Annotated in this window: 101 protein-coding genes, 4 tRNA genes, 1 pseudogene and 1 riboswitch (1 of these 107 only partly in view); of the genes and pseudogenes, 61 read left to right on the plus strand and 45 right to left on the minus strand. The window is 70.5% G+C overall.

Annotation, left to right across the window (positions count from 1 at the left end; translation table 11 throughout):
- Positions 1 to 689: 689 nt before the first annotated feature.
- From AB0J93_RS12360 to rpmH, 9 genes and pseudogenes are all read right to left on the minus strand, one after another.
- A pseudogene (locus AB0J93_RS12360) lies at positions 690 to 1,259 on the minus strand (hypothetical protein); the annotation flags it as partial.
- 2,435 nt (positions 1,260 to 3,694) lie between these two features.
- A complete protein-coding gene (locus tag AB0J93_RS12365) occupies positions 3,695 to 4,705 on the minus strand; it encodes a ParB/RepB/Spo0J family partition protein (RefSeq protein ID WP_363921050.1) in 1,011 nt (336 codons plus the stop codon).
- A gap of 27 nt (positions 4,706 to 4,732) precedes the next feature.
- On the minus strand, positions 4,733 to 6,019 hold the full coding sequence (locus tag AB0J93_RS12370) for an AAA family ATPase (RefSeq protein ID WP_363921052.1): 1,287 nt from the start codon (positions 6,017 to 6,019) through the stop codon (positions 4,733 to 4,735).
- A 339-nt stretch (positions 6,020 to 6,358) separates the two neighbouring features.
- Entirely contained in the window at positions 6,359 to 7,147 is a 789-nt protein-coding gene (gene rsmG / locus AB0J93_RS12375; RefSeq protein WP_363921054.1) for a 16S rRNA (guanine(527)-N(7))-methyltransferase RsmG, read from the minus strand.
- A 3-nt stretch (positions 7,148 to 7,150) separates the two neighbouring features.
- Positions 7,151 to 7,738 carry a R3H domain-containing nucleic acid-binding protein gene (locus AB0J93_RS12380; protein WP_363921056.1) on the minus strand — a complete coding sequence of 196 codons (588 nt, stop codon included), beginning with the start codon at positions 7,736 to 7,738 and terminating at the stop codon, positions 7,151 to 7,153.
- Between the two features lie 213 nt (positions 7,739 to 7,951).
- A complete protein-coding gene (yidC, locus tag AB0J93_RS12385; protein WP_363921058.1) occupies positions 7,952 to 8,941 on the minus strand; it encodes a membrane protein insertase YidC in 990 nt (329 codons plus the stop codon).
- 3 nt (positions 8,942 to 8,944) lie between these two features.
- Entirely contained in the window at positions 8,945 to 9,184 is a 240-nt protein-coding gene (gene yidD, locus AB0J93_RS12390; protein ID WP_363921529.1) for a membrane protein insertion efficiency factor YidD, read from the minus strand.
- A gap of 53 nt (positions 9,185 to 9,237) precedes the next feature.
- Positions 9,238 to 9,651, minus strand: a complete 414-nt coding sequence (gene rnpA / locus AB0J93_RS12395) for a ribonuclease P protein component (protein WP_363921531.1) — start codon at positions 9,649 to 9,651, stop codon at positions 9,238 to 9,240.
- 35 nt (positions 9,652 to 9,686) lie between these two features.
- Positions 9,687 to 9,824, minus strand: a complete 138-nt coding sequence (gene rpmH / locus AB0J93_RS12400) for a 50S ribosomal protein L34 (RefSeq protein ID WP_013736606.1) — start codon at positions 9,822 to 9,824, stop codon at positions 9,687 to 9,689.
- A gap of 617 nt (positions 9,825 to 10,441) precedes the next feature.
- Between rpmH and dnaA the strand changes: the two genes are divergently transcribed.
- The 5 genes from dnaA to AB0J93_RS12425 all read left to right on the plus strand — a co-directional run bounded on the left by dnaA (position 10,442) and on the right by AB0J93_RS12425 (position 16,922).
- Positions 10,442 to 12,247 (plus strand): chromosomal replication initiator protein DnaA, encoded by a 1,806-nt coding sequence (gene dnaA, locus AB0J93_RS12405; protein WP_363921060.1) that lies wholly within the window; start codon positions 10,442 to 10,444, stop codon positions 12,245 to 12,247.
- A gap of 777 nt (positions 12,248 to 13,024) precedes the next feature.
- Positions 13,025 to 14,158, plus strand: a complete 1,134-nt coding sequence (gene dnaN / locus AB0J93_RS12410) for a DNA polymerase III subunit beta (protein ID WP_363921062.1) — start codon at positions 13,025 to 13,027, stop codon at positions 14,156 to 14,158.
- Positions 14,159 to 14,196: 38 nt separating this feature from the next.
- Positions 14,197 to 15,069, plus strand: a complete 873-nt coding sequence (gene gnd / locus AB0J93_RS12415) for a phosphogluconate dehydrogenase (NAD(+)-dependent, decarboxylating) (RefSeq protein ID WP_363921064.1) — start codon at positions 14,197 to 14,199, stop codon at positions 15,067 to 15,069.
- A 16-nt stretch (positions 15,070 to 15,085) separates the two neighbouring features.
- Complete coding sequence (gene recF, locus AB0J93_RS12420) at positions 15,086 to 16,219, plus strand: DNA replication/repair protein RecF (protein ID WP_363921066.1); 1,134 nt, start codon at positions 15,086 to 15,088, stop codon at positions 16,217 to 16,219.
- Complete coding sequence (locus tag AB0J93_RS12425) at positions 16,209 to 16,922, plus strand: DciA family protein (RefSeq protein ID WP_363921069.1); 714 nt, start codon at positions 16,209 to 16,211, stop codon at positions 16,920 to 16,922. The genes recF and AB0J93_RS12425 overlap by 11 nt, the downstream gene beginning before the upstream one ends.
- Positions 16,923 to 16,977: 55 nt before the next feature.
- On the opposite strand, the gene AB0J93_RS12430 is transcribed toward AB0J93_RS12425, so the two are convergent.
- Positions 16,978 to 17,559, minus strand: a complete 582-nt coding sequence (locus AB0J93_RS12430; RefSeq protein ID WP_363921071.1) for a hypothetical protein — start codon at positions 17,557 to 17,559, stop codon at positions 16,978 to 16,980.
- A 537-nt stretch (positions 17,560 to 18,096) separates the two neighbouring features.
- Here AB0J93_RS12430 and gyrB point away from each other — a divergent pair.
- From gyrB to AB0J93_RS12460, 6 genes are all read left to right on the plus strand, one after another.
- Positions 18,097 to 20,043: a DNA topoisomerase (ATP-hydrolyzing) subunit B gene (gene gyrB, locus AB0J93_RS12435; RefSeq protein ID WP_363921073.1), complete on the plus strand. Its 1,947-nt coding sequence runs from the start codon at positions 18,097 to 18,099 to the stop codon at positions 20,041 to 20,043.
- A 132-nt stretch (positions 20,044 to 20,175) separates the two neighbouring features.
- Positions 20,176 to 22,695, plus strand: a complete 2,520-nt coding sequence (gene gyrA, locus AB0J93_RS12440) for a DNA gyrase subunit A (RefSeq protein WP_363921075.1) — start codon at positions 20,176 to 20,178, stop codon at positions 22,693 to 22,695.
- A gap of 4 nt (positions 22,696 to 22,699) precedes the next feature.
- Complete coding sequence (locus AB0J93_RS12445; RefSeq protein WP_363921077.1) at positions 22,700 to 23,611, plus strand: DUF3566 domain-containing protein; 912 nt, start codon at positions 22,700 to 22,702, stop codon at positions 23,609 to 23,611.
- Between the two features lie 383 nt (positions 23,612 to 23,994).
- Positions 23,995 to 24,068 (plus strand) — tRNA-Ile (locus tag AB0J93_RS12450).
- A gap of 44 nt (positions 24,069 to 24,112) precedes the next feature.
- Positions 24,113 to 24,241 (plus strand): DLW-39 family protein, encoded by a 129-nt coding sequence (locus AB0J93_RS12455; RefSeq protein WP_210822541.1) that lies wholly within the window; start codon positions 24,113 to 24,115, stop codon positions 24,239 to 24,241.
- A gap of 37 nt (positions 24,242 to 24,278) precedes the next feature.
- A tRNA-Ala gene (locus AB0J93_RS12460) sits at positions 24,279 to 24,351 on the plus strand.
- Positions 24,352 to 24,459: 108 nt separating this feature from the next.
- Here the strand turns inward: AB0J93_RS12460 and AB0J93_RS12465 are convergent.
- Genes AB0J93_RS12465 through AB0J93_RS12475 form a run of 3 tightly spaced genes read right to left on the minus strand, consistent with a single transcriptional unit; the run spans position 24,460 to position 27,725 of the window.
- Positions 24,460 to 25,140 (minus strand): hypothetical protein, encoded by a 681-nt coding sequence (locus AB0J93_RS12465; protein WP_363921079.1) that lies wholly within the window; start codon positions 25,138 to 25,140, stop codon positions 24,460 to 24,462.
- 16 nt (positions 25,141 to 25,156) lie between these two features.
- Positions 25,157 to 25,471, minus strand: a complete 315-nt coding sequence (locus AB0J93_RS12470; protein ID WP_363921081.1) for a hypothetical protein — start codon at positions 25,469 to 25,471, stop codon at positions 25,157 to 25,159.
- Positions 25,472 to 25,499: 28 nt separating this feature from the next.
- Entirely contained in the window at positions 25,500 to 27,725 is a 2,226-nt protein-coding gene (locus tag AB0J93_RS12475; RefSeq protein WP_363921083.1) for a glycoside hydrolase domain-containing protein, read from the minus strand.
- Between the two features lie 259 nt (positions 27,726 to 27,984).
- Here AB0J93_RS12475 and AB0J93_RS12480 point away from each other — a divergent pair, with 259 nt between their 5' ends.
- A complete protein-coding gene (locus tag AB0J93_RS12480; protein WP_363921533.1) occupies positions 27,985 to 28,947 on the plus strand; it encodes an L-threonylcarbamoyladenylate synthase in 963 nt (320 codons plus the stop codon).
- A 65-nt stretch (positions 28,948 to 29,012) separates the two neighbouring features.
- On the opposite strand, the gene AB0J93_RS12485 is transcribed toward AB0J93_RS12480, so the two are convergent.
- Positions 29,013 to 33,536, minus strand: a complete 4,524-nt coding sequence (locus AB0J93_RS12485; protein WP_363921085.1) for an HAD-IC family P-type ATPase — start codon at positions 33,534 to 33,536, stop codon at positions 29,013 to 29,015.
- A gap of 151 nt (positions 33,537 to 33,687) precedes the next feature.
- Here AB0J93_RS12485 and AB0J93_RS12490 point away from each other — a divergent pair, with 151 nt between their 5' ends.
- The 6 genes from AB0J93_RS12490 to AB0J93_RS12515 all read left to right on the plus strand — a co-directional run bounded on the left by AB0J93_RS12490 (position 33,688) and on the right by AB0J93_RS12515 (position 37,875).
- Positions 33,688 to 33,948 carry a hypothetical protein gene (locus AB0J93_RS12490; RefSeq protein WP_099852556.1) on the plus strand — a complete coding sequence of 87 codons (261 nt, stop codon included), beginning with the start codon at positions 33,688 to 33,690 and terminating at the stop codon, positions 33,946 to 33,948.
- Between the two features lie 55 nt (positions 33,949 to 34,003).
- Positions 34,004 to 35,383: an MFS transporter gene (locus AB0J93_RS12495; RefSeq protein ID WP_363921087.1), complete on the plus strand. Its 1,380-nt coding sequence runs from the start codon at positions 34,004 to 34,006 to the stop codon at positions 35,381 to 35,383.
- A gap of 129 nt (positions 35,384 to 35,512) precedes the next feature.
- Positions 35,513 to 36,145, plus strand: a complete 633-nt coding sequence (locus AB0J93_RS12500; protein ID WP_363921089.1) for a GAP family protein — start codon at positions 35,513 to 35,515, stop codon at positions 36,143 to 36,145.
- Positions 36,146 to 36,215: 70 nt separating this feature from the next.
- Positions 36,216 to 36,995: an NAD(P)H-binding protein gene (locus tag AB0J93_RS12505; protein WP_363921091.1), complete on the plus strand. Its 780-nt coding sequence runs from the start codon at positions 36,216 to 36,218 to the stop codon at positions 36,993 to 36,995.
- A gap of 37 nt (positions 36,996 to 37,032) precedes the next feature.
- A complete protein-coding gene (locus tag AB0J93_RS12510; RefSeq protein WP_363921093.1) occupies positions 37,033 to 37,230 on the plus strand; it encodes a hypothetical protein in 198 nt (65 codons plus the stop codon).
- 96 nt (positions 37,231 to 37,326) lie between these two features.
- Positions 37,327 to 37,875 carry a YbaK/EbsC family protein gene (locus tag AB0J93_RS12515; protein ID WP_363921535.1) on the plus strand — a complete coding sequence of 183 codons (549 nt, stop codon included), beginning with the start codon at positions 37,327 to 37,329 and terminating at the stop codon, positions 37,873 to 37,875.
- Between the two features lie 55 nt (positions 37,876 to 37,930).
- Here AB0J93_RS12515 and AB0J93_RS12520 read toward each other — a convergent pair whose 3' ends face one another.
- From AB0J93_RS12520 to AB0J93_RS12545, 6 genes are all read right to left on the minus strand, one after another.
- The gene (locus tag AB0J93_RS12520) at positions 37,931 to 38,566 is read right to left on the minus strand and encodes a DsbA family oxidoreductase (RefSeq protein ID WP_363921095.1); all 636 of its coding nucleotides are present in this window, start codon (positions 38,564 to 38,566) and stop codon (positions 37,931 to 37,933) included.
- 110 nt (positions 38,567 to 38,676) lie between these two features.
- The gene (locus AB0J93_RS12525; RefSeq protein ID WP_363921097.1) at positions 38,677 to 39,105 is read right to left on the minus strand and encodes a SufE family protein; all 429 of its coding nucleotides are present in this window, start codon (positions 39,103 to 39,105) and stop codon (positions 38,677 to 38,679) included.
- A gap of 87 nt (positions 39,106 to 39,192) precedes the next feature.
- Entirely contained in the window at positions 39,193 to 39,618 is a 426-nt protein-coding gene (locus tag AB0J93_RS12530; RefSeq protein WP_363921099.1) for a CBS domain-containing protein, read from the minus strand.
- Between the two features lie 76 nt (positions 39,619 to 39,694).
- Positions 39,695 to 41,437, minus strand: a complete 1,743-nt coding sequence (locus AB0J93_RS12535; protein WP_363921101.1) for a proline--tRNA ligase — start codon at positions 41,435 to 41,437, stop codon at positions 39,695 to 39,697.
- Between the two features lie 288 nt (positions 41,438 to 41,725).
- A complete protein-coding gene (locus AB0J93_RS12540) occupies positions 41,726 to 42,385 on the minus strand; it encodes a response regulator transcription factor (protein ID WP_363921103.1) in 660 nt (219 codons plus the stop codon).
- Positions 42,382 to 43,689, minus strand: a complete 1,308-nt coding sequence (locus tag AB0J93_RS12545) for a histidine kinase (RefSeq protein WP_363921105.1) — start codon at positions 43,687 to 43,689, stop codon at positions 42,382 to 42,384. The genes AB0J93_RS12540 and AB0J93_RS12545 overlap by 4 nt, the downstream gene beginning before the upstream one ends.
- 131 nt (positions 43,690 to 43,820) lie before the next feature.
- Here AB0J93_RS12545 and AB0J93_RS12550 point away from each other — a divergent pair, with 131 nt between their 5' ends.
- On the plus strand, positions 43,821 to 44,258 hold the full coding sequence (locus AB0J93_RS12550) for a hypothetical protein (protein ID WP_363921107.1): 438 nt from the start codon (positions 43,821 to 43,823) through the stop codon (positions 44,256 to 44,258).
- Between the two features lie 134 nt (positions 44,259 to 44,392).
- The gene (locus AB0J93_RS12555) at positions 44,393 to 45,289 is read left to right on the plus strand and encodes an alpha/beta hydrolase (RefSeq protein ID WP_363921109.1); all 897 of its coding nucleotides are present in this window, start codon (positions 44,393 to 44,395) and stop codon (positions 45,287 to 45,289) included.
- A 126-nt stretch (positions 45,290 to 45,415) separates the two neighbouring features.
- Here the strand turns inward: AB0J93_RS12555 and AB0J93_RS12560 are convergent, their stop codons facing one another.
- The gene (locus tag AB0J93_RS12560) at positions 45,416 to 45,604 is read right to left on the minus strand and encodes a DUF397 domain-containing protein (RefSeq protein ID WP_357582196.1); all 189 of its coding nucleotides are present in this window, start codon (positions 45,602 to 45,604) and stop codon (positions 45,416 to 45,418) included.
- A complete protein-coding gene (locus tag AB0J93_RS12565; RefSeq protein WP_363921111.1) occupies positions 45,589 to 46,398 on the minus strand; it encodes a helix-turn-helix transcriptional regulator in 810 nt (269 codons plus the stop codon). Before AB0J93_RS12565 ends, AB0J93_RS12560 begins: the two co-directional genes overlap by 16 nt.
- Before the next feature lie 485 nt (positions 46,399 to 46,883).
- On the opposite strand from AB0J93_RS12565, the gene AB0J93_RS12570 reads away from it, so the two are divergent.
- On the plus strand, positions 46,884 to 47,234 hold the full coding sequence (locus AB0J93_RS12570) for a hypothetical protein (protein WP_363921113.1): 351 nt from the start codon (positions 46,884 to 46,886) through the stop codon (positions 47,232 to 47,234).
- A gap of 196 nt (positions 47,235 to 47,430) precedes the next feature.
- Here AB0J93_RS12570 and AB0J93_RS12575 read toward each other — a convergent pair whose 3' ends face one another.
- Both AB0J93_RS12575 and AB0J93_RS12580 read right to left on the minus strand, forming a co-directional pair.
- Positions 47,431 to 48,603 carry a hypothetical protein gene (locus AB0J93_RS12575; RefSeq protein ID WP_363921115.1) on the minus strand — a complete coding sequence of 391 codons (1,173 nt, stop codon included), beginning with the start codon at positions 48,601 to 48,603 and terminating at the stop codon, positions 47,431 to 47,433.
- 138 nt (positions 48,604 to 48,741) lie between these two features.
- Entirely contained in the window at positions 48,742 to 49,380 is a 639-nt protein-coding gene (locus AB0J93_RS12580; protein WP_363921537.1) for a formylglycine-generating enzyme family protein, read from the minus strand.
- 128 nt (positions 49,381 to 49,508) lie between these two features.
- On the opposite strand from AB0J93_RS12580, the gene AB0J93_RS12585 reads away from it, so the two are divergent.
- Positions 49,509 to 50,276: an SGNH/GDSL hydrolase family protein gene (locus tag AB0J93_RS12585; protein ID WP_363921117.1), complete on the plus strand. Its 768-nt coding sequence runs from the start codon at positions 49,509 to 49,511 to the stop codon at positions 50,274 to 50,276.
- A 229-nt stretch (positions 50,277 to 50,505) separates the two neighbouring features.
- On the opposite strand, the gene AB0J93_RS12590 is transcribed toward AB0J93_RS12585, so the two are convergent.
- Both AB0J93_RS12590 and AB0J93_RS12595 read right to left on the minus strand, forming a co-directional pair.
- Entirely contained in the window at positions 50,506 to 51,756 is a 1,251-nt protein-coding gene (locus tag AB0J93_RS12590) for a hypothetical protein (protein WP_363921119.1), read from the minus strand.
- Positions 51,749 to 52,264: a SigE family RNA polymerase sigma factor gene (locus tag AB0J93_RS12595; RefSeq protein ID WP_363921121.1), complete on the minus strand. Its 516-nt coding sequence runs from the start codon at positions 52,262 to 52,264 to the stop codon at positions 51,749 to 51,751. Before AB0J93_RS12595 ends, AB0J93_RS12590 begins: the two co-directional genes overlap by 8 nt.
- Before the next feature lie 106 nt (positions 52,265 to 52,370).
- On the opposite strand from AB0J93_RS12595, the gene AB0J93_RS12600 reads away from it, so the two are divergent.
- Entirely contained in the window at positions 52,371 to 53,261 is an 891-nt protein-coding gene (locus AB0J93_RS12600) for a sulfurtransferase (RefSeq protein WP_363921123.1), read from the plus strand.
- 86 nt (positions 53,262 to 53,347) lie between these two features.
- Here AB0J93_RS12600 and AB0J93_RS12605 read toward each other — a convergent pair whose 3' ends face one another.
- Positions 53,348 to 54,097 (minus strand): TetR family transcriptional regulator, encoded by a 750-nt coding sequence (locus AB0J93_RS12605; protein WP_363921125.1) that lies wholly within the window; start codon positions 54,095 to 54,097, stop codon positions 53,348 to 53,350.
- Between the two features lie 106 nt (positions 54,098 to 54,203).
- Between AB0J93_RS12605 and AB0J93_RS12610 the strand changes: the two genes are divergently transcribed.
- From AB0J93_RS12610 to AB0J93_RS12640, 7 genes are all read left to right on the plus strand, one after another.
- Positions 54,204 to 55,355 (plus strand): FAD-dependent oxidoreductase, encoded by a 1,152-nt coding sequence (locus AB0J93_RS12610; RefSeq protein WP_363921127.1) that lies wholly within the window; start codon positions 54,204 to 54,206, stop codon positions 55,353 to 55,355.
- A gap of 75 nt (positions 55,356 to 55,430) precedes the next feature.
- Positions 55,431 to 56,057: a TetR/AcrR family transcriptional regulator gene (locus tag AB0J93_RS12615; RefSeq protein ID WP_363921129.1), complete on the plus strand. Its 627-nt coding sequence runs from the start codon at positions 55,431 to 55,433 to the stop codon at positions 56,055 to 56,057.
- Between the two features lie 193 nt (positions 56,058 to 56,250).
- Positions 56,251 to 57,588, plus strand: a complete 1,338-nt coding sequence (locus tag AB0J93_RS12620) for a biotin carboxylase N-terminal domain-containing protein (protein WP_363921131.1) — start codon at positions 56,251 to 56,253, stop codon at positions 57,586 to 57,588.
- Between the two features lie 182 nt (positions 57,589 to 57,770).
- Positions 57,771 to 58,685 carry a hydroxymethylglutaryl-CoA lyase gene (locus AB0J93_RS12625; protein WP_363921133.1) on the plus strand — a complete coding sequence of 305 codons (915 nt, stop codon included), beginning with the start codon at positions 57,771 to 57,773 and terminating at the stop codon, positions 58,683 to 58,685.
- A gap of 235 nt (positions 58,686 to 58,920) precedes the next feature.
- A complete protein-coding gene (locus tag AB0J93_RS12630; protein ID WP_363921135.1) occupies positions 58,921 to 60,453 on the plus strand; it encodes an acyl-CoA carboxylase subunit beta in 1,533 nt (510 codons plus the stop codon).
- Between the two features lie 77 nt (positions 60,454 to 60,530).
- Positions 60,531 to 61,685, plus strand: a complete 1,155-nt coding sequence (locus tag AB0J93_RS12635) for an acyl-CoA dehydrogenase family protein (RefSeq protein ID WP_363921137.1) — start codon at positions 60,531 to 60,533, stop codon at positions 61,683 to 61,685.
- A 190-nt stretch (positions 61,686 to 61,875) separates the two neighbouring features.
- Positions 61,876 to 64,359 (plus strand): helix-turn-helix domain-containing protein, encoded by a 2,484-nt coding sequence (locus tag AB0J93_RS12640; RefSeq protein ID WP_363921139.1) that lies wholly within the window; start codon positions 61,876 to 61,878, stop codon positions 64,357 to 64,359.
- A gap of 331 nt (positions 64,360 to 64,690) precedes the next feature.
- On the opposite strand, the gene AB0J93_RS12645 is transcribed toward AB0J93_RS12640, so the two are convergent.
- Positions 64,691 to 65,242 carry a MarR family transcriptional regulator gene (locus AB0J93_RS12645; protein WP_363921141.1) on the minus strand — a complete coding sequence of 184 codons (552 nt, stop codon included), beginning with the start codon at positions 65,240 to 65,242 and terminating at the stop codon, positions 64,691 to 64,693.
- A 103-nt stretch (positions 65,243 to 65,345) separates the two neighbouring features.
- Between AB0J93_RS12645 and AB0J93_RS12650 the strand changes: the two genes are divergently transcribed.
- Together AB0J93_RS12650 and AB0J93_RS12655 are read left to right on the plus strand one after the other, a co-directional pair.
- Positions 65,346 to 65,927 carry a YceI family protein gene (locus tag AB0J93_RS12650; RefSeq protein WP_363921143.1) on the plus strand — a complete coding sequence of 194 codons (582 nt, stop codon included), beginning with the start codon at positions 65,346 to 65,348 and terminating at the stop codon, positions 65,925 to 65,927.
- 326 nt (positions 65,928 to 66,253) lie between these two features.
- Positions 66,254 to 67,732 (plus strand): glutamate--cysteine ligase, encoded by a 1,479-nt coding sequence (locus tag AB0J93_RS12655; protein WP_363921145.1) that lies wholly within the window; start codon positions 66,254 to 66,256, stop codon positions 67,730 to 67,732.
- Between the two features lie 72 nt (positions 67,733 to 67,804).
- Here the strand turns inward: AB0J93_RS12655 and AB0J93_RS12660 are convergent, their stop codons facing one another.
- The gene (locus AB0J93_RS12660; protein WP_363921147.1) at positions 67,805 to 69,277 is read right to left on the minus strand and encodes a hypothetical protein; all 1,473 of its coding nucleotides are present in this window, start codon (positions 69,275 to 69,277) and stop codon (positions 67,805 to 67,807) included.
- A gap of 121 nt (positions 69,278 to 69,398) precedes the next feature.
- Between AB0J93_RS12660 and AB0J93_RS12665 the strand changes: the two genes are divergently transcribed.
- Both AB0J93_RS12665 and AB0J93_RS12670 read left to right on the plus strand, forming a co-directional pair.
- Entirely contained in the window at positions 69,399 to 70,088 is a 690-nt protein-coding gene (locus AB0J93_RS12665) for a PASTA domain-containing protein (protein WP_363921149.1), read from the plus strand.
- Between the two features lie 99 nt (positions 70,089 to 70,187).
- Positions 70,188 to 71,147 carry a PASTA domain-containing protein gene (locus AB0J93_RS12670; RefSeq protein ID WP_363921151.1) on the plus strand — a complete coding sequence of 320 codons (960 nt, stop codon included), beginning with the start codon at positions 70,188 to 70,190 and terminating at the stop codon, positions 71,145 to 71,147.
- 9 nt (positions 71,148 to 71,156) lie between these two features.
- Here AB0J93_RS12670 and AB0J93_RS12675 read toward each other — a convergent pair whose 3' ends face one another.
- Both AB0J93_RS12675 and AB0J93_RS12680 read right to left on the minus strand, forming a co-directional pair.
- Positions 71,157 to 71,597, minus strand: a complete 441-nt coding sequence (locus tag AB0J93_RS12675; RefSeq protein ID WP_363921153.1) for a hypothetical protein — start codon at positions 71,595 to 71,597, stop codon at positions 71,157 to 71,159.
- 135 nt (positions 71,598 to 71,732) lie between these two features.
- Positions 71,733 to 72,020: a hypothetical protein gene (locus AB0J93_RS12680; protein WP_093409209.1), complete on the minus strand. Its 288-nt coding sequence runs from the start codon at positions 72,018 to 72,020 to the stop codon at positions 71,733 to 71,735.
- Between the two features lie 455 nt (positions 72,021 to 72,475).
- On the opposite strand from AB0J93_RS12680, the gene AB0J93_RS12685 reads away from it, so the two are divergent.
- The 3 genes from AB0J93_RS12685 (at position 72,476) to AB0J93_RS12695 (ending at position 74,160) form a co-directional block, all read left to right on the plus strand.
- The gene (locus AB0J93_RS12685) at positions 72,476 to 73,357 is read left to right on the plus strand and encodes a helix-turn-helix transcriptional regulator (RefSeq protein WP_363921155.1); all 882 of its coding nucleotides are present in this window, start codon (positions 72,476 to 72,478) and stop codon (positions 73,355 to 73,357) included.
- Positions 73,327 to 73,548, plus strand: coding sequence for a DUF397 domain-containing protein (locus tag AB0J93_RS12690; RefSeq protein WP_363921157.1), 222 nt, complete (start codon positions 73,327 to 73,329; stop codon positions 73,546 to 73,548). Before AB0J93_RS12685 ends, AB0J93_RS12690 begins: the two co-directional genes overlap by 31 nt.
- A gap of 207 nt (positions 73,549 to 73,755) precedes the next feature.
- Positions 73,756 to 74,160, plus strand: coding sequence for a hypothetical protein (locus AB0J93_RS12695; protein ID WP_363921160.1), 405 nt, complete (start codon positions 73,756 to 73,758; stop codon positions 74,158 to 74,160).
- Here AB0J93_RS12695 and AB0J93_RS12700 read toward each other — a convergent pair.
- Positions 74,125 to 74,727, minus strand: a complete 603-nt coding sequence (locus AB0J93_RS12700; protein ID WP_363921162.1) for a hypothetical protein — start codon at positions 74,725 to 74,727, stop codon at positions 74,125 to 74,127. The two genes, AB0J93_RS12695 and AB0J93_RS12700, sit on opposite strands and share 36 nt — an antisense overlap.
- Before the next feature lie 220 nt (positions 74,728 to 74,947).
- On the opposite strand from AB0J93_RS12700, the gene AB0J93_RS12705 reads away from it, so the two are divergent.
- A complete protein-coding gene (locus AB0J93_RS12705) occupies positions 74,948 to 76,822 on the plus strand; it encodes a S8 family serine peptidase (RefSeq protein ID WP_363921164.1) in 1,875 nt (624 codons plus the stop codon).
- Positions 76,823 to 76,878: 56 nt separating this feature from the next.
- Here AB0J93_RS12705 and AB0J93_RS12710 read toward each other — a convergent pair whose 3' ends face one another.
- The 3 genes from AB0J93_RS12710 to AB0J93_RS12720 form a co-directional block, all read right to left on the minus strand.
- Positions 76,879 to 77,676: a WecB/TagA/CpsF family glycosyltransferase gene (locus tag AB0J93_RS12710; RefSeq protein ID WP_363921166.1), complete on the minus strand. Its 798-nt coding sequence runs from the start codon at positions 77,674 to 77,676 to the stop codon at positions 76,879 to 76,881.
- Positions 77,673 to 78,788 (minus strand): NAD-dependent epimerase/dehydratase family protein, encoded by a 1,116-nt coding sequence (locus AB0J93_RS12715; RefSeq protein ID WP_363921168.1) that lies wholly within the window; start codon positions 78,786 to 78,788, stop codon positions 77,673 to 77,675. Before AB0J93_RS12715 ends, AB0J93_RS12710 begins: the two co-directional genes overlap by 4 nt.
- A gap of 64 nt (positions 78,789 to 78,852) precedes the next feature.
- Positions 78,853 to 78,938: transfer RNA gene (locus AB0J93_RS12720), tRNA-Leu, on the minus strand.
- Between the two features lie 229 nt (positions 78,939 to 79,167).
- On the opposite strand from AB0J93_RS12720, the gene AB0J93_RS12725 reads away from it, so the two are divergent.
- The 8 genes from AB0J93_RS12725 (at position 79,168) to AB0J93_RS12760 (ending at position 88,963) form a co-directional block, all read left to right on the plus strand.
- Positions 79,168 to 79,977, plus strand: coding sequence for a DUF3662 and FHA domain-containing protein (locus AB0J93_RS12725; protein WP_363921170.1), 810 nt, complete (start codon positions 79,168 to 79,170; stop codon positions 79,975 to 79,977).
- Positions 79,978 to 79,983: 6 nt separating this feature from the next.
- Complete coding sequence (locus AB0J93_RS12730) at positions 79,984 to 80,472, plus strand: FHA domain-containing protein (RefSeq protein ID WP_111242783.1); 489 nt, start codon at positions 79,984 to 79,986, stop codon at positions 80,470 to 80,472.
- On the plus strand, positions 80,469 to 81,941 hold the full coding sequence (locus AB0J93_RS12735; protein WP_363921173.1) for a protein phosphatase 2C domain-containing protein: 1,473 nt from the start codon (positions 80,469 to 80,471) through the stop codon (positions 81,939 to 81,941). The genes AB0J93_RS12730 and AB0J93_RS12735 overlap by 4 nt, the downstream gene beginning before the upstream one ends.
- A gap of 89 nt (positions 81,942 to 82,030) precedes the next feature.
- Positions 82,031 to 83,455, plus strand: coding sequence for an FtsW/RodA/SpoVE family cell cycle protein (locus AB0J93_RS12740; protein ID WP_363921539.1), 1,425 nt, complete (start codon positions 82,031 to 82,033; stop codon positions 83,453 to 83,455).
- Entirely contained in the window at positions 83,452 to 84,957 is a 1,506-nt protein-coding gene (locus tag AB0J93_RS12745; protein ID WP_363921175.1) for a penicillin-binding protein 2, read from the plus strand. The genes AB0J93_RS12740 and AB0J93_RS12745 overlap by 4 nt, the downstream gene beginning before the upstream one ends.
- A 1-nt stretch (position 84,958) precedes the next feature.
- Entirely contained in the window at positions 84,959 to 86,341 is a 1,383-nt protein-coding gene (locus tag AB0J93_RS12750; protein WP_363921177.1) for a protein kinase, read from the plus strand.
- Positions 86,338 to 88,164 (plus strand): Stk1 family PASTA domain-containing Ser/Thr kinase, encoded by a 1,827-nt coding sequence (gene pknB / locus AB0J93_RS12755; protein ID WP_363921179.1) that lies wholly within the window; start codon positions 86,338 to 86,340, stop codon positions 88,162 to 88,164. The genes AB0J93_RS12750 and pknB overlap by 4 nt, the downstream gene beginning before the upstream one ends.
- Positions 88,165 to 88,291: 127 nt before the next feature.
- Positions 88,292 to 88,963, plus strand: coding sequence for a DUF2690 domain-containing protein (locus AB0J93_RS12760; RefSeq protein ID WP_363921181.1), 672 nt, complete (start codon positions 88,292 to 88,294; stop codon positions 88,961 to 88,963).
- Positions 88,964 to 89,076: 113 nt separating this feature from the next.
- Here the strand turns inward: AB0J93_RS12760 and AB0J93_RS12765 are convergent, their stop codons facing one another.
- The 3 genes from AB0J93_RS12765 to AB0J93_RS12775 are packed head-to-tail and all read right to left on the minus strand — an operon-like array spanning position 89,077 to position 90,886.
- Positions 89,077 to 89,727: an aminodeoxychorismate/anthranilate synthase component II gene (locus AB0J93_RS12765; RefSeq protein WP_363921183.1), complete on the minus strand. Its 651-nt coding sequence runs from the start codon at positions 89,725 to 89,727 to the stop codon at positions 89,077 to 89,079.
- Between the two features lie 8 nt (positions 89,728 to 89,735).
- Entirely contained in the window at positions 89,736 to 90,035 is a 300-nt protein-coding gene (locus AB0J93_RS12770; RefSeq protein WP_363921185.1) for a hypothetical protein, read from the minus strand.
- 2 nt (positions 90,036 to 90,037) lie between these two features.
- Entirely contained in the window at positions 90,038 to 90,886 is an 849-nt protein-coding gene (locus AB0J93_RS12775; RefSeq protein ID WP_363921187.1) for a class E sortase, read from the minus strand.
- 58 nt (positions 90,887 to 90,944) lie between these two features.
- Between AB0J93_RS12775 and AB0J93_RS12780 the strand changes: the two genes are divergently transcribed.
- Positions 90,945 to 91,301 carry a hypothetical protein gene (locus tag AB0J93_RS12780; protein WP_363921189.1) on the plus strand — a complete coding sequence of 119 codons (357 nt, stop codon included), beginning with the start codon at positions 90,945 to 90,947 and terminating at the stop codon, positions 91,299 to 91,301.
- 1,392 nt (positions 91,302 to 92,693) lie between these two features.
- Here AB0J93_RS12780 and AB0J93_RS12785 read toward each other — a convergent pair.
- Positions 92,694 to 93,503 carry a DUF881 domain-containing protein gene (locus tag AB0J93_RS12785; protein ID WP_363921191.1) on the minus strand — a complete coding sequence of 270 codons (810 nt, stop codon included), beginning with the start codon at positions 93,501 to 93,503 and terminating at the stop codon, positions 92,694 to 92,696.
- A gap of 223 nt (positions 93,504 to 93,726) precedes the next feature.
- Between AB0J93_RS12785 and AB0J93_RS12790 the strand changes: the two genes are divergently transcribed.
- The 4 genes from AB0J93_RS12790 to AB0J93_RS12805 all read left to right on the plus strand — a co-directional run bounded on the left by AB0J93_RS12790 (position 93,727) and on the right by AB0J93_RS12805 (position 99,101).
- Positions 93,727 to 93,993, plus strand: coding sequence for a cell division protein CrgA (locus AB0J93_RS12790; RefSeq protein ID WP_099848285.1), 267 nt, complete (start codon positions 93,727 to 93,729; stop codon positions 93,991 to 93,993).
- Between the two features lie 275 nt (positions 93,994 to 94,268).
- Complete coding sequence (locus AB0J93_RS12795) at positions 94,269 to 96,464, plus strand: (Fe-S)-binding protein (RefSeq protein ID WP_363921193.1); 2,196 nt, start codon at positions 94,269 to 94,271, stop codon at positions 96,462 to 96,464.
- Between the two features lie 252 nt (positions 96,465 to 96,716).
- The gene (locus AB0J93_RS12800) at positions 96,717 to 97,727 is read left to right on the plus strand and encodes an NlpC/P60 family protein (RefSeq protein ID WP_363921541.1); all 1,011 of its coding nucleotides are present in this window, start codon (positions 96,717 to 96,719) and stop codon (positions 97,725 to 97,727) included.
- A gap of 192 nt (positions 97,728 to 97,919) precedes the next feature.
- A riboswitch (cyclic di-AMP (ydaO/yuaA leader) is annotated at positions 97,920 to 98,054 on the plus strand.
- A gap of 54 nt (positions 98,055 to 98,108) precedes the next feature.
- Positions 98,109 to 99,101, plus strand: coding sequence for an NlpC/P60 family protein (locus tag AB0J93_RS12805; protein WP_363921195.1), 993 nt, complete (start codon positions 98,109 to 98,111; stop codon positions 99,099 to 99,101).
- 56 nt (positions 99,102 to 99,157) lie between these two features.
- On the opposite strand, the gene dcd is transcribed toward AB0J93_RS12805, so the two are convergent.
- A complete protein-coding gene (gene dcd / locus AB0J93_RS12810) occupies positions 99,158 to 99,736 on the minus strand; it encodes a dCTP deaminase (RefSeq protein ID WP_093409429.1) in 579 nt (192 codons plus the stop codon).
- A 77-nt stretch (positions 99,737 to 99,813) separates the two neighbouring features.
- Between dcd and AB0J93_RS12815 the strand changes: the two genes are divergently transcribed.
- Positions 99,814 to 100,350, plus strand: a complete 537-nt coding sequence (locus AB0J93_RS12815) for a pyridoxamine 5'-phosphate oxidase family protein (RefSeq protein ID WP_363921198.1) — start codon at positions 99,814 to 99,816, stop codon at positions 100,348 to 100,350.
- A 68-nt stretch (positions 100,351 to 100,418) separates the two neighbouring features.
- Here AB0J93_RS12815 and AB0J93_RS12820 read toward each other — a convergent pair whose 3' ends face one another.
- Positions 100,419 to 101,423 (minus strand): zinc metalloprotease, encoded by a 1,005-nt coding sequence (locus AB0J93_RS12820; protein WP_363921200.1) that lies wholly within the window; start codon positions 101,421 to 101,423, stop codon positions 100,419 to 100,421.
- Positions 101,424 to 101,759: 336 nt separating this feature from the next.
- Here AB0J93_RS12820 and AB0J93_RS12825 point away from each other — a divergent pair.
- The 3 genes from AB0J93_RS12825 to AB0J93_RS12835 all read left to right on the plus strand — a co-directional run bounded on the left by AB0J93_RS12825 (position 101,760) and on the right by AB0J93_RS12835 (position 104,067).
- Positions 101,760 to 101,833, plus strand: a tRNA-Gly gene (locus AB0J93_RS12825).
- 333 nt (positions 101,834 to 102,166) lie between these two features.
- Positions 102,167 to 103,087 carry a hypothetical protein gene (locus tag AB0J93_RS12830; protein WP_363921202.1) on the plus strand — a complete coding sequence of 307 codons (921 nt, stop codon included), beginning with the start codon at positions 102,167 to 102,169 and terminating at the stop codon, positions 103,085 to 103,087.
- Positions 103,088 to 103,191: 104 nt separating this feature from the next.
- Positions 103,192 to 104,067, plus strand: coding sequence for an LLM class flavin-dependent oxidoreductase (locus AB0J93_RS12835; protein WP_363921204.1), 876 nt, complete (start codon positions 103,192 to 103,194; stop codon positions 104,065 to 104,067).
- Between the two features lie 221 nt (positions 104,068 to 104,288).
- On the opposite strand, the gene AB0J93_RS12840 is transcribed toward AB0J93_RS12835, so the two are convergent.
- Positions 104,289 to 104,720: an ASCH domain-containing protein gene (locus AB0J93_RS12840; protein ID WP_363921206.1), complete on the minus strand. Its 432-nt coding sequence runs from the start codon at positions 104,718 to 104,720 to the stop codon at positions 104,289 to 104,291.
- Positions 104,721 to 104,828: 108 nt separating this feature from the next.
- Here AB0J93_RS12840 and AB0J93_RS12845 point away from each other — a divergent pair, with 108 nt between their 5' ends.
- Positions 104,829 to 105,344, plus strand: coding sequence for an alpha/beta hydrolase (locus AB0J93_RS12845; RefSeq protein WP_363921208.1), 516 nt, complete (start codon positions 104,829 to 104,831; stop codon positions 105,342 to 105,344).
- 118 nt (positions 105,345 to 105,462) lie between these two features.
- Here the strand turns inward: AB0J93_RS12845 and AB0J93_RS12850 are convergent, their stop codons facing one another.
- The gene (locus AB0J93_RS12850) at positions 105,463 to 106,014 is read right to left on the minus strand and encodes a phosphoribosyltransferase family protein (protein WP_363921210.1); all 552 of its coding nucleotides are present in this window, start codon (positions 106,012 to 106,014) and stop codon (positions 105,463 to 105,465) included.
- 179 nt (positions 106,015 to 106,193) lie between these two features.
- Here AB0J93_RS12850 and AB0J93_RS12855 point away from each other — a divergent pair, with 179 nt between their 5' ends.
- The 4 genes from AB0J93_RS12855 to AB0J93_RS12870 all read left to right on the plus strand — a co-directional run bounded on the left by AB0J93_RS12855 (position 106,194) and on the right by AB0J93_RS12870 (position 110,539).
- Positions 106,194 to 106,835 carry a septal ring lytic transglycosylase RlpA family protein gene (locus AB0J93_RS12855; protein ID WP_363921212.1) on the plus strand — a complete coding sequence of 214 codons (642 nt, stop codon included), beginning with the start codon at positions 106,194 to 106,196 and terminating at the stop codon, positions 106,833 to 106,835.
- 100 nt (positions 106,836 to 106,935) lie between these two features.
- Entirely contained in the window at positions 106,936 to 108,063 is a 1,128-nt protein-coding gene (locus tag AB0J93_RS12860) for a PP2C family protein-serine/threonine phosphatase (RefSeq protein ID WP_363921214.1), read from the plus strand.
- A gap of 143 nt (positions 108,064 to 108,206) precedes the next feature.
- Positions 108,207 to 110,063 carry an acyl-CoA dehydrogenase gene (locus tag AB0J93_RS12865; protein ID WP_363921216.1) on the plus strand — a complete coding sequence of 619 codons (1,857 nt, stop codon included), beginning with the start codon at positions 108,207 to 108,209 and terminating at the stop codon, positions 110,061 to 110,063.
- Positions 110,064 to 110,269: 206 nt separating this feature from the next.
- A complete protein-coding gene (locus tag AB0J93_RS12870; RefSeq protein ID WP_043961115.1) occupies positions 110,270 to 110,539 on the plus strand; it encodes a DUF6458 family protein in 270 nt (89 codons plus the stop codon).
- 30 nt (positions 110,540 to 110,569) lie between these two features.
- Here the strand turns inward: AB0J93_RS12870 and AB0J93_RS12875 are convergent, their stop codons facing one another.
- Entirely contained in the window at positions 110,570 to 111,109 is a 540-nt protein-coding gene (locus AB0J93_RS12875; RefSeq protein WP_363921218.1) for a histidine phosphatase family protein, read from the minus strand.
- A 117-nt stretch (positions 111,110 to 111,226) separates the two neighbouring features.
- Here AB0J93_RS12875 and AB0J93_RS12880 point away from each other — a divergent pair, with 117 nt between their 5' ends.
- Entirely contained in the window at positions 111,227 to 111,511 is a 285-nt protein-coding gene (locus AB0J93_RS12880) for a DUF6458 family protein (RefSeq protein WP_363921220.1), read from the plus strand.
- Positions 111,512 to 111,586: 75 nt separating this feature from the next.
- Here AB0J93_RS12880 and AB0J93_RS12885 read toward each other — a convergent pair whose 3' ends face one another.
- Positions 111,587 to 112,061 carry the 3' portion of a hemolysin III family protein gene (locus AB0J93_RS12885; protein WP_363921222.1) on the minus strand. 203 nt of this gene lie beyond the right edge of the window, so only the last 475 of its 678 coding nucleotides appear in the window; its start codon lies off the right edge, out of view; the stop codon is at positions 111,587 to 111,589.

Below are 112,061 nucleotides of genomic sequence, written 5' to 3' on the forward strand. Positions count from 1 at the left end.
CGTCAGGGCGGTCGGCGCGGTCAGGGCGGTCGGCGCGGTCGGCAGCAGGGGGCTGGTCCTCACCGAAGACGGCAGGGCGACGAAGGAAGCCATCCGGTGTATGCATCGCCGACCCCACCGGCCGGCATGCCAGGAGGTGTGCCCCAGCCCCGCCAGTCCTACTGCTGACCGCTCCCAGGCCTCGGTTCGCCGGACGGCGTCGTCCGGCCCGCGTCAGAGGTCTCCGCTTGTGCCTGCTCGGTCTCTGCTGCTTCCGCCTTCCGCGCACCGCCGGCGGTTCCGCCGGTCTCGGCGGTTCCGCCGGTCTCGGCGGTGCCGCCGGTCTCGGCGGTGCCGGTGGTCTCGGCGGTTCCGCCGGTCTCGGCGGTGCCGGTGGCCTCGGCATGCGGAAGGTTGTCGACGGTCCCGGTTTGCGGCTCCGCTTCTACTGCCCCGGGAACCGGCTGCCTCGTCGGCTCGGGTCCAGCCACCTCGGCCACGTCCGTTGCCGTCTGTCGCTGCGGTGCCGCGTCGATCGCCTCCTCCGGCACCGGGCCGCTCGCCGGCATCGAGGTCCCCGCCTCTGGCGACTCCGAGCCGACAGTGGTGCCTGGAGCGTCCGGTGGCTCAGCCGTCTCACCGATGGCGTCCAGCAGCGACCCTCCTTCTGCCGGCTTCGTCTCGGTGGGCAAGGCCGACTGCGCGGCCAAGCTGGACGGCGCCTGCCACTGAATGCGGGGTGGTTCGGCGAGTGGCCGTCCACCGAACTCAGCCAGCCAGGCCGCAACGAGGGCGAGGTTCTCCCGCCACTGCTCCTCCGAGATCGGCGGCAGGATCGAGTCCCAGAGCGACAGGAAGGTGCCGCGGAGCTGGAGCCGACCGTACGGCCGGGCAAGGAACCACATGTGGAGATGGGCGGACCCGTCGCCCCAACGGTTGACGTGCACTCGAGCCACTCCGTCCAGCGACCGGATGGCCCTTTCGAGCCGTACCGTCATCACGCCCAACTCGGCGGCGAGCAGATTCGGCAGGTCGCCGAGATCGAGGTGCGACCGTGACTCCAGGATGAGGACCATGGGCAGGCCGGTCGGCCGGTCCATGGCCCGCACGCGCCATCGTTCACCAACCCAGATGTAGGCCTCGTCGGGCGCTAGGCAGGCAGTGCATTCTCGGTGAGCCTCACCCTTGCGGGGTGGCTCGACAGGGACCGGATCGGCGAGCTGCTTGACCCGGAGATCGCCCTCGAAGGGGAAGGACGGCCACTGGGTGAAGTCCGGGATTGAGGGAGGGGTGTCGTGCACGACGCTGACCCTAACCGAGTCCGAGACCACTGTCCCTACCCGAATCGTCTTCGACTCTCCGCAGCGCTCGAATGGCGAGACAGGGAACACCAGCATGGTTCTCCCCAGAGTTATCCACAGGCTGCGGGGGTGCGGGATCCGTACTGCTGTCGCGGTTCGACAAGGGGTTTCGGTCCATGTTTCACGTGAAACGGTGCGGGCCTGTGGACAACTGGTGTGGATAACATCAGCGGACGAGCCGCCTCACCGGGCAGGCGGTCGGCTATCGGCGCGACGCCCACCGCCCTGCGCCCAACGCCCGTCGTTTCACGTGAAACGACGGCACGGCGGACGACCGGAGCCGCCGCCCGATCCAGCCCGACTCACCCTCGTCGCCTCGCCGACCGGGTGGCCCCCGAGAGGCGTTCCGCTGCCGTCGAGCGACGCGCTCCTCACCCAGGTCCCTCACCGCCCGACGGTGCAACCGCCGGACCGCCCGACGAGCAGAGGACGAAGGAGATGCCACTTCGAGTCCGGTGGTGGAACGTGCCGCTCCTTGATCAATCGGCCCTCAGCAGGTTCCTGGCTTCTCGTTCACCACCGCCGATAAACCCACCCAGCGTCTGAGCCCGCGTCCGCCGCCGGTCTGTACGACAGCGACGGACGCGGGCGACAGTCCCGCCGAATTAGAAGTGGAGGTCATCGGCGGCCCTCCACACCCGTGGTGTTTCACGTGAAACATCTCCCCTGTCCGGCCCCGCCCGCTCGTCTGGTCCGTGTCCGCCTGTGCGGGCTGCTCGCCCCTCTGGGTCATGTCCGACTCTGGCTTCAGCCCGTCTAGGCCGCCCGCCCGTCTGGGTGGTGCGCGTCTGGGTCGCTCCCCGTCTAGGTCCATCCCTGACAGAACCGCACCCTGTCCACCTGGCCGACGGTTAGCTGCCCTGACGGTCTGTCCTTGGGCCGGCGTCCGTATGGCCCTGTCCGTGTCCGTCCGAGGTCCGGGCGTCCGGTCAGGCGGGTTGGCGTCCGGGCGTCCGGGCGTACGGTCAGCGGGTTGACGTCTGGACGTACGGTCAGGCGGTCACGCGGGTTGGCGTCCGGTCATCCGGCTGGCGTCCGATTGGGCGGGCATCCGGGCGGGCCGTCGGGTCGGGCGGGCAGGTTGGCGTCCGGTCGTCCGGTCGAGCGTCCGGTCAGGCGTCCGGGTGGGTGTCGGGTCGGGCGAGGCGCGGGTTTGCGTCCGGGCGGTCGGGCTGGCGTCCGTATAAGCGGGTACCCGAATGGGCTGGCTCGCGTCTGGCCACGCTTGCCCGCCTGACTCGCCCCCTGCCGGACGCGGCTCACCTAGCCCCAGCCCCGTCCCAAACCGCCGCCACACGTCCGGCCGGTCTGCCCGACCCATTGCGAGCCGAACCAGATGGCGACCCGTCCGGCGCGCTCAGACGGCCGTCCGATCCGACATCCGGCTGAGACCGACAGCCCGCCCGGTAGCAGGCCGGTCCGGCGTGGTGGTTCCGGCGTGGCGGGTCCGGCGTGGCGGGTCCGGCGTGGCGGGTCCGGCGTGGCGAGTCGGCGTTCCACTGCCCACGCCAGCCGATCCCGACGGCCCGCCGCGACCACCTCCGTTCGGTCCCAAACTCGGCGGTCAGTCACGGCTTGCGGTATGTCGCGCGATAGCTCCGGTGCGAGGGCCCGACATGCCGCAAGTCGCGAGTCCCCTACGTCAGGCAGGGCACCGCCCTCGGCGTCTGCACGGCAGTCCAAGTGGGACCGCCCCAGGTGCCGTCCTCAGGGACCGCCCCCCCCCCCCCCGGCGCCGTCCTCGTGTGTCCGCGAAGACTGCTCGTGGCGGCAGCCTCGGGGCATGTCACTGCGGTGTGCAGCCGACCGGACAAAGAAGTGTTGGCTCGCGGCCCACTGAACGAGCGGCCGATGCGGTACGCCCCTGTCGGAGCCGGCACGGGTCGCACTGTCCATGGGCTTGCGAGGTTCACGCGCGTGAAGATGACGGCGGACGGGCTGAGGCTCTCGTCCTCCGCAGCGCAAGCCGGATCACGGAAGGCCGCCCCCGCAGCGCAAGCCAGATCACGGAAGGCCGCCCCCGCAGCGCAAGCCGGACCACGGAAGGCCGCCGCAGCGGAGGCGGAAGGGGAAGGGGAAGCGGAAGCGGAAGACAGCGGCAGCAAGCGGAAGGGGAAGGGGAAGCGGAAGCGGAAGACAGCGGCAGCAAGCGGAAGCGGGCGAACGGAAGCAGCGGCACCGGCACCCGCACCGGCGCGAAACCGGCTGTTCGGTCCGTGCGGTTGGGCACCGATTCTGCGTGTGCCGGTCCGGTTCAGATGAGCCGCTCGCCCCGGGCGCCCGCTGCGGCTACCCAGACGACGACAAGGCCGCCTCGTCGCATTGGGGCGAGGCGGCCTTGTCGGTTCCCTAGATCAGTCTTCCGGTTCTTCGCGCTCTACTCCGATGATGCCAACGATCCGCTCCAGGTCGTCGACGGTCGCGAACTCAATCGTGATCTTGCCCTTGCTGCGCCCGATGTCGACCTTCACCCGGGTGTCGAACCGGTCGGAGAGGCGGTCGGCGAGATCGGTCAGAGCCGGTGCGTGTGGCTTCGGTCGACGCTTCGCCGAATCCTTCTTGCTCGGTCCGTCGTTGAGGGCGAGCGCGACGATCTCCTCGGTCGCACGGACCGACAGTCCCTCGGCGACGATCCTCAGCGCCAGCTGCTCCTGGGTCTCCGGATCCTCCAGGCTGAGCAGCGCCCGGGCGTGCCCGGCGGAGAGGACACCGGCGGCCACGCGCCGCTGTACCGGTGCCGGCAGGTTCATCAGGCGGATGGTGTTCGAGATCTGCGGCCGGCTGCGACCGATGCGTCGGGCGAGTTCCTCGTGGGTGGCCCCGAACTCCTCCAGCAACTGCTGATAGGCGGCCGCCTCTTCCAGCGGGTTCAGGTTCGCCCGGTGGATGTTCTCCAGCAGCGCGTCCCGCAGCATGGCGTCGTCTCGGGTGTCTCGCACGATCGCCGGGATGTTCTCCCGACCGACCGCCTGGGCGGCTCGCCACCGGCGCTCGCCCATGACAAGCTCGAATTTCTCACCGTCGAGTTGCCGCACCACGATCGGCTGAAGAAAGCCGACCTCCTGGATGGAGGTCTTCAGTTCCTCCAGGGCCTCCTCATCGAAGACCTGGCGAGGCTGCTTCGGGTTGGGCACGATCGAGTCGACCGGGATCTCCGCGAAACGCGCACCAGGCACCGGGCTCAGGGTCGCCTCAGGCTCGATCGTCGGGGCCGACACCGGCATCGCGGCCGGGGTGACAACGGCCGTCGACCCGCTCGATCCCGGCGTGGGCCCGCCGACGCTGGCGCCGGCGTTCGGCGCCGGCCCGGTCGGAATGAGCGCCCCCAGGCCCCGCCCCAGACCGCCCCGTGGACGGTTCTTCATGCCACGCCTCCCAGCGCCTCGTCCGCACTACGCATTCCGGCTCACCGGCTCCTTGACGCCCCGCTCGGCGATCTCCTGGGCGGCCTCGAAGTAGCTCGTCGCGCCCCGTGAACCGGGATCGTAGGTCATCACCGACTGGCCGTAGCTGGGTGCCTCGGAGACCCGCACGTTACGCGGGATCACCGCCTGGAGCACCTTGTCGCCGAAATGGTTCCGGACGTCCTGCTCGACCGCGTCGGCGAGCCGGGTACGGCGGTCGTACATGGTGAGCAGGATCGTGGAGACCTCAAGCCGAGGGTTGAGGTGCTGACGAACCAGGTTGATGTTGTTGATGAGCTGGTTGAGCCCTTCGAGCGCGTAGTACTCACACTGGATAGGTATGAGCACCTCCTGCGCGGCCACCAACGCGTTGACGGTCAGCAGACCGAGCGAGGGCGGGCAGTCGATGAACACGTAGTCGAAGTGGCCCGGGTAGGCGGTGATGGCACGGTCCAGGCGCGACTCGCGGGCCACCACTGACACCAGCTCGATCTCGGCACCGGCGAGATCGATGGTGGCCGGCACGCACCAGAGGTTGGGAATGCCCTCCACCGCCTGGGTCACGTCCTCCAGCGGCACACTGTTGATCAGGCAGTCGTAGACGTCCGGCACGCCGGTGTGGTGTGGCACGTTGAGCCCGGTCGAGGCGTTGCCCTGCGGGTCGAGGTCGACCACGAGCACCCGGTTGCCATGCAGGGCCAGGGCCACCGCGAGGTTGACCGTGGTCGTGGTCTTACCCACGCCGCCCTTCTGGTTCGCGACGCACATGACCCGGGTCCGGTCGGGCCGAGGCATGGTCACCTCGCCACTGGGATTCAGGATCTGCACGGCGCGCATCGCCTCCATAGCCAACGGTGGATCATCCTCTTCGCGCGTCGGGGTTTCACGTGAAACGTACGCGGCCTCGGTTGCGGCTGACGCGTAGGACCCGGCCGCAGGCGCGGGCGTGTCGGAAGCCGGTCGAGGATCCGGCACCGTTCCGGATGCCGGAGGGTGCGCTGCCGCCTCGAACCGAGCGGAGGCGGAGGTGTTCCGGCGAATCGGAATCACCCGCGCGTCGGGGGACGCGTTGACCGGACGGCCACTGGCGTCCATGCCGTCGCGTCCGTCGTCGGTCGACCACGGAACGCCCGACGTCGGCGCGTTCCGACCAGGCTCCGGTGGGCTCTGCGGCACCTCGGAGGGCCGCCAGTTCGGATATTCGGTTTCACGTGAAACGGGGTCACCAGCTGACCCGGTCACGCGCGGATCGTCGTACCTGCCGTCGTCATGCACCTGTCATCCCTGCCCGCTTCGGATGGTCGGTCCGCACCCGTCAACCGGGCCACTCGCGCGCTCTCCGCAGAGGTACCGCCCGGCGGGAGCGGTCGGGCCCCGGAGGGAGATCCATCGCCGCCCGCTCCACACTATCGACGCGCGGCCAGCCTACGGCGCACGGGCGCGGCCGGTCCACGTCGGGTTCGTAACCCGCCGGTCGCGGCGTGCGCGACGAAAGATCGACGCCACCCCGGAACGTCGACTTCCACCGCCGTCAGCGGCCTACGGGCCCAGGTCAGCCGCGCGACCATCCGATGCGGCCCGGGAGTGGGAGCGCCGCGGAGCCTGCGCTCCGGCTCACCGTCGACGCGACCGCGACTTCCTGGGCGCCGTCCGGGCCGCCGGACCGACGGACCGCTCCCGGACGATCTCGACGACGGTGGTCGGCGGATCCACGACGCCTTCACCACACTGGCGCAACACAGGTCGACCACCACCGAGACGATGCACCGCGTCGGCGTGCTCGGCGATCTCATCCGCCGCCGAGGCACCCTTCAGGGCGAGTAGTCGGCCGCCGATCCCGGTGAGGGGCAGACACCAGCCCGCCAGCCGGTCCAGCGGTGCCACCGCCCGGGCGGTGACCACGTCGCCGGGCCCGACATCCGACCCCGCGCCCGCCTCCTCGGCTCTACCGCGGAACACCCGCACGGAGTTGGTCAGCCCGAGCGCCTCCACCGCCTCGTTCAGGAAGGCGGTACGGCGAGCCAGCGGCTCGATGAGTGTCACCGCCAGGTCCGGCCGGGCGATGGCAAGCACCAGACCGGGCAGCCCGGCACCCGATCCCACGTCCAGCACGGAGGCACCCGGTGGGATCAGCTCGGCCACCGCCGCGCAGTTCAGCAGGTGACGATCCCAGATCCGGGGGGCCTCGCGTGGGCCGATCAGCCCTCGTACCACCCCGTCGGTGGCGAGCATCTCGGCGTAGGCAGCCGCGACTTCGAGGCGTACGCCGAAGAGCCGGCTCGCCGCCTCGGCAAGTTCGGGCGGCAGCACCGCCGTGGTGGGCCGAGGCGGGACAGCCGCCGGCCCGGGCGGCGTACCACCCGGGCCGGTTGCGGCAACACCGCTGGCGTCGTCTCGAGTCACCCGTCAGTCCACGGGACGAACGACGATGCGCCGGCTGGGCTCGACGCCCTCGGACTCGCTTTCCACCCCGTCGATCGCGTTGACCACGTCGTGGACGCACTTGCGCTCGAAGGCGGACATCGGCTCGAGTCGCACCGGCTCGCCGTGCTCCTTGACCTTCTCGACGGCGTTGCGGGCGACCGCGGCCAGTTCCTTGCGCCGGTTGGCCCGGTACCCGCCCACGTCGAGCAGCAGGCGGCTCGGCGAACCGGTCTGCCGGAACACCGCGAGCCGGGCCAGTTCCTGAAGTGCTTCGAGGGTGGCACCGCGCTGGCCGACGAGGTTCTGCAGGCGGCCACCGACGACCTCGACCACCGGCCGGCCACCCGACACCAGTTCGTCGATGTCACCGTCATAGTCGAGGATGTCGAGCAGCCCCTCCACGTAGTCGGCCGCGATCTCGCTCTGCCGGAACAGATCGCTCTCGCCGGCGGCCTTGCTCGGCGCCGCTTCGGCGTCGGTCTCCTCCGGCTCGCCCCCGACCGGAGCCGCCGCGGTCGGCTCCTCGTCGTCCAGGGGCTGTTCGGCGCGGGGGATGCTGGTGTCGGTCACGGTGTCATCTCCGTACTCGCTCGGCCGGACCTCGGGTCCGCTGGTTCCCCGCGGCCGGCGGGACGTCGCCGGTGCCCACGGGCACGTCTGTAGGGCAGTTTCGCCCGTCCGCCACGGCACGCGTGGCGCTTCGCGCTTCCGGCGCCGGCCTTCGCAGGCGGCCGCACGGCGCGCAACGGGCCGCCGCCGGTCTCCCGGCGGCGGCCCGGACGATTAGCCCTGCCGCTTGGCGGGGCGGCCCTTCTTCGGGTTGACCGGCTTGGCGCCCGGCTTCGGACCGGCGATCTTCGGCGCGGCCGCGGGCGGCGGCGCGGCAGCCGGCTTGCTCCGGCCGAACAGCCCACCGGTCTTCGCCGGCTGCGCCCCGTTACGCGCCGAGGTGCCCGGCTTGCCACTGGTCGCGGTCACCGGCGGCGGGAACTTGCGCAGCACCCACTGCTGCTGCCCGAGGGTGAACAGGTTGTTGGTGACCCAGTAGATGATCACACCGATCGGGAAGATGGCCCCGGAGACCAACAGGGACAGCGGGATGCCGTAGAGCATCAGGCGCTGGATCATGCGCTGCTGCGGGTCCTCCGCCCAGCCCGTCTTGAGGATCATCTGGCGGCTGGTGAGGTACGTGGTGCCCATCATCACCAGCACCAGGACACCAGCCATGATCTTCACAACGGTGCCGTTGGCGCCGAGCTGCGCCAGCTCCGCCGCGGTCGAGCCGAACTTGCTGGCGATCGGGGCGGTAAACAGAGTTGCGTCAGAGGCGCTGTTGAACTGGTCGACGGTCCAGCCGTAGATGTCCTTGTTGGTCTTCGCCGGGTCCGGGTTGAGGCGGCGCAGGACGTGGAAGAGACCGAGGAAGACCGGGATCTGGAGGAACATCGGAAGGCAGCCCATGAGCGGGTTGGCTTTTTCCTTCCGATAGAGCTCCATCATCTCCTTCTGGAGCGTCTCCCGGTCACCCTTGTGCTTCTCCTGGAGGGCCTTCACCTGCGGCTGGAGCGCCTGCATCGCCCGCTGCGACTTGATCTGCTTGACGAAGACCGGGAACAGGATGACCCGGACCGTGACCACCAGGAAGACGATGGCGAGGATCCACGCCCAGTTGGTGCCGAGGAACGCAGTGTCCGGGATGCCGATGGCGTCCCAGGCCGAGTGCCAGGCCAGCAGGATCCACGAGATCGCGTAGTAGATCCAGTCGAGACTCAATTCTCAGGCTCCAGTCACGTCGGCAGGTCGGCGGCCGCCCGGCTCCGGAACCGGATCGTATCCACCAGGATGAAATGGGTGGCAGCGCGCCAGCCGCCGGACCGTCAGGCCGGCTCCCCGGAGCGCGCCGTGCCGGGCCACCGCCTCCAGGGCGTAGGCGCTGCACGACGGGTAGAACCGACAGCGGGCCGGCAACGCCGGGCTTATCCACCGACGGTACGCGATGATGGGCAGGGTCAGCACCCGGGCACCCGGGGTAGCCGGAGTAGCCGGGCGCGACGGCGTCTGCTCGGCGCTCACCGGGACCGCCGTCCCCGGCCGGACCGGGCGGCGACGAGCGCCGCATCCAGGTCGGTGCCGAGCCGCTGGTACGTGGCGTCAGCCGCCGCCGGCAGGGCGCGTACCACGACGGTGCTTCCGGTCGGCAGGTCGACGAGGCGTTCCCGGGTCAGCTGCCGCAGCCGGCGGCGCACCCGGTTGCGGACAACTGCCGGCCCGACCGCCTTGGAAACCACGAAGCCGGCGCGGGACACCGGCGGGGAGTCTGCCTCCGCGTTGTCCCGCGCCGGCTTCGGCGCTGTGTTGTCGGATCCGGTTGCGGTCGGCACGGTCAGATGCACGACCAGAGCGCCGCGACCGGCTCGACGGCCACCGCGAACCGCTGCGGCGAAGTCGCTGCTGCGCCGCAGTCGTTGCGCGGCCGCCAGCACGACTGCCACGTCCTCCGGAGCGGACCTGACCGGCCTCAGGCCGACAGGCGGGCGCGGCCCTTGGCGCGACGGGTCGAGATGATGGCGCGGCCGGCCCGGGTGCGCATGCGCAGCCGGAAGCCGTGGGTCTTCGCGCGCCGGCGGTTGTTCGGCTGGTAGGTGCGCTTGCTCACGTCAGGCTCTCCGTTGTCGGACGCCCCGGACGAGTGGATCGCCGGGTCGTGGTGGTCCGGGCCGCCGCTGTGGTGGCCCCGATCGGTGCTGCCCGGCGGTGCGTGACCTCGATTGTGCGGTGAGCGACCGCGGGCAGCGAGCACCCATCACCCTAGCAGAGGGCGTGAGAGCAGCCCCTCTAGCCTAGGTCGGGGTGCAATCAGCGTCAAACCCGGCCACTCCGACGGTGAGCTGCGACGGAAGGCGACCGAAGCGGTGGTTTTCACAAATGCCGACAGGGGTGACCCGCGTCGGCGGTTGAAGACGCGGCAACAACGCTGTTACCGTGCCCGATTGCGGTCAGCGTCGGAGTTGTGCCGATGTCGCCGGCAGGCAAGACCGGACACGGTAGTGAATCGTTCGGCACGGTGAACCCCGCTTCAGTGCCCGGCCACGGCAGGGGGCAGGTCCGACCCGCGCCCGGCGGGCGGCCACAATCGGTCGGTACACAGGCTGTGGATAACTTGTGGAGAACGACCGGGTGCGGCGATCGGGTGGGTGGCGTGATCTCGCCCGCCGGTACGGGCCACCGGGAGACGGCGGCGTCCGGGAGCAGAGGCGAGGGGGTGGCACGACGGTGGCCGGTACGACCGACCTTGCCGCGGTGTGGACGGCGACGACCGACGAACTCGCTGACGAGATCATTTCCGCGCAGCAGCGGGCGTATCTGCGGCTGACCCGGCTGCGGGCGATCGTCGAGGACACCGTCCTGCTCTCCGTGCCGGACGCCTTCACCCGGGACGTCATCGAGTCCCGGCTGCGCCCGGCCATCACCGACGCGCTCACCCGCCGGCTGGGCCGGCCGATCCAGGTCGCCGTCACCGTCCGGGTGCCCGAGGACGGGCGGACCACCGGCACCGTCTACCGCAGCACCCCTGAGTCGGACCAGTTGGACCACGGTCCCGGCGAGGTCGACGACCGGTCGACCGGTCCCGACGGAGGGCGGCAGCTCCCGCTGATTCCCGAACAGCCGCACCCCGGCCGCTTCGACCGGACGCCGCCGGACGCACCGCGCGTCGAGGACGATCCCCGTACCGCGGCCCCCGACGGTCAGGAGGCCCTCTTCGGTGCCGGCTTCGGCGAGCCCGTCCGGCCGGCGGAGAGCACCGGACGGCGGGCACCGGAGCGGTTGGGCTTCACCGAACAGGGCGGGCAGCCGGACCGAGCGGCCGGCGGCCCACGCGGCTTCGCGCCCCGCTACGGCGACGAGCCGGGCGTCTCGCCCCGCGACCAGCACGTGATCCGGGCGATACCGGCCGACGGAGGTACCGACAGCGGGCCCGGCCGCAGCGGGCCGGATCAGCGACCGGTCGGCCGGGACGATCGGCGGCTGCCCACCGGCGCTGACAGCGGCGGCAACCGGCTCAACCCGAAGTACATGTTCGAGACGTTCGTCATCGGCTCGTCCAACCGCTTCGCGCACGCGGCGTCAGTGGCGGTGGCCGAGTCACCGGCGAAGGCGTACAACCCGCTGTTCATCTACGGCAGCTCCGGGCTGGGCAAGACCCACCTGCTGCACGCCATCGGCCACTACGCCACCACGCTGGGCAATGCCCGCTCGGTCCGGTACGTCTCGACCGAAGAGTTCACCAACGACTTCATCAACTCGCTGCGGGACGACAAGACAAGCGCCTTCCAACGCCGCTACCGCGACGTCGACATCCTCCTCATCGACGACATCCAGTTCCTGGAGAACCGCGAGCGGACCCAGGAGGAGTTCTTCCACACCTTCAACACGCTGCACAACGCCAACAAGCAGATCGTGATCACCTCCGACCGCTCGCCCAAACAGCTGGCGACCCTGGAGGACCGGCTGCGGACCCGATTCGAGTGGGGCCTACTCGCCGACATCCAGCCACCGGACCTGGAGACCCGGATCGCGATTCTGCAGAAGAAGGCCGCGCAGGAGCGCCTGTACGCCCCGCCGGACGTGCTGGAGTTCATCGCCTCCCGGGTGTCCAACTCGATCCGGGAGCTGGAGGGGGCACTGATCCGGGTCACCGCGTTCGCCAGCCTGACCCGGTCGAACGTGGAGCTGTCGCTGGCCGAGGAGGTGCTGCGGGACTTCATCCCGGACGGCGCCGGTCCGGAGATCACCGCCGACCAGATCATGGTTTCCACCGCTGACTACTTCGGGGTCAGCCTGGAGGACCTGCGCGGGCACTCCCGCTCGCGGGTGCTGGTGAACGCCCGCCAGGTCGCCATGTACCTGTGTCGCGAGCTGACCGACCTGTCACTGCCCCGGATCGGCCAGGCCTTCGGCGGGCGGGACCACACCACCGTCATGCACGCCGACCGCAAGATCCGCCAGCAGATGGCCGAGCGGCGATCGCTCTACAACCAGATCGCCGAGCTGACCAACCGGATCAAGCAGAACACCTGAGGGGTACGCCCGCCGAACGTGCACGGCGAGGGTCCGACCGGTCACGGTCGGACCCTTTTTCGCGCTCACCTGGTTGACCCTCAACGAGGTTCAGGCCACACCATCGGAGGCGTGTCCACACCGCTTGCCACTCGTTGTCCACAGCTTGTTATCCACCGACGGTGGATGAACACGGGCCGTCAACACCCAGTTACCCACAGCCTGTGGAGAAACCCTGGGGACAACGTTGTGGACTCCTGTGGACGCCTGGGGACAACCACCGGCGCTGTCCACCGACGGGCGGTCGCCTGTGGGGAAGCTGTTGAAGGTTCTGGGGATGACGGCGGACGAGACGCCCGCGACGATCCACAGGTCTGGGGAGAAAGTCGGTGGATTACCGGTGGACAACCGGTGGACGACGGTGGACAACCGTGTGCACGGAGACCGCCTGTGGACCGCCGGCCGGGTTTTACCCCCGCCCATCCACAGCGAAACCACCTGTGGATAACCTGTCTGACCTGCCCATACTCGGGTTCTCCACAGTTTGCACAGGTGCGATGAAGACGATGAGTTATCTCTTCTAAAAGAACAAAAACCAATCATCACCGTTGGACTTCCTGTGGATCGGTCGACAGCTGCCGGGACAGACCCGTCAGCAGCGACACGATCCACGGGGTCGGGCACACAGCCGATACGCTCGCGCCCTAAGGTGCGAGGGGTACCCGCACGCCAGGCGGGTCGGTGGGCAGCGTCCGGCATGAGAGAGTTGACGACGTCGACGTCGACGCGGAGGCATTGATGAAATTCCGAGTGGAGCGCGACGCGCTCGCCGAGGCCGTGGCCTGGACCGCGAAGAGCCTGCCCAACCGGCCGTCCGTACCGGTGCTGGCCGGGGTGCTGCTGCGCGTCACCGACGGCAGCCTGCAGGTCTCCGGCTTCGACTACGAGGTCAGCAGCCAGGTCACCGTGGAGGTGCAGGGCGACGCCGACGGCGCCGCGCTGGTCTCCGGGCGGCTGCTCGCCGAGATCACCAAGGCGTTGCCCGCCAAGCCGGTCGACATCGCCGCTGTCGGGGCGCACCTCGAACTGGTCTGTGGCAGCGCCCGGTTCACCCTGCCCACCATGCCGGTGGAGGACTACCCCACCCTGCCCGAGATGCCGGCCAGCGCCGGCACCGTCGACGCCGCCGCGTTCGCCGCAGCGGTGGCACAGGTGGCGGTCGCCGCCAGCCGGGACGAGACGCTGCCGATGATGACGGGCGTACGCATCGAGCTCTCCGGCGGCAACCTGGCCATGCTCGCCACCGACCGGTACCGGCTGGCCCTGCGCGAGATGGAGTGGAACCCGGACGACCCGGAGATCAGCCTCAACGCGCTGGTCCCCGCCCGGACGCTCAACGACACCGCCAAGACCCTCGGCCCCCTCGGTGGCCAGGTGGTGCTGGCCCTGTCCCAGGGTGCCGCCGGCGAAGGCATGATCGGTTTCTCCGGTGGCACCCGACGCACCACCAGCCGGCTGCTCGACGGCGCCAACTACCCGCCGGTCCGATCGCTCTTCCCAGCCAGCCACAACGCCGAGGCCCGGGTGCCGGTCAGCACCCTCATCGAGGTGGTCAAGCGGGTCGCCCTCGTCGCCGAGCGCGCCACCCCCGTGCTGCTCAGCTTCAGCGCCGACGGCCTGGTGGTGGAGGCCGGCGGCACCGAGGAGGCCCGGGCCAGCGAGGCCATGGAGGCCAGCTTCACCGGCGAGCCGCTGACCATCGGCTTCAACCCGCAGTACCTCATCGACGGGTTGTCCAACCTCGGCACCCAGTTCGCCGTGCTGCACTTCGTCGACGCCTTCAAGCCCGCGGTTATTTCCCCCGCCGGCGAGGATGGTGAGCTCATCGGTGGGTACCGGTACCTCATCATGCCGATCCGCGTGTCCCGCTGACCGGCGGATCCAACCGTACCCACGAAAGGTCACCACAGATGCAGCTCGGCCTGGTAGGACTCGGCCGGATGGGCGGCAACATGCGCGAACGGTTGCGCACCGCCGGTCACGAGGTGGTCGGTCTCGACCACAACCTGGAGCGCAGCGATGTCGCCAGCATGGCTGAACTGGCCGAGAAGCTGGACGCGCCGCGCGCGGTGTGGGTGATGGTGCCTGCCGCCGTCACCGACGCCACCATCGACGAGGTGGCCGACGTGCTCGGCGAGGGTGACCTCATCATCGACGGCGGCAACTCGCGGTTCAGCGAGGACGCACCCCGGGCGGAGCGGCTGCACGAACGCGGCATCGGCTACGTCGACGTGGGCGTCTCCGGCGGGGTGTGGGGCCGGCAGAACGGCTACGGCCTGATGGTCGGCGGCGCGCAGGAACACGTCGACCGGCTCATGCCGATCTTCGACGCGCTCAAGCCCGAAGGCGAGTACGGCTTCGTACATGCCGGGCCGGTCGGTGCCGGCCACTACGCCAAGATGGTTCACAACGGCATCGAGTACGGCCTGATGCACGCCTACGCCGAAGGCTACGAGCTGATGTCCGCCTCCGAACTGGTGACGAACGTGCCCGGCGTGATCAAGTCCTGGCGCGAGGGCACCGTGGTCCGCTCCTGGCTGCTGGACCTGCTCGACCGGGCCCTCGACGAGGACCCCGAGCTGAACCGGCTCAGCGACTACACCGAGGACACCGGCGAGGGCCGCTGGACGGTGGACGAGGCGGTGCGTCTCGCCGTACCGCTCAACGTCATCACCGCCTCGCTGTTCGCCCGGTTCTCCTCCCGGCAGGACGACTCGCCGGCGCTGAAGGCCGTCTCCGCACTGCGGCAGCAGTTCGGCGGGCACACCGTACGCAAGCCCTGACCGGCACCGCGACCCCGTGTACGTCCGCCGGCTCGAACTGGTCGACTTCCGCTCGTACGAGCGGATCGGCGTCGACCTCGAACCCGGCCCGAACGTCCTGATCGGTGCCAACGGCGTCGGCAAGACGAACCTGGTCGAGGCGCTGGGCTACGTCGCGACCCTCGACTCCCACCGGGTCGCCACCGACGCCCCGCTGGTGCGGATGGGCGCCAACGCCGCCGTGATCCGCTGCGCGGTGGTGCACGACGGCCGCGAACTCCTGGTGGAGCTGGAGATCGTCCCGGGCAAGGCCAACCGGGCCCGGCTCGGCCGCTCCCCGGCCCGCCGGGCCCGCGACGTGCTGGGCGCGCTGCGGCTGGTGCTCTTCGCCCCGGAAGACCTCGAACTGGTCCGGGGCGACCCGGCCGAACGCCGCCGCTACCTCGACGACCTGCTGGTGCTGCGCCAACCCCGCTACGCCGGGGTACGCGCCGACTACGAGCGGGTGGTCAAACAACGCAACGCGCTGCTGCGCACCGCGTACCTCGCCCGCAAGACCGGCGGATCGCGGGGCGGCGACCTGTCCACCCTCGCCGTCTGGGACACCCACCTGGCCCGGCACGGCGCCGAACTGCTCGCCGGGCGGCTGGAACTCGTTGCCGCCCTGGCCCCGCACGTCACCAAGGCGTACGACGCGGTGGCCGCCGGCCGCGGCGCGGCGGGAATCAGTTACCGGCCCTCGGTGGACCTCGCCGAACCCACCACCGACCGGGAGGCCCTCGCGGCGGTGCTCACCACCGCACTGGAGGAGTCCCGCTCCGCTGAGATCGAACGCGGCACCACCCTGGTCGGTCCGCACCGCGACGACCTCACCCTCACCCTCGGCCCCCTGCCGGCCAAGGGCTACGCCAGTCACGGCGAATCGTGGTCGTACGCGCTCGCGCTGCGGCTGGCCGGCTACGACCTGCTGCGCAACGACGGCATCGAACCGGTGCTGGTGCTCGACGACGTCTTCGCCGAGCTGGACGCCGGCCGGCGGGACCGGCTCGCCGAACTGGTCGGCGGGGCCAGTCAACTGCTTGTGACCTGCGCGGTCGCCGACGACGTGCCAGCCGCCCTGCGTGGCGCCCGGTACGAGGTGACGGAGGGGACGGTGCGCCGTGCCGACTGAGCCACCACAGCCGGGCCCGGACAGCGCGCCCGCGGGGCAGCCGGGTGGCGTTACCCGGGGACGCGGTGCGCGTACCGCCGGGAAGGGGGGCACCGGCGACGGCGGCCGAACCGACCGACCCACCGGTCGACCGGCGGAGCCGGCCGCCGGGCCGACCTCGGCGGGGCCGGGCGACACCGCGCCGGTGCCGGGCGACGGCGAGGGTGTCTCCGGCCCGCAACTGGCCCGCGCGGTGCTGGACGCGGCCAAGGCGCGGCGCGAGGCCGCCGGCCGTCCCCGCCGCCGCACCGCGACCGGCGGCGACGGTGAGCGCCGGCTGCGCGGCTACTCCGGCCCCGGCCCGGACCCGCGCGACCCGCAACCCCTCGGTGCGGTGCTCAACCGGCTGGTGAAGGCCCGTGGTTGGCAGCAGCCGGCCGCCGAGGCCACCGTCTTCGGCGCCTGGGAACGGGTGGTCGGCGCGGAGGTCGCCCAGCACAGCCGCCCGGTGAAGCTGGAGAACGGTGAACTGACCGTCGAGGCCCGCTCCACGGCCTGGGCGACGCAGCTACGGCTGCTCGCCGGTTCGCTGTTGCAGCAGATCGCCCGCGAGGTCGGCCACAACGTGGTCCGCAAACTGCACATCCACGGCCCGGCCGCCCCGTCCTGGTCACGCGGCCCACGACGGGTACGCGGCCGGGGCCCCCGCGACACCTACGGCTGACAGTCGGGCGATTCCTTCGGATCCAGCGGGACCGGACCGCCCGACAGCCGGCCGGTTACGTCTGGGCCGCCCGGCGAGGTGCCGCCGACTCGGCGTAGACGGCGAAGCCGTTGTCGGCGCAGCGCCGGTAGAAGGCGGCCAGCACGCTCAGCTCCGCGCAGGTGAAGGTCCACTGCGGCGCGGCACCACTGTCGTCACGCAGTGCGTCCAACCGGCTGTCCAGCCAACGTAGCTGCTGCTCGGCCAGGCGGCCGTCGGCCAGCAGCGAACGCAGCACCGTGCCCACCGACTCGAAGGTGACCGCCTCACCGTGCGGCCGGTGCGCGGCGACGAAGCGTTCGATGCCGCCCGCGATCCAACCGCACCCGTCCGGGTCGATGACCGGATCCTCGTCCTCGGCGGCGGCGTCTGTGGCGTAGAGCACACCATCGAGTCCGAGGATCAGATCCACCACTTCCGTGTACGCGGTGGCCCGGACCGTACCTGTCTTCGCGATCAGCTCAGCGAGCGCGGCGGTCGGTGCCGAGATCCCCTGGACCTCGACGATGTCGCCAAAATCGACGAACTCGGCCGGTGCGACCGGGTCGTAGAAGCGGCCGGTCCGCGGCCACTGAACCGCGACGTTGTCCAGCCCCATCTGGTGTCACCTCTCAAGGCACGGGCGAGTGGATCGGGTCGATCGTCCGGTTCCAACGTTGAAAGATCAAGGCCGGTACGGCAACCCGAGGGTCACGGATCGCCCTTCCCGGGTCGTACCGGACGGTACCGCCCACCTCTCGCCGTCTGAGCCGGCAGCGTCGTCATGCGGCAGATCCGTTGATCATGCCCTGGCGTGTAGGGGGAGTCGCGGACAGCGCAATTCGGCCCGCTACGGAGATCTGAGCCGCTGCGAAGGGGTGCCGAGTGGTGGTTCTATCGCCCGCGCACAGTAAGATTGGCGTGAGACGAAGACCCGGTGCGGAGTGACGGGTCACGGGTCCGGTGCGGGCCCGCGATCATCCGTCCGACTCGGGTCGAGCCGATCGCGATCCGCGGGCAACCGCGGCGACCGGCGCGTTCGACCCGTACCCCGGAGTTGTCCCCGGTGCCGGTCCGCGTGCCGACGTCGCGTCTGTCCGCCGAACCCGCGTTCGACGTGCCCTACGGCGCGCCGGGCGCGAGAAAGTGGCCGAGGGTGGCAGCGCAGGAAAATCAGCAGTACGGCGCCGAGTCGATCACCGTCCTCGAAGGGCTGGAGGCGGTCCGCAAGCGGCCCGGCATGTACATCGGGTCCACCGGCGAACGCGGCCTGCACCACCTCGTGTGGGAGGTCGTCGACAACGCGGTGGACGAGGCGATGGCCGGCTACTGCGACACCATCGACGTGGTGCTGCTCGCTGACGGCGGCGTCCGGGTCACCGACAACGGCCGGGGCTTCCCGGTCGACCTGCATCCCAAGCTCAAGAAGCCGGGCGTCGAGGTGGCGCTGACCGTTCTGCACGCGGGCGGCAAGTTCGACGGCAAGGCGTACGCGGTCTCCGGCGGCCTGCACGGCGTCGGCGTCAGCGTGGTGAACGCCCTCTCCACGAAGATGGCGGTGGAGATTCACAAGACCGGCTTCGTCTGGCGGCAGGAGTACCACCACTCCAAGCCGACCGAGCTACTCAAGGGCGAGACCACCGACCGCACCGGCTCGGCGGTCTCCTTCTGGCCGGACCCGGACGTCTTCGAGACCGTCGACTTCGACCTCCAGACGATCTACCGCCGGCTCCAGGAGATGGCCTTCCTGACCCGGGGCCTCACCATCCACCTGCTGGACGAGCGGGTCGCGGAGGGTGAAGAAGGCAAGCTGCGCGAGGTCACCTTCAAGTACGACGGCGGTATCGCAGACTTCGTCCGCCACCTCAACGCCTCGAAGACCCCGATCCACAAGACGGTGATCGAGTTCGGTTCCGAGGAGGAGGGCATGGCGCTCGAGATCGCCATGCAGTGGAACGAGTCGTACGGCGAGTCGGTCTACACCTTCGCCAACAACATCAACACGCACGAGGGCGGCACCCACGAGGAGGGCTTCCGGGCCGCGCTGACCAGCGTCGTCAACCGCTACGGCACGGACAAGAAGCTGCTCAAGGGCGACGAGAAGCTCTCCGGCGAGGACATCCGCGAGGGCCTGGCCGCAATCATCTCGGTGAAGTTGACCAACCCGCAGTTCGAGGGTCAGACCAAGACCAAGCTCGGCAACACGCCGGTGAAGAGCTTCGTGCAGCGGGTCTGCAACGACCGGCTGGTCGACTGGCTGGACCGCAACCCCGCCGAGGCAAAGATCATCATTACCAAGGCATCCCAGGCGGCCCGCGCCCGGATCGCCGCCCAGCAGGCCCGCAAGTTGGCCCGGCGCAAGTCGCTGCTGGAATCCGGCTCGATGCCGGGCAAACTGGCCGACTGCCAGTCCACCGACCCGCGCGAGTCCGAGGTGTTCATCGTCGAGGGCGACTCGGCCGGCGGCTCGGCCAAGCAGGGCCGCGACCCGCGTACCCAGGCGATCCTGCCGATCCGCGGCAAGATCCTCAACGTGGAGAAGGCCCGGATCGACCGGGTGCTGAAGAACAACGAGGTGCAGGCGCTGATCACCGCGCTGGGCACCGGCATCCACGACGACTTCGACATCGAGAAGCTGCGGTACCACAAGATCGTGCTGATGGCCGACGCCGACGTCGACGGCCAGCACATCCAGACGCTGCTGCTCACCCTGCTGTTCCGCTTCATGCGCCCACTGGTGGAACTGGGCCACGTCTACCTGGCCGCCCCGCCGCTCTACAAGATCAAGTGGAACCGGAAGGGCGATGACGCGCAGTACGCGTACTCCGACCGGGAGCGCGACGGGCTGATCGCGCTGCGCCAGCAGAAGAAGCCGAACGCCAAGCCGGACGACATCCAGCGGTTCAAGGGTCTCGGCGAGATGAACTACCCGGAGCTGTGGGAGACCACGATGAACCCGGCCACCCGTACGCTGCGCCAGGTGACCCTGGACGACGCGGCAACCGCCGACGAGCTGTTCAGCGTGTTGATGGGTGAGGACGTGGAGGCGCGCCGCTCGTTCATCCAGCGCAACGCCAAGGACGTTCGCTTCCTGGACATCTGACGGGCATGGCAGCCGGACCGGATCGCCACCACCGGCCCGGCTGCCAGTCCACAGAGTTATCCACAGCTTGGCCGGTATCCACAGCCGTTATCCACAGCGCAAAAGCGACACTCAGTCTGATAAGGGTTAACAGTGACCGATTCCCCCGAGTCCACACCGAACGAGCCCGAGGTCCCCGAGGCGCTGGCCGCCGTCGTCTCGCACGACCGGATCGAGCCCGTCGGGCTCGAGGTGGAGATGCAGCGCTCCTACCTCGACTACGCGATGAGCGTCATCGTCGGGCGGGCGCTGCCGGATGTCCGGGACGGGCTCAAGCCGGTCCACCGCAAGATCCTGTACGCCATGTTCGACTCCGGTTACCGCCCGGACCGCGGCTACGTGAAGTGCTCCCGAGTCGTCGGCGACGTGATGGGCCAGTTCCACCCGCACGGCGACTCGGCCATCTACGACGCCCTGGTCCGGATGGCCCAGCCCTGGTCGCTGCGCTACCCCCTGGTCGACGGCAACGGCAACTTCGGCTCGCCCGGAAATGATCCGGCTGCGGCGATGCGCTACACCGAGTGCAAGCTCGACCCCCTCGCCATGGAGATGCTGCGGGACATCGACGAGGACACCGTCGACCTGCAGGACAACTACGACGGTCGGGCCAAGGAGCCGACGATCCTGCCGTCGCGGATCCCGAACCTGCTGATCAACGGCTCCGAGGGCATCGCGGTCGGCATGGCCACCAAGATCCCGCCGCACAATCTGCGCGAGATCGGCGCGGCCGTGCAGTGGTGCCTGGAGCACCCGGAGGCCGACGAGGCTGACACCCTCGAAGCACTGTTGGAGATCGTCAAGGGCCCGGACTTCCCCACCCACGGTCTGATCGTCGGTCACTCGGGCATCCAGGACGCGTACCGCACGGGTCGTGGCTCGATCCGGATGCGTGCCGTGGTCGAGGTGGAGGAGGACAAGCGGGGTCGGCCGGCGCTTGTCGTCAGCGAGCTGCCCTACCAGGTGAACCCGGACAACCTGGCCGAGCGGATCGCCGAGCTGATCAAGGAGGGCAAGCTCGGCGGGATCGCCGACATCCGCGACGAGTCCTCCGGGCGTACCGGCATGCGGATCGTGCTGGTGCTCAAGCGCGACGCGGTCGCGAAGGTGGTGCTGAACAACCTCTACAAGCACACCCAGCTTCAGGAGACCTTCGGCGCGAACATGCTGGCGCTTGTCGACGGGGTGCCGCGCACGCTGAACCTGGCGCAGTTCATCCGTTACTACGTCGAGCACCAGATCGAGGTGATCCGACGGCGGACGGCGTTCCGGCTGCGTAAGGCGGAGGAGCGGGCGCACATCCTGCGCGGTCTGTCCAAGGCGCTGGACGCGCTCGACGAGGTCATCGCCCTGATCCGGCGCTCGCCCACGGTGGAGGACGCTCGGCAGGGTCTGATCCGGCTGCTGGAGATCGACGAGATCCAGGCCACCGCGATCCTGGACATGCAGCTGCGCCGGCTCGCCGCGCTGGAGCGGCAGCGGATCCTCGACGACCTGGCCAAGCTGGAAGTGGAGATCGCCGACCTCAAGGACATACTCGCCAAGCCGGAGCGGCAGCGTCGGATCGTCTCGGAGGAGTTGGGGGAGATCGTCGCCAAGTGGGGCGACGAACGACGCACCAAGATTGTCCCGTTCGACGGTGAGGTCTCGATGGAGGACCTCATCGCGCGGGAGGACGTGGTCGTCACGATCACCCGGACCGGGTACGCAAAGCGGACCAAGGTCGATCTCTATCGTTCGCAGCGGCGGGGCGGTAAGGGCGTCAGTGGCGCCACGCTGCGGCAGGACGACATCGTCAGCCACTTCTTCGTCTGCTCGACGCACGACTGGATGCTGTTCTTCACGAACAAGGGGCGGGTGTACCGGGCCAAGGCGTACGAGCTTCCGGAGGCCAGTAGGGTGGCCAAGGGCCAGCACGTGGCCAACCTGCTCGCCTTCCAACCGGACGAGCAGATCGCACAGATCATCGAGATTCCGAATTACCAGGTGGCTCCCTACCTGGTCCTGGCGACGAAGAACGGCCTGGTGAAGAAGACGCGGCTTGAGGAGTTCGACTCCAACCGGTCCGGCGGCATCATCGCGATCAACCTGCGCGATGAGGACGAGCTGGTCGGTGCTGCGCTCGTCGGCCCCGCCGACGACCTGCTGCTGGTCTCGAAGAACGCCCAGGCGATCCGGTTCAACGCCACGGACGAGGCGCTGCGCCCGATGGGTCGGGCGACCTCCGGCGTGATCGGCATGCGCTTCAGCGAGGAAGATGTGCTGTTGGCCATGGAGGTCGTCCGGGAGGGTTTGGACGTTCTGGTGGCCACGAACGGCGGATACGCGAAACGTACCCCGATCGAGGAATACCCGGTGCAGGGCCGGGGAGGTAAGGGTGTGCTGACTGCGAAGATCACCGAGCGACGCGGTGGTCTGGTCGGCGCTGTCGTGATCGACCCGGACGATGAGCTGTTCGCTATCACCAGCAACGGTGGCGTCATCCGGACTCCGGTGAAGCCTGTACGCCGTACGCGTGACCGGAACACAATGGGGGTCAAGCTGATGGACCTTCCGGACGGCGTGACTATCGTGGCGATTGCTCGCAATGCCGACGAGCCTGACGAACAGGACTAGTTGAATGACGGAGACACAGGCGAAGTCGGGGAACGCGGGGACCTCGGCCAACCCGGTCGACGAGGAGGCCGCGAAGAGCGGCACGCCAACGACCGGCCGCGCGGCCGTGGGCCGGGCCACCGTCCCTGCCGATGCGCCTGCCCCGAAATTCACCCGGGCTCCCGGTATGGCCCCACCACCCGACAAGCCGACAGACGCACCGGAGGGCGACGCCGCCGAGGAGAAGGTGACCGAGGGTGGCAGCACCACGGAGGCCACCACGACCTCGGTCAGCAAGCCGTCCCCCACCCAGTCGACGGCCGCCTCTGTGGGCAAGCCCTCTGCGGGTGCCACCGGGATCCTGCCGACGGCCAGCACCAGCACGACCGGTACCCAGCCCCGGGTGACCGGGGTCGGTCCGAAGCCGGACCCGACCCGGTCGTTCGGGCTCGGCCGACCGGCGAACGGTGGTGGGTTGCCCCCGGGGGTCAGCACGGCGGTGGGTGCCGCGCGGGTCGGTGAGGCGGTACGCGCGGCGCGTACGTCGGTGAGCTCGGCTGCGTCGCGCGGGCCGCGCCGGGCCCGGCTGAACCTCAAGCGGATCGACCCGTGGTCGGTGATGAAGTTCGCTTTCGCGGTGTCGGTGGTGCTGTTCATCGTCATCGTCGTGGCGACCTCGGTGCTGTACCTGGCGCTGGACGCGATGGGCGTGTTCACCAGCGTGAACGACAGCCTCGGTGACCTGGTCAACGCGGGTGGTGGGCAGAGTACGGACGGCTTCCAGATCACCGCACGCGGTGTGATCTTCAGTTCGGCGTTGATCGGCCTGGTCAACGTCGTGCTGTTCACCGCGCTGGCCACCCTCGGGGCGTTCGTGTACAACGTCTGCGCCGACCTGGTGGGCGGCATCGAGTTGACCCTCGCCGAGCGGGACTGACTCCGATCTCCGACGCCGGTCCGGATCACCTTTCGCGGTGGTGCGGACCGGCGTCGTCGTATGCCCGGGGTAGGCAGCTGCGCCGGCCCGGGATGCCGCACGGGGGCGTCTCCCGGCGGCCGGGTCCCGCAGGATGCGGCATGCGGGCCTCTCCGGCCGCCAGGCTGGCGCGGGATGCGGCATACCGGCGTTTTCCGCGGCCGGGTAGGCGCGGGATGCCGCATCCGGTGGGATGCTTCGTCGGGGCGGTGGCAGGGGCAGTAACGTGGTGTACCCGCAACCGCTACTCGGGTAGGTTCAGGGGGCGACGAGGGGTGGCTGGCGGGCCTGGCCCCGATTTGGGGGCCGCTGGGCGGATGGGTTAACCTTGCTCGTCGCTACGCGGGGCTATAGCTCAGTCGGTTAGAGCGCAGAGCTGATAACTCTGAGGTCGCTGGTTCGATTCCAGCTAGCCCCACCGCACATGGTCCGACGGCACGTCGAGCGTGAGGGGCAGCCCCGATGTTCAAGAAGCTGTTGATCCTGGTCGGTGTCGTCGGCGTGGCCGCGGTGGTGGCCAAGAAGATCAAGGAAGCCAACGACGAGCGCGCTCTCTGGCACGAGGCGACCACCTCGCCGGATCTGCGCTGACGACGTCCGTTCCGACCTGCGGCGACAGCGCAGCCACGGGGCCCTAGCTCAACTGGCAGAGCACTGCCTTTGCAAGGCAGGGGTTAGGGGTTCGAGTCCCCTGGGCTCCACAATTCGCACCGTTGTGCCGAACGTGGATGGGCCGGCTGGGTTTTCAGCCGGCCCATCGTTGTCATTGGGGATCGACCGCCATCCCACCCGCCGCTACGACGAGCGAGCTAGCGGCGTTGCTGGTGAGCCAGTTTGGCCGCGCGGGCACGCCGGGAGCGGGACAGCACGTCCACACCGATGCCCGCGCCTTCGCCGGGCGACGCCTCCCATCCGCGGAGCTTGTCACCGATGGCTTTGACCCGCTCGTCGAGGGGGCCGGCCGCGATGTAGAACAGCGACTCGTCCACCTCACGGTCGTCGCCGCCCCAGCGCACCAGGCCTTCGCAGTCGGCGAGGATGTCCCGCAGCACCAACTCCTGCAAGGGGAAGAAGCCGCCCCTGGCGCGGGCGCCGGGTCGGATCCGTACCGCGGTGCCGGAGGCCAGGTTGGACTCGGGGCTGTGCTTGCGGACCTTCTCGGCCGGGGTCCAGCCGACCAGGTCGTTCGGCCGGATCTCCTCGATCTCGTAGTGGAATCGGCGAATCGTGTGAAGCAGGATCGCTTCGACGTCCCCGATCCACACCGGCACGCGCAGCCCGGTGCCGGCCACCGTCCGGGTCCACACCTGCGAATCGAGATCCGCGTTGACCTGGATGGTCCACCCGTTCTGCGAGGTCGCCGGCCGCTTCTGCTTGCGGATCTCACGGGCCGCCGCGGGGGCGGCGGGCAGAACGGAACTGGCGGCGGCGGCCGCGCCTGTGACGGCGGCGGTTCGGAGAACGGTTCGCCGAGTCAACCGGTAATTCATGATGTTGCCTTCCGGGTCATCGAAGCAGAATGAGGCAGAACGGCACCAGGGACGCGGCCACGCAGGCGGGCCAGTAGCGGGATCCCGAGACGGCCACCCGGCCGCGAATCCACAGGTTGACCAGGCCCCAGATCGAGGCGAACCCGCCGAACGTCACGGCGGCCAGGAGCCACCAGATCAGCATCCCATCGTTCTCGGTCGGTTCCGGCCGCGTCCATCCGAGGGTGGCCAGCGGCCCGTTGGACAGCGCGTACCAGATCAGGAACAACGGCACGACGGCCAAGACCCCCAGGAGAAGGTTCACACTGACCGCTACAAGGAGTCTTCGCATGTGCCCGATTCTTCGTCATCGATTCGCGCTAGGCGCCACGGGAGAGCCTGTTGTAATTCTCGAGGACGTTGTACAGGCCGGTCAGCTCGCGTCCGTACTGCTCGATCTTGTCTTTGTTGCTCACGGTCTTGTCACCGTTGTAGCGCTCCAGGATGAGCTGGATGTCGGTCATGCTCGTGGTGAGCGACGGGCGGGCGAGCCCGACCTGATGCGCGTTGTAGATCGTCACGTAGGCCGCCGTCGGGATGTTGTAGTGCGGGTCCTGGAGGCGATCCCACACCGCGCGCCGGTCGGTGCTCAGGTTCAGCGGCGTGCCGTTGATGATGCCCTGTTCGATGCAGTAGTTGCGGGCCTCGATGGCCACCCAGGCGAAGATCTGCCCGTAGCCGGTGGAGGAGTCGTCCCGCAGCCCGCTGCGCACGAGGTCGTCGATGATCGGATCGGTCGGATTCAGCTTGCGCAGCTCCCACAGGACCGGCGCCTGGATGAGTGCCTTGCGCAGCTTCAGGGCCCGGGCCAGGTTCGTGAACAGCCAGTCGCCCTCCATGATCCGCTCGAACGCATTGGTCGTGGAGATCACGTTCCAGGTGACCCAATCCCCGTCGAGCGTCCAGCCCTCGCCGCCGGTCTCCGGGACGCCGATCGACGTCAGGTAGGTCTGGACGTCCCTGAGCAGTGCCTCCTGGTACCGCCCCTTGTCGAGGTCCACATCGAGATCGTCGGTGTTGGGCCTTGGCGGGTCGAAATCGCCCTGACCGATGTCGCGACCCGAGGCGATGTTGTTGTCGATCTCGATTCGGCCGCTGCCGGAGCCGATCGTCGTGGTGACGATCTGGTCGTACGCCCAGTTGGTCGGCAGCGGATACCCGAGATTGCCCGAGAACCCGGACGACATGTCGGACACGAACGAGGTGACCGCGTAACCCGCGTCGGAGACTCGCTGGCAGACGTTGCGGGGACCGTAGATGCCCACCCGATAGCCGGAGAGTTCACTGACGGTGCCGTGCACGCCCCGGAAGTACGGCAGGATGTAACTGGTGACCTCGGCATCCATTGCGTCGTAGTCGACCGCGAAGTAGATGGTCGATGCCGCCTTGAAGCCGTGGATCCGGGCCCATTCGATGGCGTTGCTCGCGTCGACGCAGCCGCTGGCGTAACTGAAGTTGGTCGCGTCCCGGCCCCAGGTTTGATAGATCGGGAAACACCGCAGCCCGTACTGCTTGATCGTGGCGAGCTCGCCGGGCTGGATCGCCTTCTCTGGCAGGTCCGTCGAGGACGGGTTGTAGAGGTACCGGCCGATGTACTTGTATCCCGCCGCTTTCAGCGCTACCGCGCGATCCGGCGTGATCTTCGTCACGCCGTCACAGGCCTCGCCCTTGCGACTCTGGTCGCCGTGGGACACCAGCAGCGACGCCCACGTCTGGAAGTCCCCGGTCCCGGTCACGGGCAGTTTCACGAACGACTGGAATTCGCGCACGGCGGCCTGCACCTCGGAGGTGAAGGCGCCGAACGATACGGGCCGCTTGTTGAGCAGCATCGCCGCGGTGAAGATCTCGGCCCAGGTGCCGGCGGCGCCGAGCGACACCGGATGGGATCTCAGACCGGCCTGCGTGCCGGGCCCGAACACTCCGTTCGCGGTGCCGTCGGCCATGCCCAACTCGTACTGGATCGCCAGCAACATCGACTTCGCGACGTCACGGGAGTGGTGACCGTCGCACGGTATGACGAAGTAGTCTCGGCGGTTGACGTACCGGCCGTTGAGCCACTGCTGGACGGAGCGGATCTGGCTCGACCCGTTGTTGACGGTGACATAGGCGTCCATGTTGAGCAGCGCCTTGACCACCTTGGGTTCGAGGGATCCACCCGGGTAGGCATAGGCGAGTCCCATGTCCTGCTTCAGCCGGATGACCGATTCCTGGACCCGGGCGTTGTAGATGCCGTCGATGCCGCCGCCGTCATAGCCCTTGCAGTACAGGGCCGACTGGAGGATGCAACCGAAGATCCACGACGGAACGGTGGATGCGTTCAGGCTCGGATACTGGCTCTGCAGCGTCGCCAATGTCGTGGGACCGAAGTTGTCCGACAAGGCGGTGAGGCCCATCTCGTACTGCAGCGCCCGGGTCAGGGCGTACATCGTGGGCCATCCGGTGCGGCCGTTTTCCTCCAGCTTCGATATGCCGAGCGTCGCACCGTTGCTGTAGGTGCTGTTGATGAAGCGCTGTGCCCGAAGGACCATCTCGTCAACGTCTGCCATCTGCATCCTTCTTCGAGGGGTGTGCGACAGCATCTGGCCACAATGGAGCCAGGAATCGATCGAGTGATTTCACTGCCGTAAGCGGGACTCTACAATGGAAGAAGGTTTCGCGTTGTCCCGTCAGTCGGGCGTGATTTGCTCCCACGCGCACCTGGAGCATCAGCGGTCACAACGGTGCGACGTGCGTGTCCGGGGAGCGTGGTCCGGCCGACGAGCGACAGGCTAGCGTCGGAGCGTGAGCATCGGAACTCCCCGCGTCCTGCCTGCCGACGGTGACCTCGGCGAGGTGGCTGCCGTCCTGCGTACGGGTGGGTTAGTGGCCTTTCCGACGGAGACCGTCTACGGGCTGGGCGCGAACGCGTTGGACGCGCGGGCGGCGGCCCGGATCTTCGAGGCCAAGCAGCGGCCGAGTTTCGACCCCCTGATCACCCATCTCGCCGATGCGGCGGACCTGGAACCGCTGGTGGGTACGGTGTCGCCGGCCGTGGCGGCGTTGGCTGCCCGGTTCTGGCCGGGACCGTTGACCCTGATCGTGGATCGACCGGCTGAAGTTCCGCCGATTGTCACCTCGGGGCTGGACAGTATGGCGGTACGGGTGCCGGACCACGAGCACGCCCGCCGGTTGATCGCCGCTGCCGGGGTCCCGGTGGCCGCGCCGAGCGCGAACCGGTTCGGTCAGCTCAGTCCCACCCGTGCGGAACACGTGGTACGCGGGCTGGGTGCGGCTGTGGACGTGGTGCTCGACGGCGGGCCGACCCGCTGTGGGATCGAGTCGACGATCGTGGACGCCCGGGGGGACCATCCCGTGGTGTTGCGGCTCGGTGCGTTGCCGGTCGAGGAGTTGGAGAAGGTTACTGGCCCGGTGACGGTGCGGCCGGGTAGCTCGGGGCAGCCGGTCGCGCCGGGCACGTTGGCCGCGCACTACGCGCCGCGTACGCCGTTACGGCTGGTCTCCAGCGCGGAGTCGGCGGGTGCCGGCGGGGCGGGGCGGGGATACCTGGCGTTCCGGGACCGGCCGGCGGGCGGCTGGGCGGCGGTGGAGGTGCTCTCCGCCTCCGGTGACCTGACCGAGGCGGCGGCCCGCCTCTTCGAGGCGCTGCATCGACTGGACGCCGTCGGGGTTACCGAGATCGTCGCGGAGCCGGTACCCGACGCGGGCGTGGGGCGGGCCGTCAACGACCGCCTGCGCCGTGCCGCCGCCACCTGGCATCCCGCCCCCTGACGCCGCATCATGCACCCCTCGGCGCCGCCGGTGGCTGGCGACGACGGTGACGGACCTGGCGATGGTTACGCACCGGAGGCAGAGACGCGTCCGGCCCGACCACGTCCGGTCCGGCCATCATCGGCCGGACCAGGTCCAGCCTGCCCGGCTTCCCGGCCGCCGTCGGCCCGCTCGGTCGCCTGCTCGCCTTCGGAGCGCTGGTCGTCGGCCCGCTCGCCGTCACTCGGGATTCGCGCGACGAGCCGGGTGAGAGCGCCGTTGGCGAGGGTGGCGCCGAGCGCGGATCCGGTAGCGATGGTCCAGCCGACCGGCCCCAGCGGGGTACAGCCGAAGAACTGACTGAGCCCGGGGGTCTGCACGACCGCGGCCAGCACGCCGAAGGACGCGGCGGTGGAGGCGAGCACGGTCGGGCTGGTGCCGCCGGCCAGCACGGTCTGGCCGAGTTGGGTACCGACCAGGGAGACCAGGGCGACGGTGCCGGCGCGTCGCTGGGTGCCGGTGTAGCGGGCCAGCGTCCAGCCGGTGGTCGCACCGAGGGTGGTGGCGGCGGCGCGCAGGCCGATCTCCCGGGTCATGGTCTGGCCGAGTGAGCTGTCCGGGCCCTCGCGGAGCAGCCCGTCTGCGTGGTCGCCGCCGGGTGGCCGCACGGCGATGGCCAGCGCGGGTGCCATGTCGGTGAGCAGGTTGACAAGCAGCAGTTGGCGACCGTTGAGCGCGGCCCGGCCGGTGGCGGCGGCGGTCAGCACGCTGAACGCGATCTCGCCGAGGTTGCCACCGACGAGGATGCTGAGCGCGTGGCGGACCGAGGACCACATCGCTCGGCCTTCGACCAGGGTAGCGATGATGGTCTCCAGCCGGTCGTCGGTGACCACCAGGTCGGCTGCGGCGCGCGCCGCCGGGGTGCCCCGTTGACCGAGGGCGATGCCCACGTCGGCCAGCCGGATGGCGGGTGCGTCGTTGGCGCCGTCACCGGTCATCGCGACGGTGCGCCCGCACTTTTGCAGCGCCTGGATGATGCGGACCTTGTGCGCCGGGGTGCAGCGGGCCACCACGTCGGTGCCGGCCAGCCGCTCGGCGAGGGCGGTGTCGTCGAGTTGGTCGAGTTCGGTGGCGGTGACCACCCGCTGGGCGTCTCCGTCGCTGATGGTGGCGGCGATCGCTTCGGCGGTTGCCGGATGGTCGCCGGTGATCATGATCGTGTGCACCCCCGCCTGACGGATCCGGCGGACGGCCGGCGCGGCACTGGCGCGTACCCCGTCGGCGATGGCCAGGAAGCCGGTGAACACCAGCCCGCGTACGCCCTCGTCGGTGATGTCGGGGTCGGCGACGGTGCACTCGGCGACGGCGAGGATCCGGTGTCCCGCGCCGGCCCGTTCGCCGAGCAACCGGTGCAGTTCGGCCCGGCCCGCGTCGTCGAGCGGCTCGTCGCGTCCGGCGACGCGGTTCGCGGCGCAGCGGGGTAGCACCGCCTCCGGTGCGCCCTTCACGCTGAGCAGCAACCCACCGTCGATTTCGCCGACGCTTGCGTGGTACCCGCGCGACGGTTCGAACGGTAGACCGCCGGCGGCCCGCCAGCCGGGTGCCCCGTCCTGTTCGGTGACACCGGCGGCGCGGGCACCCCGCAGCACCGCCCGGTCGGTCTGCATGGAGAGTTCCTCTGGGTCGTCGGCGGCCGGGGTGGCGCGCAGCGCCGCCGCCAGGGTGCGTCGCAGCCGGTCGTCGAGTTGCTCAAGCGGGGCGTACGAGTCGGCGTCACCCATTCCGGCCAGCATCAGGTGTCCCTCGGTGAGGGTGCCGGTCTTGTCGAAGCAGAGCACGTCGACCCGGCCCAGTGCCTCGATGGTGCGTGGGTTACGGACCAGCGCACCGTGCTCGGCGAGCCGTCGGGCGGCGGCCAGTTGGGCGGCGCTCACCAGGAACGGCAGCCCCTCGGGCACCGAGGCGACGGCCAGGTTCGCGGCGGTCGCGGCCGTCTGGGCCAGCGGTACGCCCCGCAGCAGCCCGGCACCGGCCACCGCGACCGCCGATCCGGCGGCCATCGGGATCGCGGCGCGGGTCAGCTTGCCCAGGCGGGCCTCCACCCCGCTGACCGGTGGTGCCTGCCCGGCCAGCGCGAGACTGCGCCCGGCCTCGGTGGCGGCGCCGGTGGCCACGACCACGGCATCGCCACGCCCGGCGGCGATGCTGGTCCCCTCGTAGACCATGGAGGAGCGTTCGGCCACGGCGGCGGCGACCACCGGTTGGTCGGTCTTGGTGACCGGCAGCGACTCGCCGGTCAGAGAGGACTCGTCGGCTTCCAGCCCGACGGATGTCAACACCCGGCAGTCGGCCGGTACCGCGTCGCCGGATTCGAGCACGATCACGTCGCCGGGGACGAGATCGTCGGCGGGTACCACCCGTTCGACACCGTCGCGGCGGACCCGGGCGGTCACCGCCGAGCGGGACAGCAGCTGGGCCAGCGACTTCTCGGTGTTGCGCTGATGTACCGCGCCGACCAGCGCGGACGCTCCGACGACGCCGCCGACGAGGGCGGCGTCGACGAGCGAACCGAAGCTGGCCGAGAGCACCGCCCCGGCCGCGAGCACGGGGGTGAGCGGGTTGGCGAGTTCGTCGACGAAGGCGCGGAGCAGCCCGCCCGGGCCAGCGGCCTCACCTGGACGGTTGGCGTGTCGTCGCTGCGCCTCGGTCTCGGTCAGCCCGTTGTGGTCCGTGCCGAGCTGGTCGATGACGGTGGGCACCGGCATCAGATGCCAGGCGGTGATCGCGGGCGCGGGTGCGGCGGTCGTTTCGGTCAGCCGGCCGGCCCGCCAGACACCGTGGGCGAAGGCCAGCGCCGCCGCGCCGTTCACTGAGGCGAGGGTACGGCCGGGCAGCAGGGCCGGGTCGGCGGTGAAGGCGCCGAGTGCGCCAAGGCCGGTGCCGGCCAGTCCGATGCGCAGGTTCTGCGCGGTCATCCGCCGGGCCACCCCGGCCGCTTCGATGATCAGAGCGACAACCCGCAGGTCGGTGCCGACCAGCAGGTGCGCCCCCCACGGCGGCGGATCGTCCTGGTCGGTGAGGCCCAGTCCGCAGTCCGCGGCGGCGAGCGCGGAACGGTCGCCGGAGACGAGCATCACCACCGCGCCCTCCCGTTGCAGGGTGCGTACCGACTCGGTGAGCTGGTCGTCGCCGGCCATCAGCGCGTCGGCCGACGCGTGTCGCTGCGGGTCGCCGCCGGCCACGACGAGCCGCAGGCCGGCCTGCCGGGCGACGGCTGGCAGGGCTTCGACGCCGGGTGCCGGCTCGGGTTCGACTCGCAGTACGGCCGCGAGGGCGTCGGCCCGGGCCAGACCGAGCAGGGTTCCGCCGCGTTCGCGTAGCCGTCGGCTGTCGTCGGTGTCGCCGGGGTCTCGCACGTCGAGCCGGTCCAGCGGGCCGAGCCGCCAACCGTCGAGCTGGTGTACCTCATTCGGTGCGGTCGGTTCGAAGAGGGTGAACGCCCGGGCGGCGACCTGGGACGTGTCGACACCCGGCAGCGGGGCCAGGTCGGCCAGGACACCCCGATCGGAGCCGAGGATCCGGGCGTCCAGCACCAGCGTGTCGATGCGGTCGAGTTCGCGGAGCACGCTGCGGTCCATCGCGATGACGCCGCGTCGGGCGAGGATCCGGCCGAGTTGGGCCGCGTACCCCTCGCGTCCGCTGCCCGGCGCCTTGGGCAGCGCGGAAAGGCCCAGAGCGGCGGCCCGTTTCGGGCCGACCACGGGCGTCGCCGCGGCGAAGGCCGCCGCGCCACTGGCGAGCATCCGGTTGATGTACCGCTCGACGGAGCCGTCGGGTTTCGGGCAGGGCCGCTCGAAGGCGGGGGTACGGGCGACGGCGCGATCCGGCTCGCCGGTGAGCCGCGGTTCGGCCTTCTCCCAGGCGCGCAGCTGGGCCAGCCCTTCACCCCACTGGACTATCCGCTGTGCGCCGTCGAGCACTATCCCCGTCCAGCCGCCGGTGAGGCCCTGCACCACCGCCTCGGCGAGTGGGAAGAGAACCTCGGCGCGGGGGTCGCGGCGTAGTCCCAGACCGGCGAGGGCGTGCAGCTTCGGGTGCAGGTCGATGGCGCTGAGCAGTCCGGAGACCTCACCGGGAACCGGGGTGACGGGCAGGATCCGGGTGGCTGCCGAGATGGTCAGGCCGAGCGCGTCGGAGGCGAGGGCGCCGAGGGTACGCGGGGTGCGTGGTCCCTCCTCGGGTGGGTGCGGCGGCGGGATCTCCGGATCCGGTTCGTGTGGGCAGGTGCGTTCGACCCGGGCGATGGTGGCGACCAGTTCGCGTACCTTGGGTCCCGGTGTGTCGACGGCGACGACCACCCGTCCGGAGGGCGCGTTGACCCGCGCCCAGTTGACCCCCGGCATTCGTTCCAGCGCCGTCTCGACCTGGCGGGCGAGAGTGTCGCCGCCGTCCTGGCAGACGCCGTGGACCTCGATGTGGTGCCGGCCTGGGCGGGACCACACCCGCCGGCTGGTCAGCCCGGCCGCCCGGGCGAGCCGGGTCGCGGTGGCACCGACGCGGCGGGAGGCGGCTTCCACCACCGGAGGTACTCCGACGGCGCCAAACCGCATTTTGCCTCCCACCGTTCGTGCCCGGCGGCCTGGCTTCCCGGCCGGACGTCCCTTATGCCCAGCCGAGCTGGGAAAAGTTTCCTGCTCGACCGGGCATGGACGGCTGCGGCGGAGGAATCCGAGGTGGGCGTCATCGGTACGGGGAGGCGAGATGAGTGCGCTGACACGACAGCTCAGTGGAACCCGGGAGTCGTTGCAGATGTTCACCCGCCGGGTGAATGTGCCGTGGCTGGGGGAGGTGGCGGTGCCGCCGCCGGACAAGCTGACCTACTACGCCGGCATCGGGGTGCTGACCGTGCTCCAGGTGATCGAGTGGCCCTTGGCGCTGGTGATCACGGCCGGGCACCTGCTGGCCGACCAGCATCTGTCCGGGCTGGCCAAAGGGCTGGGCGAGGCGCTGGAGTCCGCCTGAGGGTAAGCCGCGTCACCCTTGACCTGAAGACTGGTTGAGGTCCGAGGCTTGCCTCATGCTGATCGCCCCGTCGCCGGTACGCGCCGAGTCGCTCTTCGCCCCTCGACTGCGGGCCATGACGGTGGGCAGCGTGGCGCTGGTCTCGTTGCTGGCGTTCGAGGCGCTGGCGGTCGGCACCGCCATGCCCACGGTCGCCCGTGCCCTGGACGGTCTGGCGCTGTACGGGATCGCCTTCGGTGGCCCGTTCGCGGCCGGCGTGGTGGCGATGGTGCTTTCCGGTATCTGGTGTGACGCCCGCGGTCCACGTGCGCCGATGTGGTCCGGTCTCGCCGGGTTCGTCGCCGGGTTGCTGCTCGCCGGTGCCGCCACCGACATGGCGACGCTTGTGGTGGGTCGGATCGTGCAGGGCTTCGGCTCGGGTCTGCTGTCGGTGGCGCTGTACGTGATCGTCGCGCAGGCGTACCCGGAGCAGTTGCACCGCCGCATCTTCGCCGCGTTCGCCGCGGCCTGGGTGGTCCCGTCGCTTGTCGGTCCGGTGGTGGCGGGGTTGGTCGTGGAGCACGTCGGCTGGCGGTGGGTGTTCCTGGCGGTGCCGGCGGTGGCGGTGCCGGCGGTGCTGTTGATCCATCCGGGGCTGCGGTCGATCGGCGTGGCCGGCCCGGTCCGCCGTTCCGCCGGGGCGCTGGCGCGAATCGGTTGGGCCTGCGGGGCGGGGGTGAGCGCCGCACTGTTGTACATCGGGGGTCAGCAGCGTGGCGCCGCCGCCGTGTCGCTTGTCGGGATCGCCCTGGTCGGTCTGCTGAGCTGTGTTCCGCGACTGCTGCCGACCGGGTTCCTGCGGGCCGGTCGCGGCCTGCCCACCGTGGTGGGACTGCGGGGGTTGGCCTCGGCCGCGTTCGTCGGCGCCGAGGTGGTGATCCCGTTGATGCTGTCGCGGGAGCGGGGGTTCACGCCGACGGCGGCGGGGCTGGTGCTGACCACCGGGGCGCTCTCCTGGTCGCTCGGTTCGTGGTTGCAGGCGCGGATTCGGTCACCCCGGTCCCGGGGCACTCTGCCGAGGGCCGGTCTCACCTGCATCACGGCCGGTACCGCGGTGGTGGGCGGCTGCGTGATCCCGGCGGTGCCGGTGTGGGTGGGCATTCTCGGCTGGGCGGTCGCCGGGCTCGGCATGGGTCTGCTCTATCCGTCGCTGTCGGCGCTCACCCTGGAGCTGTCGGCGCCGGGCGAACAGGGGCGTAACAGCTCGTCCCTGCAACTGTGCGACTCGCTCGCGTCGGCGACGGTGCTGGCGCTTACCGGTGCGGTGCTCGCCGCCGGCGCGGCACCTGGACGGCTCGACTACGGGGTCACCCTCGCCGTGGCGGCCGGACTGGCGCTGCTCGGTGCCCTGCTCGCCGGCCGGGTCGTGGCTGCGCCGCGATCGGCGTCGGTCTGACCCGGCGCGGGTGCCTGCTGATCGGCGCCGGTCTGACCGGGCCGGCTGCCTCCTGACCAGGGTCGGGCGGCGGGCGGATTGGCCGAAGCGGCGGTGTGTGAAGGCGGCAGCCGGCAGGATGAGCTGGCGATGACCTTCCTGACGCTGCTGCCGTTGGCCGTGGTGATGGTCGCCGGCACCCAACTGGTGGCGGCGGTCTTCTTCGCCTCGTCCGACCGGCCACGGGCCGCCTCGCTCGGCTATCTGGCAGGCGCGGGGCTCGTCGTCCTCGGTGGTACGACGGTGGCCTGGCTGGCGGTCCGCCTATTCAAGATCAATTTTACAGGTGCGGGGCGGGGCGCCGTTGAACGATGGCTCGACTGGCTCGTCCTGGCGCTGCTCGCGGTGCTGGCGGTGGTCGTGTTCCTGCGCCGGCACTCGGGGCCGCCGCGGTGGATGGGCCAGCTCCAGCACGCCGGTCCCGGGTACGCGTCGAAGGTGGGCCTGCTGCTGTTCCTGGGCATGCCGTCCGACGACCTGACCATGGCCACCGTCGGGGCCAGCGCCGCACGGCACGACCTGCCGTGGTGGCATCTGCTGCCCTTCGTGCTGCTCACCCTGACCCTGCTCGCCCTTCCGCTGCTGGCCCTGGTGCTGCTCGGCCGCCGGGCGGCGGTGCTGCTGCCGCGAATCCGGGACTGGGCGAACAGCCACTCCTGGCTGGTCAGTGAGGCCGTCATCGTGCTCTTCGCGGTGCTCACCGCATTCGACCTGGTGAAGTGAGTCGGCTCACAGGTGGTCACGTCGTGGGCGGTTCGATCCGTCGAGCGGGCAGGCGACGAGGGAGGTTGACATGCGCGTACTGGTCACCGGGGCGGGCGGCACGCTGGGCCGGGAGGTGTCCCCCCGGCTGGTCGACGCGGGGTTCGAGGTGCGGGCCACCAGCCGCCGGGCGCGTACCGGGTCAGGGGTTCGGTGGGTGACGGCGGACCTGGCCACCGGCGAAGGGATCGCCTCGGCGGTGACCGACGTGGACGCGGTGCTGCACCTGGCGTCCTCGCCGACCCGGCAGACCCAACGGATCGACGTGCTCGGCACCCGCCGCCTGGTCACCGCCGCTGCCGATGTCGGGGTGCAGCACCTGGTGTACGTCTCGATCGTGGGCGTGGACCGGGTGCCCTATTCGTACTACCGGCACAAGCTGGCTGCCGAGCAGATCATCGCCGCCGGGAAGGTGCCCTGGACGGTGCTGCGGGCCACCCAGTTCTTCCCGTTCATCGACGAGCTGCTGCGCCTGTCCAGCAAGCTCGGCCCGGTCATCGGAGACCGGGCGGTGCTGGCCCAGCCGGTCGACCCGGGCGAGGTGGCCGACAAGCTGGTCGAACTGCTCCGGGCCGGGGCGCGGGGCGACATCGTGGAGTACGGCGGCCCTGAGGTGCAGCGCTTCGACGAGGCGGTGCGGGCCTGGCGGCAGGCGCGCGGCTCCCGTCAACCGCTGCTACCGATCCGCTTTCCCGGTCGCCTCGGCCGGGAACTGCGAGCCGGTGGCCTGGTCACCGACGCCCGACCTGCGGGCCGGCGAACCTGGGCCGACTACCTGTCCGACACGTACGGGCGAACAGCGGCGCGATGACACCTGCTCGGGTTCACGTTCGCCCTACCGTCGAGCCATGCTCACGTTCGTCATCACCAGCCTCCTGTATGTCTGCGGTTTCGTCTTCCTCTACGGGGTGATCCGGCTCGCCGTGCGGCACGCGATGGAGGACATCGAGGTGCGCCGCGTCCAGGCCGCACGGGCGGAGGAGATGGCCGCCTCCCGGGACCGGGCGATGCTGGAGCGGCACGGCTTCCTGGCCAACGAGGGCTGACCGTCGGGTGCCGGTCCGGACGTCGGCCCGGGTGCCGGGTCCGACCGCCGGTCTCGGTCCGCGTCGCCGGCTCCGGATGCGACGATCACAGGCGTGATGGGAACGCTGAAGACCGAGCCCGCTCGCACCCGTAGCGACCTGTTGGCCGCGCCGGTCGCCGCCGCGCTCGCCCAGTGGCCGGTCGACTCGCCGGTGGACGTCGACGCGGTGCAGGTCGCGCCGATCGACGCCGACCTCGCCGACACCGCCGCGTTCTGCGCCGCGTACGACGTCGGGTTGGACGAGTCGGCCAACTGCGTGGTCGTGGCCGGTAAGCGCGAGGGTGTGATCCGGTACGCCGCCTGTCTGGTGCTCGCCACCACCCGGGCGGACGTGAACGGGGTGGCCCGCCGGGCGCTGGACGTGCGCAAGGCGAGCTTCGCACCGATGGCCGACGCGGTGGAGTTGACCGGCATGGAGTACGGCGGGATCACCCCGATCGGGCTGCCGTTGCAGTGGCCGATCCTGGTCGACACGCGGGTGGTGGCCATGCCGTACGTGGTGATCGGGTCGGGCGTACGACACAGCAAGATCGCACTGCCGGGCCCGGCGCTGGCCGCGTTGCCCGGTGCCCGGGTGGTGGAAGACCTGGCCAGGCCGACATAACCGTCGACTGTCGTCGATGTCGTTGCACGTGAAACATCAACGACGTCGATGGCTGTCAGTGTGCGGCGGCCTCGCGCTGCTCAACCTCGGCAAGGGCGGCGAGCAGGGTGGCTGGTTCCTGCGCCCCGGAGATTCCGTACCTGCCGGCGAGCACGAAGGTGGGCACGCTTGTCACCCCGAGTTGTCGGGCGGCGGCCAGTTCGGCGCTCAGTTCGGCCACGCCCTCCTCGGAGTCGAGGAAGCCGCGGGCGTCGTCGCCGTCCAGGCCGACAGTGGCGGCCACCCCGGCCAGCGCCTCCCGGGAGCCGATGTCGATGCCGTCGACGAAGTGGGCCTGGTGCAGCGCCTCGACCATCTCCCCGTCACGGTCCTGTCGACCGGCCCAGTTGGTCAGCCGGTGGGCGTCGAAGGTGTTGGCCGCGATCGCCCGGTCGTAGCGCAGTTCCAGACCGACGCTCGCGCCCACCTCGACGACCCGGGTGACCATCTGCCGGGCCTGCTCCTGGCCACCGAACTTCTCGGCCAGCACGTCGAGCGTCGGGCGGGGCGACGGAACCGGTGACGGGTCCAGCTGGAAGGGCCGGTGCCGGACGGTCACCTTGCCGTCGTACGACGCGAGCGCCTGCGCCAGCCGGCGGCGGCCGATCCAGCACCAGGGGCAGACCACGTCGGCGTAGATGTCGATCTCCATGACCGGAGACAACCCGCTGACCGGCGGGTCTGTTCCCGACTGCCGCCCAGGTCACGGTTAGCCCGGGTGGCTCGGCCGCCGGTGTCGGCGGCAGCGGGACCGCGCCCTGGTCACCCCGTCTGCTCGCGGACCTGCCGCTTGAGCCGGGCGAGGATGGCGGTGCCGCCGCGTACCCGCAGTGGGCTGATCGCCTGCGCGAGGCCCATCCGCTGGTACAGGTCGTCCGGAACGGCGAGGACCTGTTCCGGGGAGGCACCGGCCAGCCCCTCGGCGAGGATGCCGGCGAACGCCCGGGTGGTGGGTGCCTCCGGCGGGCAGTCGAACAGGGTGTCGACGGTGCCCTCGGACGTCACCTCGGCACGCAGGAAGAACGGGGTCTGACACTCCACGACCTGCTCCATGCCCTCGTGGCCAGGGTGCCCGGCCGGCAGCGGCGGCACGGCGTCGGAGTACTCCAGCAGCATCTCCAGCACCAGATCACGGGGTGCCCCGGCGAACTCGTCGACGATCTCGGCCAGCTTGCTCGGCATCTCGGGCATTCGGCCAGGCTACCGCCGTCGCCGCGGGGTCGGATGACGTGTCGGCCGGTGCCCCGGACCGGAGGCGTCCGGGTCGGGGACGTCGCCTCACACAGTGGGTGACTGCTCGCTGATCTCGCTGAGCGCCGAGGTGGGGTCGAGCTGCATGGCGAGGTCGCCGAGGGAGACGATGCCGACCAGCTTCCGCTCGTTGTCGCACACGAGGACGCGCCGGATGCCACGCTCACGCATCAGCGACGCGGCCTCACCCGCCGTGCAGAACTGCTCGATCATCACGACCTCGCGGGTGACGATCGAACCGATGGTGGTGGTGTTGGCGTCGGCGTTCTCCGCCACCGCGCGTACCACGATGTCGCGGTCGGTCAGGATGCCGGCCAGGTTCGCGCCGTCGGTGACGACGACGTCGCCGATGTCGGCCTCCTTCATCACCTTGGCCGCCTCGTCGAGGGTGGTCTCCGCCGGCAGGTAGATCACCTGCCTGGTCATCACGTCAGCGACCCGGTAACCGGTCATGAGAGCCCCTCCAGAGCAACGTCGAGCCGATCGGACTGCGGTACCCCGTCACCTGACGGCTACACCATGTTCCTACCTACCCGCCCGAGAGTTTCGCCACCAGATCCGCCACCGGCAGCTCGGTGCGCTCCCCGGTCGCCCGGTCACGCACCTCGACGTACCCGTCCGTCAGGCGGCGTCCGACCACGACGGTGCGCGGAATGCCGATCAGCTCTGCGTCAGTGAACTTCACCCCGGCGGAGACGGCGGTCCGGTCGTCGACCAGCACCCGCAGGCCCGCGTCGGCGAGCCGGGCGCCGAGGTCGAGTGCCGCGTCGAGCTGCGGACCCTTGCCGGCGGCCACCAGGTGTACGTCGCACGGCGCGACCGACGTCGGCCACACCAGTCCCCGATCGTCGTGGTGCTGCTCGGCGATCGCCGCCACCGCTCGGGACACCCCGATGCCGTAGCAGCCCATGGTGGGCCGGACCGGCTTGCCCTGTGGACCGAGGACGTCCACGGCGAAGGTGTCGGTGTAGCGCCGACCGAGTTGGAAAATGTGCCCGATCTCGATGCCCCGGCGCATCGTCAATCGACCGGTGGCGCAGGCCGGACAGGGGTCACCGGGGCGGACCTCGGCGGCTTCGACCGTGCCGTCAGGGGTGAAGTCCCGGCCGCACACCACGTTTGTGGCGTGCCGGCCGGGCTCGTTCGCACCGGTCAGCCAGGCGGTGCCGGGCACGACCCGGGGGTCGACCAGGTAGCGGACGCCGAGCTTGTCGAAAACCTGCGGCCCGAGGTAGCCCCGCACCAGCTCGGGATGCTCGTCCCAGGCGTCGAAGACGTCCACGGTGGCCGGTGCCAGCGCGGCGGCCAGCCGTTTGAGGTCGACCTCGCGGTCGCCGGGCAACCCGACCACCAGCAGTTCGGGCGTTTCGGCACCCGGCCGGCGTACCGTCAGCACGACGTTCTTCAGGGTGTCGGCGGCCGACCAGTCGTCCCGGCCGGCCAACCGGCGGTCATTGGCGAGCGCGACCAGACTGGCGATGGTCGGCGTCTCGGGGGTGTCGTGCACCTCGGTCGCCGGCCGCGCCTGCGGGTCGCCGGCCGCCGGGGCGGGCGTGGTCACCGCCTCGGTGTTGGCCGCGTACTGGCAGTCGGTGCAGCCGACGTAGGTGTCCTCGCCGACCGGCGTTGTGGCCAGGAACTCCTCGGACGCGGAGCCGCCCATCGCGCCCGACATCGCGTGCACCACCGTGTAGTCGAGTCCGAGCCGGTCGAAGATCCGCTGGTACGCCACCCGGTGCCGGCCGTACGCGGCCCGCAGGCCCTCGTCGTCAAGGTCGAAGGAGTACGCGTCCTTCATCAGGAACTCGCGCCCGCGCAGCAGACCGGCGCGGGGGCGGGCCTCGTCGCGGAACTTGGTCTGGATCTGGAACAGCGTCACCGGCAGATCGCGGTACGAGGTGAACAGCTCCTTGACCAGCAGCGCGGCCCACTCCTCGTGGGTCGGTGCCAGCAGGTGCTCGGCACCGCGCCGGTCGGTCAGGGTGAAGATGTCGTCGCCGTACTCGGTCCACCGCCCGCTGGTGCGGTACGGCTCGGCGGGCAGCAGGGCCGGAAAATGCACCTCCTGGTCGCCGATCGCGGTCATCTCGGCCCGCACGATCTCGGTGACCCGCTCCAGCACCAGCCTGCCCAGCGGCAGCCAGGTGTAGCCGCCCGGTGCCGCCCGCCGGATGTACCCGGCCCGCAGCAGCAGCCGGTGGCTCGGCACCTCCGCGTCCGCCGGATCCTCCCGCAGGGTCCGAATCAGCGACGTCGACATCCGCAGCATCACCCCCGCACCCTAAAACCCCACCCCCCACCCCACCGACCCATTTCCTCCCCCACCCCACCCGTGCCCCCGGCGCCTGCTCACCGCGCCGAACCGGCCGATGCTGGTGCTCGCGGCCGGGCCGGGCTGGCCGTCCCCGGCGGTCCCCCGGCGTGCCCTCGGCGCGTCCCCGGCGCGTCCCCGGCGCGTTGATCAAGAAGTTTTGGTCGTGGATCGGCCGCTTCCCGACCAAAACTTCTTGATCAACGCGCAAAGGGCGGGGCCTGGGGTGGGTGCGGGGGGTGGTGGGGGTTATGGGTGGGGGGTCGTTAGGCCGGCGCGGTGGGCGATCACGGCTAGGGCGGTGCGGTCGCGGGCGTTCAGCTTGGTGAGGAGGCGGCTGACGTAGGTGCGGGCGGTGGCCGGGCTGATGAACAGCGCGCGGCCGATCTCGTCGTTCGTCTCACCCAGCCCGACCCGGGCCAGTACGGCACGTTCCCGGTCGGTGAGCACGGACAGCCGAGGATCGGGCGGCGGCTGTTTCGGCGTGGCGGCGAGCCGCTCCATGACCCGGCGGGCGACCGTCGGCGAGAGCAGGTTCCCGCCGGCCGCGGCGGTGTGCACCGCCCGCCGCAGGTCGTCCGAGGGCGTGTCCTTCAGCAGGTAGCCGGCGGCACCGAGGCCGACCGCCTCGATGATGTCCTCGTCGTCGTCGAAGGTGGTGAGGATCAGCACCCGGGTGGCCGCCAGGGTGTCGTCGGCGCGGATGGCCGCGGTGGCGGCCAGGCCGTCCATCACCGGCATCCGGATGTCCATGAGTACGACGTCCGGCCGCAACTGGCGGGCCAGGCGCAGACCTGAGCGGCCGTCGGCAGCCTCGCCGACCACGGTGAGTTGCGGGTCGGCCGCCAGCAGGGTGCGTATCCCGGCTCGGACGAGATCCTGGTCGTCGACCACCAGCACGCTTGTCATGCCGGCTCCGCCAGGGGTAGCACCGCGTGTACCACGAAACCCGCGTGCCGGTGCCCGGCGGTGAGTGTGCCGCCGAGGCTCTCGGCCCGTTCCCGCATCCCGGCGATGCCGTGCCCGGACCGGGCCAGCGCTGGCGGCTCGACCAGGCCGTTCGCGGCATCCCGGTGGGCCGGCGGCTTGGCCAGCTCAGCGCTGCGTGCCGGCTCTGCGTTGCGTGTCGGCTCTGCGTTGCGTGTCGGCTCTGCGTTGCGTGTCGGCTCTGCGTTGCGTGTCGGCTCTGCGTTGGGGGTCGGGTCGGAGCCGGTGTCGGTGACGGTGACGGTGAGCTGATCGCCGTGCTGCTCGGCGTGGATCTCTACGCGGCTGCCGGCGGAGTGCCGGACCACGTTCGTGACCGCCTCCTGCACGATCCGGAACGCGGCGGCCTCCACCGGCGCCGGCAGGGGCGTGTCGACGGCCACCCGTACGTCGACGTCGAACCCGGCGGCCGAGGCAGCTCGGGTGACCGCGTCGAGGTTGGCCAGCGAGACGACGGTGCGTGGCGGGTCGCCCGGTGACCGCAGCAGGGTCACCGTGCGCCGCAGGTCGTCCATGCTGCGGTGGGCGGTGGACCGGATCAGCGCCAACGCCGACCGGGCGGCGGCCTCGTCACGGCCCAGCGCCTCCCGGGCGACGTCGGCGTGCAGCGCGATCACCGAGGTGGTGTGGCCGAGGCTGTCGTGCAGGTCGCGGGCGATGGCCATCCGCTCGTCCCGGAGGCGGGTCTGCGCCTCCTGGCGGTACCGGGCCTCGGTCAGCTCGGCGATCCGTCGGGCGTCCGCCTGCGCGGCCCGCCGGGACCGCAGGCTGTCGCCGAGGGCGATCGCCGCACCCATCAGCAGGACGTGCCCGGCCAGCTCGTAGCCGACGACGAAGGAGAAGTCCTGCCCTTCGGCGAGCCGGAAGACCACCGAGACCACGATCACCAGCACGGCGGCGGCGATCGAGGCGGCGATCCGGCCGCGTTCGGCTGCGGAGAACAGGGCGGCGGCGACCGGCACGGCCAGGCCGATGGCCGGGTAGCCGGCGGCGTAGTAGGCGAACAGGCCGAGCACGCTGACGGCCAGCACCACCACCGGGTAGCGTCGCCGGACCAGCATCAACGCGCCCAGACCGACCGCCCACAGGTACGCGACCTGGTCCGGCCCGTGCCGGCCACCCTCGTTCGCGGTGATGACGATCGACACGGTGAGGGCGACGCCCGCGCCGAGGAGCACGTCGGTGACCCAGGGACGTACCCTCCGCTGCGTCGACTGGCCGGCCACGAAATCAGCGTACGGCGAGGTCGGGCCGGTCGGAGTCGTCAGAAGGCGACATCGGGGATCGCCTACCGACGTACCGTGACCGGGTCCGCTGACAGATGGCGCGGCCACCGATCGTTCCTAGCGTTGCCGGCATGAACACGTCACCTCGCCCGGCTCTCGGGCTTCCGTTGCTCACCCTGCTCGGGTTGGCACTGCTCGGCCTGCCTCGGGTGGTGCTGCACGACCTGGGTCTGGTACACGAGCGCACCTTCGTCAACCTGCTCCTGGTGGTCGTACCGCCGATCGTGTGGATCGCCGTGGCGCTGGCGAAGCGGGTGCCCAACCCGTTCCTGACCCTGCTCGTCGTCGGTCTGCTGTACGGCGTCCTGCTGGCCCTGACCCATCAGCTGCTCTGGCACGTCGCTTTCGACGAGCAGCCGACCCTCGGCGGCAACCTGACCGATCTCGCGCCGGGAGCCCAAGCCGTCATCGTGCGGTTCTTCGCCGCGATCAGCAGCCTCTTCACCGGCGTCATCGTCGGCGTCGTCGCGGGCGTGATCGCCTGGGCCCTCTCCCGCCAGCGTCCCTGAGGAGGATCTTGGTCCGGCAGCGCCCTTCCAGCGGCGTTCCCGGACCAAGATCTGCGGAAGCGGTCTCGGTGAGCGTCGCGACGTCCTAGGTTCGGTTATGAGGCGGGAGTGGTTGGCCGGGGCGGGGTGGGGCGTTGTTCACTGACGTGCGGAAGGTTGAGGCCGGCGTACTTGATGTCGGTTATGTCGACGCCGGTCCACCGGACGGTCCGGTGGTGCTGCTGCTGCACGGCTGGCCGTACGACATCCACAGCTTCGCCGAGACGGTGCCGCTGCTGACCAGCGCCGGTCACCGGGTGCTCCTGCCCTACGCGCGCGGGCACGGCACAACCCGGTTCCGGTCGGCTGACGCGGTGCGCAACGCCGAGCCCGCCGCCCTCGCGGTCGACACCGTCGCGTTCCTCGACGCGCTGGAGATCGAGCGGGCGACCCTGGCCGGGTTCGACTGGGGTGCCCGCAGCGCCGGCATCGTGGCCGCACTCTGGCCGGAACGCTGCCGGGGCCTGGTCGCGGTGAGCGGTTACCTGATCGACGGTCAGGCGTCGGGCCGGGTACCGCTGCCCCCGGTGGCCGAGCACGCCTGGTGGTACCAGTACTACTTCGCCACCGAACGCGGTCGGGAGGGTTACGCGCGGAACACCCGCGACTTCGCCAGGCTGATCTGGCAGACGGCCTCGCCGAAGTGGGACTTCGACGACGCCACCTTCGACCGCAGCGCGGCGGCGTTCGACAACCCGGATCACGTGGACATCGTCATCCACAACTACAGGTGGCGGCTGGGCCTCGCCGACGGAGAGCCGCAGTACGCGGATCTGGAGGAACGGCTGGCCGGCAAACCGCCGATCACCGTGCCGACGATCAGCCTGGAGGGGGACGCCAACGGCGCACCCCACCTGCCACCCGAGGCGTACGCGAAGCAGTTCACCGGCCCGTACGAACACCGCACGGTCACCGGCGGGGTGGGGCACAACCTGCCGCAGGAGGCACCGCAGGCCTTCGTCGACGCGGTGCTGGCGGTCGCCTCCCGCTGACCAGCGGGTCAGCGGACCAGCGGGTGGGCGAGGCAGCGCTCAGCGCCCAGCGCTCAGTGGTCGGCGGGTTGGCGGACCAGCGGGTCAGCGGTCAGCGGTCAGCGGTCAGCGGTCAGCGGTCAGCGGTCAGCGGAGCTTGGCGTGGGCGACGAAGCGACGCCAGGCGGTGGGGGCGAAGGTGAGCACCGGGCCGGCGGCGTCCTTGCTGTCGCGTACGCCGACCACGCCGGGCAGGTTGTCGGCCACCTCGACGCACTCGCTGCTGGCGCTGCGGGTGGACTTGCGCCAGGTCGCGCCGGTCAGATCGTGGACCATGACTCCATCACTTCCTTCATCAGCAGCTCGGACTGTCCTTTGGGGAGGGCCACACTGCGGATTCCCTCCCACATAGCGTGCAGGGTAGCGAGTTCCTCGGCCCTGTCGATTGTCGCGCCGCCGACCTGGTTCTCCAGGTAGCCGACCCAGTCGCCGTCGGCCCCCCGAGCCAGGGTCAGCGGGCCGGCGTGGCCGGCGTGCACGCTGACCTCGGCCGAGATGACGTGGATCAGCACGCCGCCGCGTTTCACGCAGTCGAGCAGGTGCCCGATCTGCTGCGTCATGATGCCCCGGAAACTCTCGTCGGCTCGGCGCAGGGCCGCCTCCTCGATCACTGCGATCAGGATCGGCGGGTCCGGTCGGGTCAGGATCGCCTGCCGATCCATCCGTACCGCCACCCGCCGCTCCACCTCCTCGTCGCTGAGCATGTCGTCGGACCGGATCACCGCGCGGGCGTAGTGCTCGGTCTGGAGCAGACCGGGGACCAGCGTCGGGTGGTAGCAGCGCAACTGCTGAGCGACGCGCTCGGCGTCCAGCCAGGGGCGCAGGAAGTGTGGCTGGCCGTGCAGCTCGGCGATGCGCAGCAGCCCCAGCAGCAGGCCGTCGCTGTTCAGCACCTCGTCGGCCCGCTTGAGGAAAAGCCTGTCGAACGGGCGCTGCCCCAGCTCGATCGCGGAGATCTGCGAGCCGGAGAAGTGCACCTGCTTGCCGAAATCCTCCTGGGTCAGATCGGCGGCCAGCCGCAGCCGGCGCAATTGTGCCCGGATCAGTTCGGCGGTTGGCTCGGATTCCACACTGCCTCCACGATCGATCGGCTGCTCAAGTGGGCTTCCCGGCCGGGCATCGGTCGCGCCACGGCCGGCGTCGATGCCTTCCGGCAGTAGTCGTGCGGTCACCACACTGTCACCTGGCGGTCCTGCTCCCATCCATCGGGGACGGGGTGGGGCTGCAACGGGGCCGCCCCCGCTATCCCCCGTGCCGGGGCGGCCCCTTCCCTTAGCCACCGGAGGTGCCGATGCCCGCCCCGAACCAGCCACCGCGACATGACGGCGTCGACGGCCCGGCCGACCGAATCCTGGAGCAGGCCCAGCAGTCAGGGCGAGCGGCACCGGCCGGCACCGGCCCGGGAACTGAGCCGGCCGCACCGCCGGCACCAGTCGATGCCGGCGCGGAACCGCAGCCGGCCGTGCCGCTTGGTTGTTCGGACGCACAGCCAGAGGTAGAGCGTGGTGACCTGGCGCGGCAGTCGGCCGTACCGTCTCGTGGTCGGGCTGCGGGGATGCCCGTTGCGCGTCGCGGACCGGCGGCCGAGCGGCCCCGGCGACATCCGTTGGACGGGCCGCAGCATCTGCCGCTACGCCCGCTCTGGTTGTGCCGCGCCTGCGGGCTGTCCTGGCCATGCGCCGAGGCCCGGCTGCTGCTGCGGGTCGAGTACGACAACCGCTGGCTCGACCTGGCCGTCTACCTGTCCGGGCTCTACTACGAGGCGACCCACGACCTGTTCCGGTTGGACCCGGAGGGCGGCCCCACCCCGCGCGAGCTGTTCCAGCGCTTCGTGGCCTGGGGCCCGTACCGTCGCCCGGCTGTCGCCCTGCCCCCGGCCTGCACCGGCCGCTGCCGCACCACCTGACCCGGGCCGACCGGACCTGAGTCGGCCCACGCCGATGCGGGCCCGGAGCTGTGGGCCCGGAGCTGGCGTGCGCGATGTTTGCCGATCCGAGGTCGGCGGGTTCGGTAACCGGCCGGCCCGAGGCTGACCAGCCCCGCTCGGCCGGCCCGGGTTGACCGGCCGGCTGGGACTGACTAGCCCAGGGCCGGCGGACGGATCAGGAGGCGGTGGTGTCCTCGCCGGAGACGAAGGCGACCGAGCGGCGGCGTCGGGCGAGCAGCAGCACGACGCCCGCCGCGACCATGGCGAGGCCGGCACCGGCGAACAGCCCGGCCTGCGGCCCGGTCACCGGCAGACCACCCCCGCCACCGTTGCCGTCGTCCTTCTTGCCGGCGACCACGACGGCGTACCCGTCCTGGTTGTCACTGGCGTCCAGATCGGCCGCCGGTACGGCGACGGCGTTGGCCGGTAGGACGGTGCGCTCCGGAGTGGACTGTGTGTCCAGCCGGTCGGCCGGGCCCTCGGTCAAGCCCTCGACCTGCACGATCCCGCCGGTCAGGGTGACCGGTGCCGTGAGGTCGGCCGGCACCGCCACGAGGTGACGCAACTCGACGGCGGAGTGGATGCCGTCTGTCGGGTCGGTGTCCTCGACGGCCGGCACCAGCGCGAGCGTGTCGTAGGTGCAGACCACCGACCGTCCGTCGTCGTCAATCACACACTCCTGCGACGGCCGGGTGAACGTCACGTTCTCCGGCAGCCGCAGCGTGACCTTGACGCCACTGACCGCCTTGCGACCCTGGTTGACGATCCGGTACCGCAGCACACCCGTCTCGCCTGGGTTCAACGCCCCGGTGGGTTCGAGACTGCCGCCCGCGCCGACGCGTACCGACTGCTTCACGTCCGGCGCCACCACCGCCAGGTCAGCCTCAAGATCGTTGACGAAGCTCAGCGTGATCAGCCGGTAGTCGCTGAACTGCATCTTGTCATATTTGGTCAGGGCCATACCGACCTTGATCCGGAACGAGCGTTCGAAAGGCTCATGCTTCTCCCGGACGTAAACGTCGATCGGAAGGTCCACCGTCCCACCCGGCGCCGGCAGCAACTCCGGGACCACGGGTGCGCTGACATAGCAGTACCAACTGTCGTAGTCGCCGTCGCACTCGCCGGAGCCACCGCGTTCCGGCCACTCCACGGATGCCTTGTCGTACCAGTCAGGACCGACGGGATGGACGTGGAATTCGACGGCGACCGGGGTCTTGTCGGTCAGATTGGTGAATCTGAGGTGGATCCGCTTCTTCCTGACCCCGAGCGGAATCGTCGTGCTGGTCAGGTCGTAGGTGAACATCTCGTCCACATCCGCCGCCGAGGCGGGAGCGGCGGGGACAGCCATTCCGGCAAGGAGAAGCAGTGCGGTTGCGACTGTTTGCGACAGCCACCGACGACCAGCGACCACAACAGAACCCTTCGGGTGCGCGGACTGTGCGGATCAGGACACTATCTGCTACAGCGTCGCTGCGCGATACCCCGCTCAGCCGGAGCGCGCCACCCGGAAGCCCACGTCATCGACCGTGAAGGTCGGATGGCTGCGGCGGCGTACCGAGGCGCGGCAACTCCAGTGCTCGTCGAACCATCCGCCGCCCCGGAGCACCCGGTAGCTGCCGTAGACCTCCGCGTCGTAGACGTCCCAGCACCAGTCCCACACATTGCCCAACATGTCGTACAGGCCCCAGGCGTTGGGTTGTCGGCCGCCGACCTCATGGAGGCGTCCGCCGGAGTTGTCGCGGTACCAGGCGATGTCGTCGAGCGGTCCGTACCGGGGGCCGGTCGTGCCGGCCCGGCAGGCGTACTCCCACTCGGCCTCGGTCGGCAGGCGGTAGCCGTCGGCGGCGACGTCCCAGTCGACGTGTTCGCCGTCGACCCGGTACGCCGGCCGCAGCCCTTCCCGCGCCGAGCGGGCGTTGCAGAACCGGATCGCGTCCCACCAGGAGACGCTCTCGACCGGCCGACGGTCACCGGCGGAGGCGCTGGGACGCTCCCCGGTGACCTGCGCGTACTCGGCCTGGGTGACCGGGAAGGCGGCGAGTTGGTACGCCTCGACCTCGACCGACCACCGGCGCTCGGTCCGTCGATCGGTCAGCTGCACCCGCCCGGTGGAGATGGACACCATCACCCGTGCAGTGTCGATGACGTCCGCCACGTTCCCCCGTACGGGGCACCGCCAGGAGGGTGGCCGGTGCAAAACTTCCGGTGGTAGGCAGGGGTTCCTTCCCTACTCGCAGGTCGGAGGAGTGAGCAGTGCGCTGGCGCAGTTACGTCGCGGTCGGGGACAGCTTCACCGAGGGTCTGGACGACGCGTATCCGGACGGCAGTTTCCGGGGTTGGGCGGATCTGGTGGCCACCCGGCTCGCCGCCGAGGCCGGGCCGGACTTCACGTACGCCAACCTGGCCATCCGGGGGCGGACCTTCCCGAGCGTGGTAGCCGAGCAGGCACCGGCGGCGCTGGCGATGAAGCCCGACCTGATCAGCTTCGCGGCGGGTGGCAACGACGTGCTGCGTCGCAGCTTCGACCCGGATACCCTGGTCACCCGTTTCGATGAGGTGGTCGGGCGGCTGCGCAGCGGCGGCGCCGACGTGCTGCTGTTCCGGTTCGCCGACGTGATGGCGCGGCTGCCCGGCCAACGGCTGATCGCGCCCCGGGTCGCCCTGCTCAACCGTGCTGTAGGGGAGACCGCCGAGCGGCACGGCGCCATCCTGGTCGACCTGTACGCCGACGACACGTACCTGAACCCGATGCTCTGGAGCACCGACCGGCTGCACCTGTCTCCGGCCGGGCACCGCCGCGTCGCCGGCCAGGTGCTCAACGCTCTCGGCGTCGGCTGCGACGAGGAGTGGCTGCTCGTCCCACCGAACCCGGAGCCCACCCCCTGGCTCTCCGCCCGCACCGCCGATCTCCGCTGGGCCGGTCAACATCTGGCCCCCTGGATCAGGCGCCGCCTGACCGGCCGCTCCTCCGGCGACACCCGTACCGCCAAACGCCCCACCCTCACCCCCCTAACCGACTAACCCCCCTCCCCCCTCCCCCCTCCCCCCTCCCCCCTCCACCCCCTCGTGCCCCACCCCTCCGGGTTGATCATGGAGTTATTACCCTAGTTGATCTCCAAATCGGACAATAACTTCATGATCAACGGGGCTGGGCGGGGGCGGGGGTGGGCTGGGCTGGGCGGGGGTGGGTGGGTGGGGCTGGGTGGGGTGGGTGGGGCTGGGTGGGGTGGGTGGGGGTCGGGGTGGGCAGTCAGTGGAGGTGGCGGATCCAGGTTCTTGTTTGGGTGGGGCCGGTGCCGAGGGTGGTGTCGGTCGGGGTGGTGACGACGATGGTGTCGTCGGGGAGCACCTGCACCGTCGGAGGGTGCTCGCCGCTGGTGAGGCGGCGGCGGAGTTCCGGGACATCGAGATAGCGGTCGCCCGTCCAGTAGCCCACGTTGCCCCACATGTTGGTCACCGCCAGCAGGCCACCGTTGACCGCGGCGACGGAGTTCGTGTCGGGCGGCAGCTGTGTCCGCTCCTGCCACCGGTCACTGACCATTCGCCACACCCGCTTCGCGGCCGATGTGTCGAAATCCGCATGGGTCAGGCTCACCAGCCATGCGTCGCGGCCGTCGGGGGAGACCAGCAACTGGGTGGCACCCGAGACGGCGGGCAACTTCTCCCATGTCGCGGCGTCGTCGTGACTGACCGCAACGGTCAGCGGACCACCGTTTCGGAAGGTCACCCAGATTCGACCGTCACCGCCGTCGATCAGTCCCTTCTCGGCCTCGCCGCTCAGGGTCACCGGGGGCTGGGTGAGCACGCCCGCCGCACCGATCCGAGCCAGTTCCCACTCGGCGCAGTTGATCTCGATCAATGGTCCGCTGCCCGGGCACTGGAGCAGGTACCCGCGGCGGGTGGCCACGGCGAGCCGGGTGACCTCGGGCGGGGACTCCCGAGGATGCTCGGTGAAGGAGGCACCGCCGTCGGTGGTGACCAGGTAGCCGTCGGGTACGCCAACGGTCAGGTTCCGGCCGTCCAGCGGTAGCAGGTAGTACGGTCCGGCCCATCGGGGGTTGTTCGCCGTGTCCGGCAGCGGCGTGCGCTGCCAGGTCGCACCCCCGTCGGCGGTACGCGCGAGGTCGATCCGGCAGCCGGTCCGGTCGGTGTCCTCGGGACTGCAGGTGTCGAAGAGAGCCCAGCCGTGCCGGGCGTCGACGAAACGTAAATCGGCCAACCTGCCCGCGACCCCCAGCGGGTTCACCTTCCGCTCGATCACCTGGCCGTCCGGGGTCGGTGACGGGGCCGGGTCGGGTGGGTCACGGTCGGCGTCCAGACCGGCGGTGGCGTACACGCCCGGCCCGGTCAGCAGCAGCACAACCAGCCCAGCCAGCAGGCTCCGCCAACTCCGGCGGCGGCGCATCCGGCGTTGGAGGTCCGCGATGCCGGGCGGGCGGAAGGTCGGTGCGGCGGTCGCCTCGAACTCGGCGAACAGCTGGTCCAGGTTGATCTCACGCACGGCCGGCCTCCTGCCGTTCGGTGAGGTGACGGGCCAGGGCCGCGCGGGCCCGCGAAAGCCAGGACTTGACGGTCCCCTCCGGTACGCCGAGCTGGTCGGCGATTTCCGCGACGGTGAGCTGGGCCAGGTGGTGCAGGACGATCGCCCGGCGTTGAGCGGCGGGCAGGATGGTGAGCGCCTCCAGCAGCATCACCCGGTCCGGGCCCGGACCGGGTACGTGTTCCTCCCGCTGTCGCGCCAGGTGACGGACGGCGGTACGGACCCGACGGAGCCGGCTGGTGGCCAGGTTCCAGGCCACCCGGCGGACGAAAGCCGACGGATCGTCGTACGCGCTGATCCGCTCCCAGCGTTCAAGCGTCCGGCAGAACGCCTCCTGGGTGAGGTCCTGCGCCTCGGCGTGATCACCGAGGTACGCGTAGAGCTGCACCGCCACCCGCTGGAAGTGCGCCTGGTAGAACTCGCTGAAGTCCACCGGCGGTGGGTCGGCCCCTGGTGGCGCTGCGGTCATGGCGGTCCTTGTGTTCGGCGGCAGTCAGGAGTGTCACGCCTGGCGGACCACATTCGCTGCACCCGAATTCCGATGGCCGAGCGGAGCGCGGCGTACTTTGGGGACCATGTCTGTGCCGAACGATCCCGATCCCCGACTTCAGTCGTACGCGGACCCGCAGCGACTGGTCACCACCGACTGGCTGGCCGAGCATCTGGGCGACGACGGTCTCGTGGTCGTCGAGTCCGACGAGGACGTACTGCTCTATGACAGCGGTCACATCCCGGGTGCCGTCAAGGTCGACTGGCACCTGGAGCTGAACGACCAGGTGACCCGGGACTACCTGGACGCCGAACGGTTCGCCGAACTCTGCGCCGCCAAGGGCATCGGCCGTGACGATACGGTCGTCTTCTATGGCGACAACTTCAACTGGTGGGCCGCGTACGCCCTCTGGGTCTTCACTCTCTTCGGTCACTCGGACGTACGGCTGCTGGACGGCGGCCGGCAGAAGTGGATCGCCGAGGGGCGGGAGCTGACCCGCGACAAGCCGACCCGGCCCCGGGCGGAGTATCCGGTGCCGCAGCGCGACGACGCGCCGGTGCGGGCGTTTCGCGAGGAGGTGTCGGCGCACGTTGACGCCGGCCGGCCGCTTGTCGACGTGCGGTCGCCGGGCGAGTACACCGGCGAGATGCTGCACATGCCGGACTACCCGCAGGAGGGTGCGCTGCGCGGCGGTCACATCCCCGGCGCGGTGAGCAAGCCGTGGAAGTCCGCCGCCAACGACGACGGCACCTTCAAGCCGGCCGACGAGCTGCGTGGCATCTACGCCGACCAGCTGGGGCTGACGCCGGACGACGACGTGATCGCCTACTGCCGGATCGGCGAACGGTCCAGCCACACCTGGTTCGTACTGCGGCACCTGCTCGGCTACCCGAAGGTGCGCAACTACGACGGCTCCTGGACCGAGTGGGGCAACCTCGTCCGCGCCCCCGTCGTCAAGGGCCCCAACCCGAGATAACCTCGTTGATCGATCATGAGGTTAGCGGCGTATTTGATCATCAATTCTGCCGCTAACCTCATGATCAACGCAGTGGGGTCAGGGGGTCAGCGGGGGGCTGGGGCGCGTAGGTAACGCTGGATGGTGGGGGCTAGCCAGGTGATCAGCTCGGTGGGGGAGATGTCGACCATCGGGGGCAGGCGCAGGACGTAGCGGGTCAGGGCGACGCCGAGCAGCTGGCTGGCGACCAGTCCGGCGCGCCGGGGCGCTTCGTCGGGGTCGGCGACCACCCGGCCGACCGCCACGCCGAGCTGGGTGGCGAAGATGGCGCGTACCCGCTCCGCCCCACTCGGGTTGGTGCTCGCCGTGCGCAGCAGCGCCGGCAGGGTCGAGTCGCCCTCCCATCGGGTGAAGAAGTAGCTGACCAGCGCGGTGCCGAGGCGATCGGCCGGCACGCCGCTCAGGTCGGGCAGCCGCAGGTCGAACTCGGCCGCCGTGGCGAACAGGTTCTCCTTGCTGCCGTAGTACCGCATCACCATCGACGGGTCGATCCGCGCGTCCGCGGCGATGGCCCGGATCGTCGCCCGGTCGTACCCGTCGGCGGCAAAGCGGTCGCGGGCGGCCCGCAGGATGGCCGCGCGGGTCGCCTCCGAGCTGCGGCGTCCGCCGCCGGGCGGCGTCTCCGGGCTGCGGCGTCCGCCGCCGGGCGGCGTCTCCGGGCTGCGGCCTCCGCCGCCCGACGCCGTGCTCCGCCGTCCGGCGCCGGACGCCGCTGGCCCCGCGTCGTCGCGGCGTCCGCCGTCGGCCGCCGGCTCCGCGACCGGTTGCTGAGCCCGCTCGGGTACGCCCTCCGTCATGTGACCGACGGTATGCCAACGATTGTTGACTTCCCAATCCGGGGCGGCCTAACGTTGCCAACAAGCGTTGGCCAACACTTGTTGGCATCCCGCCGAGGAGGTCGTCATGCTGCCCGAACGAACGGACGTCCTGGTCGTCGGCGCGGGCCCGACGGGGCTCACCGCCGCGCTCACCCTGGCCCGCCGAGGGGTCGAGGTGACAGTCGTCGACAAGCGGGAGAAACCGGCGGTGACCTCGCGGGCCGCAGTCGTCCACGCGTACACCCTGGAGGTGCTCGACCGGATCGGAGCCGGCGAGACGCTGGTGGCCCGAGGGCTGCGGTCGGCCCGGTTCAGCGTCCGCGACCGGGACCGGGTGCTGGTCACCGTGCCGTTCGGCGGGTTGCCCAGCCGCCACCGGTACGCGTTGATGGTCTCCCAGTCGGTGACCGAGGAGGTGCTCACCGACCGGCTGGCCGAGGCCGGCGTGCGGGTGCTGCGCCCGTACCGGCTCACCGGTCTGCGCCGCGACGGCGACGGCGCGGTGGCCGACTTCGACGGCACGAGCGTGCGCGCCCGGTGGGTGGTCGGCGCCGACGGCATCAACAGCACCGTCCGTGAGCTGGCCGGCATCACCTTCACCGGGCCGGCCGGCACCGAGGAGTCGTTCGTGCTGGCCGACGTACGCGTCGACAGCGGCCTGCCCCGCGACGGCGCGTCGATCTTCCTCGCCCGGGGCGGGCCGCTGGTCTGGGCACCGCTGCCCGACGGGCGGGTACGCCTCGTCGCCACCGTCACCGATCCGCCCGCCGAGCCGGACGCGCCCTACCTGCAACGCCTGCTCGACGAGCGCGGTCCCCGGCGACGGCCGGACCAGGTGCGGGAGGTGCTCTGGTCCTCGCGCTTCCGGCTGCACCGACGGGTCGCCGGGACGTTCCGCTCCGGGCCGGTGCTGTTGGCCGGCGACGCCGGACACGTGCACAGCCCGGCCGGCGGGCAGGGCATGAACCTCGGCATCAGCGACGCGGTCGACCTCGGCGAGACCCTGGCCGACGTGCTCGCCGGAGCCGCCGAAACCGGGCTGGACGAGTACGCGGCCCGACGTCGCCCGCTCGCACACGAGGTGGCCGGCTTCGCCGACCGGCTGACCCGCCTCGCCACCGTGCCCCCGTCCGTCCGGCCGGCCCGGGACCTGCTGCTGCGCCTGACCTCGGTGCTGCCGCCGGTGCGGCACCGGATCGCGCTCCGGCTCTCCGGCCTCAACCAACGCCCGACGTGAGCCACGGTTCCCGGCAATCGGACTGGCGGGTAACCACGGCTCCACGCTGTCGACAGTCGGGTCTACGCTGGCCCGGTGACGGTGGAGCAGCAGGCCCGGGGCGCGAACGGCGGGGCCACGGGGGCGGGACGACGCCGATCCCGCAAGGACGAGATTCTTGAGATCGCGGTGGGCCTGTTCGCCTCCCGGGGCTACCACGGTGTGTCGATGGACGACATCGGCGCGGCTGCCGGCGTGACCGGCCCGGCGCTCTACCACCACTTCGCCGGCAAGGAGGCGATGCTTGTCGCCGCGCTGACGCCGGTCAGCGAGGGACTGCTCGACGGCGGTCGGCAGCGTTCCGCCGCCCATCCCGGTGACCCGCGCGCCGCTCTGGAGTCGCTGATCGACTTCCACGTCGACTTCGCGCTCGCCAATCCGGCCGTCATCGCGCTGCACCTGCACGAACTGGACCGGCTGCCGGAGGAGCCCCGGCGGCGCATCCGCCGGCTTCAGCGGCTCTACGTGGAGGAGTGGGTCACCGTGCTGACCGCCCTGCACCCGGGGCTGCCCGACGGTGAGGCGCGGGTGCTGGCACACGCCGCGTTCGGTCTGATGAACTCCACCCCGTTCCTCGGCGGCGAGGTCGACCACCGGCGTCGGGCCGAGCTGCTGCGCGCCGCCACGCTGGCCGCGCTGCTCGCCCCCACCGACCCCGCCTGACCTTCGCCGACTCGTCCCCCTCGACCATGCGGGGTGGCCCTCGGAGCTGACCCGGCCCGGCTTCGGTGCGCTTCATCACATCCGGCTCGACGACCCTGGCTCTACCGCAGGCGTTGAGAGGGGGCCCTTCCTTGCACCCGGGGCGGCGTGGTTCCCTAGCACGCGTTCCCACCATTTGGACGCCGGAGGAAGCATGATCGAGTCGCTGCTGGTCGCCAATCGGGGCGAGATCGCCCGCCGGATCATCCGTACCGCTCGGCGGCTCGGGGTGCGGGCGATCGCGGTGCACTCGGAGGCCGACGCCGACCTGCCGTTCGTCGCCGAGGCCGACGAGGCCGTCTGCGTCGGGCCGGCCAACCCGGCACAGAGCTACCGCAACACCGAGGCGATCCTCGACGCCGCCCGGTCGACGGGTGCGCAGGCCATCCACCCCGGTTACGGCTTCCTGTCGGAGAACGCCGACTTCGCCCGTACCGTCCAGGCCAGCGGGCTGACCTGGGTCGGACCCGGCGCGGACGCGATCAGCGCGATGGGCGACAAGATCAATGCGCGGAACCTGATGGCGGCGGCCGGAGTGCCGGTGGCGGCCGGGACCACCGAGCCGGCGGCCGACCTGGCGGCGGCGGTCGCGGCGGCGGCGGAGATCGGCTATCCGGTGATGGTGAAGGCGGCCGCCGGTGGCGGCGGCATGGGCATGGGGGTGGCGGTCGACGAGGCCGCGTTGCGCACCGAGTACGACAAGGTGCGGGCCTTCGCGGAGCGGATGTTCGGCGACGGCTCGGTGCTGCTGGAGCGCTACTTCCCCCGGGTGCGGCACGTCGAGGTGCAGATCCTCGGCCTGGCCGACGGCCGGGTGCTGGCGCTGGGCGAGCGGGAGTGCTCGGTGCAGCGGCGCAACCAGAAGCTGGTGGAGGAGTCGCCCTCCCCGGCGGTCTCGCCGGAACTACGCTCCCGCCTGCTGGCCGCCGCGGTGCGCGCGGGCGAGGCGGTCGACTACAGCAACGCGGGCACTGTCGAGTGCCTGCTCGATCCGGCCTCCGGGGAGTTCTTCTTTCTGGAGATGAACACCCGGCTCCAGGTGGAGCATCCGGTGACCGAGCTGGTGCACGGCATCGACCTGGTCGAGGAGCAACTGCGGGTGGCCGCCGGCCTGCCGCCGACCTTCGACCCGGACGCGTTGACCTCGCGTGGTCACGCCATCGAGCTGCGGGTCAACGCCGAGGACCCGAAGCGGTTCCTGCCCGGCCCCGGAACCATCAAGACCTGGGTGGAGCCGACCGGCGAGGGGGTACGCGTCGACTCCGGCTACGCCGAGGGGAACACCGTCACCCCGTTCTACGACAGCCTGATGGCGAAGCTGATCGTGCACGGCCGGGACCGGAACGAGGCGATCGCCCGCGCCCGCACGGCAGTGGTCGCCTTCGACCTGTCCGGCCCCAAGCACAACCTCCCCTTCTTCGCCGAGCTGCTGGAGAACCAGGAGTTCCTCTCCGGCGACTACGACACCACAATCGTCTCCCGCCTCCGCTAACTCCCCCCACCCCACCCCACCCCCACCCCCACCCGGTTGATCATGAAGTTGTTGTGCTCCGCCCGGCGTGTCGAGGGCAACAACTTCATGATCAACTGGGGGGGACGTGGAGGGTGGGGGGTGGTGGGGTGTGACATGCTGGGGGTGTTGGGGGCGGGGGCTTGTCACAGCGAGGTGGGTGGATGGCGGAGATGCCGGAGTACGTGTCCATTCGTGAGGTCGGGCCGCGCGACGGGTTGCAGAACGAGGCACCGATCCCCACCGACGCCAAGGTGCGGCTGCTCGACGCGCTCTCGCGTACGGGGGTACGACGGATCGAGGCGGTGTCGTTCGTGCACCCCCGGGCGATTCCGCAGATGGCCGACGCCGACGAGGTGTGGCGACGGGCGCAGCAGGTCGACGGGGTGCGTTACTCGGCGCTGGTGCCGAACACGCGCGGCGCGCAGCGTGCCCTGGCCGCCGGCTTCACCGAGATCGAGGTGGTCGTCTCGGCCAGCGACACGCACAACCGGCGCAACGTCAACCGCTCCACCGACGAGTCGCTGGACGACATCGCCGAGCTGATCGACCTGCTGCACGGCGCCGGAGCCCACGCCGAGGTGATCGTCGCGACCAGTTTCGGCTGTCCCTACGAGGGAGACATCGATCCGACGCGGGTGGCCGCCATCGTGGACCGGGTGGTTCGCGACGGCGCCGACCGCGTCGCGTTCGGCGACACCACCGGCATGGGTACGCCCCGACGGGTCCGCGACCTGCTCACCGCGGTACGCGACCGCAACGCCGACGTCCCGGTGCTGCTGCACTTCCACAACACCCGGGGTACTGCGTTGGCCAATCTGCTGACCGCCCTCGAACTCGGGGTGACCGAGTTCGACGCCAGTGTCGGCGGGCTGGGTGGCTGCCCGTACGCGCCCGGGGCCAGCGGCAACCTGGCCACCGAGGAGGCGGTGCACATGCTGCACGACATGGGCATCGACACCGGAATCGACCTGGACGCCCTGATCGAGGTCGCCGAACTGGCCGAGGCCCTCACCGCCCGCAGCCTCCCCTCCGGCGTCCTCCGCGCCGGCCCCCGCACCCGCCTAACCCCCCACTAACCCCCCACTAACCCCCCACCCCGGCCTCACCCCACCCTCACCCCGGCCTCGCGATCTTGCACTTTCGGTCGGGACAGATCCGCTGTTTTCCGGCATTTCGGCGACCGAAAGTGCAAGATCGCGCACGGCTGGTGGGCGGGGGTGGGGGTGGGGCTGGGGGTGGTGGGTGGTGCGGGGGTGGGTTGGGGTGGGGTAGCCTAACGATCGTTCAGGTTGCTTGGGGTGGGGAGCCGCAGTGACGGTTGACGGTGAGGCGCTGGAGCAGCTGCGCAAGCGGGTCAGGGCCGGCGGCGCGGAGAAGTACCACGCGGCGAATGCGGCGAAAGGCAAACTCTTCGCCCGGGAGCGGGTCGCGCTGCTCGTCGACGAGGGCAGCTTCGTCGAGGACGGCCTCTACGCCAACGCGCTCGCCGAGGGCCTGCCCGCCGACGGCGTGGTCACCGGCACCGCCACCATCGACGGTCGTCAGGTCTGCCTGATGGCAAACGACTCCACGGTCAAGGCCGGCAGTTGGGGTGCCCGCACCGTCGAGAAGATCATCCGGATCATCGAGCGGGCGTACGACACCGGTGTTCCGATGGTCTACCTGGTCGACTCGGCCGGGGCCCGGATCACCGACCAGGTCGAGCTGTTCCCCGGCCGCCGTGGCGCCGGAAAGATCTTCTGGAACCAGGTCCGCGCCTCCGGATCGATCCCCCAGGTCTGCGCGCTGTTCGGGCCCAGTGCGGCCGGCGGGGCGTACATTCCGGCGTTCTGTGACGTGGTCGCCATGGTCGACGGCAACGCCAGCATGTATCTGGGGTCGGACCGGATGGTCGAGATGGTCACCGGCGAGAAGACGACCCTGGAAGCGATGGGCGGGGCGCGGGTGCACTGCGCCGAGTCCGGCGTCGGGCACTTCCTCTGCAAGACCGAGGTCGATGCGCTCGACGTGGTGAAGCGCTACCTGTCGTACCTGCCGGCGAACTGGACCCAGCAGCCGCCCACCGCCCCTGCCGTCGAAGCACCGGCAAAGGCCGACCTCGCCGCGCTGGTGCCGGCGAGCGAGCGGCAGGCGTTCGACATGCGGCGGTACGTCAAGGGCCTGCTCGACGAGGACTCCTTCTTCGAGATCCAGGCGCTCTGGGCCAAGGAGCTGACCATCGGCTTCGGCCGACTGAACGGCGAGGTCGTCGGCGTGGTCGGCAACAACTCGATGTTCAAGGGCGGGGTGCTCTTCGTCGACTCGGCCGACAAGGCGACCCGGTTCGTGCAGCTCTGCGACGCGTTCAACGTGCCGCTGCTGTTCCTGAGCGACGTGCCCGGGTTCATGGTCGGCAGCGCGGTGGAGAAGCAGGGCATCATCCGGCACGGCGCGAAGATGATCACCGCGATCTCCGAGGCGACCGTACCGAAGATCTGCGTGGTGGTGCGTAAGGCGTACGGTGCTGGCCTCTACGCCATGGCCGGCCCGGGCTTCGAACCGGACGCCACCATCGCCCTGCCCACCGCGAAGATCGCGGTGATGGGCGCGGAGGCCGCGGTCAACGCGGTGTACGCCAACAAGATCGCCGCGATCGAGGACGAGGCCGAGCGGGCCGCGTTCGTCGCCGCCCGGCGTGCCGAGTACGAGCGGGACATCGACATCGTCCGGCTCGCCAGCGAACTGGTGGTCGACGCGATCGTCGAGCCGCAGGAACTGCGGGCGGAACTGGTGCGCCGGTTCGCTGCCGCCCGCGGCAAGCAGCGGCACTTCTCCCGGCGACGGCACGGCGTCACCCCGGTCTGAGTCGTCCGTCCGGCACCAGCACGATCCCGTTCCGGCGTCACGAGCGCCCGCGGGCCGTCCACACAGGAGGCAACCCGATGGACTTCCGGCTCACCGAGGAGCATGAGGCGCTGCGCGACAGCGTGCGGGACTTCGCCCGCGAGGTGGTCGCGCCGGTCATCGCCGAGCACTACGAGCAGCACACCTTCCCGTACGAGATCATCCGCCAGATGGGCAAGATGGGGCTGTTCGGCCTGCCCTTCGCGGAGGAGCACGGCGGTATGGGGGGCGACTACTTCGCCCTCTGCCTGGCCCTGGAGGAGTTGGCCCGGGTCGACTCCAGCGTGGCCATCACCCTGGAGGCGGCGGTGTCGCTGGGCGCGATGCCGATCTACCGGTTCGGCACCGACGAGCAGAAGGCGCGGTGGCTGCCGCGGCTGCTCAGCGGCGAGGCGCTGGCCGGGTTCGGGCTGACCGAGCCGGGCTTCGGCTCGGACGCGGGTGGCACCGAGACCCGGGCGGTGCTGGACGAGGCGACCGGCGAATGGGTCATCAACGGCTCGAAGGCGTTCATCACCAACTCGGGTACCGACATCACCGCCCTGGTCACCGTCACCGCGGTCACCGGTACGCGGCCGGACGGCACGAAGGAGTTGTCCTCCATCATCGTGCCGAGCGGGACGCCCGGCTTCAGCGTCGCTCCGGGCTACTCCAAGGTCGGCTGGACCGCCTCGGACACCCACGAACTGACCTTCGACGACTGCCGGGTGCCGGCGGAGAACCTGCTCGGCGAGCGTGGTCGCGGCTTCGCTCAGTTCCTGCGCATTCTCGACGAGGGTCGGATCGCCATCGCCGCGTTGGCCGTGGGTCTCGCTCAGGGCTGCGTCGACGAGTCGATCAAGTACGCGAAGGAGCGGCACGCTTTCGGTCAGCCGATCGGCAACTACCAGGCGATCCAGTTCAAGATCGCCGACATGGAGGCGAAGGCGTACACCGCCCGGCTCGCCTACTACGACGCCGCCGCCCGGATGCTGGCCGGCGAGCCGTTCAAGCGGCAGGCGGCGATCGCCAAGCTGCACGCGAGCACGATCGCGGTGGACAACGCCCGGGAGGCGACGCAGATCCACGGCGGCTACGGCTTCATGAACGAGTACCCGGTGGCCCGGTTCTGGCGGGACTCCAAGATCCTGGAAATCGGCGAGGGCACCTCCGAGGTGCAGCGCATGATCATCGCTCGCGACCTGGGGATGTGAGCCGGCCGGTCGGCATCCGGCTCCGGCCGGTGCCGACCGGAAACGTCCAACGGCCAGCGGACCGCCGACGTCGATGGCTGGTCGTCCTGGGTTGCCCATCGGGCGGTCGTTGTCGGCTTTCGGCGCGGCACCGTCGGGTGGCCGACGATCCCGTGTCCGATGTCGGGCCTGGCCCGTATTGTCCGTGCCCATGGCTCCCGGTCATGATCGTCAATCCGGTCCGCCGCACGCCGGTCTACCGGAGCTGCTGCGGGCGCACCGGCTGGCTGCTGGCGCCACCCAGGCTGAGCTGGCGGCGCGTGCCGGCGTCGGGGTACGGACGGTCCGTGACCTGGAACGTGGCCGTTCCACCCGGCCACAACGCACCACCGTGGAGCTGCTTGCCGGGGCGCTCGGGCTGACCGGCTCCGCCCGCGCGACGTTTCTGGCCGCTGCCCGGGGCACCGCTCCGGCGACCGTCCAGCCCGAGGTCAATACGCCGCTGGGGCTGCCGCCACCACCGGAACTGATCGGCCGGGAGCGCGATGTCAGCGAGCTGGCCACGCTGCTGAACGATCCGCGCGGTCCCCGGGTGGTGAGCCTGGTGGGGTTGGCCGGCGTCGGCAAGACGGCCCTGGCGTTGGCGGCGGTTCATGCGGCCGCGCCCGCCCACCCCGGCGGTGTCGCCGGGGTGCTGATCGGTGCCGGGTCGGACGCGGCCGACGTGCACGCCGCCGTCATGACGGTCTTCGGCGTGGCCCGGGACGCCGAGTTGGCCGCGCGGCTCGGTGACCGGCCGGCGCTGCTGCTGGCGGACGCCGTGGAGCGGGCACCTGACCCGGTGGCCGGCACCCTGCGGCGACTCATCGGCGCGGTGCCGTCGCTGCGGGTACTGGTCACCGGCCGGCATCCGGTCGGGCTGCCCGGCGAGTGGGTACGCCCCGTGTCCCCGTTGGAGGTGCCACCACCGGGCGACACCGATCCGGCCACCGTCTCCGGTTGTCCGGCGGTCGCCCTGTTCACCTCCCGACTGGCCCAGGTCCGGCGGGAACCGCCGGCCGACGCCGAGTTGCCGGCGCTGGCCGCACTGGTGCGCCGGCTGGGTGGGCTGCCACTGGCGATCGAACTGATGGCGGCGCGCGGCCGGCTGCTCGATCTCACCGAACTGCTCGACCGGTACGGCGACCGGGTGCTGGATCTGGACACCTCGGCCGCCACGCACAGCGGTTGGGATACACGGCCACGGGGCGACGATGCCCGCACGGCGGTGGCGGAGACCCTGCGCGACGCCGTGGCCACCAGTTACCGGCTGCTCGCCGTCGGGGACCGGGCGGCGCTGCGCCAGCTCGCCGCCTTCGGCAACCGGTGGTCGGTGGAACTGGCCGAGGAGATGCTCGCCGGAACCGGCGTCGATCCGGTGCCGCTGCTGAACCGCTTCCTCGACCTCGGGCTGCTGAGCGTACGAGGTGGTGGCTCGTTCCGGTTCCGGCTCGTCGACGCCGTTCGGGACTACGCCGTCGAGCAGGCGTCCGGTGCCGGCGAGTCGACGGTGATCCGACGTCGGCACGCGCGGGTGGTGACCCGGCTGGTGGAGCGGACCGCGTCGGGGTTGACGGGCGCCGGTGCCGGTGCCGCCGCGCACCGTCTCGACGAGGTCACCGGCGACATCAGCTCGGCACTGGCGTACGCGGCGGTCGACGATCCCTTGACCGCGTTACGTCTCGCGGTGAGCCTGCCCCGGTGGTGGCGGTTACGTGGGCGGGACGTGGTCGGCCGGCAGTGGCTGCTGCGCCTGTTGGCCGATCCGCGTACCGCCGACGCCGATCCGGCCCTGCGCGCGTGGGCCTCGGTCGGTGTGGCGATGCTCGCCGGTGAGCACGGTGCGGCCGCAGCGGAGCTGCCGACGGCCCGCGCGGCGTTGGCGGAGTTCCGTCGGCTCGGTGACGTGCCGGGCGAACTGGAGGCGCGGACGGTCCTCGGCGTCCTGCTGGCCGCGACCGGACGGCCGGGCCAGGCACGGGAGCAGGCGGAGGCGGTGCTGGCCCTGGCCACCGAGCATGGCCTGACCCGCCAGATGGCGGTCGCACAGCATCAACTGGCGTGGCACGAGATCAGACTCGGTGACCTGGCCACGGCCCGTCGCCGGCTGGCCGTGGTGGACCGGCTCGGTGGTCAGTGCGCGGAGCAGCGGCTGCGGGTGCTCGCTCGGGGCACCGTCGCGGAGGTGTTCCGTCTGGAGGGCCGGTACGCCGACGCGGTCGACGAGGCGCGCCGGGTGTTGACGGCCTTCGGTGACCTGGGCACCCCGCGCGGTCGACGACAGGTGCTGGGGACGCTGGGTCTGGCGCTCGCCCAGGACGGTCGGGCGGCCGAGGCCGCCGAGGTGCTCGCCGAACTGCGTCCACTCGACGGCACGGGTGCACTGATCGAGGGTCAGCTGGCGCTGCATCGTGGGGACCGGGAGGTCGCGGCGGAGTGGTTCGCCGCGGCAGCGGAGCCGGACGAGACCGGCCGGGACCGGCGCACGGTGGTGGAGGCTCTGGTGGGGCTGGCGGCGAGCACCTCCGACGCGAGGGTGCTCGATCGGCTGGACGTGGCCTGCCGGGAGGGCGGCATCCGGCTGCTGGAGCATGAGGAGGAACTGCTCTACGTGCTGGCGGTGACCCGGAACGGCCCGACCATGCAGGGGCGGTGAGAGTGCGGAACGGCCCGACCACGCAGGGGCGGTGAGAGTGCGAAACGGACCACGGGTGGCGGGGACGGGGCCGGCGCGGGCGAGGAAGCCCCCTGTTGCCACCCCTCGCTCATCGCCCGCGCCGGTGCCCCCCGCTGCCCCCGCCGCTGCGAGACTAGCGAGGCGCAGTCCGCCCGTCTGTCGGGTTTGATGGGCTATCGCCTATTGACCCCGTGGTTCTGCCGGTCTTTCTGCCGGTGCCGTGACGCTCGGCTGTTCCGGTGCGCACCGAGGGTTCGCAGACCGTCGAGGGTGACGACAATCGGCTGGCACGGGCGGCGCGAGGGGTGCATCAGCGGCCCGGCTGGCCTCCCGGTGCGGGCGAGCTCACCTCCTTCTCGTCGCACTCGGCCGAGGGCTCGCCCGGTGCGGCGGATCGGCTGCCGGCGGTCGCGCAGGGATGCACGGCGTCACGTACCCGGCGCAGGCCGTCGAGCAGTGCGGTAAGCGCGGCCGGGTCGAGTTGCCCGGTGAACCAGTCCTCGATGAGCTGAAGGTGTCCGGGCAGGCTCTCGTCGAGCCGGCGCAGGCCGGCGGGCGTGACGACCGCGTACGAGCTGCGTCGGTCGGAGGGGCAGGCACGGCGGGTGATCAACCCGTCGCGTTCCATCCGGTCCACCACCCGGGTCACGCCGCTGGTGGACAGTGAGGTCTGGGCAGCAAGATCGGTCATCCGCAGTTGGTTGGCGGGTGATCGGGTGAGTCTGGTCAGCACCTCGAACTCGACCGATGACAGGCCGTGCTCTTCCAGCTGGGCGGCGAATCGGGCGGCCAGCCCGGCGTGCACCTCGAAGAGCAGGCCGACGGCCGTGATTCGAGGGTCGTCGAACGTGTTCGCTTCCACCGGTCCATCGTACCAATACTTGACAGAAGGAATATTGCCGAGGCTATAGTTGCTGACGCAGCCGTTGGGCTACTAAACAATCTCTCCCGGAGGGCAGTCTCTCATGACCAGCAGCACCGAGCCGGTTACCCGCGACTGGAACGGCCTCACCATCCCGGCGGCCGGCACCTACCTGCTGGATGTGGCGCACAAGCGGGTCGGCTTCGTTGCCCGGCACATGATGGTGAGTAAGGTTCGCGGCGAGTTCGCGGACGCGAGCGCCACCATCACCATCGCCGAGGAACCGCTGGAGTCCACGGTCTCCGCCACCATCCAGGCCGCCAGCATCAACACCGCCCAGGCGGACCGGGACGCGCACCTGCGCAGCCCCGAGTTCCTCGACGTCGAGAAGTTCGCCACGCTGGAGTACCGCAGCACCGGCGTGAAGTCGCACGAGGGCAACGAGTTCGTCCTGACCGGCGAGTTGACCATCAAGGACGTGACTCGTCCGGTCGAGCTCAAGGTCGAGTTCGAGGGTGTCGGCCGCAGCCCCTTCGGCCAGGACATCTTCGGTTTCTCGGCGACCACCGAGATCGACCGTGAGGACTTCGGCCTGACCTGGAACGTCGCCCTGGAGTCCGGTGGCGTCCTGGTCGGCAAGAAGGTCAAGATCGAGATCGAGGGCGAGGCCATCCGGCAGTCCTGATCCGTACGCCCCGACAGGCCCGCGCCCGCACCGCGCGGGCCTGTCGGCTGTCCGGGTGTCTCCGCGCGTACCCGGGCCCGCGGCCGCTGGTGCGAATTGTCACAACTTGTTCGTCGTTGGTCGCCGGGGGTTCGACGGTACGACTGGGTACGTATTCAGGCGGGAGCGACCCACCTGGTCGGGGCGACGTGTCGGCCGCTACGGCGGGGTGGACTGCGGCAATGGACCGATCTTCGGGGCGGCTGGGCTCGGCGCTCCCAACGAGTATGGTTCACAGTGCGCTGCGGAGCGGCACCGTTCCGTGGCGTCGCGCGCCGGGAGGAAGCATGGGCAGGGACGTCGATCGAGCCGCCTTCTCCCGTGAGGACCGGGTCCGGTACCGGCAGAAGGTCCGTCGCTGTCTGGACGTGTTCGCGCTCATGTTGGACGACTTCGGCTTCGACGCCGACCGGCCGATGACCGGGCTGGAGATCGAACTCAACCTCGTCGACCCGGCCGCCGAACCGGCCATGCGTAACGAGGAGATCCTCGCCGCGATCGCCGACCCGTCCTTCCAGACCGAGCTCGGGCAGTTCAACCTGGAACTGAACGCCAATCCACGGCTGATCTCCGGCAACGGGTTCGCCGACTACGAGCGCGACCTCTGCGCCAGCCTCAACCGGGCCAACGAACGCGCGGCGCGGTCGGACACCCGGATCGTTCTGGTCGGCATTCTGCCCACGTTGAACGAGCAACACCTGGTGGCGGACAACCTCTCCACCAACGAGCGTTACCGGGTGCTCAACGACCAGATCGTCGGGGCCAGGGGCGAGGACATCGAGCTCGACATCCGGGGCGTCGAGCGACTGCGTACGCACAACGACTCGATCGCGCCGGAGGCGGCCTGCACCAGCCTCCAGTTCCACCTACAGGTGGCGCCGGACAGCTTCGCCGACTACTGGAACGCCTCCCAGGCGATCGCCGCCGCGCAGGTGGCAGTGGGTGCCAACTCGCCGTTCCTCTACGATCGGCAGCTCTGGGCGGAGACCCGCATCGCCCTGTTCGAGCAGGCCACCGACACCCGGCCGGACGAGCTGAAGGCCCAGGGCGTACGGCCCCGGGTCTGGTTCGGTGAGCGGTGGATCACCTCGATCTTCGATCTGTTCGAGGAGAACGTCCGCTACTTCCCGCCCCTGCTGCCGATCTGCGAGAGCGAGGACCCGGTGGAGGTCCTGCATGCCGGCGGCGTTCCCGAACTGGCCGAGTTGCGGCTGCACAACGGCACCGTCTACCGGTGGAACCGGCCGGTGTACGACATCATGAACGGCCGCCCGCACCTGCGGGTGGAGAACCGGGTGCTACCGGCCGGGCCGACCGTGGTCGACATGCTGGCCAACGCCGCCTTCTACTTCGGGCTGGTCCGCGGCATGGCCGAGGCCGACCGACCGATCTGGAGCCAGCTCACCTTCAGCTCGGCCGAGGAGAACTTCCACGCGGCTGCCCGCCGGGGCATGGACGCGGTCCTGCACTGGCCGCGGCTGGGCGATGTGCCGGTGACCACGTTGGTGCTCGACACACTGTTGCCGCTCGCCGCAGCCGGCCTCGACGCTTTCGGCGTCGCCCCCGCCGACCGGGATCGGCTGCTCGGCATCATCGAGCAACGCTGTCGTACCGGGCGCAACGGCGCGGTCTGGCAGACCGCCACCGTGTGGGCCGCCGAGCGGCACCTGGGCCTGGACCGGAGGGCCGCGCTGCACCACACGCTCCAGCGCTACGCGGAGTTGCAGTACACCAACGAGCCGGTGCACACCTGGCCGCTCGACTGAGCGACCCGGCAACCTAGCCGATCTTGGCACGGAATCGCCCCTCGGCGTGGCCATCTGGTACCAAGATCCAGACTAGCGACCTCGCCGCTGGGGACGGCCACGGCGGCCACCGCCCTCGGGCGTCTCGTCGCTGCCGGACGACGCGTCGGGCAGCGAGGTGCTGGGGGTGTTTTCACCCACCTCCGCCGACCCGTCCGGCTTCACTGCCGTGGGCTTCGGTCCTGCCGGTTTCGGTGCGGGTTTCGGTGTTGCCGGCTTGACCGCCACCGGTCGCGATGTGCTTCCCCCCGGTGCGGTTTCCTTCCGGGTGGTCGTCACCTCGCCGGCTACCGTCTCGTCGAGCCGGTTGGCACCCGGCGCGGACCGCTCGGCACCCGGCGCGGACCGCTCGGCACCCGGTGTGGACCGCTCGGCACCCGGCGTGGACCGCTCGACATCCGTCGTGGACCCGGGCGTGAACCGGTCCTCGTCACCGACCCGTTGCCGAGGCACCACCGGGGCCGCGTCGGGGCCATTTGACCGGCGCGCCGCCAGCCGGGCCGATCGCTGGGCCAGCGCCGCCACCAGGACCGACCCGCCGATGCCGACGATCACCGCGTACGGGGCGGTGAGATGAGCGGACACCTGTTCCGGGCTGATCGCCGTGAGCCTCGGTACGGCGAGGAAGTACGCGATGGCCACGAGCAGCGGTCCGGCGGCACCCGAGGCGGTGGCGCCGACCCGTCGATCGGTCGCGCGGACCCCGCTGCGGGCGGCCAGCGCACCGATCACCAGTGCCGAACCGAGCGACAGGACCGCCCCGGGCCAGTAGAAGTAGTCCCGGACCCAGAACTGGTCGCTGTCCGAGCTGAGTTGCCAGATGCCGAGTTGGGCGGTCGTCAGCCCGCGGCCGGCTAGTACCGAATCGACCACGGCGATGACCGCGAGCAGCCAGAGCCAACCGGCGGTGGCGATGACGTTGGTGGCGGCGGCGCGGCACCGCAGCGCCCAGACGGCCACCAGCGTTCCGATCAGCACGCCGACTGCCGCGTACATGGCGGCCATGTCCCGAGGGGACGGCGTGTCGGGTACCACCGCGACCCGTGCCGGCACGGCGACCAGCAACACCGTGATCAGCGCGCCCAGGCCGGCGGAGACGGCCAGCGCAACTCCCCACAGCCCGCCACCGGTCTGCCTGGCGGTGGCGGACGGCGGTTCACCGGCGGGCGGAACCGGGTCGCCGGCCGCCGCTGCGGTATCGGACGGCGGAACCGGGGCACCGGTCGCGGGCGACCCGCCGACCACCGCCGGGGTGTCCGACGGGGAACCGGCCCGACGGCGGTCGTGCAGCCGTTGGGCGCAGACCGCGCCGAAGATGGTCGACGTGGCGGCGATCCAGGTCGCCCAGATCAGGCTCGCCACCCAGGCCGCCGTGCCGGCGGACGCCTCATTGGGTGCCCAGTTGAGAATGCCCAGACCGTATCCGAAGCCCAGTTGGGCGGCACCGGCACCGGCTGCCACGCCGGCCGCCGTGGCGATCGATCCTCCCCAGCCCTGTCTGGCCATGCGGGGCAGCGTAACGTCCTGTGGTCGGTGCGGCGAGTCGTGCGTGGCATCGACCGGCAACGGTTACGGACAGTGCTTGGCCCCGGTCGCTACGGTCGCGGGTGATGAGGCGGTGGGCGGGATGACGGACGGGACCACGGACGGGCAGCCGGGGCGCGGTGACACCGACCCGGGCCGGACGAGGCTGATCATCGGCGGCGCAGCCGCCGCCGTACTGCTCGCGATCATCGGTGCGGCCGGGGGCTGGGTGCTCGCTGGCGATCAGGTACGACCCGGCCCGGTGTCGTCCGGCGCCACCGGTACTCCCATCCCCAGCCCGACGGTGCGGACCTCGCCGCCGCGGGAGCGGCCGACGCCGAACACCGCGACCACGCCGAGCAACAGCCCCAGCCCGTCGCGGCCGACCGGACTCACCGTCCCGGACCTGGTCGGCGCGGACTTCGAGGAGGCCAGGGAGGAACTGCGGGACCTGGGCCTGGGCTGGCAACTCGTCTTCGGCAGTGGTGACAGTTCCAGCGTGAGAAGCACCGACCCGGCCCCGGGTACGCCGGTTCGGCGCGGGGTCACCGTCAAGATCAACGTAGCTGGGGCCGCTCCGCCGAACGAGGTGCCGGACCTGATCGGTGAGGCGTGCAACGAGGCGAGGGACGAACTCGTCGACGACGGATTCTCGCCTCGCTATCCCAACGGACGCTCCGGCACGGTCACGTCGCAGCAACCGCCGGGCGGAACGGTCGGCAGGTGGAACGACGTGGTCCAGATCTGGTGCGGCACGCCGCCGACTGCGGACGCGAGCGCTCCGGCACCGTGACGTGCACCCGACACGCTGATGCCGGCCGATGACCGGCAGAACCGCTAGGTTGACCGTCGAGGGGCCTGTTGCCCGCCCGGTCGGCGGAAAGGACGTGCCGTGAGCGACGACCGCCAGGAGCCGACCGACGGGCAACCGGACGACCGGACCCGCCCGATCCCGCCGTCCGACGACAACCCGGACGAGACCGCGCCGCTGAAGCGGGCTCCCGACGAGACCGCGCCGATGGAGCGGTCAGCCGGCGAGCCGAGGATTCCGGCCGACGCGACGCCGCCGGGGCGTGCGCCGGACGAGACCGCGCCGCTCGGGCGTACGCCGGATGAAACCGCGCCGATGGATCGCGCGGCCGCAGAGTCGGCGCGTACGCCGGACGAGACGGCGCCGCTCGGGCGTACGCCGGATGAAACCGCGCCGATGGATCGCGCGGCTGGCGGGCCGGTGGACGCGACCGCGCCGCTGCCGCCGACTCATCGCTCCGGGCCGGCGGCCTGGTCGGGGCGCGCGGAGGTGCCGTCGGTGCGGCCGGGCGTGGACCGCGAACTGGCCGGCGGCGACTGGTACGCCGACGAGCAGCCGGGCCGACCGTGGTGGCTGCCGATCCTCTGGGGCGTCCTGCTGCTGCTTCTGCTCGGCCTGATCGGGGGCGGGTTCTGGCTGGCCCGCCAAGGGCTGGACGACGACGGGCCGGCGTCGGAGTCGCCCTCGCCAACCACCCAGGCCCCGCCGACCACGGCGTCGCCGTCGCCGACCACGGCGTCCCCGTCACCAGCACCGACGACGAGTGCCGCGCCGGTCGAGGTGCCGGTGCCGCCGCTGGTGGGTCTGCCGGAGGCTGCGGCGCGGGCGGCGCTGGACGGGCTCGACCTCGACTATCGGGTGGAGTACCGCCCGTCGGGCCAGCCGGAGGGGACCGTCATCGCCACCGACCCGGAGGCCGGCGAGTTGGTGGAGGCGGGCGACGAGGTCCGGTTGGTGGTCGCCGCGGCCAGCCCGAGTCCCTCGCCGACGACGGATGAGCCGACCACCGAGCCGACCGCCACGGCGAGCCCCACGGGGTGATCGCCCGAGTCACCACATGCGGCGTCTGGTGCCGACCAGCCCGAGACCGGCGAGGGAGATCGCCAGCCCGAACACCCCCGACCAGAACAGCGAGCGGCTGAGTTCCTCCCGGGTGTGACCACCCGTGGCCCTGGCTGGCGCGTTCTGTTCAGCGGGGTAAGAGTGCTCCGAGTCGCCGTCGGACTCCGCCGGGCCGTCGGCCGGTCGGTCGAAGAAGCCGTCGTAGGCGAAGGCGTCCCAGACGCCGTCGGATATGACGTCCGGCTCGACCGGCTCGCTCTCCACGACAGTGATCTCCGGGGCCGGTACGGGCTCGGCCAGCCGGGTGGACGACAGGGCGGGATCTCGGCCCAGCACCACCAGGGTGGTGACGGCACCGAGAAGCGCCAGGAGTCCGAAGGTGTGGGCGATACGGGACCGACGTGGCTCCCGCGCGGACATAGTGACCATGGCCATCCCAGGTTCGGGGTCCGGGAGGCGCGGGGTGGAGACATGCCGGGGTGGGCATACCGATTCTATGTCGGCGGCATACCCCCCGAATCCTTTTCACCTGACGTCGGTGATGCTCAGTGCAGTCGGTGATGCTCAGTGCACCCGAACCGGCGTCCGTACGGCCGGCCGGCGGGCCGAGCGTACGGTGTGTGGACGCGGCTGCGGGGCGGCCTGGACCTGCCGCAGCCCGGCCCGTTGGACGAAGATCGACCGACGGTTGACTGCGTCCCCCGCCGCGTTCAACTCGTAGCCTTCGAGCCAGAGCCAGCCGTCGTAGGTGGGCCGGTCGAGCACCCGGATCACCCGGAACAGGATGGGTCTGAGGAACTGGACACTCGCCGCGCGTGTCACGTGCAGTACGTCACCGGAGCGGGGAAGCACATGGGCTCCTGGAAGGGTCGGCCGGCGGGGAAGGGCCGGCAAGGATGGGGGGTTTGCTGGCTCCGGCGACGAGGTCGTGTCTCGGGGGCCGGGGCCGGTGTCGTTGCCGTCAGTGCGGAGCTGCTGGTGGCGGAGCTCCTCCCGGGTGACCCACTTCTCCACAACGTTGATCACTCGTGGAGACGGATCGGAGACGGTCAGTAACCCGGGTCATACGGACAGAGTGCATCAGGAGTGTGCTTCATGCAAGTTGCACGTCGACTTTTGCCGATACGTGAGCGGCTCGCGCGAAACGGCGCTTGAACGCGCCGCCACCCGGGCGGCACACTGAGAGCCGGTTTCGCCCGCCGCGGCCGGCCGAGGACCGGGACCACCCCACGCCGCGAACGTTCGCCGAGAGGATCGCGCCGTGGGCGGGCGGTCAGAGCGGCGCGTCGAAGCGGAGAGGTGACACGGTGAGCGAGCGGCGCAGCCCGACCATCCGGCGGCGCCGGCTCGGCGCAGAACTGCGCCGCCAGCGTGAGGCCGCCGGGATCACCATCGAGGTCGTGGCAGAGCAGTTGGAATGCTCGGCTTCCAAGATTTCGCGTATCGAGACGGGCCACACCACCGCGACTCCCCGCGACGTTCGGGACATGCTCCGGATCTACGGAGTGGTCGGCGCCGAGAGCGACGAGCTGGTGCAGATCGCCCGCGAGGCCCGGCAGAAGGGCTGGTGGCATCCCTACAGCACGGTGCTGGTCGGGGCGTACGTGGGCCTGGAGGCGGCGGCCAGTTCGATTCGTGCGTACGAGCAGCAGGTGGTGCCGGGGCTGCTGGAGACCGAGGACTACGCCAGCGCGATGATTCGCGCGGCCCGCCCCGACTTCAGTCCGGAGCAGGTACAGCAACGGGTGCGTGTCCGACTCGGTCGTCAGTCGTTGTTGACCCAGGATGATCCGGTCGATCTGTGGGTGGTGCTCGATGAGGCGGTGTTGAGCCGTCCGGTGGGCGGGGATGCGGTCATGCGTGACCAGCTCAGCCGGTTGGTGGAGGTGGCACAGCTGCCGAACGTGACGCTTCAGGTCCTGCCGTTCGAGGTGGGGGCGCACGCCGGCATGGACGGCACCTTCACGATCCTCAGCTTCCCCGAACCCGGTGATCCGGATGTCGTGTACGCGGAGAACGCCACGGGTGGGCTCTTCCTGGAGAAGAGCGACGAACTACAGAAGTACAGCTTCATCTTCGATCACATTCGAGCAGCGGCCAAACGTCCGGAGGAGTCCGTCGAGTACATCGCGAGACTGGCAGAGGAGCCGTTGTGGAAGTGGCGACGCAAGGATTCTCCGGAAACCTGACGCAGGCGACATGGTTCAAGAGCTCGAAGAGCGGGCCGAACTGTGACAACTGCGTTGAGGTGGCGTACGTGACCGGGGCGGTCGGCGTCCGGGACTCGAAGGACAAGGCCGGACCGGCCCTGGTCTTCGCGCCGGGTGACTGGCACGCTTTCGTCGCCAGCACCAGGGACGGCGCGTTCCCCCGGGCCTGACGCCCGGGGATGGTGACGACGGATCCCCGTTCGGCCGCTGGCCGAGCGGGGATCCGCTGTCGTGACCCGGCCGCGGTGGGCGGGGTATCGGACGCGTGCTCCGCCGGCTGCCGTCGCCACATCCTGCCCGTGTCGTTGTACCTCTCGGTACGCGCTGGTCGACATCCCCCCGGCAGGGCGGGTAACCGAGCGAGGCAGGCGAGACGGATGACGAGTATCGGGTCGGAGAACCTCACCAATGGACCGGGAAAGCCGGAACGGTTCGGCGGCAAGTATCGCGGGGCCCGGCGGGACACCGTGCTGACCGAGGTGGTGTCGGCGGAGACCGAGCACGCGGGCCGGGAGACCCCGGCGACGACGGAGCCGCCGTCGCCGCTCACCCTGCCGTCGCTGGATCCGAATCCGCTGACCGAGCCGTCCTTCCCGGCCGGTGGCTGGTCGACGGTCGACGACGGTTCCCTCGTGGACCATCCGCTGCTGCGTGGCCTGCTGATGGAGTTGCCGCCGAAGGGCAGCGTGCCGCCACCCGGCTGGCTCGACCGCTGGTTCGAGGCGACCAGGGCGATCCTGGAACTGCTATACGTGCAGGGCGCCAGCGGCCGGGCGCGGTGACGACACCCGCTCGGGCATGGCCCGCTCGGCGAACCGGTTGTGTCGCAACGCGTGGCGTACGCCGATCGACGCGACGGCCAGCGCCGCGATGGTGATCGCCGGCCCGGTTGCCGAGGGCCCGAGGAACTGGCCCGCACCGCTCGCCGCGATCACGGCCGGTAGCAGCGCCAGACCGGTCACTTGCAACGGCAGTCCGATCAGCGGGTGGGCGGCGGCGGCACGCAGTCCGTGTGGGGCCGGTGTGTTGGAGGCGACGGCCAGTGTGCCGGCTCCGGCCCACAACCGGCGCAGTCGGCGCACCGTGCAGCCGGCCACCAGCAGGGCGGGTACGGCGGCGAGCGCCAGCCCGTCGGCGGCTCGATCCGCCAGGGTCGGCCCGACGGTGACCAGCCCGGCGATCGGCAGAGCCACCGTCAGACCGAGCCCGGTCAGCGTCAGCGCGAGCAGCCTGCCGGTGTGCTGACGCAGCTCACGAGCCTGGCTCAGGCGGGGTAGCCCGTCCGCGAGAAAGCCGGCGGTCCACCAGACGGCGGCGACCGGAAGCAGGAGGGCGAGATGGCTCTGCATGTCCATCAGCCTTGCCCGAATTCCGGCTCGCCGAATCCGGGCCCACCCCCCGTTCGTCCCGTACCCGTCCCCGTAGGGGAACCATCTCGCCAGTGTTATGAGGAATCCGGCATGTTTAACTGTCCGCACACATCCAACTACCCTCACCGTGATCGGCATTCATCGATCAATCTGCCACGAGCAGGTGGACGTTCGGTGCCGATCGGAGGGAGGTAGGAAGATGGCTCTTCCACAGAGATCCGTGCTCGTCGGGCTGGCCACGCTGGCCATGGTGGCGGCGGCCACGCCGGCCATGGCGGCCGAGCCGGTCGGCACCATCCGAAGCGCCGGCGGCGCGACCGCCGTCGAAGGCAGCTACATCGTCGTGTTCAAGGACAGCGAAGTCAGTCGTACGGCCGTCGGATCCTCCGTGGACCGGCTGCTGCGCCGGCACGGCGGTGCCACGGCCCGGACCTACAGCGCGGCCGTCCGTGGCGCCGAGCTGCGCGTCAGCGCGCGGGCCGCGGCACGGATCGCGGCGGACCCGGCCGTCGCGTACGTCGAACAGAACCACGTCGTTTCCCTCGCGGGTACCCAGACGAACCCCCCGTCCTGGGGCCTGGACCGGATCGACCAGCGGAACCTGCCGCTCAACAGCTCGTACACGTACCCCAACACGGCCACGAACGTGACCTCGTACGTCATCGACACCGGCATCCGAACCACCCACTCGGACTTCGGCGGTCGGGCGACCTGGGGCACCAACACGGTCGACTCCAACAACACCGACTGCAACGGTCACGGCACGCACGTGGCGGGCACGGTCGGTGGCTCGGCGTACGGCGTGGCCAAGGCGACCCGCCTGGTGGCGGTCAAGGTGCTCAACTGCTCCGGCAGCGGCACCAACGCCGGTGTCATCGCCGGCATCGACTGGGTCACCGCCAACGCGGTGAAGCCGGCCGTGGCCAACATGAGCCTCGGCGGTGGGGCGAACACCTCGGTCGACAACGCGGTCATCAACTCCATCAACTCCGGTGTCACGTACGCGGTGGCCGCCGGCAACGGCAACGCGCTCGGCCAGCGGCAGAACGCCTGCAACTACTCGCCGGCCCGGGCCGCAGCGGCGATCACCGTCGGTGCCACCCAGAGCAACGACGCCGCCGCCAGCTTCTCCAACTACGGCACCTGCGTGGACATCCTCGCCCCGGGGGTGAGCATCACCTCCGCCTGGCACACCAGCAACACCGCGACGAACACCATCAGCGGCACCTCGATGGCTTCGCCGCACGTCGCCGGTGTCGCGGCCCTGGTCCTCGCGGCCACCCCGTCCTGGACGCCCCAGCAGGTCCGGGACTACCTGGTAAACAACGCCACCCCGAACGTGATCTCGAACGTCGGCACGGGAACCCCGAACCAGCTGCTCTACGTGGTCAACGGCAGCACCCCGCCACCGACAAACGACTTCTCGGTCTCGGTGTCGCCGACCTCCGGCTCGGTCACGGCGGGTAGCTCGGCGAGCGCCACCGTGTCCACCGCGACCACCAACGGCTCCGCCCAGTCGGTGAGTCTGTCGGCCAGCGGCCTGCCGTCCGGGGCGACCGCCTCGTTCAGCCCGGCCACCGTCACCTCCGGTGGATCGTCCACGCTGACCATCAGCACCTCGGCCAGCACGCCGGCCGGCACGTACACCGTGACCGTCACCGGCACCGCGGCCTCCGGCACCAGGAGCGCGACGTACTCGCTGACGGTGACCGGCGGCAGCGGCGGCGGCTGCTCCGGGACCAACGGCACCGACGTGCCGATTCCGGACTCGGGCTCGGCGGTGACCAGCTCGATCACGATCTCCGGCTGCAACCGGAACGCCTCGTCGAGCTCCACCGTCGCGGTGAACATCGTGCACACCTACCGCGGCGACCTGGTCATCGACCTGCTCGCCCCGGACGGTTCGTCCTACCGGCTGAAGAACAGCAGCATCTTCGACGGCACGGACAACGTGAACACCACCTACACGGGGAACCTGTCCAGTGAGGCGGCGAACGGCACCTGGCGTCTCCAGGTCCGCGACGTCTACGGCGGTGACACCGGCTACATCAACACCTGGACGCTGACCCTCTGACGTCCGGTACGAGGACGGGCCCCGGCGCTACGCCGGGGCCTGTCTGCCGTGCCGGGTCAGACCGCGAACTCGGTCGGCCGTTCGGTGGCCGGCGCGGGCGGCCGGGCCTTCCACAGCCCGGTCTTCTGCGCGAACAGGCGACCCAGGTACGCGGGGTTCAGGATCACGTAGCGCCGCCACAGGCGCTTGGGCTCCAGGCCGAGACGCCAGAACCACTCCAGCCCGGCGCGCTGCATCCACGGCGGCGGCTGACGCAGCAGCCCCGCGTGATAGTCGAACGCCGCGCCGACCGCCATCAGCGGCATGTCCAGCAGCGGGCGCATCGCGTACGTGAAGATCTCCTGCCGGGGGCAGCCGAGCCCGACCAGGACCAGCCGGGCACCACTGGCCTTGATCCGCTCGGCGATGTCGACGTCCTCGCCCGGCTGCACACCGCGGAACTTGGACGCCTCCACTCCGGCGATCTTCAGGGCCGGGAACATCCGCTCCAGCGCCGGAATCAACCGGGCGAGGGTCTCCTCGGTCGAACCGTACAGGTAGACCGGCAGCCCCTCGTCGGCGAAGCGGGACAGCACGTGCAGGGTCAGCGTCGGACCGTAGACCCGATCGGTGAGCCCGGCGCCGTGCAGCAGGTTCAGCGCCCAGCGCACTGGCTGACCGTCCGGAGTAACCACGTCGAAGGAGTTGAGCCGGGCGTTGTGTGCCCGGTCCAGCACGCCGGTCATCACGCCGTGCACGGCCAGCGCGGTGAGCGCCAACGGGCGGCGTTCCTGCGCGGCGGCCACCACCTGCTCGGTGGCCTCGGCGTAGTCGGTCGCATCGACCAGGACACCGAGCACGTTCTTCTTGGTCATGCTCCCGGCACCCACTTGTCCACGTTGGCCTCGTAGATCTCTCGCATGATCATTGGTACGTCGTACACCTGCTTCCAGTCCGGGTAGTCGGCCTGGAACGCCTCGTTGGAGCCGATCCACCACTTGTGGTCGCCGATCCGGTTGGCCTCGACGTACTCGGTGATCATCTCCTGGCCGGTGATCTGCTCGGCCAGTGTGAACGCCTCCCGGTTGGAGGTGTTCGAGTGCCGACCGCCGCCGAGGTTGTAGACGGCGGCCGAGCGAGGGTTGCGGAAGAACGCCTCGAACGCGGAGACCACGTCCGAGCTGTGGATGGCATCGCGGACCTGCTTGCCCTGGTAGCCGAAGATCTTGTAGGTGCGGCGCTCCATGTTCGCCCGCATCACGTAGCCGAGGAAGCCGTGCAACTCGGTCGCCGAGTGCGCCGGCCCGGTCAGCGTCCCGCCCCGGAAACAGGCCGTGTTCATGCCGAAGTAGCGGCCGTACTCCTGCACCATGACGTCCGCCGCGACCTTGGAGGCACCGAAGATCGAGTGCAGGCACGCGTCGATCGACATGTCCTCCCGGATGCCCTGCTCGTACGGGTGGCCCGGCTCGATCTCCCAGCGGGTCTCCAACTCCACCAGAGGCAGGCTGTTGGGCCGGTCGCCGTAGACCTTGTTTGTGGAGCAGTGGATGACCGGGGCGTCGATGCAGTGTTCCCGGACGTTCTGGAGGACGTTCAGGGTGCCTGCGGCGTTGACGTCGAAGTCGGTGAACGGGTCACGCACCGCCCAGTCGTGCGAGGGCTGCGCGGCAGTGTGGATCACCACTGCCACGTCCCGGCCGTACCGGCCGAACAGCGCGCCGAGCGCCGCCCGGTCCCGGATGTCGATGCTGTGGTGGGAGTACGCCTCACCCAGCTCGTCGGTCAGCCGGCGGACGTTCCACGCGGTGGACGCCTCCGCGCCGAAGAACTCCTGCCGCATGTCGTTGTCGATGCCGACGACGTCGAGACCGAGGCCGGCGAAGTGCCGGACCGCCTCGGAGCCGATCAGCCCGCCCGACCCGGTCACGAATGCGACACTCACATGCCACTCCTGGTGCGTCGGAGGCAGAAACCATCGGAGCATAGCGTGACGTCCGGCACGCCCTGATACGGAGCGAGGGCCCCGCATTCCGCGGAGCCCTCGTGTGTGGTGGGGAAGGGGGGAGTTGAACCCCCACGTCCTTTCGGACACACGGACCTGAACCGTGCGCGTCTGCCATTCCGCCACTTCCCCGTGGCCTGACCTCAGTAAACGTGGCCCGGGCCGGACACCGCCGGCGACCGGCGGGCCTCGGCCATACTACGTGACCTTGGTCTGCTGCCGCGAATGGCTTTCGCTGCTCGCAGCGGTTACCGTTCGTGGCGGACGAAAGAGTAGCACGACAATCAGAAGCCGTCCGAACGGGCCGCGGCCTGCCGGCCGAGCGGCGTGTGAGCTGCGTGCGCTCTGGACGGATACCATCATGTCCTCGGGACCCGAGGAGGAGCCGGTGAGCGTGCTGCAACGCTTCGAGAAGCGTCTGGAAGGCCTGGTCGAAGGGGCTTTCGCCAAGGTCTTCAAAGGGGTGGTCCACCCCGTGGAGATCCTCAACGCCATGCAGCGGGAGGCCGAGGCACACAAGGCCATCCTGGCTGGTGGGCGCACGTTGGTGCCCAACCGCTACGTGATCGATCTCTCCCCGTACGACCACAGTCGGCTGGCACCGTACGCCGCCGCGCTGGCCCAGGAGCTGGCCCAGTCGCAGGCGGAGTTCATCGGCGAGCAGGCCTGGACGGTCTACGGGGACGTGATCGTCGAGATCGAGCGCGGTGAAGGACTGGACACCGGTATGTTCCGGGTCACCGCGGAGGTCTACACCGGTGGCGAGGTCGCCCCGGTTTCGGCGCCCGGCTATGACGCCGGTCCGCCCGGATACGACGCCGGTCCGCCCGGCTACCCGTCCTATGACCAGGGTGGTGGCTACGGCCCGCCGCCGGGGCACGGCGCCGGACGCAACATCCGGCTGGTCTCCGGCGACGGCCGCACCTATCCGCTACAGATGGGCTCGACCGTGATCGGTCGTGGCGACCAGGCCAACCTGCGCCTGCCGGACGTCGGCATCTCCCGGCGACACGCCCGGCTGGACTTCGACGGTGGGCAGGTCGTGCTGACCGATCTCGGCTCGACCAACGGCACCATGGTCAACGGCCAGCGGGTCTCCGCCGTGGCGTTGAACCCCGGTGACATGATCCAGCTCGGTACGACCACTCTGACCTTCCGCGTGGACGGCTGATCCGCCTTGCCGGAACTCGTTATCACCGTTGCCCGGTTCGGATTCCTCGTCCTGCTGTGGATCTTCGTGTTCACGGTGGTCGGCGTCATCCGCCGGGACCTCTTCGCAGGGGCCCGGTCGGGTCGACTGGTGGCCGCGCCCCGGGCGGTGGGCGCGTCGACCGGACAGGCGACGGCGAAGCCGGCGAAGGTGAAGCGGGGGCGGGCGGCGCACCAACTGGTGGTGACCGCAGGTCAGCTGGCCGGCACTCGGATCACGTTGGGTGAGGCGCAGATAACGATCGGTCGTGCCGAGGACTCCACCCTCGTCATCACCGACGATTACGCGTCCGCGCGACACGCCCGGCTCGTGCCGCGCGATGGACAGTGGTTCGTCGAGGACCTGGGTTCGACTAACGGGACGTACCTGGATCGCGCTAAGGTCACCGGACCGACCCCCGTCCCCCTCGGCGTGCCGATCCGGATCGGCCGCACCTCTCTCGAATTACGGCCATGACTCTGACCCTGCGCTATGCGGCCCACAGCGACCGCGGTCTGATCCGAGACGGTAATCAGGACTCCGTCTACGCCGGGCCGCGGCTACTCGCCGTTGCCGACGGCATGGGCGGCATGGCCGCCGGTGACGTCGCCAGCAACATCGTCATCGGTGCCATGGCGCCGCTGGACGAGGACGTCCCGGGCAACGCCCTGGTCGACGCGCTCCGTTCCGCGGTAGGCACCGCCAACCAGCAACTCCGCGAGACGGTGGAGGCCAACCCCCAGTTGGAGGGGATGGGCACCACGCTGACCGCGACCCTGTTCTCCGGCAGCAAGCTGGGCATGGTCCACATCGGCGACTCGCGGGCCTATCTTCTGCGCGACGGAGAGTTCGCGCAGATCACCAAGGACGACACCTACGTCCAGATGCTCGTCGACGAGGGCCGGATCAGCCCGGAGGAGGCGAGCAGCCACCCGCAGCGCTCGTTGCTCACCCGGGCCCTGGACGGCCGCGACATCGACCCGGAGTACTCGGTCCGGCAGGTGCTGCCAGGCGATCGGTATCTGATCTGCTCCGACGGGCTCTCCGGCGTGGTGAGCGCGGAGACCATCGGCGAGACCATGCGGGAGTACGCCGACCCGCAGCAGTGCGTCGAACGGCTCGTCCAGCTCGCCCTGCGCGGCGGCGGTCCGGACAACATCACCGTGATCATCGCCGACGCCACCGACCGGGACATCGTCGAGGCGGCGCCGATCGTCGGCGGTGCGGCGGCCCAAGACCGGGGGATGGCCACCTCGGCGGACGTCTCCACTCCGGCGGCTCGTGCCTCGGCGCTCTCCGCGCCCCGGCCGGCGACGCCTGACGACTCCGCCGCCAACAACGACGACGAGCCCGAGGCGCGACGGCGCCCACTGCGGGCGCTCGCGATGACGACCGCACTGCTGGTGATCGTCGGCGGTGGGGTGTTCGCCGGTTGGAGCTACACGCAGCGCCAGTACTACGTGGGCGCGACAGAGAACGGCCAGGTGGCCGTGTTCCGTGGCATCCAGGGCCAGATCGCCGGGATGGATCTCTCCAGCGTGCACTCCGAGAGCAGTGCCCAGTTGGACGACCTCACCCTGGCCGCGCAGGAGCAGGTCAAACAGGGCATCCCGGCCAAGAGCGAGCCGGACGCGGAACGGCGGCTGGCCGAGCTGACGATGGACAGCCCGACAAACGTGAACCTCAAGCCGATCTGTCCGCCGACTCCGAGCCCGACGCCCTCGTTGGCGGGTTCGCCGTCCCCGACGCCGAGCGCCCCGGCGGGATCGCCGAGCGTCCCGGCCGGCTCACCCAGCCAGGTGGGCAGCGTCTCGCCGTCGTCGCGCGCCGGAGCCACGGTCACGCCGACCGGCTCCGTCGCCGCACCGGACAGCACCCCCGACGCGCCGCCCGTCGACACCTTCACGCCCACGGTCGATCCGGCGGCCTGCCGGTCGCCCGAGTAGGCACCGGCCCCCACCCGAGGACGATCGTGACCGCACCGGCCACCCCGGCATCCTCGCCCGCGACCGCGGGCGAGCGACCCGGCGTACGCATGGCCCGGTCCCGGCGCAACGCCGAACTGTCGCTGCTGCTGCTGGCCATGGCGCTGGTCGCCGCGTACGGGGCGATGGTCGAGGCGAACGTGCTCGACACGGTCACCCCGGGCTTCTGGGTGCCGGCCGCCACGCTCACCGCGGTCTTCCTCGGCATGCACCTGGTGATCCGGTTCCTGGCGCCCTTCGCCGATCCGGCGCTGCTGCCGGCGGTGGCCCTGCTCAACGGGCTGGGAGTCGGCTTCCTCCGCCGGCTCGACCTCGCCAAGGCGGCCCCCGAGGAACGGGCCGACCTGGCCATCTTCGCCGGCATCGGCGGTCGGCAGCTCGCCTGGACGCTGATCTCGGTGGTCCTCGCCGCCGGGCTGCTGGCGCTGATGCGCGACCACCGGTCGATCTCCCGGTACGCGTACACCCTGGGTCTGGCGGGCATCGTGCTGGTCATGCTGCCGGCGGTGCTACCGGCCAGCATCTCCGAGATCAACGGCGCGAAGCTCTGGGTACGCATCGGCAGTTTCTCGATCCAGCCCGGCGAGTTCGCCAAGCTCGCCCTGCTTGTCTTCTTCGCCTACTACCTGGTGCGCAAGCGTGAGGTGCTGTCGCTGGCGAGTCACCGGTTCCTCGGCATCGACTTCCCGCGCGGCCGCGACCTCGGCCCGGTGCTCGTGGTCTGGGTGATCAGCCTGCTGGTCCTCGTCTTCGAGAAGGACCTGGGCACCTCGCTGCTCTACTTCGGCATGTTCGTGGCCACGGTGTACATCGCCACCGAACGGGTCAGCTGGCTGCTCATCGGCCTGGTCCTCTTCTTCGGCGGTGCCTACCTCGCGTATGTGCTCGGCGAGGCGGTGGGCGGTCCGTTCGCGAACTTCTACCTGCGGGCGGAGATCTGGCTCGACCCGTTCGCCGAGCCGTACGACGACGGCTACCAGCTGGTGCAGGGACTGCTCGCCCTCGGCTCCGGTGGGCTGTTCGGTGCCGGGCCGGGCGGCGGTCAGCCGCTGCTGCTGCCGGAGGTGCAGAACGACTTCATCTTCGCCGGCATCGGTGAGGAGATCGGCCTCTTCGGCCTCTCCGCGCTACTGGTGATCTACCTGCTCATCGTCGAGCGGGGCCTGCGGGCCGCCCTGGCGGTCCGGGACTCGTTCGGCAAGCTGCTCGCCGGTGGTCTGGCCTTCACCCTCGCGCTCCAGGTCTTCGTGATCGTCGGCGGGATCAGCAAGCTCATCCCGCTCACCGGTCAGACCACGCCGTTCCTCTCCGCCGGTGGCTCCTCGCTGATGGCGAACTGGCTGCTCATCGCGGTGCTGCTGCGCGTCTCCGACGCCGGCCGCCGGCCGGTCGACGGCGCCGGTGGCAAGGTGACCCGCCCCTCCGGTCCGCCCGAGCAACTGCACGGTGCCCCCACGGAGGTGATCAAGCCGTGAACGCACCCCTGCGCCGGGTCGGTGTGGTCGTCATCGTCCTGTTCGGTCTGCTCTTCGCCAACCTGAACTGGATCCAGGCGTACAAGGCCGACGAGTACCGCACCAGCGACTACAACGGTCGGGTCCAGGTCGCCAAGTACGACCGCAAGCGCGGCAACATCGAGGCCGGCGGCACCGCCCTGGCGGTCAGCAAGGAGACCGACGGCGAGCTGAAGTACCTGCGCACCTACCCGGGCGGCGCGAAGTACGCCCACGTGCTCGGGTACGAGCCGGTCAACGGCTCCGCCACTGGCCTGGAGCGCGCCGAGAACGACTTCCTCGCCGGCACCAGCGACCAGCTCATCGTCAACCGGCTGCGGGACATGGTCACCGGCGACACCACCGCCGGTGGCAACGTGCTGCTGACCCTGTCGAAGCGGGCCCAGGACACCGCGTACGACGAGTTGCGCGGCAACAACGTCGGGTCGACCAAGGGTGCGGCGATCGCCCTCGACCCGGCCACCGGGGCGGTGCAGGCACTGGTCTCCATCCCCAGCTTCGATCCGAACCCGCTGTCCAGCCATGACACCAACGAGGCGACCGCCGCGTACAACCGGCTCGAACAGGAGGCGGGACGGCCGCTGCGGAACCGGGCGCTCGGCGAGGTGCTGCCGCCGGGCTCCACCTTCAAGATCGTGGTGGCTGCGGCCGCGCTGGAAAACGGGATCACCAAGGAGACGAACATCCCGGCCGGTTCGAGCTACACCCCGCCCACCTCCGGCGAGCCGATCCGCAACGCCGCGCCGTCGATCTGCCCCGAGTCCCAGGTGACCCTGATGAGCGCGGTCACCGAATCCTGCAACACCGGGTTCGCGAAGCTCGGTGGCCAGCTCGGCCCGGACGTGCTCAAGGAGAAGGCCCGGCAGTTCGGGTTCGAGCAGGAGGACCTGACCGTCGGCCGGCTCGGCGAGGGCGGCCTGAGCGTGGCGGCCAGCCAGACGGGCAGCATGGAGAACCCGGACGGCGGTGCCGACCCGGCAGCGCTGGCACAGTCCTCCATCGGGCAGCGTGACGTGCGGATGACCCCGTTGCAGGGCGCCATGATCGCCGCAGCAGTGGCCAACGGCGGCAGCCAGATGCGGCCGTACCTGGTGCGTCAGCTGCTGGCACCGGACCGCACCACCGTCTACGACACCGCCAACCCGCGCGAGCTGCGCCGGCCGGTGAGCGGTCAGGTCGCCGCCGACCTGCGGGACATGATGGTAAGCGTGGTGCAGAACGGCACCGGTCGTAACGCCCGGATCAACGGCTACACCGTCGGCGGCAAGACCGGCACCGCCGACGTCGCGCCCGGCGTCCCGCCGCACTCCTGGTTCATCGGCTTCGCGCTGGACAAGGACGACAAGCCGGTCTCGGCCGTCTGTGTCCTGTTGGAGAACGGCGGCGACGGCGGCAGCGCCGAGGCCGCCCGGATCGCCGGTCAGATCATGCGGGCCGCCATCGCCGAACCCGGAGGGCGGTGACATGCTCAGTCCGGGTGTGCAACTCGGTAACCGCTACCGCCTCGACGAGCGGATCGCCAGCGGCGGCATGGGTGACGTCTGGCGCGGCACCGACCAGGTGCTCGGTCGTACGGTGGCGGTCAAGAGCCTGCTCCCGGCGTTGCTGGACGAGCCCGGGTTCGCCGAGCGGTTCCGCGGCGAGGCCCGCACCATGGCCACGATCAACCACCCGGGCGTGGTCGACGTCTACGACTTCGGCAACGACCAGCACATCGCTTTCCTGGTGATGGAGTACGTCGAGGGCGACCCCCTCTCGGCCACGCTTAGCCGCGTCGGCCGGCTCACTCCGGCGCGGACCATGGCGCTCGTCGCCCAGGCCGCTGACGCGCTGCACGCCGCCCACGTGAAGGGCATCGTGCACCGGGACGTGAAGCCCGGCAACCTGCTGGTCCGCCCCAACGGCACGCTGGTGCTCACCGACTTCGGCATTGCCCGGTCGGACCTGGTCGGGCAGCTCACCGCGGCCGGTTCGGTGCTCGGCACCGCCTCGTACATCTCGCCGGAGCAGGCCACCGGCCAGGTCGCCACGCCCGCCTCCGACGTCTACGCGCTCGGCGTGGTCGCCTACCAGTGCCTCGCCGGCCGGCGGCCCTTCGAGGGTGACAACCCCCTCGACATCGCGATGCGGCACGTCCGGGAGACGCCCCGGCCGCTGCCCTCCGACATCCCGCCCCAGGTCCGCGCGCTGGTCGAGCGGGCGTTGGCGAAGGATCCGAAGGGGCGCTGGCCGAGTGCCGCCGCGCTGGCCGGTGCGGCGCGACAGTTGAAGACCGCGCTGTCCCGGCAGGCCCGAGCCGGTGGGCAGGCCGCACCGATCTCCGCAGCGCCGGCCTCGCCGGCACCGGGCCGCGCGCAGGTTCCGCCGCCGCAGCCACCGCGTCCGGTCGCGGCCCCGCATTCCCCGGCCCCCGCGCACCCGCAGGCCGTGGGGCATCGACCGCCGCCGACCCACCCGCAGGCCCGGCCGCCGGTGGCCGCGCACCGTCCCACCGCGGTGGCGCCGGCCGCCGCCGGCTACCCGCGCGGCGCGGCCACGGTTCCGCCCGGGTACGCTCCGCAGCCCGGATCGTCACGGCCGGTACCCCGACGGTCACGATCCGGGATGGTCTTCCTGGCCATCATGTTGGGCGCACTGGTCCTCATCTGCTCCGGCGTGATTTCCTACCAACTGCGGAACAACATCGGCGCGGGCACGCCGGGTGGAGCTTCCGTGCCAACGGTGACGTCCGACGCGCTGCGGCCTGACGGGCGAGACGATCTGGTCGATACGGCGTACCGTCGACTGGATCAGCCCCGACTGGGCGGCGACGTGACGACGACGAGCGAAGGACGACAGACGCGATGACAGCGCAGGCCCGCCTGCTCGGTGGCAGGTACCAGGTCGGCGAGCTGCTCGGGTACGGCGGCATGGCCGAGGTGCATCGCGGTCGTGACCTGCGGCTCGGCCGGGACGTCGCGATCAAGATGCTCCGCGCCGACCTGGCCCGCGACGCCACCTTCCAGATGCGTTTCCGGCGGGAGGCGCAGAACGCCGCCTCCCTCAACCACCCGGCGATCGTCGCCGTCTACGACACCGGCGAGGAGCAGGCGCCAACCGGCGAGACGCTTCCGTTCATCGTGATGGAGTTCGTGAACGGGCGCACGCTGAAGGAGGTGCTCGGCGCGGAGGGCCGGTTGCAGCCCCGGCGGGCACTGGAGATCTCCGCCGACATCTGCGCCGCGTTGGACTTCAGCCACCGGCACGGCATCATCCACCGCGACATCAAGCCGGGCAACGTCATGCTCACCCAGACCGGCCAGGTCAAGGTGATGGACTTCGGCATCGCCCGGGCGCTGGCCAGCGGTGCCACCACGATGACGCAGACCAGCGCGGTCATCGGCACCGCGCAGTACCTCTCCCCGGAGCAGGCGCGCGGCGAGGCGGTCGACGCCCGCTCCGATGTGTACGCCGCCGGCTGTGTGCTCTTCGAGTTGCTCTGCGGGCATCCGCCGTTCGTCGGCGACAGCCCGGTCAGTGTCGCCTATCAGCATGTGCGGGAGGCTCCGCCGACCCCGAGCGACCTCAACCCGGACGTCAACCCGGCGGTCGACGCGATCGTGCTCAAGGCACTGTCGAAGAACCCGCTGAACCGCTACCAGAGCGCCGGGGAGATGCGAGCCGACCTGCTCCGGGCGGCAGCCGGCCGGCCGGTGCTGGCGACCCCGGTGATGCGCGAGGACGAGACCGTGGCGATGGCCGCGGCCGGTCACCCGGGCTACCCGTCGGCGGGCGCGACGCAGACCCGGCAGATTCCAGCCCGGGTGGGCGATCCGCGCCAGCGCAAGGCGTCGTCCTGGCTGATCGCCACGTTCGCCGCGCTCGGCGTGCTCGCGGTGATCGCCCTGGTCGCTGCCCTCCTGCTGAACCAGCGCGACGAGCCGCAGGACGTCGCGGTGCCGACGGTCACCGGGCTGAGTCAGGCGGACGCGTTCGCCCAGATCGAGCGGGACGGCTTGGTGCCTGCGCTCGGCGAGCAGGAGTTCACCTCGGACTGCAAGGAGGGGACGGTCACCAACCAGTCCCCACCCCCCGGTGAGCGTGCGGCACCGAACAGCACGGTGACCGTACGCATCTGCGGCGGCAAGCCCGAGGTGGAAATCCCGCGCGGCCTTGTCGGCAGCACCCGCGAGAGCGCGGAGACCCAGCTCAAGAACCTCAACCTCAAGGTGGAGGTCGAGGAGGCCAACAACGCGGCGCCCGAGGGGCAGGTGCTGAAGGTCTCCCCGGATGGCGGGGAGAAGGTTGCCGAGGGCACCGAGGTCGTCCTCACCGTCTCGAAGGGCAATGTGGGGACGGTGCCGTCGGTCGTCGGCCTTTCCGAGGCGGAGGCGAAGCGGACCCTGGAACGCGCCGGTTTCAAGCACGACGTCGAACTCGGTGACGAGGTTCCCGCCGATCAGGCCGGGCGGGTGGTCGACCAGAGCCCGAACGGCAATACCGAGCGGACCAAGGGCAGCACGGTGAAGATCATCGTGTCGGTCGAGGAGCCGGAGGACCCGGACCCGCCGTCCCAGACCCCGCCGACCACCGGCGCTCCCACCACGCCGCCGCCCGACGACGATGACGACAGCGGAGGCGGAGGCGGGTCCGTCCTGCCGACCCCGCCGTTCCGCCTGTCCAGAGAGTGACGGGACAGGTCTCAGGACGCCTAGCTTCATCCGAATATTTAAGTATCTTGACGGATGCTCCTCGCCGTGATGATATTGGCGCGTCACAGATCGTGGCGACCGCATCACCGCACGGGGGTTCCAAATCATGCGTAAACCTGTCCGCGCGTCCCTACTGCTCGCCGCACTGATCCCGCTCCTCTTCGTCGCACCTGGGCAGTCCCTGGCGGCCGGGCCGTCGGAAACGACGGCCTCTCCTGTCGTCGCGTCAGCCGAACCCGCCAAGCCGACCCGGGAGGAAGCCATCGCCAAGGAGCGGGACGGCCGGGCGGAGGTGACCCTGCCCAGCCGCACCGTCCGGCACGCCGACGGAAGTGTCGAGACCATCGCGGACCCGGCCGCCGTCCGGGCACTCAGCTCGACCCTCGCAGTCGGCGACGCCTGCGGCTCGGCCTGTGACGGCAAGGACCCCGCGTCGTTCCTGGCACCGATGCCGGGGGGCCCGTCGAACTACGCCTACTGCAGCACCGACGCCGTGACCATCTACAGCAAGTACAACGGTTACAACTCGCGAGTCGAGCTGCGGTACAGCCCGACCTGCCGAACGGCGTGGAGCCGCGGCTGCTGCTACACCTCCATCGCCGGCTTCGGGTACTACGCCAACGGAAATCTCCGCCTCTCGGTCTACAACCACGACGGCCGGTTCAACGGCACCAACGTCTGGACCGCCATGCTCGACGACGCGGGCTACACCTACAAGGCCTGCTATGACACGCAGATCGGTGGCCCGTCGATCTGGTCCTGCACCAGTCGTTACTAGGGGTTTCACAGGGCTCGCCCGAGCGAGCCGAGGCCCGGGCGGTGGTCCAGCGCCGCCGGTCGTATCCGGGACCGCCGCGATCCACGCGGCGGTCCCGATGTCGTTGTGCGGCGTCAGGTGGTGGCGAAGGCGGCGAGGCGGCGGGCGTCGACCTCGGCGGCCAGTTCCGGAGCGCGTTCCAGCGCTTCCGGATGGCCGCAGGCGGCGAGCCAGTTGGCAAGCATCAGGTGACCGCCCTCGGTGAGCACCGACTCGGGGTGGAACTGGACGCCCTCGATCGGCAGGGTGCGGTGGCGCATCGCCATGACGATCCCGGAGGCTGTCCAGCCGGTCACCTCCAGCTCGGCCGGCAGGGTTTCCCGCAGCACGGCGAGAGAGTGGTAGCGGGTCGCCGTGAACGGGTCGGGCAGGCCGGCGAGGACGCCGGTGCCGTCGTGCCGGACCTCAGAGGTCTTGCCGTGCAGCAGTTCCGGGGCGCGCGTGACGGTCGCCCCGAACGCCTCGCCGATGGCCTGGTGCCCCAGACACACCCCGAAGATCGGCAGCTTGCCGGCGTACTCGCGGATCACGTCGAGGCAGATGCCGGCCCGGTCGGGCGTGCCCGGGCCCGGTGAGAGCAGGACGCCGGCCGCGCCGACCCGCCCGACCTCGGCCACCTCGATCTCGTCGTTGCGTCGTACCTCGCACTCCACGCCGAGCTGGCCGAGGTACTGCACGAGGTTGAAGACGAACGAGTCGTAGTTGTCGATCACCAGGACGCGCATCGGTCTCACTAGTCCTCGTCCGGCGGCGGGGTGTTGTTCCGGTCGGTGTCGTACGGCAGATCGTGCTCGTCGCCCGCTGGAGCGTCATCGACCGTGCCGTCGTCCCCGGGCCCGACGTCGCCGTCCGGTGCGCCCGGTACGCCGGAGTCGTCCTGGGTGACCTGCACGTCGTCGAAGGGCAGCAGCGGTTCCGCCCAGGGAAACACCACGTACCACAGCAGCGCCACCATCGTGGTGGCGAGCAGGAGACTGCCGGCGAGCTTGCCGGGCAGCCCGAAGGGCAGCTTGCGCCAGATCCAGGCGTACATCGTCAGGTCCCCAGCTCTGCCGGGCGTCCCTCGGCCTTGGGCTGGGTACGCGTCAACTCGGCGTGAATGATCAACCGCTCGTAGTTGTCGAACTTCGGGTTGCAGGTGGTCAGGGTCAGCATCCGCTTGGTCGGCTTCTCGCCCGGTCGACCCGGCACCGGAGCCACCACCTCCACCTGCGTCGGTTTGACGACCAGGCTCTCGGTCACCTGGTAGACGTACCACTCGTCGCGGCCCTCGACCAGGATCGGATCGCCGTCGCGCAGCTCGTCCAGCCGCCAGAAGGTGGCCCGGTTCCGGTGCCCGGCCACGGAGAAGTTGCCCACCTGGCCCGGCATGGCGCTGTCCGGGTAGTGGCCCGGCGCGTACCGGATGTCCTGCTGGCCGACCCCCTCGACGACGACCCATTCCTTGTCGAACTTCGGAATGTAGAGGCCGGCGATCGGCGTGCCCTGCACCGCCGGCTTCGGCTTTGCAGACGGGCTGGCCGACGCCGTGACCGTCGGGTCGGTAGCCGGTTCGGGTGCCCACGCCTGGGCCAGTTGCTCGCTCAACTCGCCCTGGTGGGCGTCGACGATCGCCGACTTGCCCCAGATCTCGTAGCCGGCGAAGAGCAGCACCACCAGGCCAAAGGTGATCAGCAGCTCGCCACTGAACCGCAGCCCGGTACGCACCCGGGACCACAGCGACGGACGGGTCAGCTCCGAGTAGACGCTCTTGTAGCCCTCGCCCGTCTGGTGGGGGCGTAGTTGCACCACCCGGTCACCGCGCCGCGGCTTCGGTGCCTCGGCGGGCTGGTCGGCGCCGTCGGACGGTTCCTCGCCCTTGGGTGGCCGGGGTACGGCACCCATCAGGGCGGTCGAGTCCAGTGCGGGCGCAGCACTCGGCCGCGCCCCGGTGACCGCCGGGATGAGGGCGGTCGCCCTCGGGTCGACCGGTCGGCTCGGCGCGGACGGCTGGCCCGGTGCTGCCGGGCGGGTTGGCTGGCCCGAGGTGGAGTTGGTCGGGGTAGTCGGACGGTCCGTGGCCGCCGGGCTGGGGGCGGTACCGGGCTGCCCGGTCGTCGCCCGGTTCGCCCTGGTCGGTTCCGTTCCCCTGCCGGCAGGTGCCGCGCCGGTGAGGTCGCCGATCTTCGGCATCAACGCGGTCGGGCCCTCACCGGACCAGTCACCCTGGCCGGGTGCCGGGTATGCCGCACCACTTGCGGCGGGCCGCTCCTGGCCAGCCTGCCCGGGGCGGGGCGGATGCGGTGTCGACCTCTCCTGACCCGCCTGCGCAGGGCGCGACGGCTGCGTTGCCGGACCGGTCGGGCCCGGCTGTCCGGGATACGGCGGCTGCGCCGACCCACCGTTGCTCGCCGGTCCGACGTACGACGCGTGCGGTGCCGGCGCAGCGTTGGCGGGCTGCCCGGACCCGGGACGCGCTGCGTGCGGTGCCGGAGCTGGGTTGGCGGGCTGCCCGGACCCGGGACCCGACGCGTGCGGTGCCGGAGCTGCGGTGCCGGCTTGGCTGGCGCCGGGACGCGGCCTGTGATCGCCGTAGGGTGCCCCGAACTGCGGGGTCGGCGCCGGCTGCGAAGGCTGGGATGACTGACCGGGCGGTGGCGTGGCCGGTCGCACAGCGGCAGGTTGTGTGAGCCCGGCGGGCTGTCTCGGCTGCTCGCCGTTTTGCCAGGTCGTACTGCCGTTGGGGGGCGCTCCGGTCCCGGCCCGGGTCGAGCCTGGTGGTCGGGCACCGGGCCAGGGCGGTGGGGTGCCGGTTGCCTCGCCGTTGCCCGGCCGGGCCGTGGTGTCGTCCGGGACCGTCCGGCCCGGCTGACCGGTGACGCCCAGGGGACCGGATCCGGCGTGACCGGCGTCCGCGGCGGACGCCCGGGTGCTGCTGGGCTGCTGCGGGTCGCCCGCGCTCCGGGTCGGCTGGAAGGCCCCGCGCCACGGCGTCGGCCCCACCGGGATGTCCGGCTGGCCCGACGGCAGGGGTACGCCATGCCACTGGTCGTTGGTTGCGGCGTCCGGTTGCCGGCCGGCGGCGTCACGAGCCGGGCCGGGCGTGGAGTCCCACTGGTTAGCCGTTCGGTCGGGATCCACCGGACGTTGCCCGCTCGGTGCCGGGTCCCACTGGGTGACGCTGCGCCCGGTGGTCGCCGCAGCGTCCCACTGGTTCGCCCGGTGGTCCGTGGCCGGGGCGGTGTCCCGACGTCCGGGTGCGGTCGACTGCTCCTGGCCCGGGCCGGCACCCCGACGGTCGGCCGTCGGCGCGCTGGTCCGCTCCGGCCCCGCAGGTGCGTTCCAGCCGGTCGGGGCGGCGGGCGCGGTTGTGGTCCGGGCAGGCGGGTCCGTCGGCGCTGGGGCGTCCCACCGGCCGCCGACGGGCGGGGTGGCCTCGGCGGCACCGTCGAAGCGGCCGGAGTTGGTCGGCCGCTGGCCTTCCGGCGGCCGACCCCCGGCGGAAGCCTGATCGTTCGGACGCGGAGCAGCTGTCGGCGGCGGGACATGCGGTGCCTGGGACGGCCCGGACCGGGTCGGCAGCACCGGGTCGGGCCAGGCGCCCGTCGCACGGGCGTCGGCGGACTCGGACCGTTCGACCTTGGGCAGGAAGGCGGTCGGCTCGTCGGTCTGGTCGCGGTGCCGACCGTCGGACTGCGGGCTCACCGCGGGCTCACTGCGGCACCGCCGGCACCGTCGCCGAACGCAGGGTGGTGGAGTCCTCGAAGGCGGGCACCGTGACGGTGCCAGGGGTCTCTGAGTAGCCGAGTTGGTAGTTGTCGACCGCGTCCCTGAACCACCGGACTCCCTCGGAAGCGGCGAGGGCCTGCCGGAGTGCGGCGGGATCGCCAATTGCTACGATCTTGAAAGGTGGGGAGTACACCCGGCCGTGCAACAGCAGGGTGTTACCCACGCAGCGTACCGCGCTGGTTGCCAGCACGCGCACGTTCATGATTGACATCGCCTCGGCGCCGCCGGCCCAGAGCGCGTTGACCACCGCCTGCACGTCGCCCTGATGGACGACCAGGTCGTCGTTGGAGGCCCCTTCGGGCAGATTGCTGAGCTGCGGTGCGTCGTTGAGCTCGACGGTCAGACCGGAACCGGTGAGGGCGGTGAAGCCGGCGGCGGCCCGACTGGCGTCGGCCCGCTGCTGCTGTTCCCTGATCGGACCGTCGGAGTTCGCGAGGACGGCCGTCCGGCTCTCCAACTCCCCGCGCAGCGTGGCGGCCCGCTCCTCGTTCGCCGCCACCTGCGCGCGGCGGTCCTCGATCAGCTCGGTCAGTTGGGGTCGGCGGTCCTCGCGCAGGGCGGTGCCGCCCGCCGTCGTGGCCGTCGTGGTGAAGAGCAGACCGGCCGCCAGGGCGATCAGCGGTACACCTACCGACCAGAACGGCCGGCGTTGACGTGGTCGCCGAGGCAGCAACCCGGCGACGAGTCGTCGCAGCGCCTTCTGCCACGACGCTGCGCCGGATGTGTACTCCACGGTCCAGTCCCCCTCGTCATCGCGCTCCGACGCCACCCGGTGCGGGCCGGGCGCCAGCCGTGTTGTCCTGTTTTCCGGTGCTGCCCGGTACCGGTCTCACCTCATTCGTGGATCGGACGGGTCTTCCGGACTACGCTAGCTGTCGAACATTATTGGCCATGGACCGTCGCCCTCGCGCCCGGTTGTCAGGCCGGACGAGGTCGTAACCCCTCTGGAGAGCGCCGTGCCCAAGTCTCAGGTCCGCAAGAAGAAGGTGTACACCCCGCCTACGGACGTCCGCCCGACGGCGACGACCGCGGCCACCAACAAGCCCAGCCCGATGTGGCTGCCGGTTCTGGCGGTGTCGCTGATCGTCTTCGGCATCGGCTGGCTGGTGGTCTACTACCTTTCCGAGCAGGAGTACCCGGTCATGGAGCTGGGGTACTGGAACCTGGCGGTCGGGTTCGGCGCGATGGTCGCCTCCCTGATCGTGCTCTCCCGCTGGCGCTGACCCGCAGCTCAAGGCCATGACTGTCCGGCACCACCGGCGGCCCGCCCGAGCGGTGGCGTCGCCGGCCTCCTAAGGTGTGCGCAGGGCAGCGTGGCCCCTGGTGCGAGATGACTCACGTTACTGCTGGGTAACCTTGCGCGTAGGCTGCACTGCATGACCGAGCGGAGCGAGGTCATCGACCGATCAGGTTGAGGTGCGGCGGCGTTGGTCGACGATCGCACCGACGCCCCGGTCGCCGAGCCGCTCGACAGGCAGCAGACCGGGAGGCCAACTCGATGGGCAGCGTCCAGATCGTCACCACGATCCTCGCGGTCGCCATCACCGCCGTTGCGGTGTGGCTTGCGGTACGCGCGGTCTCGAAGATGGTGGCCGTCATCCGGCTGGGTCAGCCTGATCCGACCCGTTCCGGCGACAAGGTCAGCCGCACCAGGACCATGCTGGCCGAGACCGCCGGGCACACCCGGATGCTCCGCTGGAGCGTGGTGGGTGCGGCGCACTGGTTCGTGATGGTCGGCTTCATCGTGCTGTCGCTGCTGGTCCTCGAGGCGTACTTCGAGGTGGTGTCGCCGACCGGCGGGCTGCCGCTTATCGGGTCGTGGACGCTCTACGGGCTGGTCACCGAGTGGATCGGCATTCTGGGCGTCATCGGCATCGGCGTCCTGATCGCGATCCGGGTGGCTAACCGGCCGAACCGGGCGGGACGCCGGTCGCGGTTCACCGGCTCCACCATGTGGCAGGGCTACTTCGTCGAGGCGGTCGTCCTCGCCGTGCTGGTCATGGGCTTCGTGATCCGCGGCTTCAAGGTGGCCACCGACCACTTCGAGTACCCCACCTGGGCCACCCCGCTCAGCCACGCGGTCGGTGCCCTGCTGCCGGGCTGGGAGTCCGGCGTCAGCGTCGCCGCGCTCATCAAGATCTCGATCTCGATGGCCTGGGTCATCGTGATCTCGTTGAACGTGACGATGGGTGTCGCCTGGCACCGCTTCCTCGCCTTCCCCAACATCTTCTTCAAGCGCAAGCCGGGTGCGGCCGGCTCCGGCCTCGGCGCGCTGCGCCCGATGATGAGCGACGGCAAGCCGCTCGACTTCGAGGAGGCCGACCCGGAGAAGGACCAGTTCGGCGTCGCCCAGGTCGAGCAGTTCACCTGGAAGGGTCTGCTGGACTTCAGCACCTGCACCGAGTGTGGCCGCTGCCAGTCGCAGTGCCCGGCCTGGAACACCGGAAAGCCGCTGTCGCCGAAACTGCTGGTGCTCAGCCTGCGGGACCACGCGTACGCCAAGGCGCCCTACCTGCTGGCGGGCGGCGGCAAGGACCTCACCGGTGAAGAGAAGGCCACCGCCGCGCAGCTCGCCCACCTCGACGTGCTGGCCCTCGCCGAGGCGGAGAAGCCGCTGATCGGCGACGCCGAGTCCGGCGGCGTCATCGACCCCGACGTGCTCTGGTCCTGCACCACCTGCGGTGCCTGCGTGGAGCAGTGCCCGGTGGACATCGAGCACGTCGACCACATCGTCGACATGCGTCGCTACCAGGTGCTCATCGAGTCCAGCTTCCCCTCCGAGGCCGGCGTGATGCTGCGCAACCTGGAGAACAAGGGCAACCCTTGGGGTGCGCCGCAGAACACCCGTGAGGACTGGACCAAGGGGCTCGACTTCGAGGTGCCCCGGGTCGGCGAGGTCGAGGACTTCGAGTACCTCTTCTGGGTGGGTTGCGCAGGTGCGTTCGAGGACCGGGCGAAGAAGACCACCCGGGCCGTCGCGACCCTGCTCAACGAGGCGGGGGTCTCCTTCGCCATCCTCGGCGAGGGGGAGACCTGCTCCGGCGACCCGGCCCGGCGGATCGGCAACGAGTTCGTCTTCCAGATGCTCGCGCAGCAGAACGTCGAGACCCTGAACGAGGCGTTCGAGGGTCGGGAGAAGGCCAAGCGCAAGATCGTCGCTACCTGCCCGCACTGTTTCAACACGTTGGGCAATGAGTACGGCCAACTGGGCGGCGAGTTCGAGGTGGTACACCACACCCAGTTGCTGGCCCACCTGGTCGCCACCGGCAAGCTCACCCCGGTGCAGCCGGTCGACGGCGGCGTCACCTACCACGACCCGTGTTACCTGGGGCGGCACAACCGGGTCTTCACCCCGCCACGCGAGGTGCTCGGCAGCGCGATCGAGGGTGAGCTGACCGAGATGCCGCGTAACAGCGAGCGCTCCTTCTGTTGCGGTGCCGGTGGTGCCCGCATGTGGATGGAGGAGCGCATCGGCAAGCGGATCAACGTGGACCGGGTCGAGGAGGCCATGTCCACCGGAGCGAGGACGGTCGCCGTCGGCTGCCCGTTCTGCTCGACGATGCTCACCGACGGGGTGAACGGCAAGGGTGCCGGAGAGCAGGTCGAGGTGATCGACGTGGCCAGCGTGCTGCTCCGGTCGGTAAAGCCCGAGCGGGTCGGTGGCACCGGGGAGAGCACGCCGGTGGCCGGCTGACCGGCGCGTACGCATCGGGCGGGACGGCACCTCAACCGGTGCTGTCCCGCCCGGTTTTGTATTGGCGCACGTAACTGTAACGAATCGGTCGACACCCTTAGTGTGCGTACCGTCGCGCAAAGGTGAATGAGCCGTTGGTCGCCTTGATTCCCCACCTGCCGTTCCCTAATGTGGGGCACCGACCGCCATGGGTCCTCTGTCCCCGCCCCTTACCGCTCGCGGGACGCCCGGCGGTCGGTTGCAAAGGAGACGCTGCCGGTGGCAACCATGCCCCTTCATCGTCGTGCGCCAGGACTATCCCGTCCGGGTGGCCTGCGTAGGGCCGCCCGTGCGCTGGTTGTCCTCGTCGCCGCCGCCGCGGTCGGTGCCGGCCTGCTCGCCGCCCCCGCGTACGCCGAACCCTCGGTCGACGAGATCGAGGCCCAGATCGACAAGCAGTGGCGGAAGCTGGAACCCACCATCGAGCAGTACAACAAGGTGCGCTCCGAGCTGCGGGTCAACCGGCAGAAGTCGAAGAGCCTGGGGAAGAAGATCGAGCCGCTGGCCCTGGAGACCGAGCTGGCGATGAACCGGGTGGCCGACCTCGCCTCCCGCTACTACATCAGCGGCCCGTCCGCGGAACTCGGTGCGGTACTGCTCAACGCGAAGCCCGACGATCTCGGTGAGCAGATGGCCCTCCTCGACCGGCTCGCGTCGCAGGAGCGCCGCGAGCTTGAGGGCGTCATGAAGATCCGCAAGAAGTACGACGACCAGAAGGCCAAGCTCGACGCCCTGATCGCTTCCCAGGAGAAGCAGGAGAAGGATCTGGCGGCGAAGAAGAAGAAGATCGACGCCGAGATCAAGCGGCTCGAACGGTCGCTGCCGGTGACCACGGTGAAGACCACCAACTGCCCGACCATCAACGGTGTGGTCAGCGACGCCGCCCGCACCGCCATCAGGACGGCCTGCGCCCAGGTCGGCAAGCCGTACGTGTGGGGTGCCACCGGGCCGAACTCGTTCGACTGCTCCGGTCTGACCCAGTACGCGTACCGGGCCGCCGGCATCTCGCTGACCCACTTCACCGGTGCCCAGTGGAACGAGGGCAAGGCCATCTCCCGCTCCGACGCCCGTCCCGGTGATCTGGTGTTCTTCTTCAGCGACCTGCACCACGTCGGGCTCTACCTGGGCAACAACCAGATGGTGCATGCGGCTCGAGCCGGTAAACCGGTGAACGTATCGCCCATCACGACCATGCCGGTCGCCGGCTTCCGCCGACCCGGCTGAGTCACCACCCGCGCCCGCTGAGCGGTCGCGCAGGAACGCCCGAGGGCTCCCGGTCAAGTCGACGGGGGCCCTCGCCATTGTCAGATGTCAGCACCCACGGTGACGGTGCGGTTGTGTTGCGTATTGACTCCGATCGTCCCTACGCTGGGCAATCGTCGGCCGCTGGCAGTTCCGCCCACCCAGGGCGGTAACGGTCCGACACCGCCGAATCGCTCCTCAGCGAGCCGGGGAACCAGGTACCCGGGGTGAATCCGTGCGAGTCACGGTAGGGCGCCCCTTCCCGCCCGAACCCGTCAGCTAACCCGGTAGGCGGTATGGGAAGAAGGAGTGCTGAGCCCGGTGGCACACCATGCCCCGCGGCCACCGTCATCGCGGCCGGGGATGCCCGGCCGACCGACGGCTGCGCCGCGTTTCCGCTGGTACCGCTGCATCCTTGCCGCACTGGCCGCGACCGCCGTGATGCTGACCGGCGGCGTGGCGGCGGCCGGGGCCGACCCCACGGTCGCCGACATCGAGCGCCAGATCGACGAGGACTGGAACCGGCTCGAACCCGTCATCGAACAGCACAACGCCACCCGGCAGGACCTGGCCGCCAAGCGGCGGGAGGCGGACGCGCTGGCCGCCCGGATCGCGCCGCTGCAACGGCAGGTGGACGAGGCCATGGACCGGGTCGGCAAGCTCGCTGCCCGCGCGTACAAGGGTGAGCAGGTACGGGCCGTCAACACGCTGCTCGGCAGCCGGTCGCCGGGCGAGGTCGTCGAGCAACTCGGCCTGCTCGACCGGTACGCCCGCTTCCAGCAGCAGGACGTCCGGCACGCGAGTGAACTGCGCGACGAACTCGCCGCCGCCAAGGCCGGGCTCGACCGCACCATCGATCAGCTCGCCGGTACCGAGGCCGATCTCGCGGCGAAGCGGCGACAGATCGACGCCGAGATCGACCGGTTGCAGCGGCTCCGGCTGCGGGCGTACGGAAAGGGAGGTGGTGGGCCGCTGCGGCCGGCCCCCTGTCCGGCCAGCTACCCCGGCGGACCGGCCGGCGAGGCGGTCACCTTCGCCTGTGCCCAGATCGGCAAGCCGTACTCCTGGGGCGCCGAGGGGCCGAACGCGTACGACTGTTCCGGGCTGACGCTGGCCGCATGGTCGCGGGCTGGTGTCGCACTGCCGCACAACGCGGCACGGCAACGTCGGGTCACCGCGTCGGTCAGTCGCGGCGCACTGCGCCCCGGCGACCTCGTCTTCTACTACCGGGACCTGCACCACGTCGGCATGTACGTCGGTGGTGGCTGGGTGGTGCACGCCTCCCGGGCGGGTCAGCCGGTCAAGATGAAGCGGCTGGACAGCAGCCCGGTGCACAGTTTCGGCCGGCCCGGCTGAGGCGGACGGACGTAGGCGCGGGACGGTGGATCAACGGCTGCGGCGTGGCTGTGGTGTCACCGGGTGGGCCAGGTGCGCCAGCTCTGCCAGGCACGACTCGGCGTCGGGCCGCGCTGACCCTGGTAGCGGGAGCCGTAGACGGCCGATCCGTACGGGTGCTCGGCGGGCGAGGAGAGCCGGAAGATGCAGAGCTGCCCGATCTTCATGCCCGGCCAGAGGGTGATCGGCAGGTTGGCCACGTTGGACAGCTCCAGGGTGACGTGACCGGAGAAGCCGGGGTCGATGAAGCCGGCGGTGGAGTGCGTGAGCAGGCCGAGCCGTCCCAGACTGGACTTGCCTTCGAGGCGGCCGGCGAGCTGGTCGCCCAGCGAGATGACCTCAAGCGTCGAGGCGAGCACGAATTCGCCCGGGTGCAGCACGAACGCCTGGCCGTCGGGCACCTCGACGGCGGAGGTGAGGTCGTCCTGCCGGGTGGCCGGGTCGATGTGGGTGTAGAGGTGGTTGTTGAAGACCCGGAACAGTTTGTCCAGACGTACGTCGATGCTGGAGGGCTGCACCAGGGTGGGCTCGAATGGTTCGAGCGCCAGGGTGCCCGCCTTGATCTCGGAGACCAGGTCGCGGTCGGAGAGCAGCATCGCCACACCATAGCTGCCGGTATGCGACACGCGTGTCGGACTACCCGCTTCGAACGTGTGTTCGATAGGATGTCGGCATGGCTTCCTGGTCCGAATTCGCCGCTGACGAGCCTCGACTCGCCGACGGGATCCGCCTTCTCATGCAGCAGTACGGCCCGGGCTTCGGCTACCTGGCCACGGTCCGCTCCGACGGCGGGCCCCGGGTGCACCCGGTCTCCCCGGTGATCACCGACGACGGTCTCTACTGCTTCGTCATCGACTCACCGAAGCGGCGCGACCTGGAACGCGACGGCCGTTACGCGCTGCACTCGTTCCCGGCGGAGGAGAGCGACGACGAGGCGTACGTCGCCGGTCGCGCCCGACCCGTCACGGACGACGCCACGGTCGCCCGGCTGGCGTTCGCAGCGCGGGCCGCCCCGCACGCCGACTGGCGCCTCTTCGAGTTCAGCGTCGACGTGGCGATGCTGGCCCGGCGGGAGCAGTCGGTGGGTGGGCCGAGCGAGCTGGCGTCCCGTCCGGCCGTCCAGGTCTGGCTCGACCCGGCCGGTGCCGCGCCTCAGGCCGTACGCCCGGTGCCGGCCAGCTCCGGGCGGCACCATCGCCGCGCCGCCTGACTCGCATACGCCGGTGCCGGCCCCGTCATCCGGGGCCGGCACCGTCAGTACGCGGTGATGGGCTCGCGCTATGCCGCGCGGTAGGAGTTCCAGGCGTTGATCATGCGGGTGGCCTGACCCGGAGTGAACTGGTACATGCAGGAGTCGTACGAGTAGTCCATGAAGTTGGTGATCGGGTCGAGGCCCTGGCTGGAGCAGGTGTCCCGACCGGTCGGGCAGCCGCTGGCCGGCGAGGCCTCAGCGGGGGTGTCCCCGACCTGGTCACCGCTGCCCGAGCAACCACCCTGGAAGGTGTGGTAGAGGTTCAGCCAGTGGCCGACCTCGTGGGTACCGGTGTCACCCTGGTTGTAGTTGGTGGCGGTGCCACCGGGCAGCGACTCGCTAAGCACGACCACGCCGTCCATGACGTTCAGGTTGCGCTGCGGGAAGGTCGCCCAGCCGAGCAGGTTGTTGCTGAGCGCACCGAGGTAGATGTTGAGCGTCGACTTGTTGCCCTGACGCAGCTGGGTCTTCATCTGCCGCTCGGCCGTCGAGCCCTGCCGGATCGGGTACCACGACGAGTTGGTCACCCGGTTGATGCTCTGTAGCTGGAACGCGAAGGCGGTCGCGGTGCCGCCCGTCGCGCCACTGAACGACTGGTTCAACACGTTGATCTGGGACTGGATCATCGAGTCGGGGATGTTCCCGCCGGCCCGGGTCGTGTCCCGACGGATCACGTGTACCACCACCGGGATGGTGACCGAGGCCGCAGCGGCCTGGGCACTCAGCGTACGTTGGCCGACGCGCTTGGCTCGCTCCTGCAGCATGTCGGCGAACTCGGCCTCGCGCTGATGCACCTGGGCGAGGGTCAACTGGTTCGGATCGTGCTCGACGGCACTGCCACCCTTGGCCCGCGCCAGGGTGCCCGTCGGATCCTCACACACCTCGTCGGCGGTGACGGCGGCAGCCGCCGGGCTCGCGGTAGTGGTGGCGGCCGGCAGCAGGCCGACCGTGGCCACGCCGAGCACCAGCGCGAGTGACGTCGATGCGATGCCGGCCATGCGCCGGTTCAGCAGGACGGGACGCAGTCCCATATGCCCACCTCTTTCTGGCGACGCGACCGGGGGTTGTGTCGCGTCGTGCGGAAAACGTGGGGCAGACGTTACAACCGATAGACAGATTTGAACATGGCCATATGTTGCGATGGTGAAACTTCTTGCCGACCACCCCCACCCGCACCCTTCGCGGTGCCAAACCGGCACGTCGAGGGCCGCCAAGATCCGTGCATTTTCGGGGATGTTGCTGCCTCCGACCCGCCCTCCCCAGCAAGTTCGGGGAAGTTGCGAGCAGGGCATTCTGGGGGCGGCTCGTGGCTCGGGTGGAGCCCTGGGTGCGTCGGCCTGGGTGACTCGGGTAGAGTGATGCCGCTCGCGGGTGTAGTTCAATGGCAGAACATCAGCTTCCCAAGCTGACAGTGCGGGTTCGATTCCCGTCACCCGCTCCACGTGCAGAAACGCCTGCTCACAACACTTGCTGTGGGCAGGCGTTCGTCGTTGGGGCACCCATCGCCGCCGTCGGGCCAGAGGACGGTGCCAAACCGACACCAGCGCCGTTTCGGGTCAACTCGTGTGCCGATCGGCAAAGCTCTCAGGTTCGTACGAACAGGCAGCGCCGTGGCCCCGATCTGCGGGGCGTCGCCGGAGGATTGCGGGTGGGGCGCGACCGGGCCGGCAGCGGGACGAACTGTCCACTTTGACCGATGGGGCGACGGGCCCGGCTCGCGGTTCCTAGGCTTTCCCCGGCGAGGAAAGCCCACTCCGTGGTGAAAGAGGCATCCATGACCATGCGCACCAGTCGGGCCATCGCGGCGACACTGCTTGCGGGCGCCGTCACCGCGGCCGGCCTGCTGACCGGAGCGACTGCGGCCCAGGCCGAGCCGGTGACCGCCGGCACGTTCACGATGACCGGTGACCCGGGTGACTGGATCACCGGCGGTGCCACCTACAGCTACGACGCCGCTGCGGGAGATCGGCTGTCGATCCGCGCCGACGACCAGCTTCGCGGGGTCTACCTGTCGATCGACGGCAGCAACGGTGACTGGTGGTCGATGGAGCTCAAGGCGCCGGCCGAGCAGCAGCTCGCCGTCGGGGACTATCCCGAAGCCACGCGCGCGCCGTTCAGCGGTGCGGGCGCGGGCATCGACATCAGCGGCAACGGCCGGGGCTGCAACACCATCACGGGCTCATTCGTGGTCGCCGACGTGGCCTTCGGCCCGCACGGGTACGTGGAGCGCCTGGACGCCACCTTCGAGCAGCACTGTGAGGGCGGCGAGTCGGCTCTGCGCGGCCGGGTCGTGATCGGCAATCCGCCGCCGCCGGCCCCGCTGGAGTTCACCGTCACGCCGGCGGCGGACGGCGTCTTCAGCAAGCTGAACGGCAAGGCCACGGTGCACGGCACCGTGGTCTGCAACGCGGACGCGACGGTGCAGCTCAGTGGCCTGGTCACCCAGGTCAAGAAGAAGGTCATCATCCGTGGTCCGTTCACTGGCCGGGTCGACTGCGTCGAGGGTGAGACGGCGCAGTGGTCCGCGACGGCGGACCCGACGGGCACCACCCCGTTCCAGAAGGGGAAGGTCGAGGTGACCGGCAGCGCCTGGGCGAACGACCCGAACTACGAAGGCGAGATCGTCCAGGTCGAACTCGCACCGACCACGGTGACGCTGACCCGGGCACCGGCCGCCGTCGAAGCTCTTATGTGAGGACTGGTCGAGGCAGCATGGGGGCCCGGTCCGAGGGGAGACCCTGGGGCCGGGCCCCTTGCCGTGCCCCGCGGTGTGACCCGCACCCGCGTACCATCGTGATCATGAGGGTTGGCATCGTGATCCTGCCCGACCAGCGCTGGTCGGTGGCGCGGCACCGGTGGCGGCGAGCCGACGAGTGGGGCTTCGACCACGCCTGGACGTACGACCACCTGGGCTGGCGCGACCTGGTGGACGGGCCCTGGTTCGACTCGATGACCACGTTGACCGCCGCCGCGACGGTGACCACCCGGATCCGTCTCGGCACGCTCGTCGCCTCACCGAACTTCCGGCATCCGGCGGCCTTCGCCCGGCAGGTGACCGCGCTGGACGACGTCTCCGACGGCCGGGCGCTGCTCGGCCTCGGCGCGGGCGGCATCGGGTTCGACGCCGCCGTCCTCGGCGGTGAGACGCTGCCCCCACGGCAGCGGGTGGACCGGTTCGCCGAGTTCACCGAGTCGCTCGACGCCATCCTGCGGCAGGACGGCACCACCTGGCGGGGCGAATGGTTCGCGGCGGTCGACGCCCGGAGCAATCCGGGCTGCGTGCAGGAGCCCCGGGCGCCGTTCGTGGTGGCCGCCAACGGACCCCGGTCGATGCGGATCGCGGCCCGCTTCGGGCAGGGCTGGGTGACCACCGGGCCCGCCGTCGACAAGCTGGACGACTGGTGGACCGGGGTGGCCGAGCTGACCACCCGGCTCGACGCGACGCTGACAGCGCAGGGGCGTGACCCGGCCAGCCTGGACCGCTACCTTTCGCTGGACTCGGCGCCGATCTTCTCGTTGAGCAGCGCACAGTTCTTCGCCGACCAGGTGGAGCGGGCGGCGAAGCTCGGCTTCACCGATGTGATCACGCACTGGCCTCGGGAGAGCAGCTGGTACGCCGGTGACGAGGCGATCCTGGTGGAGGTCGCCACCCGCCTTCTGCCCGAGCTGCGCTGAACCTGCGCGCCGCCCGCCCGCCCGCTTCGCCGCGCCGTCCGCCCGCTACGCTGCGCCGTCCGCCCGCTGCACTGCGCTGCGCCGCCCGCTGCGCCGCCCGCCGGCCGCGCCGCCCGCCCGCCCGCCCGCCGGGTCGGCCTACCGCCGGGTCGGCCAACGGCCGGCTCAGAGCCCGCGTTGGCCCGTCGGGTCGGCGCAGGTGCCGCTCGCCGGACGGCGGCTCAGGTGCCGAGGTCGCCGGTGGCGATGCCGCCGGCTCCGGCGGACACCAGGCGGAAGCGTACGCAGACGATCTCGCTGTCGTCGGTGACCGGGGTGCCGACGCGAGCCCAGTAGGCGGCGTGTCCGGCGCGCCATTCCTCGATCGAGCGGTCGCCTTCCCCCTCGGCGCGGGCGAAGTCCCACGGCACCTCGGCGAACCGGGCCATCTCGATGCCGGTCACCTGGACGACGGCCACCAACGCGTCGGCGTCGTCCACCAGGGCCAGCCGCTCCCCGACGTGCTCAAGTTCCTCGCCCTCATCGGCGTACTCGCTGAGCAGGCCGGCGGTGGCGGTCTTCACGCCGGCCAGCACGAGGGTGTTGAGGCGCGTCCGTAGTTCACCGGGGGTGCCGAGGGCTAGCGCGCGGAGTCCGCCGATCCGTGGCCACATCGTGTCGAGGCTACTGCCCGATCGCCGCCATCCGGTGGAGCCTGAGTGAGTCGTCCCGGAAGGGTGCGAATGGGGGTACGGTCGATGGCCGACGACAAGGAGATGTCCATGGCGGACCGACGCGCGGTGCTCATCCCGGGACGCGGGTACGACACCCGGTACCCCCTCTTTCTCTACCTGGGCGAGGCGCTGCGCCGGGTCGGTTTCGGGCTGCACGGGATCTCCTGGCAGGTGCCGGAGACCTTCGACATCGACACCATCGGCAGGTGGGTGTGTGACCAGGTCTCCCCGACCCTGGACGAGCGGACGGACCTGTTGGTCGGCAAGTCGCTCGGCACCCTCGCCGCGCCGCTCGCGGCCGACCGGGGGTTGCCCGCCGTCTGGCTCACCCCGTTGCTGCACCGGGGCGACGTGGTCGATGCGCTGCGCCGGGCCACCGCGCCGTTCATCCTGGTCGGTGGCACCGCCGACTCGTCCTGGGACGGCGGGGTCGCCCGGCGGCTCACCCCGAACGTGTTGGAGATCCCCGGCGCTGACCACGCGTTGATGGTGCCTGGCCCGCTGGCCCGCTCCGCCGAGGCGCTCGGCCAGGTCTGCACCGTGGTCGAAGACTTCGTCCGCTGACCCGCCCCCACCCCCCGCACCCTTCACCCCCTTCACCCCGTTGATCATGAAGTTGTTGTCGCGCCACGCCGAAGCGAGGGGTAACAACTTCATGATCAGCGGGATCGGGTCGGGGGTTTCAGGTGGGGAGGTCGGGGGTGGTGAGGAGGGCGGTGATTCGTAGGTGGGCCGCTACGGTCGGTGGACAGGTGGCGACTACGGCGGCGGTGCCGACCGGGTCGGCTCTCCGGGCCGCGCAGATCTCGTAGATGGCGCGTACCTGGGCGGCGGTGTCCACCCAGTCGTCCACCACCAGCACCCGGTCGCCCGGACCCAGGTGCCGGTCACGCACCGCGAGGTCCACCCGTCGACCGCGGAAGTCGGGGGGACTCTGCGCCCAGGTCAGCGAGCCGGCGGGCAGCCGTCCGTCCCCGGGCTTGTGTGCTGCCACGAATCCCACGCCGAGGGCGGTGGCCGCCAACGGCCCGAGCAGGAACCCGGTGACCGCCGGGGACACGACCACCGTGGGCCGGGTCGCTCGGAACGGCGCGACAAGCGCAGACCCCAGCTCGGCGAGCGTCTCCGGGTCCCGCCACCACCCGGAGGTGTCGCTGACCAGGTGGCTCGCGCCCGGGCCCGGATCGACCCATTCGAACAACTCGACGAGGCGTCTGCTCAGCTCAACGGGCATGTCACCATCCTGCGTCAGCCACCTGCCGGACACCGGCCCGCCCGGCCCACCACGACTCGGATGATCGGCTCCACGTATCGCCGCAATTACGGGCATAACGTCATGATCACGTTGACTTCGGAAGTGCTTCTCTCGTTATGGTCCGACCCGGTTTGACCCGCTGAGAAAGGACCGGGCCGGTGGCAGGTAAGCACTCCCGTACCCGCAGGTTCACCTCGCCGGCCGGTCTCACGGCCAGCGCCGTGGTGGCGGTCGCGCTCGCCGTCGGCGGCACCGTCGGCGCCGTACGGCTGACCGCCGACTCGGAGCCGACCCGACCGGCCGCGATCGATCTGTCGCCCACCGTCGGCACGAGCGCCCCGGCGACCGGTACACCGACCGCGTCGCCGACCGCCAGTACCTCGCCGAGCCCGACGGTGAGCCTGACGCCGAGCCCGACGCCGAGCCGCACCGTGCAGGCACCTTCGCGTAGCAAGCAGCGTACGGCCAGCCCGAAGCCGAAGCCGACGGCCAAGAAGACGACGGCCCGTCCGGTGGTCGACACCGGCTCCTGCGGCGCTTCCTTCTACTGGCAGGGTCAGATGACCGCCAACGGCGAGACGTTCGACCCGGAGGGAATGACGGCCGCCCACAAGACCCTGCCCTTCGACACGAAGGTGCGGGTGACCAACCCGGCCAACGGCAAGTCGGTCATCGTCCGGATCAACGATCGCGGTCCGTTCATCGAGGGGCGTTGCCTGGACCTGGCCCGGGCAGCGTTCGCCGAGATCGCGTCGCTCGACCTCGGTCACATCGAGGTCCGCTACGAGGTGCTCGGCTGAGGCGGTGGAGCGTCGCGATCGGCTCCGGCCCTGGATCCTCGCGGCCAGATCCGTCTCGTCCGAGGGGCCAGGTTCATTCTTTCGCTCACGTACATCGGGCATGCTGTCGGATGTACGCACGCAACTCCTCCAGCCGGGCCGCGGCCCGCTGAGCCCCGGATCCCGCGCCGGCCTCGGCGCGGCCCTCGTCCTGCTCGCAATCGTGTCTGCCGTCGAGTTGGCGGATGGCCGTACGGCGAACTACATCGCACTGATGGTTGCCGCACCGTTCCTGGCCGCGGCGCTCGCCTCCTGGCGGATCGTGCTCGGCGTCGGTGCCGCCGCCTCCGTGCTGGGGGCGACCTTCGCCCTGGCCGAGCGGACGATGTCGGTTTCCACGGCCCTCGCCGTGGCCGGCATCGCGTTGGGCACGGGCATCGCGGGAGCGGTGGCGGCGGTACGGCAGCGGCAGGCGGAGCAGATCGCCGAGCTGTCGAAGCTGGCCATGGTGGCTCAGCAGGCGGTGCTGCGCCCGCTCGGTCCTCGGGTGGGCGCTCTTTCCGTGGCCGGCCGGTACATATCGTCGACCGCCACGGCCGAGATCGGCGGCGACCTCTACGAGGCGATCGAAACTCCGTACGGCGTCCGGATGATCATCGGGGACGTGCGCGGCAAGGGCCTGGAGGCGGTCCGGCTAGCGAGCATCGTGCTCGGCTCGTACCGGCACGTGGCATACGAGCGGGCCGACCTCCGAGCGGTGGTGGCGGATCTGGACCGGGCGGTGGCACGCAACGTCGGTGACGAGGACTTCGTCACTGCCGCGCTGGTCGAGGAGCGCGGTGGCACGCTCACCATCGTCAACTGTGGACATCCCGCGCCGCTGCTGCTGCGTCGCGGCGCGGTGATCTCTCTTGAGCCGCCGGCGCCGGCGCCCCCGCTGGGTTTCATGCCGGTGGTCCGGCCCCGCGTGGAACGGCTCGAGCCGGGTGACCGGTTGCTGCTGTTCACCGACGGGCTCGGCGAGGCGCGGCGGGACGGCGAGTTCTTTCCCACCGCGGACCGGGCCTGGCGGCTGCTCGGGCACGGTACGGTCGGCGACGGCCTCGCCTCCCTGGAGACCGCTCTGGTCGAATGGGTGCACGGCCGGCTCGACGACGACATCGCACTGGTCCTGATGGAGTACACGGGCTCGCCGGGCAATGCGACGGCGGCGGTGCCGAGTTGGGAGGTTGGCGCGGCCGAAGGGTGACCACCCCGGGGTCGGGCTGGCGAACCCGAACGGCAGGTGTGTAATGCCTGTCACTATCAGGACCGGCTTGTCGCTGCCTACCCGCGAGTAATAGAGTCGGGGTTACTGATCGGTAACACCTGTCCGGAAGCGGGGCCAGCGACATGACCCACTACAAGAGCAACCTTCGGGACCTCGAATTCAACCTGTTCGAGGTGTTCGGGGCGGACCGGGCGTTCGGCCAGGAGCCGTACTCCGACCTCGACGTCGACACCGCGCGGAGCTTCCTCGCCGAGGTCGACCGGCTGGCTCGGCAGGACCTGGCCGCCAGTTACCAGGACAGCGACCGCAACCCGCCGGTCTTCGACCCGGCCACGCACACCGCGCCGCTGCCGGAGTCGTTCAAGCAGTCGTACCGGGCGTTCATGGAGTCCGAGTTCTGGCGCCTGGACCTGCCCTCGGAGTTGGACGGCACCAACGCGCCCCGGGCGCTGTGGTGGGCGCTCGCCGAGCTGGTGCTCGGCTCGAACGCGCCGGTCTGGATGTACGCCTCCGGCCCGTCCTTCGCGCACGTGCTGCACGTCGAGGGCACCGAGCAGCAGAAGAAGTGGGCCAAGCTCTTCATCGACCGGCAGTGGGGCTCCACGATGGTGCTCACCGAGCCGGACGCCGGTTCGGACGTGGGTGCCGGCCGCGCGCGGGCGATCCCGCAGCCGGACGGCTCATGGCACATCGAGGGCGTCAAGCGCTTCATCACCTCCGGTGAGCACGACCTGAGCGACAACATCGTCCACTACGTACTCGCCCGCCCGGCCGGCGTGGAGGGCGTGGGTGGCCCCGGCACCAAGGGCCTGTCGCTGTTCGTCGTCCCGAAGTACCACTTCGACGAGAACACCGGCGAACTGGGCGAGCGCAACGGCGTCTTCGCCACCAATGTCGAGCACAAGATGGGCCTGAAGGTCTCCAACACCTGCGAGATCACCTTCGGTGAGCACGGCGTGCCGGCCAAGGGCTGGTTGCTGGGTGAGAAGCACGACGGCATCCGGCAGATGTTCATGATCATCGAGTACGCCCGGATGATGGTCGGCACGAAGGCCATCGCCACCCTGTCCACCGGTTACCTCAACGCGCTTGAGTACGCCAAGAACCGGGTGCAGGGCGCCGACCTGACCCAGATGGCGGACAAGACCGCCCCGCGGGTGGCCATCACCGCGCACCCCGACGTGCGTCGCTCGCTGCTGCTGCAGAAGTCGTACGCCGAGGGTCTGCGGGCCCTGGTCCTCTACACCGCCACCTGGCAGGACAAGGTCGCCATGGCGGAGGCAGCCGGTGACGAGAAGGCCATCAAGTTGGCCAAGCGGGTCAACGACCTGCTCCTCCCGCTGGTCAAGGGCGTCGGCTCGGAGCGGGCGTACGAGCTGCTCGGACACGAGTCGCTGCAGACCTTCGGTGGCTCCGGCTTCCTCCAGGACTACCCGCTGGAGCAGTACGTCCGGGACGCCAAGATCGACACGCTGTACGAGGGCACCACGGCGATCCAGAGCCTCGACCTGATCTTCCGGAAGATCGTCCGCGACAACGGCAAGGCACTGATGGCGGTGGCCGGCGAGATCCAGGAGTTCATCGCCACCGAGGCCGGCAACGGCCAGCTCAAGGAGGAGCGCCAGGCGCTCGGCAAGGCACTCGCCGAGATCCAGAACATGCTCGGCGTGATGACCGGCTGGTTGGGTGAGGCGCAGGGCGGGGACACCCGGGCGCTGTACAAGGTCGGGCTGAGCAGCCGGCGGTTCCTGCTGGCCCTCGGCGACCTGGTCGTCGGCTGGCTGCTGCAGAAGCAGGCCGAAGTGGCGCTGACGGCCCTCGCTGGTGAGGTGACGGCGGCGGACAAGGCGTTCTACACCGGAAAGGTGGCTGCCGCCCGGTTCTTCGCCCGCGAGGTGCTGCCCCGCATCGGCGCCGACCGCCGGATCATCGAGAACACCGACCTGGACCTAATGGACCTCCCCGAAGAAGCCTTCTAACCCCCCACCCCCCAACCCACCCCCCGCGTCTCGTTGATCATGAGGTTAGCGGCGGTTTAAGAGATCAACATCGCCGCTAACCTCATGATCAACCCCTTGTCTGTGGGGGTGAGGGGGGTGGGTGGGGTAACTGGGGGGTGGGCGGGTATGCGGTGCGGACCAGTCCGAGTACGCCCAGAGCAACCGCACGGGGGAGTGCCGCGCACATGGGCATTGGTAGTGGGATCTTCCTGATCGCGATCGGCGCGATCCTGACCTTCGCCATCCGGGCCAACGTCTGGTGGGTCGACCTGCGGGCGGTCGGTTGGGTCTTCATCCTGGCCGGGCTGGCCGTGCTGCTCACCACGCTCTGGTTCTGGCAGGACCGCCGGAAGCGGGCCCGGACCCTGATCGTGGAGGAGAACCGGCTCTCGCATCCGACCGCGATGATGCCGCCACCGCCCGATCCGCCGCCACCGACCGCGCCACCGAGCTGAGCGACCGCCTCCGCCCACACCGCACGCGGGCTAGCCGCGTGCGGTGTGCCGTGTCTCGATTGCGGCCCCGCCGCGGCTCAGCTCCGCCCAGGGCACGGCCGTCCGGTGCACCACGAGACCGCCGGTACGCAGCCCTTCCGGATCTGCCCGGACCGGGTCGAGCAGTTCGGACAGTAGTGAGATGCCGGGGTTGTGGGCGATCATCAGGACCGTCGTCGCGGTCGGTGACACCTGCCGGATCAGGTGCAGCAGGTCCTCCGGATGTGCCTCGTAGGCGTCCGGTTCGTAGCGGACCACCGGCACCGCACCTGCGGGACCGCTCTCCGGCGGTGCGCCGGTGATCCCGAGTTGGACGTCGTGCCACGTCTGTCTGGTCCGTACGGCCGCCGAGCAGAGCACCACGTCCGGCAGCAGCCCGTGCCGGACCAGCCACGCCCCTGCCGCCGCCGCGTCCGCCCGGCCGCGAGTGGCCAGCGGGCGTTCGACGTCGGGACGGTCCGTGGTGGGCTGTTCGGCCTTGGCATGCCGCAGCAGCACCAGTGTCCGCTCGTGGTGCGGGCTGTCCGTCATGTCTCCAGCTTGCCCGATTGGCGATCTCCGTGCCGGGGTAAGTCGGTCGGTGCCGCAACCTCATCCGTGGCCGCGGCGGAGTGGAATGCCAGCTTCGATAGCCAAGGAGACGACGAGATGGGCATCGGTGGCAGTATTTTCCTGATCGCGCTGGGTGCGATCTTCGCGTTCGCCGTGGAGGCGGACCTAGGCTGGCTCAACCTGAGCGTCGTCGGCTGGGTGCTGATGCTCGCGGGTGTCGCCGGGCTGATCGTGACCCTCTACTACTGGAACTCGCGGCGGCGTACGGTCGTCGCGCCGGTACGCGAGGAACGGGTGGTGGCCGACCGCGCCGTGCCGGTCCGGGACGACCGGGTGGTTCAGGAGTACCGCGAGGTGCGCCGGCCCGGTCCCACGATCTGACCCGCAGGCCCGCCAGAACTCAGCGGGGGTGGTGAGCGACGAGGCTCACCACCCCCGCTGTCGTCGTGTGCCGGCTCAGGCGAACAGTGCGAAGTAGATGGCGATGTGGTGGCAGATCGCGGCGACCAACGTGCAGGCGTGGAAGAACTCGTGGTGGCCGAAGACGGTGGGCCACGGATTGGGGCGACGCAGCGCGTAGAAGACCGCGCCCACGGTGTAGATCGCGCCGCCCACGGCGAGCAGCACCAGTGCGGTGACGCCGCCCTGGTGGAGGATGTCGGGCAGCATCGCCACGGACACCCAGCCGAGGGCGAGGTACAGCGGCGCGGAGATCCACCGGTTGGCATGTGGCCAGATCAGCTTGAGCGCCACACCGCCCAGGGCACCACCCCAGACGATCGACAGCATCATGACGGCGGCCCGGGTCTCCAGCAGCAGCAGGCAGAACGGGGTGTACGTGCCGGCGATGAACAGGAAGATCATCGAGTGGTCCATCCGGCGCATGACCGCGTAGCCCCGGGTCGACCACACCCGACGGTGGTACAACGCG

The sequence above is a fragment of the Micromonospora sp. NPDC049374 genome (genome assembly GCF_040677165.1).
Lineage (GTDB): Bacteria > Actinomycetota > Actinomycetes > Mycobacteriales > Micromonosporaceae > Micromonospora.

What these genes read in the sequence shown, in the direction of transcription:
- AB0J93_RS12610 (WP_363921127.1), top strand. Translation starts at nt 54,204, where the DNA reads ATGCTGCCCGAACGAACGGACGTCCTGGTCGTCGGCGCGGGCCCGACG.
- AB0J93_RS12695 (WP_363921160.1), top strand. Translation starts at nt 73,756, where the DNA reads ATGACGAGTATCGGGTCGGAGAACCTCACCAATGGACCGGGAAAGCCG.
- AB0J93_RS12580 (WP_363921537.1), bottom strand. Translation starts at nt 49,380, where the DNA reads ATGGTGTCCATCTCCACCGGGCGGGTGCAGCTGACCGATCGACGGACC.
- AB0J93_RS12805 (WP_363921195.1), top strand. Translation starts at nt 98,109, where the DNA reads ATGCCCGGCCGACCGACGGCTGCGCCGCGTTTCCGCTGGTACCGCTGC.
- AB0J93_RS12600 (WP_363921123.1), top strand. Translation starts at nt 52,371, where the DNA reads ATGTCTGTGCCGAACGATCCCGATCCCCGACTTCAGTCGTACGCGGAC.
- AB0J93_RS12525 (WP_363921097.1), bottom strand. Translation starts at nt 39,105, where the DNA reads ATGCCCGAGATGCCGAGCAAGCTGGCCGAGATCGTCGACGAGTTCGCC.
- AB0J93_RS12575 (WP_363921115.1), bottom strand. Translation starts at nt 48,603, where the DNA reads ATGGCTGTCCCCGCCGCTCCCGCCTCGGCGGCGGATGTGGACGAGATG.
- AB0J93_RS12620 (WP_363921131.1), top strand. Translation starts at nt 56,251, where the DNA reads ATGATCGAGTCGCTGCTGGTCGCCAATCGGGGCGAGATCGCCCGCCGG.
- AB0J93_RS12880 (WP_363921220.1), top strand. Translation starts at nt 111,227, where the DNA reads ATGGGCATCGGTGGCAGTATTTTCCTGATCGCGCTGGGTGCGATCTTC.
- AB0J93_RS12675 (WP_363921153.1), bottom strand. Translation starts at nt 71,597, where the DNA reads ATGGTCACTATGTCCGCGCGGGAGCCACGTCGGTCCCGTATCGCCCAC.
- AB0J93_RS12710 (WP_363921166.1), bottom strand. Translation starts at nt 77,676, where the DNA reads ATGACCAAGAAGAACGTGCTCGGTGTCCTGGTCGATGCGACCGACTAC.
- AB0J93_RS12700 (WP_363921162.1), bottom strand. Translation starts at nt 74,727, where the DNA reads ATGCAGAGCCATCTCGCCCTCCTGCTTCCGGTCGCCGCCGTCTGGTGG.
- AB0J93_RS12875 (WP_363921218.1), bottom strand. Translation starts at nt 111,109, where the DNA reads ATGACGGACAGCCCGCACCACGAGCGGACACTGGTGCTGCTGCGGCAT.
- AB0J93_RS12705 (WP_363921164.1), top strand. Translation starts at nt 74,948, where the DNA reads ATGGCTCTTCCACAGAGATCCGTGCTCGTCGGGCTGGCCACGCTGGCC.
- AB0J93_RS12850 (WP_363921210.1), bottom strand. Translation starts at nt 106,014, where the DNA reads ATGCCCGTTGAGCTGAGCAGACGCCTCGTCGAGTTGTTCGAATGGGTC.
- AB0J93_RS12475 (WP_363921083.1), bottom strand. Translation starts at nt 27,725, where the DNA reads ATGGCAGACGTTGACGAGATGGTCCTTCGGGCACAGCGCTTCATCAAC.
- AB0J93_RS12465 (WP_363921079.1), bottom strand. Translation starts at nt 25,140, where the DNA reads ATGAATTACCGGTTGACTCGGCGAACCGTTCTCCGAACCGCCGCCGTC.
- AB0J93_RS12550 (WP_363921107.1), top strand. Translation starts at nt 43,821, where the DNA reads ATGAACACGTCACCTCGCCCGGCTCTCGGGCTTCCGTTGCTCACCCTG.
- AB0J93_RS12765 (WP_363921183.1), bottom strand. Translation starts at nt 89,727, where the DNA reads ATGCGCGTCCTGGTGATCGACAACTACGACTCGTTCGTCTTCAACCTC.
- dcd (WP_093409429.1), bottom strand. Translation starts at nt 99,736, where the DNA reads ATGCTGCTCTCCGACCGCGACCTGGTCTCCGAGATCAAGGCGGGCACC.
- AB0J93_RS12845 (WP_363921208.1), top strand. Translation starts at nt 104,829, where the DNA reads ATGGCGGACCGACGCGCGGTGCTCATCCCGGGACGCGGGTACGACACC.
- AB0J93_RS12640 (WP_363921139.1), top strand. Translation starts at nt 61,876, where the DNA reads ATGGCTCCCGGTCATGATCGTCAATCCGGTCCGCCGCACGCCGGTCTA.
- AB0J93_RS12815 (WP_363921198.1), top strand. Translation starts at nt 99,814, where the DNA reads ATGGCTTCCTGGTCCGAATTCGCCGCTGACGAGCCTCGACTCGCCGAC.
- AB0J93_RS12665 (WP_363921149.1), top strand. Translation starts at nt 69,399, where the DNA reads ATGACGGACGGGACCACGGACGGGCAGCCGGGGCGCGGTGACACCGAC.
- AB0J93_RS12740 (WP_363921539.1), top strand. Translation starts at nt 82,031, where the DNA reads ATGGCCCGGTCCCGGCGCAACGCCGAACTGTCGCTGCTGCTGCTGGCC.
- AB0J93_RS12485 (WP_363921085.1), bottom strand. Translation starts at nt 33,536, where the DNA reads ATGCGGTTTGGCGCCGTCGGAGTACCTCCGGTGGTGGAAGCCGCCTCC.
- AB0J93_RS12605 (WP_363921125.1), bottom strand. Translation starts at nt 54,097, where the DNA reads ATGACGGAGGGCGTACCCGAGCGGGCTCAGCAACCGGTCGCGGAGCCG.
- AB0J93_RS12365 (WP_363921050.1), bottom strand. Translation starts at nt 4,705, where the DNA reads ATGAAGAACCGTCCACGGGGCGGTCTGGGGCGGGGCCTGGGGGCGCTC.
- AB0J93_RS12520 (WP_363921095.1), bottom strand. Translation starts at nt 38,566, where the DNA reads ATGGAGATCGACATCTACGCCGACGTGGTCTGCCCCTGGTGCTGGATC.
- AB0J93_RS12760 (WP_363921181.1), top strand. Translation starts at nt 88,292, where the DNA reads ATGCGTAAACCTGTCCGCGCGTCCCTACTGCTCGCCGCACTGATCCCG.
- AB0J93_RS12595 (WP_363921121.1), bottom strand. Translation starts at nt 52,264, where the DNA reads ATGACCGCAGCGCCACCAGGGGCCGACCCACCGCCGGTGGACTTCAGC.
- gnd (WP_363921064.1), top strand. Translation starts at nt 14,197, where the DNA reads ATGCAGCTCGGCCTGGTAGGACTCGGCCGGATGGGCGGCAACATGCGC.
- AB0J93_RS12560 (WP_357582196.1), bottom strand. Translation starts at nt 45,604, where the DNA reads ATGGTCCACGATCTGACCGGCGCGACCTGGCGCAAGTCCACCCGCAGC.
- AB0J93_RS12500 (WP_363921089.1), top strand. Translation starts at nt 35,513, where the DNA reads ATGACCTTCCTGACGCTGCTGCCGTTGGCCGTGGTGATGGTCGCCGGC.
- AB0J93_RS12795 (WP_363921193.1), top strand. Translation starts at nt 94,269, where the DNA reads ATGGGCAGCGTCCAGATCGTCACCACGATCCTCGCGGTCGCCATCACC.
- AB0J93_RS12775 (WP_363921187.1), bottom strand. Translation starts at nt 90,886, where the DNA reads ATGGGTGCCGTACCCCGGCCACCCAAGGGCGAGGAACCGTCCGACGGC.
- AB0J93_RS12770 (WP_363921185.1), bottom strand. Translation starts at nt 90,035, where the DNA reads ATGTACGCCTGGATCTGGCGCAAGCTGCCCTTCGGGCTGCCCGGCAAG.
- AB0J93_RS12655 (WP_363921145.1), top strand. Translation starts at nt 66,254, where the DNA reads ATGGGCAGGGACGTCGATCGAGCCGCCTTCTCCCGTGAGGACCGGGTC.
- AB0J93_RS12870 (WP_043961115.1), top strand. Translation starts at nt 110,270, where the DNA reads ATGGGCATTGGTAGTGGGATCTTCCTGATCGCGATCGGCGCGATCCTG.
- AB0J93_RS12820 (WP_363921200.1), bottom strand. Translation starts at nt 101,423, where the DNA reads ATGGGACTGCGTCCCGTCCTGCTGAACCGGCGCATGGCCGGCATCGCA.
- AB0J93_RS12860 (WP_363921214.1), top strand. Translation starts at nt 106,936, where the DNA reads ATGCTGTCGGATGTACGCACGCAACTCCTCCAGCCGGGCCGCGGCCCG.
- AB0J93_RS12570 (WP_363921113.1), top strand. Translation starts at nt 46,884, where the DNA reads ATGCCCGTTGCGCGTCGCGGACCGGCGGCCGAGCGGCCCCGGCGACAT.
- AB0J93_RS12865 (WP_363921216.1), top strand. Translation starts at nt 108,207, where the DNA reads ATGACCCACTACAAGAGCAACCTTCGGGACCTCGAATTCAACCTGTTC.
- AB0J93_RS12840 (WP_363921206.1), bottom strand. Translation starts at nt 104,720, where the DNA reads ATGTGGCCACGGATCGGCGGACTCCGCGCGCTAGCCCTCGGCACCCCC.
- AB0J93_RS12750 (WP_363921177.1), top strand. Translation starts at nt 84,959, where the DNA reads ATGCTCAGTCCGGGTGTGCAACTCGGTAACCGCTACCGCCTCGACGAG.
- AB0J93_RS12505 (WP_363921091.1), top strand. Translation starts at nt 36,216, where the DNA reads ATGCGCGTACTGGTCACCGGGGCGGGCGGCACGCTGGGCCGGGAGGTG.
- AB0J93_RS12715 (WP_363921168.1), bottom strand. Translation starts at nt 78,788, where the DNA reads ATGCTCCGATGGTTTCTGCCTCCGACGCACCAGGAGTGGCATGTGAGT.
- AB0J93_RS12725 (WP_363921170.1), top strand. Translation starts at nt 79,168, where the DNA reads ATGTCCTCGGGACCCGAGGAGGAGCCGGTGAGCGTGCTGCAACGCTTC.
- AB0J93_RS12510 (WP_363921093.1), top strand. Translation starts at nt 37,033, where the DNA reads ATGCTCACGTTCGTCATCACCAGCCTCCTGTATGTCTGCGGTTTCGTC.
- AB0J93_RS12530 (WP_363921099.1), bottom strand. Translation starts at nt 39,618, where the DNA reads ATGACCGGTTACCGGGTCGCTGACGTGATGACCAGGCAGGTGATCTAC.
- AB0J93_RS12735 (WP_363921173.1), top strand. Translation starts at nt 80,469, where the DNA reads ATGACTCTGACCCTGCGCTATGCGGCCCACAGCGACCGCGGTCTGATC.
- pknB (WP_363921179.1), top strand. Translation starts at nt 86,338, where the DNA reads ATGACAGCGCAGGCCCGCCTGCTCGGTGGCAGGTACCAGGTCGGCGAG.
- AB0J93_RS12455 (WP_210822541.1), top strand. Translation starts at nt 24,113, where the DNA reads ATGTTCAAGAAGCTGTTGATCCTGGTCGGTGTCGTCGGCGTGGCCGCG.
- dnaN (WP_363921062.1), top strand. Translation starts at nt 13,025, where the DNA reads ATGAAATTCCGAGTGGAGCGCGACGCGCTCGCCGAGGCCGTGGCCTGG.
- AB0J93_RS12445 (WP_363921077.1), top strand. Translation starts at nt 22,700, where the DNA reads ATGACGGAGACACAGGCGAAGTCGGGGAACGCGGGGACCTCGGCCAAC.
- AB0J93_RS12660 (WP_363921147.1), bottom strand. Translation starts at nt 69,277, where the DNA reads ATGGCCAGACAGGGCTGGGGAGGATCGATCGCCACGGCGGCCGGCGTG.
- AB0J93_RS12830 (WP_363921202.1), top strand. Translation starts at nt 102,167, where the DNA reads ATGACCATGCGCACCAGTCGGGCCATCGCGGCGACACTGCTTGCGGGC.
- AB0J93_RS12625 (WP_363921133.1), top strand. Translation starts at nt 57,771, where the DNA reads ATGGCGGAGATGCCGGAGTACGTGTCCATTCGTGAGGTCGGGCCGCGC.
- AB0J93_RS12835 (WP_363921204.1), top strand. Translation starts at nt 103,192, where the DNA reads ATGAGGGTTGGCATCGTGATCCTGCCCGACCAGCGCTGGTCGGTGGCG.
- AB0J93_RS12490 (WP_099852556.1), top strand. Translation starts at nt 33,688, where the DNA reads ATGAGTGCGCTGACACGACAGCTCAGTGGAACCCGGGAGTCGTTGCAG.
- AB0J93_RS12635 (WP_363921137.1), top strand. Translation starts at nt 60,531, where the DNA reads ATGGACTTCCGGCTCACCGAGGAGCATGAGGCGCTGCGCGACAGCGTG.
- AB0J93_RS12470 (WP_363921081.1), bottom strand. Translation starts at nt 25,471, where the DNA reads ATGCGAAGACTCCTTGTAGCGGTCAGTGTGAACCTTCTCCTGGGGGTC.
- AB0J93_RS12495 (WP_363921087.1), top strand. Translation starts at nt 34,004, where the DNA reads ATGCTGATCGCCCCGTCGCCGGTACGCGCCGAGTCGCTCTTCGCCCCT.
- AB0J93_RS12650 (WP_363921143.1), top strand. Translation starts at nt 65,346, where the DNA reads ATGACCAGCAGCACCGAGCCGGTTACCCGCGACTGGAACGGCCTCACC.
- AB0J93_RS12780 (WP_363921189.1), top strand. Translation starts at nt 90,945, where the DNA reads ATGAGGGCGGTCGCCCTCGGGTCGACCGGTCGGCTCGGCGCGGACGGC.
- AB0J93_RS12515 (WP_363921535.1), top strand. Translation starts at nt 37,327, where the DNA reads ATGGGAACGCTGAAGACCGAGCCCGCTCGCACCCGTAGCGACCTGTTG.
- AB0J93_RS12540 (WP_363921103.1), bottom strand. Translation starts at nt 42,385, where the DNA reads ATGACAAGCGTGCTGGTGGTCGACGACCAGGATCTCGTCCGAGCCGGG.
- AB0J93_RS12430 (WP_363921071.1), bottom strand. Translation starts at nt 17,559, where the DNA reads ATGGGGCTGGACAACGTCGCGGTTCAGTGGCCGCGGACCGGCCGCTTC.